The organism is Paraburkholderia sp. TE9906, from assembly GCF_056279605.1.
Window position 1 is genome coordinate 171638 of record NZ_JBWCCT010000003.1, and the last position, 112437, is coordinate 284074.

A 112437-nucleotide genomic window follows, 5' to 3' on the forward strand; every position below is an offset into this window, starting at 1 on the left:
GCGCCCGTCACGAGGCCTACGTAGCCACTACCGATGATCGTCAGGTTCATGTGTTGCACCTCGAGAAAAGGAGTTGATTCGGTGGAGTTGATTCAGGCGTGCGCTCATGTGGCGCGTCGCGTTGCATGACCGGGGCTCGATCGCGGGATTCAATAAGCGTTATTGCCCACGAAGCCCTTCCACAGCGTCAGCACGACGATCTTGATGTCGAGCCAGAAGGTCCAGTGCTGCATGTAGTACAGATCGAGCTTGACGCGGCCCATCATCTTTTCGATGCGGTCGGTTTCGCCGCGATAGCCGTTGATCTGCGCCCATCCGGTGATGCCGGGCTTGATCCGGTAGCGGTGCATGTAGCCCTTCACCAGATCCTTGTAGATGTCGTCGTGTTCGAGCGCATGCGGGCGCGGGCCGACCACCGACATCTCGCCGCGCAGCACGTTGATGAACTGCGGCAGTTCGTCGAGGCTGGTGCGCCGCAGGAACGCGCCGACCGCGGTGATCCGCGGGTCGCGGCGCGTGGCCTGGGTGATCTTGCCGGCCTCTTCCTTGTGCTGCTTCATCGAGCGGAATTTGTAGATCTCGAACTGATTGCCGTCGATGCCCTTGCGCTTCTGGCGGAAGAACACCGGGCCGGGCGAACTCAGCTTCACCATGGCCGCGATCACCAGCATCAGCGGCGACAGCGCGGTCAACGCGGCGAGTGCGAACAGGCGGTCGAACACGCGCTTGGGCAGCACGCGCAGATCGGTGATCGGCGAGGCGGCCAGGTTGATCGCCGGCACGCCGAGCAACTCGACCATCGGCTGATTGAACAGCGTGAGACTGCGCACGTCCGGAATGAAGCGGATGTTCACGAAGTCGTTGCGCAGGTCCATCACGAAGCGATGGATCGCCTTTTCCTTCGAGATCGGCAGCGCCAGCCACAACTCGCGGATCGCACGCTGGCGCACCAGCTGGATCATCCGCTGATAGTCGCGCTCGACCGGCACGCCTTCGATCACGTCGCCCGCGTCCGGGTCTTCGTAGTGATTGATGGTGCCGTCCTCGTCGAACATCACGACCGGGCTGAAGCCCGCTTCCGGGCGGCTGCGCATCTGCTCGATCAGGAAGCGCCCATACGGCGCCCCGCCGACGATCGCCACCGCGCGCTGATTGAAGCCTTCGCGGCGCAGCCCGCGCAGGATCGAATAGACGATCACCTTGGTGACGATCAGCAGCACGATGGTGGCAATTGCCCAGTACACGAGCCACAGCCGCGACAGGCTGTCCGAGCGGTGCAGGCTGAAGCTGATCAGCACGCCCGTGATCTCCACCATCACCCAGCCGCCCGCCACGCGCGACAACAGGTCGTAGAGCGGCTTGCCGCGCCACGATTGATAGATGCCGAGCGCCGGGAAAAACACCACCACCAGCAGGCAGCCGAACGCGAGCGACACGCTTTGCATATCGTCCAGCCACACGAACTTCCCGCTGTGCACGGCCGCCGCGATGGCGGCGCCGAGCGCGACCATGGCGATGTCGATGATTCTCGATAGAACGCTCAGCATGCGCTGCCCCTCAGTTCGTCAGTCAAGTGCCATCCGTTGGTTGGTTGAATCCGTCGCCACCCCGTCCGCCAATCGGGCACACCACGCCGTCGAGCGCGTCCCGCAATAAACCTGCGCGACGCGAAACTGATTGAACCGGTGCGATTGCCCTTCCCTTTTCCCGAACCTGAAATTGCCTGAATGGCCGGATCGGGAAATTGATGTCGGAATGAGTGAATACCCTTGTACAGGTATAGATAAAGCGATATTAAAATTCGCACTGCAAGACCGCAAAATATCTCAAATTGTATCGGTCAAAGTTTCGATATTTTTTCTGAGTTTTGTTCGGCAATTATTACCGAATTGAGGCTTCCTGCCGCTTTTGGAGCGCTCTTAAGGCCGATTTGTAAGGTAAATTCGTCCGCGCCTCGCAATTCCCTACGAAGCTTACGCCTGACTTCGTGACGTCATTCTGACGCAGAATGTGCGGTAAAAAAATGGCCGCCGATTTTTTTCGGGTAATTTTTCTTTTTTATAAATCGACCGGACATTTTTTCTACATGAAATGGATATTTTTATTGCGCGCATTTATATAGTTTTCATTTAACGCGCTTTTATTGATTCCAGACTTCATGATAAAACTCGTCGCATTCACCCAGCCTCGAGGAGTCCATCATGACAGCTCCGGTCACGGCGACACCCGCCGACACCCGGTCCACGCAAGCTATGCCCCTGAACGTCAAACTCAAGGTTCACCCCGTGATTCTCGCGGGCGGCTCCGGCACGCGGTTGTGGCCGATGTCGCGCGAGCAGCATCCGAAACAGCTGATCGGTTTGCTCGGCGAAGACTCGCTGCTGCAATCCACCACCCGTCGTCTCGACGGACTCGAATCCGGCTACCCGCTCACCGAGCAACTGGTCGTGGTGGCCAATGAGGAGCAGCGCTTCACCACCGCCGAGCAACTACGCACGAGCGGCAAGCCGACCCGGCTGATTCTCGAACCCGCAGGCCGCGATACGGCGCCCGCGCTGACGGTGGCCGCGTTGTCGATCGCCGCGCAGGACAGTGACGGCATCATGGTCGTGATGCCTGCCGACCACGCCGTCTCCGACAGCGCCGGCTTCCATGCGGCGGTGGCCGCCGGTGTGCAGCATGCGGCGGCCGGGCACATCGTGACGATGGGCATCGTGCCGACGCGCGCGGAAACCGGCTATGGCTACATTCGCATCGGTGCGGCGCTCGCCGCACAGACGAATGCTACGGATGACGAAGCATCCGGCAAGATCGCTGCGCATCAGCTCGACCGCTTCGTCGAGAAGCCGCATCTGGAACTCGCGCAGCGCTACGTCGAATCGCGCGAGTATTGGTGGAACAGCGGCATCTTCATCATGCGGGCGTCCACCTGGCTGAAGGCGATTCGCCATTTCCAGCCGGCCATTTACGAGGCGTGCTCAGCAGCGTTCGCGGGCGGCAAAGCGGACGGTGACTTTTTCCGTCTGCAGCGCGACGCGTTCAGCGCCTCGCCGTCGAATTCGATCGACTACGCGGTGATGGAACAGCTCGGCGCCGATCAGAGCATCGCCACCGGTGTGGTCGTGCCGCTGCAGGCGGGCTGGTCGGACGTGGGCTCATGGGACGCGATCTGGGACATCTCGGAGAAAGACGCCGAGCGCAACGTGAGCCGCGGCCGCGTGATGTTCGAAGGCGCGTCGTCGACTTTCGCGCATTCCGAAGGACGACTGATTGCCTGCGTCGGCACACAGGACCTCGTGGTGGTCGAAACGGCCGACGCGATTCTCGTCGCCGACAAGTCGCGCGTGCAGGACGTGAAGAAGATCGTCGGCCGGATTCGCGAAGAAGGCGGGCTGGAAGCGTCCAACCATCGCAAGGTGCATCGCCCGTGGGGCAACTACGATTCCGTCGATACCGGCGAGCGCTTCCAGGTTAAACGCATCGTCGTGAAACCCGGTGCGCGGCTTTCGCTGCAAATGCATCATCACCGCGCCGAACATTGGATCGTCGTGCGCGGCACGGCGCTCGTCACGCGCGGTGAAGAGCGCTTTATCGTCTCCGAAAACGAATCGGCCTATATTCCGCTGGGCGTCACGCACCGCCTCGAGAACCCGGGCAAGATGCCGCTCGAAATGATCGAGGTGCAGTCGGGTTCGTATCTCGGCGAAGACGACATCGTGCGTTTCGACGACACGTATGGACGCCAGTGATCAGGCAGCACGGTTGAATCACCACGAATGAAGCGGGAACCTGCGGCGGTTGCTCCTGACTGCCGCGGGGTGCTGCTGAACTAGCTATTCGCCGTGCTCATCCCGCGTGGGAGATGAGTTCTGTGTACGTCGACGAAAAGCGATCCGATGCGCGCTCTGAGGTGCTGCTATTGCCGTCGGATACGGGGGCTGCGACCGGCGCGTCACCGGGATAACGGCGCAACGGTCCACGGAATGCATTGAGCGGACCGTGCAGCGGCGCGCCATGATTCACCGCAACCGGCTCCGGCACGTGGCGCAAGGCGGGCAACGGACGTGCCGTTTGTCTCGGCGCATAGGCCGACGGCGCACGAGCCACGCCCGCGGTGGATTCGGCCGCCGCCTGCGTCGCGCGTTCCCGGTCGATCCACTGCTGCGCCCAGTCGAGCGCGTACTGCTCCGCCTCGTGCACATCCGCGAAGCGCGGGCCGACGAGGCCGGAGCGCTCGACGCGCTTGCCGTCCTTCATGATTTCCGCCCACGCGCGATACATCTCGTTCGGCACCGGCTCCGCCACGACGTAGATCAGATAGCCGTGCGGGCCGGCGATCTGCATGCCGCGTGGCGCGAGACTCAGCGACAACGGGCTGCGCTGATCGTCCGGTGCTTGCGCGTGACGTGCCGACGCGATCGCCGAATTCAGCTGGCCCATCGCCGTGCCGACCGCACCCGCCTCACCGAAATCGGCAGGCACAGCGGCGCGCATCTCGGCCGTTGCGGAGTTTGCCTGCGTGCGCGCCACCGGTGTCGCAGCCGCGAGGCCGGACAATTGCCGCGTCATGTCGGCGATCGGATCAGCCGAGCGCCAGTTGGCGAGCGTGCTCGACACGCCCGGCGCCTGCCACGACTCGGGACTCCTCCAGGACACGCCACGCAGACTCTCGTCGCGCATGCTGGGTGTTTCCGCGGCCGGCGCTGCGGGTTTGGCCGCGACGGGCGGCGCCGGCTGGGGGACGTACGCGAAAGTGCGCCCGGTCTGCGACAACAACCGGACCATTTCGAGCAGCGTGCCGTTCAGTTGCCATTCTTCAAACCGGCGACGGCACGTGGGACCCGACGGATAGCGCCCCGGCAGTTTCGACCAGGGCTCGCCGGTAGTCAGAATCCACAGGACGGCATTCGCCACGATACGTGGTTCGGCGCGGGGCCGGCCGCGTCGGTTCAGACGGACGGCCGGCTCATCGGAGACAAGCGCTGCCAGCAGCGCCCATTCGTCATTGCTTAGCTCATCGAAAAACATTTGGGTTTTCTCCACGCGGCCTGGCCTGGCCGCGGCGTTGGACCTGCCACGGATTCAACTTTCACGATCCGTGTGCGGCCCTCGGTTGCACAAATATGTTTGGTACGTTCAGTTGGCTGGTCAATACCGCCCTGACTTAGTGCGGTTTGTCCCTATTGCGAAGCACAGAACGTGGTCTCACTCGTGCATGGGAGAATTTGTGCACGAAGCATACCATCCCAGGGTTTGCGTGAGTACAGTTGAGACAAGTGTTACGGATAGAAACAATCTTGTCCTTTTCACTGCGTCTTTACTTGCATTGCCGTCACACAAGGGGTGACGAACCTGACAGTGGAGCGTCGTATTGCAGAGCACAACGACGCGCGTCACGCTCGAATAGGATTTACCAATCCTACACGTGATTTAAAGCGCATTTCAATGCGTTATGGGAGTGTGCGAATGACCGGCGCCAGCTGACGGTCGCGCTGACGGCGTGTATGCATGACGCAAATGATGGGGGACGCAAGGGGCGCGTGCGGTGCCTGCGCGTGCGCCCTCATTTCTCTTGATACGGCGCTCGATCTGGCTTGTGGGCGCTGCTTCTAGCGAGTCGGTTTCGCGGCGGCGTCACCCACCACCGTCGTCCACTCGCGCACGCGCCAGCGCGTCACGAGTCCGGCGAGCACGTACGGATCCTTTCTGGCAAAGGCTTCGGCGGCAGCGGGAGAATCGGCTTCGAAGAGCAGCACGGCGCCGTCCGTGGGGTCGGCGAGCGCGCCGGCGAGCACGAGTTCACCGCGCGCCGACGCCGCCCACGCGAGTTTCAGATGCTCGTCGCGATACGCGGGACGCCGTTCGAGGTAGTCGGAAACGAAGTCGTACATCAACAGATAGTGCATGGCGAGCCCTCCTGTGGCTGGCGAGAGAGGGTGACCGCAAGGCGCTGGCGTCAACTTTGCCCAGCTGATTCACCAAGGAATTTTATGCCGATTTACTATTCATTTGCATTCGCAGCAATGCTGATTACATTTCTACCTTTCAATCAATGATTCAAATAGTGGATAAGCCGATTCCATGGAATAAGCTTAATTAATTGATCTGGATTGCATAACATATTTCCACTCGGGCCTCATTCGCCTGTTTCAATAGGCGGCGGGATGTCCGGTCCCCCTTCGCGTCAGGGAAAACGAGCGTGGGCGCCTGTCAACCGGAATGCGCTTTTATCCGTTCAGGCAGACAGTATTTGCCATAATGGACGTGCCGGGGGGCCCTGGATGCCGTTGACGCCCACGCGCATGAACGACCAAAAACGTTTTCACCACCGATGGAGTGTCACATGAAAATCCAATCCGCTATCGCTACGCTGGTGCTCGGCGCGGTTCTCGTTTCGCCGGTGTTCGCCGGGAACAGCCAGCAAACCAAGATGGCTGACTGTAACAAGCAGGCCGGCGACAAGAAAGGCGATGACCGCAAGGCGTTCATGCAAACCTGCCTGTCCGCGAAGCCGGCCGCCGCGCCGATGACCCAACAGGAAAAGATGAAAGTGTGTAACACGCAGGCCACCGGCAAGAAAGGCGACGAGCGCAAGGCCTTCATGAAGACCTGCCTGTCGTCCGCGCCGGCTAACTGAGTACGACTGAACGCAGCGCATCGGCGCCATGCAACGAGCATGATGACGAGGCGCTGATTGCTCGAATACGGCCGCGCCGACCTCCGCTTCGACGTCTCGCGCGGCCTCCCGCTTCCCTCGCCTCTCACCCCGCCCTTCGCAGTCCACCCGCCTGAACCCGCCGTTTTCTTCTATGATGGCTGCGGAGACGGCTCACCCCCATATACAACATTAGACGGGCCGCCATCTTGTCGTTGGTGCTGCTGAGCATCGATTGGAGGCAAGGATGGTATCGAAGCATAAAAACCGCTGGTTGAGGCGGTGGCTGCTCGTCATCGTTTTCTGGGCCGTGCCCGTGGCGATCGTCGCAGTCAGCGAGATCCGCGAGGAAATGGCGTACAACGCCGTCGACCTCGACCGCGCGCTGACCACCTGGAATTTCACCGCTGCACAACGCGCCGCCGGCGCGCCCGCGCGCTGCCACGGCAAGCCCGACGAGGCGCAGGCGGCCGGCTGTCCCGCCGACGTGCTGGCCGCCAATGCGCCGCGCCAGCAGGACGCGCGCAACGAATACAGTGTGCGCCGCACGACGCTGATCGGGTATCTGTGGCATGCGTTCGTCGGCTACTGGGTCGTGCCGGCGGTCGTGCTGCTGCTGATCGGCATGCTGATCGGCATGGTGCGCCGCGCACTGCGGCGCCCGCCGCCGGTCAAGAGTCCGGCGAATCATGGATGAGATGCGTCGCAAGAGGCGCCCTCAGGCGAAGGCCGAAAAGATCACGGGAGAGGCCCCGCCGCGGCTCGCCTGTCCCACGCTTCCCGACTTTCGTGTCGCCAATCAAATGCGGCGTCCAGGCAACACTTCCATGTCGATTTTCAGCGCCTGAGCCCGGCTCAAAAATCGGTAAAAAGCGCTTTTCCGCCTGACACCGCACGTTTAGCCGATGCGCGACTGCGCACGACGCAGGTCTCGCGGCAAGCCCAAACAAAACGCCACACAAGCCCTTTCAGGGCCGGCACCGAGGCAGGTCAAAATTACAGCACGGCATCTTGCGATCAGCCGCAAAGCCCCGTCACACAAGGCTTCTCGCCTGCCAGCCAAGTGCGCGTTCGCACTCGCTTGTGATATAACTCAAAGGCAACCCGGCGACATTCGCCCTCATGTTGCGCCCCGGAACTACACGGAGAAAAACGATGCAAAGACGAAACTTCATGTTGAAGACTACCGCTGCGCTCGCTTTCGGAGGCATTGCACTCGCTGGCTGTACGACCACGTCTTCCAGCAGCAGCAACCCCACGCCATCCACCGATTCATCCAAGCGGCAGTCGATCGACGCCGCCGTCGACGGTACGCTCTCACGCCTCTTCACGACCGTGAAGGGTTCCCGCGAACTGGTGTCGAAGGCGCGCGGCGTGCTGGTGTTCCCGTCGGTTCTGCAAGCGGGCTTTATCGTCGGTGGTCAGTACGGCGAAGGCGCGTTGCGCGTGGGCGGCGCCTCGGTCGGCTACTACAGCACGATTTCCGGGTCGTTCGGCCTGCAGGCGGGCGCGCAATCGAAGGCCATCATTTTCCTGTTCATGACGCAGGACTCGCTCGACAAATTCCGCAATGCGGATGGCTGGTCGGTCGGCGGCGACGCCTCGGTCGCGCTGGTGAAGGTCGGCGCGAACGGTGCAATCGACACGACCACGGCAACCGCCCCGGTCCAGGTATTCGTGCTGACCAATGCCGGCCTGATGGGCGACCTGTCGCTGCAGGGCACCAAGGTGTCGCGCCTGAAGATCTGAGCGTGCTATCCGCTTGGGAGGTCTGCGGGGTAAGCGTCTGATCCGCCCGGTTGCGTGAGCGGCGGTGGCCGGGTCAGACGCGGGCCCGTGCGGTCTGCGGTTGCAGGGCGGCGAGCGTGAGCGTCGCGGCGGCGGGTTCGATCGGGCTTGCGGCCGCGGCTTATCCCGGCGTTCAGGCTGTCCTTCAGGGCTTGTGCCGCTAAAGTCCGGCGGCCGCCCAAGGCAACCGCTCAGCATGAAGCAGCAATGAAAAACGGCGGTGCGCATCGCACACCGCCGTTCTTTTTTCACCGCGCCGCGCATATCCGAATGCGCGGCTCGCCGCAGCGGACGAGCGAGTCCGCCGCGTCAACTTCCCGACGACGTATCGATCACCTTGAAGCGCGAGCGCTTCTGCGCGCGAATCACCGACTGATACGCATCCACGTACTGCTGCGCCATCCGGTGCGAGGTGAAGCGCTCCTCGAAGCGCTGCCGCACGCCGGCGCGCGGCATCTTGTGCAGACGGTTGACCGCCGCCACCGCGCCAATCTCGTCCTCGACGATAAAGCCCGTCACGCCGTCTTCGATCACTTCCGGCACCGAGCCGCGATTGAACGCGATCACCGGCGTGCCGCACGCCATCGCCTCGATCATCACGAGACCGAACGGCTCCGGCCAGTCGATCGGGAACAGCAGCGCATGTGCGCCCGACAGGAATTCGGCCTTCTGGTTATCCGCAATCTCGCCGATGAACTCCACGTAGGGCAAGTCCAGCAGCGGCCGGATCTCACGTTCGAAGTACTCGCGGTCGGCCGCGTCCACTTTCGCGGCGATGCGGATCGGCATTCCACAACGCCCGGCAATGCGGATCGCCGTGTCGACGCGCTTTTCCGGCGAGATGCGGCCGAGAAACGCGAGGTACTTCTGCTCGACCGGCTGCGGCGTGTAGAGCTGCTCCGGCAAGCCGTGATAGACGGTGGTGAGCCAGCGCGCCTGCGGCAGCGGATGACGCTGCGCGTTTGAAATCGAAATTACCGGCGCGGTGTTGAAGGTGTCGAAGACCGGCTGCTGCTCGGGCAAATCGAGGCGGCCGTGCATCGTCGTGACGAACGGCGTCTCCTGCCGTTTGAACACTGAGAACGAGTAATAGTCGAGGTGAAAGTGCAGCACGTCGAACTCGTCGGCCTGGCGGCGCACCAGTTCCATCAGCAGCATGTGCGGCGCGATGCGGTCGCGAATGCCGGGGTCCAGACGCAGCGCGCGCGGCCAGACCGCTTCGAGCTTCGCACTGGTGACGGAGTCGCCGCTTGCGAACAGCGTCACGTCATGGCCGAGTTCGACGAGCGCCTCGGTGATGTACGACACGACGCGCTCCGTGCCGCCGTACAGCTTCGGCGGCACCGATTCGGTCAGAGGGGCGATCTGCGCAATCTTCATATTGTATGTCTCCATGAACTGACGGCTTGCGCCTCGTGGCGGTGCGCGTCAGCGACGCCGAGTATGACAGCGCCGTTCACTCCGATCAATGCAACGGCGCGAGGGTGACGCGAGGGCGCGTGCACCACCGGCATCGGAGCATTATTCCCTGGCGCCCGGGGAAAAGCCCCCAACCTTGCATTTGCTCTGCGCTGTTACAGTCGGCTTACATCCGGCCCGACCCGCTCGTCGGCCCCAAAGACTAGCGCGCCGGCCATTTCCAGGCGGGCGGTTCGAGGTCGTCGGCATCGGCGAGGCGCGTCGCACCGAAGTGTTTCTCCAGCACGATCGACTGGCTCGCCTCCTCGCGTTCGAGCGCCGCGATCAACCGCGCCGCATGCGATACCACCAGCACCTGCGAATTCGCCGATGCGCGCGCGATCAGACGCGCGAGCGCCGGCAGCAGGTCCGGATGCAGGCTCGTTTCCGGTTCGTTCAGCACCAGCAGCGCGGGCGGACGCGGCGTGAGCAATGCGGCAACCAGCAGCAGATAGCGCAAGGTGCCGTCCGACAGTTCCGCGCCTTTCAGCGGCCGCAGCAGGCCGTGCTGGCGCATCGCCACTTCGAAGCGGCCATCGTGCGTCGTGACGTCCAGTTGCGAGCCCGGAAAGGCGTCGTCGATTGCCGCGTCGAGCGCGGCCGGGTCGCCGATCTCGCGGATGGTCTGCAAGGCCGCCGCGAGGTCCGTGCCGTCGTTGGACAGCACCGGCGTATGCGTGCCGATTTGCGGCAGCCGCGCGGGCGCTTCGGCGTCGGTGCGGAAATGATCGTAGAAGCGCCACGAGCGGATCTGCTCGCGCACCGTGACCATTTCAGGTGCGCTGCGCGGGTCGGAGAACTCCGTCATCATGCTGTCGAAACTGGCGACAGGTTGCGGAACGGTCTGCCAGTCGCCGTTGCCGTCACGCGTGCGCAGCGCGACGCCGTGGCGGTCGACCAGCAACGCCGAAGGCCGCAGCAGCGGTCCGCTCCAGATGCACTCGCGTTTGATGACCGGGTCGAGCTGGAATTTGCTCGACGCCTGCGGCGTCGGCAAGCCCAGGTCGATCGCGTAGCTGAATTCGTCACTGGCGAAGCCAAGCCGGAGACTGACCGGCTCCTTGCGGCGCGTCCCCTCGACTGGCGACTCGCCCGCCAGCATCGCGCGCGAAAAACGCTCGGGACCGGCCCACAGCGTCGACGGCAAACCGCCCTCGCGCGCGAGCGATGTAATCACGCCGCCGCGCGCGGTCTCCGCCAGCAAGCGCAGCGCGCGATACACGCTCGACTTGCCGCTGCCGTTCGCGCCGGTGATCACGTTCAGGCGGCCGAGCGGCACGATCAACTCGCGCAACGACCGGTACCCCGCGACGGCCAGGGCGCTCAGCATGCGTTCCTCCGTCGTGCGAACGCGAGCGGCGGCACGTCCGCCGCCATGACCTCATCCCCATGCGCCGTCACTTGTGCCCGCCGCCCTTACCCGGTTTCTGCACCGGCACCTTGCGCAGATCGCTCAGGAAGGTGTCGCGCCACACGCCGAGATCGTTCTTGCGCAGCGCCGCCATATTGATCTCATGCCGCCGCTGACGCGCGTCGAGCGGCATCTGCAAGGCGCGCTGCAATGCTTCGCACATGCCGATCGCATCGTGCGGATTGACCAGCAGCGCACCACTCAACTCCGCCGCCGCGCCCGCGAAAACAGACAGCACCAGCACGCCGGGGTCGTCGGGATTCTGGGCGGCGACGTATTCTTTTGCGACCAGGTTCATGCCGTCGTGCAGCGGCGTCACGAAACCGATCTGCGATTCGCGAAACAGCGACATCAGTTTCCAGCGGTCGTACTGCTGGTTCAGATAACGGATCGGCGTGTAGTCGAGGCCCGAATAGCGGCCGTTGATTCGCCCTGCTTCGTATTCGAGGTCCTGGCGAATCTTCTGATAGGTGGCGACGTCCGAGCGGGTGGGCGGTGCGATCTGCACCAGCGTGACGTTGCCGCGCCATTCGGGCGAGCGCTCCAGCAACTGCTCGAACGCGCGGAAGCGCTCGACCAGCCCCTTCGAATAATCGAGCCGGTCGACGCTCATGATCAGCTTGCGCCCTTCGAGGCTCTGCTTCAGATCGAGCACATGCTGGCGGCTTTCGTAGCGCTTCGCCTGCTCGGCGATTTCGTCGGGGAACACGCCGATCCGGTAGACGCCAGTGCGCAGCTTGCGCCCGAATGCTTCGACGAGTCCGTCCGCGCTCACCGTGCCGCGCGCATGGCGCGTCACGTAGTCGTGGAACGCCTGCTCGTCGGTGGCGGTCTGGAAACCGAGCAAGTCGTAGCACGACAGCGACTTCACCAGCTCTTCGTGCGGCGGGATGTTGAGCAGGATTTGCGGCGCGGGAAACGGAATGTGCAGGAAGAAGCCGATGCGGTTCGTCACGCCCTCGTTGCGCAGCGCCTCGGCGAACGGAATCAGATGGTAGTCGTGAACCCAGATGATGTCGTCGGGTTCGAGCAGTTTGATCAGCTTGTGCGCAAGCCATGCGTTGACGCGCCGGTAGCCCGCATACTCCTCGCGCTCGTAACGCGCGAGGTCGTTGCGGTAGTGGAACACCGGCCACAGCGTCGCATTCGAAAAGCCGCGATAGTACTGGTCGTAGTCCTTGCGCGTCAGACCGACGGTCGCGAAGGTCACGGCACCATCCTGTTCCAGCGTAGGCCCCGCGTTGGCGACGGTCTCGCTGACGACGTCGCCGCTCCAGCCGAACCACACGCCTCCCGCGTCCTTCAGCGCACCGAACACGCCGACCGCGAGGCCGCCCGCCGATCCCTTGGTTTCCGTCGGTGTGGCGACGCGATTCGACACGACGATCAGTCGGCCCATGTTGCATGTCCTCCTTGGTTAGCACGGCGCGGGCAGGTGTGCGTTGGCGATGCTGGCGGCGGTGTTGCGAGTTGCGCCGCCGTTGCCCGGAGCGCGATGACGCATACCGTTGCCGCGCCAGGTTCGTGAGTGAGTGGACAGTTCGACCGCTAGCGAGGCTGATCGGTTCAGGCACGCAATGTGAGCCGGGCGCGGTGCGTGCTCATGCGGTCGTGCGGTCGTGCGATCACGCACTCACGCACTCACGCACTCACGCACTCACGCACTCACGCACTCACGCACTCACGCACTCACGCACTCACGCACTCATGAAAGTATGCGTTACCCGCGTGCCCGCTACACTTTTTCCTTCGCTTTCTGCGCAGCCTCCGCCGCGCCCGGCCGTCCAAACCGGCTGGCCACCGGATCGGCCTCGGTATGCGCGGCGGTGCTGCCCGCCGGCGCCTGCGCGCTGCGCGGCACCCAGTCGATCTGCTCGTTCGTGCTGGCTTCCAGCTCCGCCGACACGTCGGCACGCGTACGCGGCAAATATTGCGGATAGTGTCGCTGGATGAAGTCGAGCAGCCCTTCGCGCACGCGGCAGCGCAAATCCCAGTTCAGGCCGGAATCGAGCGAACTGACGAGCGCGCGCAATTGCATCGAGCGCTCGGTGCCATCCGTGACCTGCAGCACCTGCACGCGGCGGTCCCACTCGGGTGCGCTCTCCACGATGCGCGCCAGTTCTTCACGCAGCGGCGCGAGCGGCATCCGGTAGTCGACGAACAGAAACACCGTGCCGATGATCTGTGAGCTGCTGCGCGTCCAGTTGGTGAACGGATTTTCGATGAACCATTGCAGCGGCACGATCAGCCGGCGCTGGTCCCACAGCCGCACCGACACATACGTACCGGTGATTTCCTCGATACGCCCCCACTCGCCCTGAATCACGACGACGTCGTCGAGGCGGATCGGCTGCGACAACGCAATCTGCAAACCGGCGATCAGATTGCCGAGCACCGGCCGCGCCGCGATACCGGCAACCAGACCGGCCACCCCCGCCGACGCCAACAGACTCGCGCCGACCTGGCGGACATTCGGAAAGGTCATCAGCGCGCCGCCCGTGCCGACGATCACGATCAGGATCATCACCGAGCGCGCGAGCACCCGCGCTTGTGTATGGATGCGGCGCGCCTGCAGGTTGTCGGCGCTATCGAGCGGATGAGCGCGGATGATCGCCTCGCCGATGGCTGCCGCCGAGCGCACCGAGAGCCACGTGAGCGCGGCGATCAGCGCGATCGCGGCGACGTCGCGGACCGGCTCGATGTGCCTGAGCGTATCGGGCGCCTCGGACCACACGCCTTCCAGCACCAGAATCACGAGGACGAACAGCGACGGCTTGTCGACATAGCGCAGCACGACGCTAGTGAGCGGATGCGGCCGCGCGATGCGCATCACGACGCGTGCGCCGACCCGGTGAATGCCGATGGCCACCACCGCCACGATCACCGACACGATCAACGCGCCGAACCATGTGTGCAGCGGCGCTTCGGCGACGAGGCTGAAGTCGTCGAGAGTAGACATGGGGGGTATGTTCCTCCTGGCTCGAATGGTAGACAGGACCGCTGCGCGCAGCGCGTGGCCACGCCGTTGGCGATATACCGTACCGCCTGCCGCGCGCTGCGCGCGGGGCCGCCGGACGAACAGGCGGCGTACTGGCTGTGCCGGGCGCGTTGCAGAGCCAGCGCCCCGCCGCGCATGCCCTCACGGCGGCGTTCAATCACAGGCGGCCTGTTGTGCCACGCCCGCGTGACGCATCCGCGGACTACCGACATCTTAGGTCTCAATCGCCGCGCAGTGCGCGAATCGCGCCCAGGCCCCCCGTTGCGCAGAGGGGCGTTCCGGTTTTCAACCGGCTTTGAAGCGGCCGGCCCGGCGCGAATTTTCAACCCCGCGACGGTGCGGCCCGCATACGACGACATTCGCCGGCCACCACGCCCGCCCGCCTGGGGCACCCAGGCTCGCGGGGCGGCCGCCGTTCAGATCAGTCGCTGCTCTTGCAGGGAAATGCCTTGCCGAGCCCCAGCGAGATCGCCGTGCTGGCGTTGTAGCCCGCGACGATCGGATTTTCCGCGATGTACTTGCGCACCGCATCGGTCAACTGCGCGGAGCGTGCGTCGGGCGGCAGGCAGAAGTACTGGCCGACCCGCGGGCCGGTGGTGCCGCCGATCGCGTCGATGGTGTTGAAGATGCCGTCGGCGGCGCCTTCGATGTAGGCGGCGCAGGCGCTACGCGATGCCACATCCGTCTTGGTGCACAGCTTGTTGAGGTCGCCCCCCGTAAACGCGGCTGCCGATAGCGGGACGGCAAACGCGCTGGCGAAAATCAAAGCCCGCAGCATGGTGTTCCTTTCGAGGGTCGTTTATCAGGCGGTCTTTCGCCGCATCCAGACGGCGCGCCGGCTGGCGCGCCAAGTCGTCATTCTGCACTGTTTTACGCAAGCGCAGCAGGCAGGCCGCCGCCATCTTCAGGCCAATGCGCGGCGAATCCGGCGAGCGGCCAGGCCGCCGCGCGGTTCACTTCTGCTGCGTCTGCTGCAGGCGCGCGGTCAGCCCTTCGACGACGTCCGGCTCCTTGTAAGTCTTCGCGAAATCGAGCGCCGTCATGCCGATCTGGTTCTTCACCGTCAGATCCGCGCCGTTGTCGAGCAGCAGCTTTACCGTCGACACATGGCCACCGCGCGCGGCCATCATCAGCGGCGTGGTGCCGTTCGGCGAACCCGCGTCGACGTAGGCCGAGTGGTCGAGCAGCACCTTGACGATGTCGTCGTGGCCGTTCGCGGCCGCGTAGTGCAGCGGCGCCCAGCCCTTCTTGTTGACCTCGGCGTCTTTCGCGATCAGCAGGTTGACGAAGTCCAGGTCGCCGACCAGCGCAGCCATCATCAGCGCGTTCTCGCCGGCTTTGTCTTCGATCTCGATGTTGGTTTTCGGGTTCGCGAGCAGCGCCGCGCCCACCTTGTCCGATTTCTCGCGCGCGGCGATCACCAGCAGCGGAATGCCCTGGTTGTCGATGCTGTTCGGGTCCATGCCCTTCGCGAGCAGCTTGTTCACGCCATCGACATCGTCGAACTTGACCGACTTGATCAGCGAGTCGATCGGCGCCGCCTGCGCCGGCGCCGTGACCAGCGCGCTCACCGCCGCGCACACGAAAGCGGCCGCGAGCGCGGCACGCGATGCGCCGCGGCGCGCCGAAGCCAGCGCGCCGTGCACGGCGGAAGTCGGTTGGAAGGCGGCGGACGACATCGGAATATTTTTCATATTTTACTTTAGGAGACTTTCCTATCCTGTTGATATTGCTAGACTTTATGAATCACTCGCCGGCCGGGACCGGGATCTTGAACAGCCGGAAGAAGTTTTGCGTGGTCGCGGCGGCCAGCGCCTCGTCCGGCATCTCACGCTGTTGCGCGATGAAGCGTCCGACATAACTTACGTACGCAGGTTCATTGGGCTTGCCGCGATACGGCACCGGCGCGAGGTACGGCGAGTCGGTTTCGATCAGCAGGCGCTCGAGCGGCACACGGCGCGCGACGTCCTGCACGTCGGTCGCGCTCTTGAACGTGACGATACCCGACAGCGAGATGTAAAAGTTCTGCGCCAGGGCCTGCTCGGCCACCGCCCACGGCTCGGTGAAACAATGCATCACGCCGCCCGGCTCGCTCGCGCGTTCCTCGGCCATGATCCGCAGCGTGTCTTCCGCCGACGAGCGCGTATGGATGATCAGCGGCTTCTTCGTCGCATGCGCGGCGCGGATGTGCGTGCGAAAGCGCTCGCGCTGCCATTCCATGTCGGCGATCGTGCGGCCTTCGAGCCGGTAGTAGTCGAGCCCGGTCTCGCCGATCGCGACCACTTTCGGATGTACGGCCAGCTCGATCAGCTCGGCGAGACTCGGCTCACGCATGTCTTCGTGATCCGGATGCACGCCGACCGACGCGTAGACGTTCTCGTACCGGCTCGCGATGTCCAGCACGGACGGCAGCGTCTCCAGATCGACCGACACGCACAGCGCATGCGTAACCGAATGGCTGCGCATGTTCTCGAGCACTTGCGGCAGGCGGTCGGCGAGTCCTTCGAAATTGATGTGACAGTGCGAATCGACAAACATGATGAGGTCCTGCGAAAAGTGGCTTGAGGCAGATCAGGCGGCGGCGTGAGCCGAATCGAGGCGCTTGCCGAGAATCACCAGATCGCGCTCCACGCCGTCCAGCACGGCCACGCGCGGCAGCGAGCCCCATGTGTCGAAGCCGAAGCCGCGGAACAGCCGCAGGCTTGCGTCGTTGTGGCCGAACACGAAGCCCAGCACGGTGTCGATGCCGAGCGCCGGCGCCGCCGCGAGCGAGGCCGTCAGCAGCTTTTTGCCGAGGCCCTGGCCGCGCGCGCTTTCGTCGAGATAGATGCTGACTTCGGCGGTGCGCAAGTAGGCCGGACGACCGTAGAAATCCGAAAAGCTCAGCCACGCGATCACGCGGCCGGGCTGTTGTGGGTCTTCCACCACCCACAGCGGGCGCTTGTGCGGGCCGTGCGCGTGAAACCACGCGAGCCGGCTCTCGACCGTGACCGGTTCGAGGTCGGCCGTCACTTGCCGCGACGGCACGGTCGAGTTGTAGATGGCGACGATCGCGGGCAGATCGTCGAGCGTGGCATCGCGGTAGGCAAGGCTCATGGTGCTTATATTTGAAATGAAAGACCGATTACGGGACGAACAACCGGGCCGGGGCGCGCAGCGCAAAGCCCTTTCCGGCCTGGGCAGCGAGCCGTTTGCGCTCGCCGCCGACGCGGCTTACGCGAACAGCGCGCGGTAGCCGATAAACAGTTCCTCGAACACCAGCCGCGCGTTCAGCGGATGGTTCTCGACGGCGCGCTGACGCGTCACGGTGCGCGTGAAGCGCGCAAACGCGCTGGCATCCGCCTGCGAAGCGCAGCGCGTCAACGCCGCCGAGGCCTGCGGAAAATAACGCGGCGCACCGGCAGTGCGCTGCGCCAGCAGATCGTACATCCAGCGCTGCAACCAGCCCAGTACCAGCGGCACCGGCAGCTTCTGCAGCGCCTCGCCGCAGGCGAAGGCGTCGCAATCGGGACCGGCGGCCAGTTGCTTGAGCGTCCAGTCGCGCAGCGTGCGGTTTTCGTCGCTGGCGAGCGCGAGCGCCGCGAGCGGCGCGCCGCCGGCTTCGGCGAGCAGCGCGGGCGCTTCGGCAACGCCTTGCGCGGCCAGCCACTTCGTCGCCACCTCGGGCGCGGGCACGCTCATCGGCCACTGGCGGCAGCGGCTGATGATGGTGGGCAGCAAACGGTCGATGCGCGCCGACACCATCAGGAACACGACGCCCGCCGGCGGCTCTTCCAGCGTCTTGAGCAGGGCGTTGGCTGCCGCGATGTTCAGCGCCTCGGCCGGATATAAAACGACCACACGCGCGCCGCCGCGATGCGAACCGACGCCGACAAAGTCGAGCAGGCCGCGAATCTGTTCGATCTTGATTTCCTTGCTGGGCGCGCGGGTCTTCTTGCCTTCGTCGGCGTCGGCTTTGTCGGCTTTTTCGTCGGCGCCGCCGCTCACGCCGGCTTCGGCCGCGAGTGCCTCGGGCACGACGATCCGGTAGTCAGGATGATTGCCCTGCGCAAACCAGTTGCAGGCCACGCACGCGCCGCACGGCTCGCCATTGGCCTGCTGCGCCTCGCACAGCAGGCCTTGCGCGAGATGCTGCGCGAAGCGCAGCTTGCCGATGCCCGCCTGCCCATGCAGCAGCAAGGCGTGCGGCCAGTGGCCGCGCAGTTGCAGCAGGCGGTTCCAGTCATCGGCTTGCCACGGATAAATCATCGTTTCTCTTTGAATTCAATCAGTTGAAAGCGTTACGTGAGATCTGACGCGAACTTTAGGTATTGCTATAAAAGGAAATTATATTTCCTTAAAATCAGAGACTTGAAATCAATTCTTCAAGCTGCTTCTGAATGCGCGCGATGCTCAGCGAGGAGTCGATGATAGCGAAACGGTAAGGCGCCTCTTCCGCGCGTCGCAAGTATTCGGCGCGCGTGCGTTCGAAAAACGCCGCCGACTCGCTCTCGAAGCGGTCCGGATCGCGCGCCGCGCTGCGCCGTTCGTTGGCGATCTCGGGCGGCAGATCGAACAGCACGGTCAGATCCGGCTGAAACCCGCCCTGCACCCAGCGCTCCAGCGTTTCCAGCTTGTCGCGCGGCAAGCCGCGGCCGCCGCCCTGATAGGCGAACGTCGCGTCGGTGAAACGGTCCGACAGCACCCAGTCGCCGCGTGCGAGCGCCGGCTCGATCACTTCGGCCAGATGCTGGCGGCGCAGCGCAAACATCAGCAGCGCCTCGGTTTCGAGGTCCATCTTCTGATGCAGCACGATCTCGCGAATCTGTTCGCCCAGCGGCGTGCCGCCCGGCTCGCGCGTCATGACGACCGAGCGGCCGGTGCTCGCGACCTTCTCTCCTAGCCGTTCGCGAAACCAGCCGAGGTGGGTCGTCTTGCCGGCACCGTCGATGCCCTCAAACGTGATGAATTTGCCCCGCGCCATCATTGCCCTCGAATGTATTTGTCCACGGCTTTGTTGTGATCGCCGAGGGTGTCTGAAAAGATGCTGCTGCCGTCGCCGCGCGACACGAAGTACAACGCGGTGCTTTGCGCCGGGTTCAGCGCCGCCTGCAGCGACGCGACCCCGGGCAGCGCAATGGGAGTGGGCGGCAAGCCCATCCGGGTGTAGGTATTGTAGGGAGTGTCGGTCTGCAGGTCTTTCTTTCTGATGTGGCCGGTGTAGCTCTCGCCCATGCCGTAGATCACGGTCGGATCGGTCTGCAGCGGCATGCCCGTGCGCAGGCGGTTCGCGAACACCGCAGCTACCATCGGCCGGTCCGAGGGTTTGCCGGTTTCCTTTTCGATGATCGACGCCATCGTCAACGCATCGTACGGCGTTTTGTACGGCAGGTTCGGCGCGCGCGCGAGCCAGGCTTCGTCGAGCCGCACGCGCATCAGCCGGTACGCGCGGCGGTAGATCTCGAGGTCGCTGGTGTTCTTGTCGAACAGATACGTGTCCGGGAAAAACAGCCCTTCACCCGTACCGAGCGAGGCCTCGGGCGCGCCGATCGCCGTCAGCAGGTCGGCGTCGCTCATGCCGAGCGTGTCGTGCTTGAGCGCCGGATTGGCGTCGAGTTCGGCGCGCATGCGCTTGAAAGTCCAGCCCTCGATGATCGTCGCCACGTATTCGTTGACGTCGCCTCGCGCGATTTTCTGCAGCACTTCGTACGGCGTCACGCCCGTCTTGAACTCATAGTTGCCCGACTTCAGATCGGTCTGCAAGCCAAGCAGCCGCGTCATCAGGATGAACAGCTCGGGCTCGACCGGCACACCGCCGCGATTGAGCTGCAGCGCGACGCTGCGCAGGCTGCTGTGCGGTTTGACGGTGACGTCGAGTTGCGCGGGAGTCAGCTCGAGCGGGCTGGTCGCCCAGTGATATCCGCCAGCAATTGCGGCTGCGGCCAGCACAACGACGATTGAGCCGGCGACGAAACATTTCTTCAGGAGGGACACGAGGCGGAACGTTTAGGAATTAAATCGCAAGCAGTTGATTTATAACGCAAATGTCTAGCGCCGGTCAGCATTCAGACTTTGCCAGTTTGTGGCCTTTTCGGCCCTTTTCGATCCGTATTGTATAGATGTGGGCGCATTTTGGTCACATCGTGCTGAGGACTCGAACCCTACAATCATTGCAAACGGGGCTCCGACGACTGATGCTGGCAAAAAGCTTGCAACCCAGCTTCGGATGGATCGCCGCCGACGACGCCGTTGCGCTTTCCGCTGGCTTTGGGGCGCCATGCAAGCGGCTGTTACCGACCCAAGCCAGCCAGATAGCATGCCAGCAACTCTGTCCGACTTAGGGCAAAAAGCGGACGGCCGTTTCCGTGAACGTCTAGGTGCATTTTACAGACCGGTAGCGCTGCGCGTTTCGCAGTGCGAGGGCGTCTAATGATCGTTTGACGAGTGCAGTCGCTTATAGCGATAAACCGTTTTATCCGTGCCGGCACCCATGGGAAGCCACAATAGCGCCATGTGATAGCTGATATGCGTCCATGTGGTAAGCAGAATGTCGCCATTACTATCCAGCCTCACTGAACGGCCAGAAAAGGAATAGTTCGGACCAAACTCGGATCGTGACGATTGCTCAGGAGCGATCCAACCAATAGTTCCTGCGTCGCACGACACCTTGACCTGACTGTTGAATCGGGTCTTCATGCTCCCTAGCTGGGACGTGCCGTAGTAAGCCGTGATCGTGTAGTTGCCGTCAGCATTCTTCTGGAAGACAGTTGCATCCGGCGCAATTCGACGACCGTTCGCATCTCTCCTATAGCCCGCGCGCATCGCTTCTGCTGCTTCTATGTTCTCCGCGTGGAATATCTCGTCGGCTAGAGGTAATACGCTGGGTCCGTAGCCTTCGACGATTTGACGCACCCTGCCTTCGTAAACGCCACTCACGTCGGGGCATTCGGGTGATAGAACGGCTTTCGAATTGTCGCCAGCGTAGTCACGTGATTCCGGTGCAGATGCACACCCGCACCCCATTGCACACAAGAGAACGGATGCAATCGTCAAAGACACCGAGCGAAACGGCATCCCTCCGGCGGGATTCGGAGTTTCTCGCATGGCCTCCGCTGGGACCTGGGCGCGATCGTCATTGCGTTGCCCTGAAAGTAGATAGCCCTTCGTTTGCTCGAACGTCATGCACTCCCCGCCGTATGATTCGATTATCCGCACATTTTAAACGGCAAGCCTCCACCATCGGCCGAACTAGAACTGGGAGCAGACGATCGCTCGGCAAAGGCGAGTGACTGTAATTGGTCGCACGCGGACGGTCCTTTGGTTAGTCGCGCGAACGTGCCATTGCCGAGCGCGCCCCCGTCCCTTGATGTTATTTGCGCCAACGATCCTTAAGCGTAAGTGGATCTCCCCAAAAGTTGACCCATTCTTCTACCTGCGCCGCTCGTTGAAGGACCATGTCTACCTCCCCAAATCGGAGAACTTCGGGCATCGGTCCCAAAAGCTGATCCCGTAGTCCTCCCCCCACCCACGCTCGCCCGAACCGCACCCACTGGAGGTGACTACTTCGGAGCCACGATGAAAGTCCAAGTATTCGCGCCACCTCCCGTGCTTGGGAAAGACTCTTAGCGAGTTTGCTTCTCGCAGCGCGTCGCGTTATGTGTTCCCTCTTGTCAAATTCCTCCCGAAATAAGGGTAGGTGCGTGTAAGCAGTGTTCCAGATAACTGCGTCGAGAGCGGCGATAAATCGGTCCACTGCTCCTACCAAGCGGCGGCACTCTTCTGTGGCGATAGAAAGTCCGTAGGCCATCTCATGGGCAAAGATGTGCCGGAGGCGAAAGGCGTTTTCTACGTCACCCAACAACTGATCGACATCGGCAATCAAAAGAGGCGCTCCCTTTGAGCCTCTGCGCAGCATGTAGTGACTACGGGCATCAGATAATGCGCTTTTCAGGTCGAGTCCGAGGATCGCACCGAGCCAAGACATTGCATCTGTAACGGAATTGTAAGAGGTAGTGTGCGCGACTAGCTCGCCAAAACTGATGGCTTGATCGTCCAACAGCGTGAGGGCGTCCTTCACCGAATACTTCTCGGGAATTCTTTCTGCCGCCCGTACGCGATACTGCGCTCCGGAATTGACGAGATCGGAAATTGAAGAGCGAAGGAACGTTTGAAGCGTTGCAATCGACGCAACAATGACGTGCCGACGAACTTCGTTGCTGTCGACGGTGACTGCGAGCCCTTTAAGTTCGTGCATTCGCTTTTTAACCATCCCCCACGTCGAATCACCGTATGGGCCGTAAGCTCTTTCACGAGTTGCGAGCACCTCTTGGACCAACTCATTAATTCTGCGATTTGCCATTTAGGCTCACTTTCAGGGACGGACGGGAGTGCCAGATTGTATCGGGCCATGGGATGTCGCTTCTTGGCCGAACCCGGTCCGAGGGAGCCAGCTGCCTGCCCCCTCACTACAGCCGCTCGGCACTACCTATGCCGCCAGTCGATGTTCGTAATACGGTCGGTCGCGGTCGTCGAGGATCGCATACTGCGCGTCGAGATGCGCCGGGTCCGGATTTAACCACGCATCTACATGCTCTATCTTGATTGGCACGATGCAACGGTCGTGGCCGGCCGCCGCAATCTCCTCCGGTGGCTCGTCGGTGATGGCGGCAAACGAGAGCAAATCAGGCTCGCCGGGCACCGACCAGCGCGACCACAAACACGCCACCAGCATCAGTTGGCCGTTACTCGGACGAAATTCCAAAACAATGTTTTCGTCCCGCTCGTGCGTTTCGGATAGCGTTCCCTCGAACTTCGCCTTGCTCACGTTTTCGTAAAACACATCAACGAGCAACATGCCGTGTGTGTATCCGAAGCACGGCTTCCAGAATCCTTCAAGGTTGTCGCGGCGAGCGTTGTATGTACCGGGGTATTTGAAGTCGTAGGATGCCGGCTTACCAGCAATGCGGCATTGATACCTCATCGGCTTGATTACGCGTTGCCCCTCCTCCATAATCATCACCGGCGCGTACATGCCAGGAAAAATGCGTGAGTCACGGTCCTTAAGTTCCGTGCGGCGCAGATCGTCCAACCGGCGGATCGTCGCTTCGATCTTGTCCGAGGCGATGCGTTTGCTCTCGGTGGCCGCCTTGGTGGTTTTCGTTTGAAGTGTCCGCTCAGCGTCCGCGAGCCGCGTACGCTGTTTGAATAGCTCCTGCTCGAGCGCCGTTGCCTGCTCGGCATTGAACCGGTCGATCGCGGCCTTGATCTCGCGCTGCCCGTCGTCCTGCGGATCGGCGAATGATGCGTCCATCCCCTTCGGAATCTTCACCTTAGCCCCGTTCGCGCGCTCCCAGTAAAGCTCAGCGAACTCTCGCAAACTCAGTCGAGCGCCGAACTCCTTCACGAACTTTCGCCAGTCCGCTTCAATCTGCGCCGAGTAACACATTCTTCCCTCCTCACCGTGTCATTGCGACAATTGCGGCCGAGTCATGTGTGCCCACACCGATGATTTCCAAAGAGGGCCGCGTGGCGCCTGAAAGGAGGCAAACCGACGAGGAGTGGCGCTGGGCCAGGCTTCAGCAATCGACTACTTCCTGTGTAGCTTCCCGTAATGCCGTTCAATCTCTTCTTTCACTGCTTCCTTAGCGACGTGCGCCTGAATTGTCTCGGCTGGGAAAAGAGTCATGACGACGATGACGATCTGCCAAAGGGTGAGGACCGTCAAAATTAAAAAGGACAATCCTCGGAACAGGTCAACGTGACCTCTCAATTCTGGAACGCTTTTTAGGATCGGCGCACATATTCCAATCAGCAACAGTAGCACCAAAATAATGGTCGAATGAATCGCTGGAGTAAGCAGCAGACCAAGATTTCCGTTGTTGCCGCCGCCAGTTTTTTTCCCGTCGCGAAAGGAAAGTTTGAGGCGTTCTGGATAGATGATCGCAAGCCAAGCCCCGACTACCGCAAAAATAATTGAGGCGGTATTCCGCAGAGCCTCATAGAGAGGCCACTGCTGCGAAAAAGCGATCGTGCGACCGTAATAATAGCCGGACGCGCACAGTCCGACAGCAACCACTGCCAGCACAATGCGAAATCCGACTACAAGAGTTTTAAACATCGTCGTCCAAAAGCGCCAGTATCCGAGCACGGTGCTCGTCCAATGTAGCTGCCAAGTGGTCCAAGTCTACGATTTCCTCATTCGTACGGGACACCGGTATGTCAAAGCTGTCGCTCGCCGCTGAGCGACCTAGCCAATACTCCTTCGCCTCTCCTTGGAACTTGAAACCCATGTCATCCCAAGGCCCTGCTGTTGGGGCTGCGGCGTCCTCTGCAGCGATCATATCTCGTAATTCAGCTTCGGTCGGCGTGTATTCCAACTCAACATACGCCGATCTGTTCGTCACTATCTCATGCCGCTCTGCTCGTCGCCCTCTGATGAAGCCGACCAATCCTTCCCACTTCTGTCTGTCGGCACCGTGCATCACCTCTACATGACCGCGACGCATAACTCGCTTAATGCGTGCAGCGTTCTGGATGATGTAGTCACGTTCTCCGTGCTTCACGAATGCAGCGGTACGAAACTTCGGGTAGAGCGTCTGCTCGATTCGCTCACCGTCAACTGCATAGCCAGCAACAACCTGACCTTCCTGCTCATGCGGTGCCATCACCACGTACCGACTTTCGACTGCCAAAAAACGCTCGATGTAATCACGCATCGGCGTCTGCCCAGAGACGTTGTGAACAAACCGAACACTTGCAATGACGTTTCGACCCGGGACTACCCAGAAATACGTCGCGTACCCCGGAATGCTGTTTTCAGCGATTTCGTTTATATGAACTTCAGGAGCCCCCACAGGCGAGTCTCGCGAAATCGAAGCGACCCCCCCTTCGTGCGCAGGAACCTCGTTCCACGTTGCCATGACCCACTCATGACCGCGCCGCTTTATCCCGGCGAGATAGACCGGCGACGGTTGGTCCGGCCCGTCAAGGTCGAAAATCTTGGTGAGCGATAACGCCATCCCATCCGACCACTCGGACAACTGCTCCATGGTGTCAACAATGCCCCCGAACGCCGGTGCCTTTGAACCCCAATTATAGAAGCCGCATTTCACGATTCTGTAGAAGGTAATTTTTACTGATTCGTTTTGTATCATTATGGTCCTCGGAAATTACCGCCGAAGTATGCCATTCCTTGCTGCCTCTTTATATAGCGCTCGGCGCGGGACCATACGAGTGATTATACTGTACATCCATACAGTGTATTCGCCATTGCGGCGGAACTCGTCTGACGAAATCTGCGGAGGAATTATGGAGACAACCGCCCTTAGGGGAGCTCAATTGGATTACTGGGTTGCGTGTGCCGAGCGCGAAAACGGTCACGCCGACTCGGCGCCGATACCCATGCCGCCACCGGCATATTCCTCAGACGAGGCGCTCGGCAGCTCCATCATCGATCGCGAAGGCATCGTTGTGGTGTTGGCGGTAGACGCAGAGTTCGGGAACCAGTTCGTCGCCGGCATCGGACCGGCGAGGAAGTACGGATTTCCGAACGCCGCAGAAGGGCTGTGGATGGGAGACGGTCGACTGGAAGCCGGATTGCGATGCTACGTGGCCCGAACTTTTAGCGCCTCAGAATGAAGTTGCCAGAATTCGCTTCGCCCTCGCTAATGGAATTGCGCGGGTGGTGGCGCACGCGCGACGAGCAGGCGGTCAAGCGGCTAATCCTAGAGATTCAGCGGTATCGGCTCGCCCTGCTGGATCTGCGCGACCTGATCGATGCCGGCGTCAAGGAGGCACGAGCCACGGACCCGAAACTGGTGGAGCGCGGCGAACCATTGATGACGCTGCGAATTCGGATTGCGCAGGAAGTCCTTCGCATCGGCGACATCGACGACATGCCGCCACACGACCGACTCCCAAAACACGTACGGGACTATGCGCGCTCCGCCGAAGCTCGGGCCTACGAACTCGAAGGAGTACGTCGACGCCGCGCGCAGGAAAAGTCGTGACCCTTCCACCCTTCGTCCCGCCAACGCTCGGCGAGTTGCGTGATTGGTACCGGCAGTATCGAACAAACGAGGACGTGTGGCGGCTCATACTCGAGGTGCAGCACGCCAGAATGACACTCACAGAACTCACCGCACTGCTCATAAAGGTGGAGCGAGCAGCACGGCGGGCAGACTTCGGGCGGTTGACGAGCGACGGTACGCCACTGCGTGACGCTTGCACGATCGCGTGGGCAGAAATGCTGCGCGCCGGCCTCGTAGATATCGCGGCCATTCCGCCACCGGTCGCGCCGCCCCCTCCCCACAACGCGAATGGGGCGGTGCCGTTCGCCTACGATCCCGACGAGGCGCGTGAGCTACAGATTGAGGAAATAGCGCGCATGATTGCACGCGCGCACCAGAGGCGCTGATCTGTGGATTTTTCGGTGCTGTATTACACACCCCACGGGCGCCACGCCGCGCGCCCGTGCCCTTGCATCACCGCAGCGATAAGTGCTGTTCAGCTCACGCGTGGTGCCGTCGCGTCACCAGTGGCTGCTTGAAGAACACCAGCCCAAGAAAGGCAACGCAAAATCCGACGGTGATAAACGGCTCGCCTGGCCAGACGCTCGTGTAGCCAAGCCAGATCAGACCGGCCATGTTCCACAGTGCGCCCAGCCAGACGATGCCGAGCGCACAGCGCCATGCAAATGACTGTGGCAGCGTGAACAGCCAGCCGACTGTCGCGAAAAGCACCAGATGCAATATCAGGTAGATGACGACGATCAGGTTCATGATTTCTTATCCTCAGTTCCAGCAGCTCGGTCAATGAGGCGATCGGCCACTCCGTCACCACGCCGCTCAATTGCACGAATAGCGATTTCCGCCACGACCGGGCCGAGCATGCCCATTAGGAAGGCAACGCCGCGCTGAACGGCGATGCTGCTACCGGCCAGCCAATGCTCGACCACCGCGGGCGCGACGAAAACTGCCATCAGCGCGCCGAGCACGATATGCGTAACCTTCAGACGAAGGCTCGCGGGCGGCATGAAGACCATGCGCAGGGTCGCACCGACCGCGCCGGACGCCAGCACCGACAGCGGCCCTGTGAAGTGCTCCATTGAGTTCAATGGCTCCCCCATATTAGGCGAGGCCGATGGCATAGGTGGTCGCCCCCGGCCCAAAGTTGGCGGTCAGCACCTGCTGCCGAGATTTCTGCCCCGCTGGCGCCAGGCCGATGTGAACCCACGTGCCCTCCTGTATCAACTGGTCGAATGGGATATTCGACGCGGCGATCTTCCGGGAGATTTCGAGCGGACTGCCGAAGCCAGGGCAGATGAAGTCGGCGGCCAGCCCTGTCATGTGTGCGCTGTTGGCCGCGCCGCCGACCGCCGCGTTGAGCGCGGGTGAGCGATAGCCGGAAGACACCAGGACAGGACGTGCGCCGAGCAGGGTGCGCACCTGCTCGAGCGTTTGCGCCGTGCGCGTCAGGTTTTCGACGACCGCCGGCGAGGGCGTGTTGTCGATCCGGCGCCGCGCGGCGGTCTCGCTCTGCGTCAGCTCCGCCAGCGAGAAGTGATCCGTGAGTCGTGTCATGCAGATACCCCAATAGAAACGGCCGCACGCGGCGGCCGTAAACGAAAAAACCGCCCGAAGGCGGTCAGAAAAAAAGCGGAATTGCTATTGCGCTTGGAGCTGGCGATATTCCTGATTCGCGCGCATCTGGACGGCGCGAATTCGGCGGTTCACATCGTTCACTCGTTGCTGGCGTTCAGCCGGGTCGTCGATTTCGCGCGCGGCCGCAGCTTCTTTGTAAAGCGCTTTGACTTCACCGTTAGCCGCCTTGTACATCGCTGCAACCCGCTCTGCGTTCGGGTGTGCTTCGTCGAACGCGTCGAGCGTGCCCTGCTCTTGCGCGTACTTGCGTTCGTTCACGAGGCGGTCCGCGTCCGTCGCGCGCTGGCGGAACTCGATCATGTCCTGACGCAACGGACCCGATCCAAACGTGCGCGCGAGAGGAATGTCGGTCAGGCTCTTATCCGTTTCCGCCTTTTCGCCCAGCGCCTCGAACGCCTTGATCGCGTCGAGCGCCCCGCCGCCGCCGTAGCTGCGCAGAAGGTGCGAAATAGTTTCCGGATACACGTCAACCCCGGTGGTGTCGTACAAGTGCTGTGCAGCGTCACGGAACAACGCCGACGTCTGCGGCCAGGCCTGCTGGAATTTCAGCTTGTTGCCGGTCCATTCATCGGGTTTGTGGATCGGACTACCCTGCCCGGTCTCATTCAGCGCGAGCTGCAACATCGGCTTCGCGATGCTCGGCATGAACTGCTGCATCACCCAGCCCGCCATGTCTTTCGATGGGTCGACGTCCGTGGGTTCGACGGGCGAGAAGTTCGACAGCAGGCCATCCTTCGCGACGTTGCCGGCGAACGTGCCGAGGTCGTCTACCCCGTCGGCATAGCGATGCGTCGCCGCCGCGAGCGTCAGCGCAATGCGGCCGAAGCCGAAGCCCACCGGCAGTTTGAAGCCCCGCCCATCCGGATCGTTCGGGTCGATCATCGTCAGGAACCGGCCCGACTGCGACAGCGGCACCTTGTTGAGCTTGTCGACGCCGTCGTCGTCCTGCCCACCCATCGACTTCAGCGCCCCATACAAGCTGTACATCAGCGCGTAGTGCGCCAGCATCACCGCCGCGCCGCGCGGCGTGCGCAGCGCCTGTGCCATCCGGCGGGCATCAAAGAGCGCGGGGCCCGCAAACGTGTAGATCGCGCCCAGCTGCTGGCCGAGCTTGCCCTTGGTCTCAAAGTTCATCGTGTTCTTCACGTACAGCGCTGCGTCTTTCTCCACGACACCGGACTCCACGAGCGCCTTGAATAGCGAAACCCGCGACGACATTTCCATGTGCTCGTTGACGCGATCAATGAAGTCTCCGACCTTTTCGGCGGCAGCCTTCGCCTTGTATTTCGTGGTGGCGCCGACCAGCTTGCCGAACTCGTTTTCGAGATTCTTCATCGTGTCGTCGTGGAACAGATCCTGATACAGCGTCGAGCCGCCCAATTTTTCGTATCGCTCCGCCCACTTGTGGAACTCGCCGCCGGCCTTCATGCGCCAGTCCGCGGTGAATGTCACGTTGTTGGCAAGCGCCCGCCGCACGGCGCCGATCTTATCGGCCGTCGGCGCATCCGTCATCACGAGCGACATCATCGACTGCACGTCGCGCAGCTTGTTCATTGCCGGGAACATCGGGTTGTACCGCGTGTAGATCGACGACAGTACCCGCGTGGCCTTCAGAGGCAGCGAGAACACACCGTCGATTTGTGCGCGGTTCGCGGACTGCAGCGCGTCAAGCACCTTGCGGTTGCCGATATGCACGATGGTCGTGTGGTTGCCGTCGCGCAGCACTAGCGCCTCCGGCGACATCGCAGCGCTCGGCTTCACGCGTTGATGCACAATCCCATCCTGCCCGACGTATTTCTCGAAGATCTCGAACTGGTTCGGGGCGTCGTTGACTTTCGCGCCGAGCAACGCCTTGGCGCCCGGGCTGTCCTTCAGAAAGCGCACGAAGTCGCGCTTGAGCTGCTGCCACCCCGCACGACGGATCGCGCTGTCGCCGGCTTCGAACACGTTCTGCAGCACGTTGTCGGCGAGGGTGCCCGAGCGGCCCATCGCCTGCTTTTCCTTCGGTGCTTTCAGACCGCCGCCGGGCGCCCCCGAGAAATCGCCCTCGGCCACATTAGGGTCGCCCTTGAGCGGCACATACCAATCGTATTTCGGCCGACCCGCCTCCATTTCCGGCGTTAGCAAACCAGCGTCGCGCAGCGTGCGATCGCTGTAGTCGAGCATGGGTTTCAGGTGGTCGCCGTAGAACTTCTCGTAAAACTCGACGAGCCCCGGCGCGTCCCTGCGAATGTCACGCTCAAGCGTGTCGATCTGCTCGTTCGTTCGGCCTGAGCCGTCGAGCTGCTTGCCCTCTGTCTTGCGCGCGATCTCCGCGTTGCGCTCGCGGCCGTGCTTGACCAGGTTGCCGACGGTCCCGATATCCATCAGGAACTGTTGATGACCTTCTTCACCGGGGCGAGACGCGTACCAATCCAGCTTCGCGAAGTCGCGCTTGTACGCGTCACGCAGCGCCTCCATGGCCGGCGTTATGCTCTGGCGCTCGAAGTCCTGCCGCGTTTTCTCGGTCGCCCCCTGAAACAGGCGCATCGTGTTGCGCAGCGCCCGGCCAGACTCCGTATTGCCCGCGCGGCGGATGACCTGTTCGAGCGGGTTCAGATGATCGAACAGTGACGTCGTGACGGCTTCGAGCCACTTCGGTTGCGGAGCTGATCCACCTTCGGAAAGGAACGTGCGCGCGGCGCTCTTCGCCGCCGTTGGATTGCGCGACATGCCGCGCATGTTTTCCCAGAACGTCGGCTTGCGCTCCACCTGGGGCACCGACGACTGGCGCACACCCGCGCGCGAGAAGTCTGCGGGATCGCTATCGGCTATACTATTTTCGTCACTGGAGGAATTACCTATGGCACGCTCTGCCCTCCCTAGCGTTTCCGAACTCTCCCCTGAAGCGCTGTTGTTCGATGTCGAAGGCATCCCGGTTTCGGTCGACGAACCCTCTGCTGGTCTGTATTCCGCTGCTTGGGATACCGATCCACCACGCCGATTCTCATCTGAATCGGCGCGCCGCAACGGCGACGAAGTCTCCGCGGCAAGGTTCATCGAACTGGTGCGCGAAGCACGCTCCCACGCAGCGTCGTAAATCTCGCGCATCTGACGGTCAAGCTCCCTGACGCGAGCCCTCTTTTCAGGCGTGACACCGCTTGTTTCAATTTCACGCGCCAAGCGCGACCGCTCGACATACAACGGATGCGCCTGCCTCTTCGCTGCGATCATTTCCGGAACGTTGACCTGAATCTCGGCGGTCGCATTGCCCACACGGACGTTGAATTTCGCGTCTCTGTAGCCGTCGTGCGGTGCGTCGCTTCCTGCGCTCAGTCGGTCGCGGGTTGACCCGACAACTTCGAACATCTCTGCAATCCGGCCGATCGCCTCGCGCGCCGCCTGGGTGTTCGGTGCGACGATCGTTCCGCGCAGCACGTCCTTGATCTGCGATGCATCGCCACCGTAGTCGCTCACGATCTTGTCGATCGCGCGCTCGCGTTCCTTCAATTCGGGCGTGAGTGCATGGCCTCCGAACTGTTCGGCAATGCCGCGCAGCGTATGATCGAATGCTGGCTTTTCCGCCGCTGCATCGCGGTACGCCCTCTCGAACGCTTGCCGGTTCGCGACGCTCAGGTCACGCAACGTATGCGTGCGGCCTGACGTTGAGAACTCGGTGGCCAGCTCGTCGCCGGTGACGCTGCGCCCACGCTCGCGCAGATAGCTCTGCGCGTCGCGAAGCATCGAGCTAATGTGTGCATCGGTTACGTCGCCGCGCAGCAGCCCGACCCGCTTCATAAACTGGCGCACGGCGTCGATGACACGGCGTGCGACACTGTTCTGCATGTTGCGCTCGGCCATCAGCGCAATCATTTCCTTCGCACGCCGCTGCGCAGACAGGCCGGGCTGCGTGCGATCGACTTCTTCCCCGACTTCCCGAAACACTTTGTTGCCCAGCTTCTCGGCGGCAATCACGCGGCCAGTCAGCTCGCGCATCGCGTCACGGCCCACCATGTTTTCGAGCCCGTAGTGACCGACCAGCTCATGCCGCGCCACCTCGCGCGCACGAGCTGCGCTGGCCAGGTTCTCTGCGATCAGCGCGACGCGGTTTGTACGCGGATCGAAAAATCCCTCGACGTCGTGCGCGCCCTCCTGTGCAGCTTGCCGGCGCACGTACTCCGGCGCGTCGGCCAGCGTGTCATACACATCGACGTCATGGCCGTACGTGTCGCGCGCGATCGCGCGGCGCACGGCTTCACCGGAAAGGTGGCGCCCAGAAACAGAAAGCCCCTCGCGAGGAGGGGCTTGGTCTGATTCGTTGCGAACGCGGGAAGGTGGCTCACCGGGACGGGATAATAAGGACTCTTGCCCGTTGGCTGCCGCGAGATCGGCGTCGCGATCACTGCCTGTCAGGCGGAAGTCTGCGCGCTGTGCATCCGCTGCAGCGCGTTCGTCGGCGGCCCGTTCGGTGCGCTCCCTCTCAGCCTTCGCGGCGCGTTGCCGCTCGATGCGCTGGCGCAGCGTCGCAGGCGTGGGATTGGTCAGCACCGGCTCGCCGGCGGCCGGGGTATTCGCCGCAGCCTCGCGCGCGCGCCGGCGCGCCGCTACCCGATCTTGAATGCGCTGTGGCGCCGCGCGTTGCGCTACCGCTTCGTCGGATCGTTCGCCGCCGGTGGGTCGCGCCGCTGCTTCGCCAGATCGGGCGGCCCCGACTTCTTCAGCAGATCGACCGTCTGTACGTCCTGCGGTGTCAGCGCCTTGCCGTACATCACTCGTCGAAGCAGGCTCACGCCCTGCGGCGAGCCCCAAATCTTGCGGCCTTCTGGTGTCACTGTTGACCTCTCTCAATACCTGTTCGCGCGTTGCGCGCTCGACAGCGCCGAACATATCCTCGGTCGGCTTCACCGACTCACTGTACGCGAAGTCGGCCACGCGTTTCAATGCCTCGCCGATCCTGTTCCCGAAGCGCACGTTGTCCGCGAAAAGCTGGATGAACTCCCGGGCCTGCGGATCGAGAGCAAGATCGTTCTGCCGCGCGAAATCATTCAGCCGGACACCTTGCCGCCGGGCGTTGACGGCAGCGCGCGCCGCCTCTGTCACGAGCGGGCGCACGTCGAGATCGCCGGCGCCTTCAAGGCGCGCCATCGCGCCCGCCGCTTCGGCCATGCCGCCGAGCACTGTGCGCGCCTCCGGGTCCGTGGCCTGCGCGTAGAGGCGAACCAGCTCCGGGTCTGCATACGCTTTCTGGAAGGTGGCGGCCATCATGCGATCGACTGCCTGACGCGTCGGGGTGCCGTCGGGATTCAGCAGGCCCACTTGTTCGGAGACCGGCATCGTCTGGACAAATTCCCGCACGGCTTGAGGCGACGGGTCGCCCGCATCGCTGAACTGCAGACTTTCGAAGTCGATACGATGGGCGTCGTTCGCGGCCTGCTCGACCGGCGATAGTGCGGCCGTGCCGGCCATATTTGACACGTCGCCGATATCGGCTGTCACGTGGTCGCGCGGCATGACGCGCACGAGCACCGGTTCACGCATGCGTGCGATCACGCTCGACGACACGCCTGTGAGCGCTGCATCGTGTCCAATGCCCTGCCTGTAGCTCGCCGCAGTTCCGCGCTCGTACGCGGCCTGAAGCGCAGCGGCGCGACCGTTGCCGGCAATCGCCCGCAACTGCGTTTGCGTGCCTTCGGCGTACCCCGCAACCGGCGTTCCATCAACCCTGTTCGACGGCAACAGCGAGTCCGCATCGACGACCGCATATTGAACGGGTATGCGTCGGCCATCTGCCGCAACGGCGAAGTCCTGGCGACCAAGCTGACTCGCGGGAATGTTCGCGTCCGGATTCGCTTCGACGACCGGCGCACCATTTGCGAAGTCGCGGGAAAACGATAGGCGCGCCGGATCAGGATCGGCGGCGATGGAGTTCATCTGTGCGATCGCCGCCGTCGATGACCGGTCGCGGTTTTGCAGGACAACCGGTTTGCCTTCCGGCGACTCGTCGCCCTGCCTTGCTGCCGAGTCTGCCGCGCCAGCAACATCGGGGACATCCTCCACGCGCGCGCTTGGGTTCAAACGCGCGTCCTGCGCGGCGCGAACGTCGCCCGTGAGACCAGTGTCGAGCGCTGACTGCCGCGCTGCTCGCGCGACGGCCGCCTGCTCATAGGTTTGCGGCTGCACATTTCCGGACGGGTCGACGACGAGATCGCTGCTGGTGTCGACCATGTCGGGCGCCGGCAGCGCGGGCGTCGAGTCGGGCGCATCGAGCTGGCGCGGCTGGGCCTGTTCCTGCAGGCGAGACAGCAAGCGCTGCGCCGCACGGCCGAGCGAGTTCTGCATTTGCGCGGTCTGCTCGAGCGTGCCGTTGCGCAAGTCTGACGTGAGGTGATTGGCGATGTAGTCGCGGTTCACGATCTTCGGCAGTCCGTCGAGGATTGCCTGCACGTCGGCGGGCGTCGCGTTGTACTGCGAGCCCTCCATCGTGAAACTCTGGGGTGCATCGGGCGCGCCAAGGCGATATGTTGGCGCGGGCAGTGCAAGCGGCTTGCCGTCCTGAGTTGGCTGTTCCGTAGCCGGCACATCCGCCGATGCAGCTGGCGCTTGATGCCCGCCGAATGCTGCCCCCGTTGCGGCGCCAAACAGGGCGCCAGTAGCCGCGGCTTGTCCAATGTCCTCGCCGAGCGACTGGCCCGGCAGCACGCCGCGCAGACCCGCGTTCGTTGCGAGCTGGGTGCCGGCGCCCTGCGCACCCTGCCACCCAGCCTCAACCGCCGCGGCGGCGCCGCGCCCGAGCGCCGTCGGCGCACCAGCGATCGCCCGCTCGACCGGACCAAACCGCGCGCCCACCGCGTTCAACGCGCCGGCGCCGGCGATCTCCGGAAGGTTCTTAACGAACGCGGTACCGACGGCCTGCTTGGCGTCCTGCTCGCTCATCGTCTGGCGCATGGCGGCGTACTGCGGGCTTTGTGCCTGGAGCTGGTCGTCCGGAATTGCCGAGATGCGATCCCAGATGTTTCCCCGCACCTGCCCAGCACCCATCGCGCCACCAAGTACGGTATTCGCAGCAAGCGCGCCGCGCGCGCCCAGCCCTGCGGCCCCTGCAACGCCACCGGTTGCGACGAGAGGCCCTAGCATGCCGGCGACTTCCGCAGCGGCCTGCAGCGGATTGCGCGCGTAGTACGCCAGACTTTGAGGGATGCCCGAGTCGCCAGCGGCTTTCTCCTGGGCCACTTCGCGATCGCGCCGCTTTTCCTCGTCCTGTATGACTGGCGAGTACTCCTCGTGCCCCTCCTTGATTCGCTGCCCCAGCCAGCCGGACACGGCCGACGTCGGGCTCACCAGATCGGACACGGACTTGGCACCGCCGAAGATCGCATTGCCCGCCGAGATCATCGTGTCGTTTGCTGCCTGAAGCATTGAACGCGTCGGCGCCTTCGGTTTGTCGCCGGCGTATTGCTGCTCGAAGAACGTGCGCAGTGTGCCGGGATCTTCGCCATGCGCCGCCGCGATATCACCGATTACCTTGTCGCGATAGTTGTTCCAGATCTGTTGCTTCGCCGTGTAGTCCGTCGCGTCGAAGTTGTTGGCCGCCTTGTACGCGTCCCACGTGGGTGCGGCCGGACCCATCTGCTGTGGGCCTTGCGGCTGCATGCTGGACGGGTCGAGGCCATATGCGGCGATCGGTGGCTGCGCCTCCGGCGTCGGCGGCTGATACGGCGTCAGCACGCCGAGCGCCTGCAATCGGCCCGCTGTATCTTCTTCAGCAATGTTGTACGGGTTCAAAGTGGTATCAGGCATTGTTCACTATGCTGCGGATATAGTTGTCGATCCACGCGGAATAGTCCGGGGTCTGTGCTGGTGCCGTCGGTGCCGAGTCCTGCGTCTGTTGCGCGGCCATTCCCTTCGAGATCGCGCCGGGCGCAGTGGTGATCTTCTCAACCTTCGGCCCGCCCGCAGCACCTGTCGCCGACGGCGCTATGCCATACAGCGAGTCTGTGTCGATCGGATAGTCGGTCTGTGCGCCGGCGCCAAGTCCGGCCGTCGGCGCGCCGGTCAGGCTGCCGTAGATACCTGCCATCTTGTCGACGTATCTAGGATCTTCCGCATAGCCGCCAGCCTTCAAGGCCGACGAGAAGCGCATAACGTCATCGCCAGCGCCGAGCGCGCCGGGGTAACGGCGGGCGAGCAAGGATGCGTAGTCATCGCCGAACGCGTCCGGCGTTGCATAGGCGCGGTACGCGTCGCGGCTGCCCGTCATGTTGTCGCGAGCACTGACGCCGCGCCCCGAGAAATCCTTGATATTTCCTAGATTGTTCGTCCCCGGAACAACCGATTTACCCCACCCCGTCTCAAGGCCCCATTGCGAGAGCAGAACGTCGCGAGATATGCCGGTCTTTGCTGAGACCCGATCGGCGACGGGGCCGTACTGCTGAACGAATTGGGCGCGCTGGTTGTCGCTCATAGCGGTGTGCTCCTTCAACCGCCGCGCAGCAGCTTGAGCAGTGCGAGATCATTGGCGGTGAAGCCGCCCGGCACCGCCGGCATGCCTTGGACTGCATCGGACAAAACCGGTAGTTGGCGTGGTGCGCCGCGTAACGCATTGAGATATACCGGCTGTGGTGCTTCGGCAGCAGCCTGCAACTGCCTCATTGTCAGCGGCGCAGCCGTCGGCGCGGCTACCGCAGTGCCCGACACAACTGGAGAGACCGGAGGAACATAACCTACCGGCGGCGGCAATGACGGCGCGCTCGAAGCCGTGTCATCGGGATAGCCGAACGGATTCGAAGCGGTACCCGTCATGCCAGCGCCTGCTGCACCAGGACCGCCGCCCCCCGTGATCGCATTCATGCCTGATGTACCCGTGCCAGTGGACGTCCCGGCCGGCTGGCCCTGCATCTGCGCGGATATAGAACGGATTATCTGCAGCGTCTTGGCAGCCTCAATTGGGTTGGTTTTTGCCTGTGGCGTGTAGAGCCGCTGGTAGGCATTTAATTGCGTTTGCAGAGCACGGAAGTTGCCAGGCGCTCCCGATGCATTGCCATAGTGCATTTGTGCGATCGCATCACGGGAGGCCAGTTGCGCGTTATTCCGCGCGTTCTGCGCCGCCATGCTGTCCAGGTTGCCGTAGTAGGTCGCCACCGGGTCGACGTTGCCACTGAAGGCCACAGCAGATGGGATCTGGCCGCTGCGAGAAAATGGTGTGGAGCGGTTCCCGCTAGCGTCCGTGTACACGACGTTTCCGTTCGCGTCGGTGCTCGCCGTGATTCCATAGCCGAGGTCGTGCAGCCCGCTCGTCATCATGCCGCTGCCCAGCGTACCGCCAAGCGCGCTGCCAAGATTGGTCTGGGTCTGCCCAGCGGCGCGCTGCTGCTCGAGTGCAGCGTTTGTCAGGTATGGATTCGCTGCGACCTGTTCGGGTGGCAGATTGGAAAACACGTATCGGGAAATGTCGGCCGGGTTCGTCATACCCAGCTGCGCTGCTGTCGCGCGAAGCTTCTGGATCGATTGATCGGCGGCCAGCTTGTCGAGGTTGATGCCCGACTGCTGTGCATTGATCGACGCGTTGTTCACGCCGTGCTGCACCATGTCGTTATAGCCGGTGTTCAGCGTGTCGTATGCGATCGAGTTCGCCGTCGCGTTCGCATCGGACGCCGACATTTTTTCAGGCATCTGATAGTCGGCAAGATACGAGTCACGCATCTTGTTTTCGGCATTCACGCCCGACATGAGCGCGTTGTCGCGGACGTTGTTGAAATCGCCCGCAAAGCCGGCGATGCCGTAGTAAGCCATTACCCGTTACCTCACGCGAAAGTCGAAGATGGGCCGAGCGAGTTGGCATCCCATTGGGTGCCGCCGCCCGATGCGCCAAAGCCATAACCGAGACCACCGGGCCCCATCATGCCGGCGCCGCCGAAACCGACCGTGGATGCAAACGAACTGGAGCCGCCAATGCTCGAACTGCTGCGGCCGCCCTGCTGCGAGCCGAATCCGGTCGGTGCACCGACCATCGATAGCCCTGCGCCCATCAGCCCTCCCAGACTGGACAGGATCGCGCCGTAGAACTGATTGCGGCCGGCGAGCTCGATATCGCTGCCGCGCGCGAATCCCGCTGCGGCCGCATTGAATTCGCCGACCGACGACGCCTGAATGTTCCGCCCGATATTGAAGAGCTGAAGTTTGCGATTGAAGTACTTGTCGCGACGCGATTCCTGTCGCTCCTCGAGGAAGCGGCGCACGCGCTCTTTCGCTTCGCCCGCCGCACGTGCCTCGTCGATAGAGAACTGGCGGTCGATCGCGATCACTGAGCCGATGCAGTAGCGATTGCGCCGGCGCTGCGCCTGCGCGCGAGCAATCCCGAACTGGCGCCGGATATCGACGATCGCGCGATTGGCTTCGTCCTCGATCGGCTCGACGTACTCCGGCCGCGCGCATTCCTCGTCGATGGTCGCGTCCTCGCACGGCGCGAAGTGCGTGCTGTAGCGCGCATATTCCTGCTCGGCAATCGTCTGCTGGCGGTTGGCGATGTCGTACTGCTTTTCAGCGGCATCCTTAGCCGCGTCGAGGGCGTTGTTCGCCAGTAGGGTCTGTGCTGCCGCGTATGCCGCTTGCGCGACGATCCACGCGGTGCGCCAATTACTCTGCTGTTCGTTCCAGGCTTCAGTGTTCTTTTGCTGCTGCGCACGCCATTCGTCATCGTTCGCTTTCGCCTGTGCCGCCCACTGGTTTGCGTTGGCCTGCTGGTTCATCCAGACCTGATTGACGCCGTACTGGACACCTTGGCCCAACGGGTCCTGCATCTGAGACCAGTTGGTGATCGATACAGCGTCGCCGCCGCCGCCCATCATTCACCCCGCTTGCGAACAATAATGGTGCCCCGCGCTTCCCATCCATAGCGCGTGGCCGCTCGCGCGAAGCGCTCGGCATTCTCGCTATTGAGCAGGTAGCCACGCACCTCTGACGCGCCCATTCCGAAACACCACTCAACGAAGGCTTCTGAGAGATCCCGTTCGGCGGTGGTGCCACGGTGTTCGGGAAGCACATACGTGAGGATGTCTTGCCCATAGGTGCGATCTTCGAACGCGAAATTTGAAAGCGTCCCACCGATGAAGCCAGCCGTGATTCCGTTCGCTTCCGCGACAGCGAAGAACAGATCTTTGCGCGCGCCCGTAACGGCCAACGTGATGGCCTGAAGCGCCTGTACCGGGTCGGGCTGTGCGTCCGGATTCACCTCGCGCACTGCGCCGGAAAGCATGTTGATCGTGTCGGTGATATGCCGATAGTTGCAGTCCTGCTGCGCGTAAACCTTTGTAGTCACTTCTGGCTCCCAAAACACAAGGCCCCGGTCGGGGACAACTCCCGCCGGGGCCTCAATTCAACGTGTTGATTTCGCTACTTCGCTATTAAATAGTGGTACTTGCCGCCCGATGCAAAGTTCTCATACGCAGCTTCGTGCGCACAAGTTGAGTTGCCAGACGCAACCAGCTTGCCCGCTTTAAACGCCGCGAATCGCGTCTTCGACTTTCCATCTCCACTGGGGTAAAAGAACTCGAGGCACTCAAGCGCATGTCGATCGTCACGGACTGATCGGGCTGGCTCGTCCGGAATGGCCTTCTTGAATTCCGCTTTGGACATACCGATAGACAGCAACTCGAATCCGTCAATTTGCTTTTGTCTAGCCGCTTCTTTGTCCCGATATTTGTAGGAATCAAACCGGCCGGTGTAACAAGAACCTTCCCCGTATTCAAGCACCTTTCGGTCTCGGAGCACGACGTAGTACCGATCGGGTCGGGTCCGCGTGTAGTTGGCACTGTATTGTAGCAACACATATTCCAGGCATTCAAAGGCGCTCTCAGCCGACGATGTAGATGGCATCCCCATGACCGCAAACACGTCATCTTTCGACATGCCGACAGATAGGGCATTCAATTTCGCCGCGCCCTCGTATGGTGTGCTCGCGCACCCGGCAAGAAGCATTGAAGCCAATACACAGACAAGTCCACCAGATCGCCACATGTTTCACTCTATTGAAAAGTGGTAAACAGTGGCATGTCCACACCATACGTCTATGGGACAAGTCTTAAATCAAACCGCTAGTTCGCGCACGCTGCTCGCGAACTTGATTTCGCGCACGCGCTCGACGCCGGACACCTCGACAGCAAAGTCGATGCTTCGCCGGTTTGGCGGAAGCCTGAATGGCTGCGAACGCTTCACGGGCCGAGCAAGCGCCAGGCGCGCGTCGGTGATGAACTTAAACTCCACGCCGAAGGGCGCGATTCGCTCACGTGCGTAGGCGTCAAGTGTCACGAGTGCGGCAGAGAAATTCATCTGCCCCGGCGTGGCCGTCGTCCTGCTGCGCCACCGGTACGGGATGAACTCTGCGCCCGCGTCCCACTCGTGAACTATGTTGCCGAACGCGATATACAGCTTCCCGTCGCGGCCGGTGTGGGCGGCGTTAGGCGTTAACGTGAGTGGCATCAGGTCGTTATTCTGCAGGCCGTCGTTTTCGATGCCGTCACGGATATCGAACAGAAAGCCTGTGCAGATCGTGACGCCCATATACTGGCCTTCGACAGTGGCGGCGATCATCGTGTGCGGCAGAAGCGCCTGCCAGTCATCCGACGCAAACCACGGACCTGTCACCATGCTCATGCGTCGGCCCGACAGATACATGAGACCGCCCAGCGTCGCGTACATCGCACCGTCGGGCGCCTGCACGGCGCTCTTGCGCGAGACGATCGGCGCGGCCTTCGGGAAGCGGAACACCTTGCGGCAACACTGGCCGTCCGGACATTCCTCGGTGATCGCGTAAGGGTGGCCGTCGGTCATCGCGTAGAGAATTCCTCCCTGCCATTTCATCGCGCGCACGTTGTCGTCCAGGACCAGCAGATAGTCGACCGGCCAGGCCTGCGGCTGATATGGCTCACAGAACCAGACCTGATTACCCACCGACCCCGCGAGCACTCCGTTCTCCAACTGCGTGATGTTTTCGAGGCCGGCGGGCGGCGGCGTGTATTGCTCCGACACCAGCGGCTCGCCCAGCTCGTCGGTATTCGCCGCGTCGACGTATTGCTGCCCGATCGCCGCGAGGTCTGTCACGAACAGGTAGACCGTCGCAGTCTGCTGCGCAGGTTGCGTGCCGTCGATGAATTGCGACGCGACGCGATACAGGCGGATAGCCGCGATATCCCAGCCCGCCGGCGGCGCCGGAATGTCGATCGCTGCCGCCGCCCCTTCGTGCATGTCGAGCAGCTCGTTGCTCGGCAGCGATGGCGCGCCTTCTTCGCCGAAGCTGTTCACGTACGTGTAGACGTAGATCCTGCTGCTGCTGATGCGATCGGGCAGCGTGGCGTCGAGCGCCGTCGCGACCGGTGCGGTATCGGGCAACGGCAAGCCGACGCGGCGCCACACAAAAGGATCGGCACCGTCCGGCATTTCCGCGACGATCGGATACGACTCAACGCCCGTCACGTAGACGCGCTCGCACGTCGGCAACCATTCGGCCACCTCGACACACGGATCGGCCCACGTGAGCCACCGGCACCCGAAGCGGTGCATGGTTCGCACACACGGAGCGTCTGACGTGTAGACCGGCGCCGGTCGACGGAAAGGCTCCAGCAGGCCGTGCCACAGCTTCACGTTCTCGGCCTCGGCCGCCATGTTCTCGCGCAGCAGTGCGGACACGTAGCGCGGCACCACGCCGCCGAAATGGTTGATCTTGACGGCCGGCATTCAGATGACAACCGTTCCAGCGCCAAGGAACAGACCGGCCTGCTTGATGAAAAGCAAGGTCGGCACTGGCGACGCTCCTGGCGGGTAGTTTTGCGTTGCCCGCCCGTTCGCGGGGACGGTCGTCTGTCCGACGACCTGCATGCCGGCGGCGGTCTCCACGGTGAACTGCTGGCCGACGGGCCCCACGACATAGATGAGGTTTCCGTCCTGCGCGAGGCTCCAGTTCGCCTGTGTCGCGTCAGCGCCGCCAGGCCCCTGAGCGCCGTCCGCACCCGGCAATCCTTGCGGACCCTGCACGCCCTGCGGGCCGATTAGCAACCTACCGGCGCCCCAACCGGCCGCCGTCTTCGGTCCGTAGATCATCCAGTTGATCGTGTCGATATAGAAGTCGTCGACGTTGCCGACGTTCGCCGCGGGCGCACCCGCGCCGCCCAACACGGCCGATCCGGCAGGACCAACGGGACCGGCTGGCCCCGCCGGTCCATCCATGCCCTGTGGGCCGCGCGGACCTTGCGGGCCCTGTGGCCCGGCCGGACCTTGAACGCCCGGTTGCCCCTGCGGTCCCTGTGGGCCTTGCGGCCCGGGGGCGCCGGCACCGCCCGCGCCGGAACCGCCACCGTCACAGCAACCGCCGCCAGAGAATACGATGTTCGTGCCCGATGCGATCGCCGTCACGTAGCCGTCGCGAATTGTCAGCGAGGCGTTCACATACTCGCCGTCGGGGATCTGCGTCGTCAGCGGGCGAAACGTGATCTCACCGCGCGAGTCCGCCGTGTATTCGGCATTTCCCGCGCGCCACGACGCGCCCGCATGCGCCGGCACGTCCACCGTGACGCTGCAGTCGGCCTGCGTGATCTGCACGCGATCGGAGCCGGCCAGCACTTCGCACACGGCCGGCTGCGCGCCGCCGAAACCCTGGGTGATGAAGTCCGCCAGATTCATCGGCGTCCATGCGAACGAGACGCACGAACCGGCCGTATGAGTCGCTGCGTCCGTACCCTCGGCGTTCCGCTCGATCATCACTGCGCCACCGATAAGCCCGGTCACTTTCACGATCTCGAAGCGATGCGAGCCGCCGATCACCAGCCGCGTGTAATCGCCGGCACCGGGCAGCGCCGCGGCGATCCGCGCAATATCGTTGTCATGGAGTGGCAAAACGAGCGCGTCAGCAGTCAGCCGGCCGCGCAGCGTGGCCGAGAAGCCAAGCATTGATCGAAACATTTAGCAGCCTCGGGGAACGTCGTAGGGTGGGACGTAGATTTCGATAACGGGTGCGCAGTCGCACGCGCCATTACCGCAGTTGAGGAAACCGCAACCGGTCGGCGAACCGTCGAACACGTCGCAGTCCGCAGCGCGATCGATGTTTTCCGAGCCGGTCACGCGGCAGTCGTCGCGCAGTTCGACGACGAGCTCGCCGCAGATCGAGCCGGACACAGAGAAGCGGGCCTTGTAGAAGCCCGGCGCCGCACAGAAAAGACGCCGGTCCCACTCGAACACCATGCGGCCGTCGTCGTCACGCTCGGCAGCCGCGTAGCGGATCGGCGCGATATCGGTGCCGATGCGGTGCAGCTCAAGCCACATACATCGCGGATCGGCCGCACATGCGCTCGACGTGGCAAAGCTGAAGGCGGTTCTAGCCACAGTCCGATCAAGCCGGACAATAGAGGGACGTCGCATGTCGACCTCAGACGAAGCGCGGGGCGAGAGCCACCGTCGTGGCCGTCGTGTCGCTCTTGAGTGCCTGCACGCGGGCACGGGCAATGCGCTCATCGAAGCTGGCACCGCGCGACGTCGCGAGCCGGGGCTCGGTAAACTCGTAACCGGGCAACTGGTAGATGCGCGCAAGCGCGCCATCTTCGATCGCGTTCTGCCAGTCGTCGTAAAGGACTGAATCGACCTCGCACGCCGATTGCGTTGGCGTGGCCACAAACCCGATGGCCACCGCGTCGGGCACGTCTTTCTGAGGCCGCACGGACAGATGCACGAGGCCGTCGCGAATGGTGTAGCGCACGCCCCAATGACTGAATTCGAGGTGATCGCGCTTTGCCCGATACGTGCTGGTTCCGATCCGCACCTCTGTTACACGCGCGATCTGCTCGGTGTCGTCGGGCCAGATCGGATAATCGACGACGTCCCGCTGCTGGTCGAGCGTCACTCGCCGGCGCAGCGTGTTGCTGCGCCGACAGAAGTCGATGCACGCCTGGCGGATATACGCGGTCGCCATCGTCTCGGGCAAACCTCGCGCGGCCGCCATCACGAACGGCAAGAACGCGTCCAGCGGCGTGCGCTCGATGAAGTTATCCATTCGTCGCCCCTACGTCTTTGCTGTACTTGTCATCGACCTTTTGCGACAGGCCGATCAAGCTGTAGAAGCTGTTCTGGTGGGATGTCGCGTTCGCGCTGCTGCTCTGGCTGTCCTGCTCTTTCGAATAGGCCCGGTACAGCATCCATTCGATCGCGGCGTTGTGGAACCTCTCGGGCATCGGCAGGGGGTCTTTTGCGCCGGCGTGCTCAGGCACCGCGGTGTAGTTCACCATCACCGTGACTTTCTGCCCAGGCGGTACCGGTGGCTCGACAAAGAACGCCGTCTGTTCGATCGGGTCGACCGAGAACGAGCGCACCACATACGGACCGCTGCGGGGAGCGCATGCGAGCGGTACGAACCAGTTAGCGGCGACGCGCGCGGCTTCATAGCCGCTTTGCGTTGGCTGACCGGTGACGCGCCCAAAGCTGTCGAGCGTGCCGGCGACGCGGTAGAAGTGCGTCGCTTCGTCCGGTAGCTGCTGGCGCGCGCCCGGTTCGAGTTCGACTTTTCGCGACGTCGAGGCAAGATCGGGGCGCAGCATCACGAACTGGATTGCCGCGTCGTTCGCGTACTCGATCAGTTCGCCCTCGGTCCACTGCTGCATTTCGAAACCTTCCTCGGCGTCGCTCAGAAGCTGCGCGACCTCGCGAACCAGATCGTCAACGGTGCCGGACATTACGAGACCTTACGCGCGCGCTTCGTCGAAGTCGCCGGCGGGTCGCTCTCGAGCCCGTGCGACTGCTCCGCACCGTCGGCGCCTGTTGCGTCAGTGGCGCCCGGTTCGCCGCCCGCAGTGCCCTCGCCCTGCTCGCCCGAAGCGCTGCCTTCCGTCGCGCCGCCCGCGCTCGTGAGCGCGTCAAGATGCGATTGCAGCGTGAGCACCTGCGCCTCGAGTGCCGCGCTGCGTTCGCGCTCGTCAGATAATTCCTGCTCCAGCTCGGCGATGCGAGCCTCCAATTCCGCGCTGTTGTCGGTCTGCTCGGCAGGCAACGTAAATGCGACGCCCGAATGGATCGGCGCCGTGCCAGCGCCCATGTCGTCGCGCAGACCGGATTGCAACTTCGTGCCGTCGGTGATGATCACGCCCACCTGTTCCTTCGGATTGCCTTGCGGCGTGAACGTTTTCGTCTCGCTGTCGTACTCGCCGGGAATGAGACCCGGCTGAAAGGCGAGCGCCGGATGCGCCGGATAGACCACGCCGTGCGCGTCCTGATATGCAAACTGTTTCATGGGAAGCCCTGAAAGAAGAAGGCCGCGCCGATATTCCGGCGCGGCCTTGGTTGCGATCGCTGCTACGTCCGGATCAGTTGCCGATCTGTGGCGTGATGATGATCGGCGAGACCCAGAAACGCAGATCGGTCGGAAGGCTCGCCGGGAACGAGGTAAGTTCGATATCCAGCAGCTCGACGTCCTTGACCCAGACAGGCGTGTCCAGGAATGCCGCATTCGAATCGACCGTTGCCGCGCTGACCGTTTCCAGCGCCAGCCCGCCGAAGTGCGTCTTGATCGCGAACGTCACACCGGCCTCGGGGTTTTCGACGCCCCAGGCATAGCCGACCAGCAGCGACCCCGAACCGATCGCGCACGCGCCGATGATGTCGCCCTGAGAAAGCGTGGCACCGTCATTGGCGAGGCGACGCAGATATTGCTGCAGGCCGGCCTGTCGCCGCGCGTCCTTCTGACTGAAGTCGAACAGCCGCGTGTTCGAGAACATCGCCGGCGCGCGGTGCGCCGCCTGCGCGAGATAGTCACCGGGGCGCAACATGACCGACGGATACATCTCGTTGTTGGGGTTGCGGCTCGGGAGACCGCCGTGTTGGAGTGGGTGATACATGGATGTGGCTCCTTAAAAGATGCGAGGATCGACCGGCGCACGCAAGCATGCTGCGGGCGAGGCGATCACGAGAACGTGCAGTACAGCGCGGCGAGCGCGTCCTTCAGGAACGGCTTGTGACCGTAGACCCACAGGCCGCGGTAGTACTTCCCGAACGACTTTTCCATCGTGATGATTTCGTGGTCCTCGAGCTGCTGCGCGAAACCCGTCGCTTTCTTGTGGCCTGCCACGATCCAGTAAGCCGTCTTGCCTACGGCGAGGTCCTGCACTGTGGGAACCTGATCGGTGAAGTAGATGTTGAAGCCCATGATGACCAGCGGGAACCGACCGTTGAGGATCGGGCTTTGGGACATACCGGTCAGGTAGGCGGCTTTCAGGTCGCTGGACATCAGCGCATTACGCGACAAGTTGGGAAGGATCACGAACATCTGGCCGTCTTCCCAGCGGCATGCCTCCCGCAACACCACGTCGAGGCGCGTCAGCACTTCGATGATGTTTGCCGCGGTGATCGGAAGCGGATTGCCGATTTCGCCCAGGTCCTGGCTTTGCGATTCCTTGCCGGCATTCATGCCCTTGTTCGTCGGCGCGGTTTCGAACGCCATGCGCATCAGGACTTCCGGGTCCAGCAAGCGCTTCATGTTGTAGTCGGCGCGCTTCAGGAACGACTCGACCCACTTATCGATGAAAGCGATCTGCTTTTCGTCGATGCGATCGAGCTTGACGTTGTAGTACTTCGCGCGGTCGACCACCATCGTGATCGATTCGCTTTCCAGCTCTTGCGGGTTGAGTGTGCCGTTCTTCTGGTATTCCTCGATCGAGACTTCCGGCTCGATGAAGTACGTGATCTGGTCGCCCGATTTGGTCAGGTCGCCGGCATAGTCCGTATCGGTGATGTCGCCGGCCACGAACGAGCAATACCCGCGCGCGATCAGTCGATCGCCGAAGTGCGGCGTAATGAGCGCGTCGCTGTACTGCGAATAACCTGCGGAAGATTTCATTTCCTACCTCATGTCTGTGAAACAAGGCCCGCTCTTTGAGCCTCGTTGAACTCTGTTTCGAACTGCATGAAGTCCTCTTTCGAGATCCGGCCGGTGCGCATGGCGTCAACCTTGGCCCGGTAGTCGGATGCGCGAAACTTCGGCGCCTTTATGCCGGAGGCATTCGCTGCAGTTCGGTCGGGTGTCGCGAATTGAGCAAGCCCGTTGGCTTGCTGCGTGGCTTGCGCGCTGGATGGCTGCGTGTCCTGCTGCGTCGTGGTCGGCGTGTCGCCGGCGGGCGCTGGACGCGACTTTTTGAAGTCGTCGAAAATGCCGACGATCGTGTCCATGTCGCGCGCCTGGTGCGCCGTCTTCAGCGCTTCAGCCACGTTCAATCGCGTGTAAGGGACGGGCTTCTTCAGGAACTCCTGCCACTCGGGCGCTTTCGTGATCGCCTCCATGTCGCCAACGCGGCTGGCCACGTCTCGGACAAACAGCCCTTCCTCGCTCTGCCCGATGCGCTCGGTCACGGTGCCGGCCTGGCTCCTGAGCGTCTCGATTTCCTTCAGCAGCGGCGCGGTGGCGCGAGCGATCAGCTTTTCGGCAACCGGCATGAAGTCGCCGTACGTCGCCTGTTCCTCATCGCTCAGAGTCGGAATCTCGGGCTCGGCTGCGGCCGCTGTCGTACGCGCTGTGGCGTCGCTCGGCGCCGTGGTGGTGGCCGTTGTTCCTGCCCGTCGCAGCTCCGCAAGTTCCTGGCGTGTCTCCATCAGGAGATCGGTGAGGTGTGCGGTACCGCGCGCCGCTTCCTTGGCTTCGGCAAGCTGATCTTTCAGGCGCTGGATATCAGCCTTGTAGCGGCCTTCCATGCGTCGGTAGTTGGCATCGGTGCCAGCGTCCGCCGTGGTGTCGCCTGTCGTCGCGGTGGTGGTGGCAGTGGCGTCGCCGGCATCCGTCAAGGTGGCAGTCGCGGCCGTGGTGGTGGTGCCCGTCTGAGTTGCCGACGTGGCCGCATCGCCCGTCTGGACGGTCTGCGAGGCGTCACCGTTCAACGTTTGCGCAGTCGCTGCGTCGTTCGTCGGAGCGCCGGAAGTGGCCGTCTGGCCAGCCGTGGTATCCGCTGCGAGCGCGACAGGTGCGCCGTCGAGTGCGTTGAATTTGCCCTTCAGGTGTCGGGGGAGTGCCATCGTTCAATCTCCGTGAGCCGCCATCGGCGGAAGTCACAAACAAAAAGCCCGCGAGGGCCAAGTCAAATCGCGGGCGAAAAAAAACCGACGGGCATTGCTGCCAGTCGGTGCATTGGTGCGGGAAGAACCCGCGTCTGTTACTGCTTCGGTTTGACCATCGAAACAAGTTCGCCGAGGCATCGGGCCTCGCCCTGCAATCGACGAACGCTCATTTCATCGTCGGCACGCACGCATAGGTCTTGCGCGCGCATCTGATTCTCAGAGAGCCAGGCCATAAAGATTTGCCAGGCTTCCCCGCGCTTCTGGAGCAGCTCGATTGCGTTGAGCTGCTGGGCGTTAGGCGCCCTCATCGACGACCGGTGCCGCCACAGTTACACGACTTTGCGGGCATCGCGACACGGTCGCCGCTGCCGCTGCGCGCCGGCTGCACATGCGTATTGCGCTGGCCGATTGTGTTGGGAACCGATTTCTGTACGATCTTCGGCTTCGGTGCGGATGCCGTGTTTTTCATGATGACCTCAAAAAGTAGTTGTCCAATCGTTACTTCGGCATGAAGCGGAACCGGATTCCCGAATCGTCGAAACCAGAATTGACCGATCCACTCGCCGGATCAATCGACACGATGGAACCGGACAATGACGCTGACTGACTTGCCTGTCCGTTGATGAACTGAGCCACGAGCCCATACTGAATCAGCGGGTTGGGGTCGATCGCTATGTCCCGGAACAGCGAGCGCTGTGCCACCTGCTGCACCGTATTGGCATTGGCGAACAGACTTTGATATACGCCCATGCTGGAAATCGAAAGGACGCTGAAAAGATCAGGGCTCAGCGTGAACTTCATCAGATTCACCGATGACCCAGCAGCATTACCGGAGGTCGGTCCGCTCAACCACTGCCAGTTCTGTGACATCTCAATGTCGTACGTGCCCTGCGCGAGTCTCAGAAGCGTGAACTGCTGATCGCCCACTGTCACCGACGCGCCTAGCGAGAGCCGGCCGGAGCTGGCCTTGATCGTAGGCCCCCCCATTCCCCATGCAACGTTCTTTGTGATGGCCATACCGTTGGCCGTCAGATACCCCACGGAATCCACAGCGTTAGACGCGCCCACAACATAGAGACCACCGTCGCTACCGAGCTTCAGCAGGTTGCTCGCGTCTGCGGAAAGCTGAACCGTTGCGCCGGAGAGTGCTTCACCCTGGCCCAGATCAATCGGCCGATGCTGCGAGCGTCCGTCGTTAATTAAAGGCAGTACCTTCGTGACCATTTATATCTCCTTTCCGTTGCCGATATCAGTACTTGTAGAACGGCACTTTGCGGCCGTCGCCGATGTCGGCCCACCCCGTAGGTTCGCCGAGGATCATGGTGCGGCCGCCGATCATGTCGGTAGGAAGGCTATCGGCAGAGCTCGTTACCATTGGGGCGGTCTCCCCCAAGATCACATTGACACCGCCGCTCGTGTCGATCTTCAGCATGTTGAAGTCGCCCGGCGTGAGTTGCAGAGCAACGCCATTCGTGACGCTCAGACCGCCAGTCGGACTAAGTTGCAGTTGCAGGGGCGCCGCGACAGAGCCGTTGCCGGAAAAGGCCGCACCGGCATTGATCGGGATGAGTTCGGCAAGGTTGACGACAAACGTTTCGCCTCCTTCGATTTCGAACGTCATCTCGAAGGTGTCGGGATTGAACTCGACCAGTTCCAGAAACTTGTCCATCGGGATACTGCCGATGGCCTGAGTGATCCGGACGTCCATTTCCCCGCACGTTGGAATCGCATTGCCCGGCACATGCCGCGACCCGTCACAACGATTGAATACAGCCGCCACCTGGTCGGGCGACATCTGCACGTCCTTGATCGCGTCTTGAATGCAGCACGCGAGGGCCGCGCACAGCGCGCTCGCAAGAATCTGCTGCGCCTGCGGGTTGTTCGCGATCGCCGAAGTCACACGCAGCACATCGACTTGCGGATTCGGATACGACCCGGTCAGATCGCCGCCGGCCGAGCCGGACGGCGCCAGAGACAGCGACTGCAACAGCGTCGTCAACAGCGCCTTCGCACTCGCATCGCTCATGATCCGGTTGATAGCAGCCAGGCCGTTCACAGTCGGATTCGGGTAGCTTGCTTCCAGATCGCCGCCGGCCGGGCCGCTGGGGGGTAGTGAGGTTGGGCTTTCTCCGCAGCAACCACTCATGTTCATTGCTCCAAGTAAAAATTCGTGGGTCATCGACGCCGCGAAGTAAGTCACGTATGCGCCACCCAGCGCCCCGTCAAGGATGAAGCGATATCGGCCAGGGATTGCGATCGCAATCTGATTGCACTTCCGGGTCATGACGACCTGGCGGCCGCTCATCATGTACGCGGTGAAGTACTTCCCTTCGCCCGGTCCGTCGACAAGCTCGACGCGCACGCTTTCGCCGACACCGAGCGCATGTGCGCGCACGATGATCGGCTCGTCGTCCACCTGAATAGTTGCCGACACCGGATCGAGCGAGTCCGGCCCGAACAGGACCGTCGCGCCCATGAATGCCGTGCGGCGCGATCGGGTAGAACCTCCAGCGTTAAGAGCCATCGCTTACCCCTTGGTGCACTGCATGTAGGCAGTCAGCCACTCGTGCGACATCGCGACGCGATGCGTGCGCACGACGACCATACCGAGCGCGGGCGGCTCCCCGTCCGTGCGCTGCAACACGAACCGGTAGCGACCGGGAATGCCGATCGGCAGCACGTTGCGCCGCGCAGTCAGCGCCGATTGACCGTCGAACGGACAGAACGGCGCGAACATACGCCCCGCCCCTTCGCCGTCGACCATCTCGACCAGCACCTCGTCGCCGTCGGTCAGGTTGTACGCGCGCACGACGATCGGATCGTTTTCGACCTGCACGACATGCGACAGATTGCTCGTGCTTTCGGGCCCGAAGATCAGCCCGGCGCGCTCCGCGTCTCCGCCGGCGCGAGCATTGCTGCGTCCTACGTTCGTAGTAAGTGCCATGTCAGATCACCTGTCCCGGTCGCAGTTCGCCAGCGATCGCCGTATTCAGGCGCCGCTGCAACGACCACGAATCCTCGCTTTTCATCGGCACCAGCAAAATCGGGTTGTGCCAGTAAAGCGAGCGGCGCCCGTGCTGACCGACGCCGCGCTCGTCGTAGGTAAAGACGCGCGGTCCGAACGCCACGACAGCGCGACCATCAGCCGTGATGCTCGTGACGCGGCCATCGCCGAAAAAGAGGTCATAGACCGGGTCGCCCGGGTCCACGTCGTATCCGTCGAGTCTCATGTAGCCCTCATGTAAAAAGAGCCCTGTTAGGGGCTCGGGATTTGGCTGTTTTGCATCACATGCTGTACCGCAGCCTGACGCCCGTCGAGCGCCGGTGGTGGCGTGCCGGGTTGCATCGACGGCTGGGGTGCGCCACCGGGTGCCGCGCCGCCGCCGAATGCCGTGGCGATCTCCTGATCGACCTGGTTGTCAGGGAACCACTGCGTCACGTCGTAGCCTTGCTCGCTGAGCCACTGCTTGAGCATGTCCTGCGCGGCCTGCTTAGGCACCAGTCCCCCTTCAACATACGGCGTGACTGCCTGCAGCGTCTCGATACTGCGCGCCTGCGACTGCTCGCGCTGCAGGATGCCCTCGGCACCCTTCGCGACAACCTTCGAGTCCGCCTTGATGCTCGGGTCCGGATCGAACAGCATGTTGAACGTCCAGTACTGGCTGATGATCGGCTCGATGCCGTCACGGTCCATGTTCATGATGACGTTCTTGATACCCTTCAGAGCGCCGCCGTAGAGCAACGACAGGCCGCCCATCGTCTGGCCGGCGCCGCCCGCCTGGGCATTGCCATACGTGTACGCCGGGATGCCGCTGAAGTCGTCGGCCATCTGTGAAAACCGATCGAAGATGTTCATCAACTCGGCCGCGATCGACGGGGCCACGACGTAGCGAACGGCCGGGCCGCTTCCCGCATTGCCGGGCTTCGTGTAGTACACCTTCCACGGCGAGATTTCCTCGGGCTTGTCCTCCGATTCGTCGAGCCGGTCGATGTCGATCTCGACCATCGGGCCGCCGGCGTGAGCCATGTTCTTCAGCAGCGATCGCACCGCGGCGTTCGCGGAGCGTTGAATGTCGCGAATGAACTGCGCGACGCCTTCGCCCCAGAACTGCCCAGGCAGCTTGTTGAAGCTCGTCACGTGATACGGACGACGTCCGAGCGGATCGGGATTCAGCAGCGCGCGAATGGCGTAGTCGCCCACGAGCCACACGTTGCACTCGTACTGCGCCTCGGAGTCGTCGACCTTTATGCCCCATTCCTGCAACAAGCTGCCTTGCACGCGTCCCCAGAAGTCCAGCACGTCGATGGTTTCGCTCGTATGCCAGAGCGTGCCCTGCTTCTTCTCGTCATGTGCTCGAGCGCCGTCGCTCGATAGCCAGTCGCGGAAGCCAGTTTCATATTCCGCGATCACCATCCGGATCGCGTCCTCGTTGAAGTTGGGCAGGCCGATGCACTCGAATAGCTTGGCCTTCGTCATCCGCATGCGCTCAACGAGATTGTTCGCGTCCTGCGGATTCGTCGCTTCAGGTGACGGATACAGATCAAGCGGCGACACGCGCTCGCACACAAGCATCGGTTCGTTATTCGTCACCAGCGTGTTGCCATTCCATTGCAACGTGCGGCGATACCTGACGATCGGCCCCTTGATGACGCCGCCCGGGTACGTCACGACATCCGACTGCCATTGTTCGAACACGGCACGCCAGCCGGCCTCGGTCATCTGGTCGTTGATCTTGTCTGTCATCCGCGAACAGGCCTCGGCGGCGAGCCGCTGCATCTCGCGCAGCGCTGTTGCCTTCAGTTCCTTCGCTCGCTGCTCGTCGAGCACCGGGTTCGGATAGCCGCGCGCGATCACTTCCCGCATGACAAGGTTCGAAACCTGATTGAGCATGTAGTCGGGTAGATCGGGGATAGGAGTAGCCTGGATCGTCCACGGCATATCCGCGGCGTTCACCAGCACGTCCTTGATCCACGCTTCGGCCGCGCGACACTTCAGGCCGGTGATGTTGATGAAAACATCAATGCCGCCCAGCTTGTTCAGATCCTCGGCGTCATACTCGCCGTTACGCTGCCGCGTGCATCGCAGCATCGTCCTCTCGATGCCACTGCTCTCGCGGTGTGCGTGGTTCGTGCGCCAGCAGTCGCGGACATGCGCCGCCAGTTCGCTGATTGGCCGCTCGGCCTGCTGCTCCTTCGCCTTCTGAAAGCGGGCGCCCGGCGGCGGCTGCTCGATGGGCGACGCCTTCATCCCGATAAGCGATTCGCTCATACGATCATCACCTGTTGTTTCTTCCGTGTGCGGTTCGGCCCCACGCTAGGCCACTTGGTCGGCATGTCCTTGATACCGGACAGACCGTCGAAAAAGTCGTCGTGCCGCCCTGCGGGGAACGGCAGATATTCGTCGTTCACGAATTGCGCGATCAGGTCGCGCGGCTGGCCGTCAATACCGCTCTTCCACATGGTTTCCGGAAACCACCAGCGCTCGGCCTCGAAGTCCGGCGCCAGGCGCTCGATGCGGGAGTTCTTCTCGCCCTTTTCCTCAAGCGAGATCACCTTGAACCGATAGTTCTCGCGGCCCTGTGCCTCGAGCAGATATTCGATGTCCTGCTCGTGACCGGTCTTTTTGTAGCCGGTCTCGGCGGGCTTCCATTTGCGATGCAGCTCGATCACGCCGTCGGCGCGCTGCTTCAGCGTCAATTTGTCGTAAATGGTGTCGAGCAGGTAATAGTTCGAATCCATATGCAGACCGATGATGTGCATCGCCGTGTAGTCGCTGTTCTTCTTCTGTGTGCGGGCCGGGTCGATCAGCAGATAGCGATTCATCATCCACGCCGCCTGCATCACGTCCTTGGCGTTGTAGTACCGCAGCCAGTCCTTCAGGAATGTGCCGCCCCCCTTCTTCGGCGGCTTCTGCTGATAGAGCGCGGACCACTCACGCGAACCGAGCGTGATCCGCTTAAGGTCGAGCGCTTCAGCGCTGAAGCGCTCGGGCACCAGCGGTTCGCCCACCTTGCGGCCGAGGGGATCGTCGTCATCTTCTACGATCGCCGGCAAGCTGATGATTTGCCAGTTCTCGTGCTGATGCTCACGCTCCAGCCAGCCCGCCAGATCATCGTCGTGCCAGCGCGTGTGCATCACAATCAGGATCGAATCCTCGGCCAGACGCGTGTACACCACTGAGCGATACCAGTTCTTGACGTGCTCGCGAAACGTGTCCGAATCGGCTTCAGCCCGCGACTTGAACGGGTCGTCGATGATGAAAACCTTCGCTGGGAAGCCGGTACCGCCGCCGCGGATCGTCACGCCGAGATACTTTCCGCCCTCGGTCGTGCTGAAATTGGCCTTCGCCGTCGTGCTGGGGTCCAGTACGCTGTCCGGAAAGATCGCGCGGTGCATCAGCGATTGAACGGATCCGCGCATGGCGCTGCCGTTCAGCTCGACCAAATCGTCGCCGTAGCTCGCGCCAATGATCGGCCAGTCCGGATGCTTGCCCATGATCCAGGCGGGCGCCTTGCGCGACACGATTTCGCTCTTGCCGTGCTGCGGCGGTGCGAAGATCATGATGCGGCCGCGCCCGGCGGCGACAGCATCCTCGATCACCTTCGCGATATACCGGTGAAAGCGGTTCGCGCGGTACCGCGGATCGGTCAGCAGCGAATAAACGATCAAGCTGTCGCGCGCCGACGCGAGCATCGCGGCCGCGTTACTTGCCGGCTGGGTCGTCGAACTCATAGCCCGCCGTCCGTAGCATCTCGATCGCGACGCGCTCTGCCATCTCCGGTGTGATCGAATCCGTTATGTCGGCCACGCCGATCGCGCCCTTGTGGTTGTGGTCGTGCACTTCCTTGAACATGCCGAGGTGCTGACCGACCTTCACCGCCGCGTCGAAGCTGGAGTGCGTCTTGACCTCCAGCCCCTCCTTCGTGACCTTCACGCCGGCATAGAGCGCGCGTGCCGCGCTGGACAGATGCCGCGTGTCGGGCACGAACACGTCGCCAATACCCTCGCCGAAACACTCCGGACAATCCGCGTTCGGCGTCTTCAGCTTGTGGTAGCCGACGCCGCCCATTTCGTCGAAAGCAGCGGGCGGCGCATCATCGTCCGCGTCCTGCTGTTCGAGCAGCCACTGTGCGTAATCGCGCTCGCGCTCGTTGGCCGTGCGCTGATACCGAAAGCCTCTGCCGTAGCAGTAGCGGCAGCACAGGCGCCGGTATTGGATGACCTCGTTCGCGTCAGCGTTCGCGATGCCCCACAGCTTGCGCAGTACATCGTCCTGCTGGATCTCTAGGCGCTCGGCGCGCGCCTTCTTCCGCTCGGCAATCAGCGCCTGAATCTCCGGCTTCGCCAGCAGCCGGCAGGCGTTAGGACGGGCGCCCTTTTCCTTGTAGCCCGCGCGCACGTACGCGGCACCACCATTCAAATCGACCAGATATTCATCGACGAATCGAATCCACTGGTCATTCATTGCAACACCTCAAAGCGCGAATTTGCCGATCGCCGTCCCGATGGCAAAGCCCAGCACGAGGCCGAAAACGATCCGCGCGCCGATGCAGCACCGGCAGTCCGTTCCTTCGGTCAGGAACGCGAGCGCGCGCCCAATGCGGCTATCGTCGCGGCCACATGGATTGATCATCATCAGCGCTTCGGTGGTGGCGGTGGAAGCCGCTTCTTGCAGGGACAGCCCATAACTTTCCTTCTCCTGAATTTGATGCTGCGCGGGCCGAGCGCGCGACGCGGAACGCCTTGCATGCTCGCTCGCAAAAAAAAGCCCGCGCTGGCGAAACCAGGCGCGGGCAAGGACGTGGAAATGAGAGCGCCAGAAACGACAAAGCCCGCACTTGGCGGGCTTCAGGCGCAACTGTGGCGCTGCAATAACGGCTATTTTCGTAGCAGGAATACGAAAGGTCAAGCTATTTGCATTTCGCCGACAATCCCTGCGTCGCGCAGCAGCCCATCGGCACGCACAAGTGCCTTGTCCATTTCGCCAGGCTGGCGCGGCGATCCGACCAGCGCGGTTTCGATTGCGGCCGCATGTTTCGCGACGGTCTGCGCGTGGACTCCGAACTGACTGCCCAGCGCCCGGTACTCCGATTTCTGCCGCGTCAGCGCGTTGCGCACCAGCTCGCGATGCAATCGCACGTTGCGCACGCATCCCGGCAGCAGCGCCGCACAGTGGTTCTCGGCAAGCCAATTGATTACCGACTGCCAAGCTCTGTTAGGCCGGTGGCCAGAGCAGCACTCGGCGCCGCACGAGCACGGAAAGTCCGGCAGAGAATACCGGACGAACAGCACGGCCTGCTGGACGAGCGGCAGCTTCTCGACCTCGGCGAGCACGAAGCCAGCCTGCCCGGCGCCGTCGATGCCACTGAGCCCGCGACCAGACCCCGGCGGTCCGTACATGCGTGCCATCAGCGACTTGCCGTACTGCTGCGAGCTGAACGAATACGCGTAGCGCAGCGCGTGCACCACATCCTCAAAAACCGCTTCCATGTTGCTCACTCCCGTAAATCCTCACCGATGCCGCGCCAGCAGCTCGCGCGCTGCTGCGATTGCCGAACCGTCCCGCACCATCTTTCCTGTCACGCGCACCACGCACCAGCCTGCGAGTGTCGCGGCCAGATATTTGCGCGCGTCCGCTTCGAACCCGGCGCCGCGCGTATGGCGGCCGCCGGAATGAATGCCGCCCTCAACCTCGATCGCGACGCGCTGCTCGGGCCAGCAGAAATCGAAGCGCCAGCGGCGCGCCGGGTCGAACCGATACTCGCGCGCCGGCGCCGGGAGCTTGTCTGCGCGCACGTGCAGCGCGAAAAGCTCTTCGATCGCGCTCGGCGCAGTTGATCGCTTCTTGCAATTGATTGTCCCGACAGGCTCATGGTCACGCGCGTCACCAAAGTCTTTACGCATGTCGGCCATGCTAGGATTTGTCCCAAAAAATACTGAGGTTGGAAAAATGAGAAATTGGCGAACTGTTCTCTACGTTCTTTCGGGAGTCGTCGCAGTGGTGCTGATCTCGGCCTTTGGCGCGACGTCCGCGGGCACAAAAACCTATGACGCCAGTCTGATGGCCAGTTGGATGCAGGCGATCGGGTCGATTGGCGCAATTCTCGGGGCCTACTGGATCGGAGAAAAGCAAATGCGTGTCGCGGAAGCCAAAGCCGAGCGCGACAAGGCCGATCGAAAGCGCGCATATTTTGCGATTGCCGAAGTGGCGTTGGTGGAAGCGCGGGCTATTGAGACATTTGTGAACACGCCCCGCATCAACGCTCTCTTGATGATTTTCGAAACGAGTCAGCGAAGAGCTGGGATCGCTGCCGAAGCGCTGTCCGGTATTCCGCTGCACGAGCTTGGATCTGCACAAGCTATTGCAGCCATATCTGCAATGCGTGCACAAATGCACGATCTCCAGCGCGTCTTTGAGAACTCTGTAAAAGACATCGCGGTGACCCCAGCGGAAACTCTCTATCCCAACACCGTCGGTGAAAGCATCGAGCGACGTGCCGCGATCGAAACCATCGAAACCATCGTCGGGTCGATCATGAGCGCATTTGCGAGATTGCGGCGAGAGTTGCAGATCGACGTGTAGTTGAGCGACGGCGATCTTCGTCATCACAATCGCACGGTGCCACGATTCGGTGGATAAGCCGCAGCTATTCCTTTGCATAATCACCACTCCAATCGTTAAAATTCGTTATCAATTGCTATCCGCTGCTGGCTCGTTATCGCCCCACCACGGTTCAGGTTCGCGCTTCGGCACCGGTACCGGCGCAGAGGGTTTGCTTGGCGTGAGAGGCAGCGGCGACTGCACCGGTACGCCGGGCTGCGCTCCCTCGGGAAACCCACGCCCAAGCGCCTCATACGCCACGCGGTAGACGTTCGTCGGCTTCGGCGGGCGTCCGGCTTCGAACTCCGCGACGAGCTTGCGCGCCCAATCCTTCGATCCCGGGTTTGTCATGGCTTCACACGACGTCGCGAATGATGGCTGCCGTCATCACGCCGATGGCTCGCGCAAGATCACAGGGTTTCCCGCATGTCTGCCTGACGAGTGCGCCTTGCATCGGCTCGATGATCGTGAACACGTTGCGCACTTCGCCGAAGTCTCCCGCGTCGATCTGATCGGCCTGTTCGCGCAGATGCGCTGCGATTTCCGCGTTGCTGCCGGCGTTGCCGTTCAGCGGAAGCGCTTTGATCTTCGGTTCATTCATGGTTTGTCCTCGGAACGGGTTCGGATCAGATCGATCGGGTCGATGTACTCGACGCGCTGCATCTCAGCGGCACAGAAAGCGGTTTCTGCGCCCAGCACGGTGTAGGTCTCGCCGGGATTCGACTGCGCGAGCCCTTCGGCTTCCGTGGCTGCGGCGGCATACGTCCGCTTCTTCGCCCCGACAAAGGCCGGACCGATCACCTGCCAGAACTTTTCGTCGTTGACCTTCATGCCGTCGTCCCTCCCCGTTGTTCGGTCCGCTTCTGCTCGATCCGCGCGATGCACGACACCCGGTCGAGGCCTGCCGGAAGTTCAAAGCCCAGGCGCTTCGCCTCTGCGCAAAGCTCGGGGTCGGTCATCCCCTGCAGCGGGACGGGTTTCGGCTTCGGTGGCGTGAGCACCTTGGCGACGAACGAGTCGAGGAAGCCCGCGTTGACCGCCTCGCGGTCGTTATCGTTGTCGCGCTGCTTCACTGCATGGTCGTAGGCGTGACGCAGTTGTTGCGCGTTCACGTGGCGCATCGCCCACACGGCGATTTGCGGCTGTGAGGCGTCGAATTTCGGCTTCTTACCCCGCTCACGCTCCCATCGGGCCAAGGTTTCGGCAATCTCGTTCGCACTCAGCGGCGTCGACGACCCCGAGTTATCCACAGCGCCACCACGTATCAAGTCTCCACCGTCGTCGTTAGTACCCTTGGTGTTAACTTCTCCCTGTCCCTCTCCCTGTCCCTTGGATGCTGTTTCCCGAGGGACTTGTTGGGGACTACTACCCGTTGTCCCAGGAGACTGCTGTTCTATGTCCCTAGGGACAGGATCAACATAGTCGGGGGACAGGAACGCTTCGAGGGTGGGAAAAGGTATATGTGTCCCGTGTCGCTGGTTGTGCTTCTTGATGCGCGCGCACTCGGTCTTATAGCGTTGAGCGTGCTTTGCAGCCCATGCATCGCGCGCCTTCTCCGCGACGACAGGGTGATAGAGCCGTCCATCAGCGCACTTGATCCAGCCGCGAAGTGCGCCCTCCTTCACCTTCTTCCATTCATTGACGACGCGACCGAAGCCCGCGAGCTGAGCGAGCACACGGTCGTCGTCGGGTATGGATGCGGCCGGCACTTGGTGCCACGACGCGCACCAGAGCAATACGGCCGACCAGCAGGCGTCAGGCGTTTCGAGAGCAGCCAGATCACTGTCGCGCAGCCGCCCGACGTCGAGCGGCATAAACTGGAAACTTCGAAGATCACAATCCGCCGGTGTCAGCGGTTGGGCCACATCACTCATATACACTCTGCTCACTTCCATTGCCGCGCCGCGGCGTCCGCGCTGAGTCATCACCAGAAGGTCGGATACACTCAACGGCCAAAACCAAAAATGAAGGTTGCATGTCTGCTACGAAAAAATTCAATCGGGATCTCCAACTCGAAATACTTCGAATCCACGACAGCGCTTATCCAAGTGCACCAGATCCGGATCGAGAACTGAAGAACCTGCAAGAGCAGGTTGGAGAAGAAGTTTTTCTAATCAACCGCCGCTACCTTTCTGGCCACGGACTATTGGAAGGCGTGCAAGCATCGTTTCAGGATTCGCCGACCCATACACGCACCTTCGCTGGCGCGACAAAGATAACTTCCAGGGGTCTCGACCTGCTCGCTGGAGACGGCGGACTTTCCGCGATACTCCACGCGGGCACAGTCCGTCTCGATGACGATACGATTCGACGACTGTTGGAGCGGCACGTCGACACTTCAGAAATGTCTCCCCAAGAAAGGTCGCGCTGGCGCGAAGCGCTGCGGAGCTTGCCGTCCGAGGCCTTGAAAGCATTGACCGCGAAGCTTGTGGAAAACGCTCTCGATTCCGCAGGTCCGGCAGCCCTTCATGTGATTCGAGGGTTCCTCGGCATCTAGGGATTTTCATTCGACCTCCAGCACAAAGCCGGGCTGCCGCATACGTTCGCGCTGCAACGCACCGTAGGCGGGATTGAGCTCGCAGCCGATGAACCGACGGCCGAGCCGCTGCGCAACGGCGCCGGTCGTGCCGCTGCCGAAAAACGGATCGAACACGACATCGGCCGGCCGGCTGCCGGCGAGCACGCATGGCTCGACAAGCGCCTCGGGGAAGGTCGCGAAATGCGCGCCCGAGTATGCCTCTGTCGCGATCGTCCAAACGCTGCGGCGATTCGCCGTCGCCAGGTCGTATTCGCTGTCGTTGCGATCGGGACGATGCGTTCCCATCGTCTGGCCGGGATGCGCGACACCGCGTTTCGAATCAACGCGCTTGAAGTTGTCGCGTGATTTTCGAGCCCCGCGGTTATGTGCGATCGCACTGTGATCTTTCTCGCCGATGGCCCATCCGGCCGGAGCCTGATAGCGATCGCGTGCCTTGAAGTCCATCGTTTCGAACGATTTGAGTTTGGTTTCTGCACTGACGGGCGTTCGAATTGCAGCCTGGTCGTAGAAGTAGCGCTCGTTCTTCGTCAGCAAGAACAGATACTCGTGCGCCTTCGTGCAGCGATCCTTGATCGACTCCGGCATTGGATTCGGCTTGTGCCAGATGATGTCTTGCCGCAGATACCAGCCCGCGTCCTGCAACGCGAACGCGAGACGCCACGGCTGGCCCATCATGTCTTTGGGCTTGATGCCGGCATCGTGAGTCGTCCCTGTGCCGCTGCGCTTGCGTTGACTCGCTGCCACTTGCCGCGCGCTCAATTGTGATACTGCAACGCCGCTGTACGCTCGCCCCTGTGGACCCCAAGAGCCGGCGTAAGAGTCGCCCATATTCACCCACGCCGTACCGTCATCGGCCAGCAGTTCGCGGCAAAGTTCGAACACATCGACGAGCGTGTCGATGAATTCGCGCAGCGTCGGCTCACTGCCGATCTCGCTACCCTTCATCGGATGCCCGTCGGGCAGATAGGAACGCAATCCCCAATACGGCGGGCTCGTGACGATCGTCTGCACCTTCACGCCGTCGGCGATCATTGCGCGCATGGTGTCGCGGCAGTCGCCGAAGTGACATTTATCGACCCAGGCGTTCATGATTGCCCGCCCCTTTCCGGTCCTGAATCGGACCTATTCATCGTCGCGACACGGCGCCGCTCGTTGAGTAACCTGTCGATCTCGTCGCCGTACGCCCACCGGCAAAGGATTTCGCGGTGCAGTTCGGTGACGCCCATTCCGGCGGCGCGTGCGCGTTCCGCCAGCACGTCGCCGACTGATTCTGGAATGACGGTCTTTGCCAGGTAGGTCAGCTTGCCCAGCGGATGCGACGTGCCCGAGCGGGCGAACAGCGCGGCGTCGTCATCGGCACGCGGATCGTCGCCCGCCAGATATGCGTGGTCGTTTGGCATATCACGCGACCTCCGGTGCGGCGGTCGGGACTGGCCGCGAACCGGGGGCGCGCTGAGTTGCGACTTCGGCATGTAACGCCACGATCGCAGTCAGAGTGGCCCCTTTGCAGTCAGGCTGTCCCTTGAGGATGCGATTTACCGTGGGCTGCGAGACACGCAGGCGCTTCGCCAATGCCTTCTGCGTCATCTTCGTCGCAGCGCGTATCTGCGTGAGGAGTTCGGTGGCTGTGTTCATGCCACGAAATATATACGCGCTTGTATTGATGGTCAACCATTCACGTATTGATCTTTGATTACCGCCTATACGCCGATGTATATTTTTGAAATGACTATAGGTGACCGTCTGGACCAGGCAATGAAACTGCGAGGCATACGCTCGCAAGGGGAACTGTCACGTCTGTCGGGCGTGCCACAGCCGACCATAAATCGAACGCTGAAAAACGTATCGGAACCTGAGCTCTCAACTCTGAAGAAGCTGGCCGACGCCCTGAGAGTGGACGTACTTTCACTGATGGACGGCGGTGCGGCGGAATCCGCACCCAAAGCCGACGCTAGTCCCAAAGCGGAAAAGGACGCTATGGTCGGCAAGTACGTGAGACGCCTGACCGCGCTATTTGCGGGTCGATCGGAAGATGAAATAACGCGGGTCGTGCGCGCGATCGAAATATTGATGCCCGCTCGAGAATCCGAGGCGGGACATCCGCCGCAACCTTCGCGCAAAATCTCGCTCGGCGAAGATGTGGCGGCTGAGGAAATCTCGTTCTCCCGTCGCTCTCATCGGAAGTCTGGAACGCATAAATAGACTGACACGCTACTTTTCAATCGAAGCGCCCCAATCGGGGCGCTTTTTTTATCTCAATTTCGATTTAGTGCTTTGATATGAAGACGTTGAAACACTGGCCGAACGCCGTGCGTGAGCTCGCGCCAAGGCAAAACTCTCGCACCAATAGCTCGCAAACCAACAAATTAATTTGAGATAGCTACAACGCATCAACCGCAATCCGCGCTTAAGCCTAGCTTAAGTAACGAAAGTCAGATTCACATTGAAGATTCAGAGACCAAAACGAATCTATGGTTGAAAGCGGGCAACAAAAAAAGCTCACGCCCCCCCGGAAATGAAAGGAGACGATGTGGGTGCGAGTTCAAACTCTCGGCAAGTCCAGGCAGACCGCCCTTAGACGGCAAACAGTCGCCCCGGTGCTGGCGTGAGCGTCATTCCCTTTGAGCCGAATCAGCGGCAGAACACTGACTACGATATTCGACACGACGAAGGAAGTGGTCAACCCGCTTGCACCCCTGTCGCCGTAAACGTGATTCCGTTTGAGCCGTATTCCGAGCGTCGACGGCAAGTCGGGCGGATCGCTCCGCGCGCACCCTCGCAGCCTAGTCTTACCACTGGTCCATCTGCGGATCCGTCGCTTCCGCCCTGCGCCTCCCCTGTACAGCAGCATCAATCAGACGTCACGTGCCCAGGTAGCCTCTTCCTGTGGGATGACGGTCTCGGCAATCGTACAGTCGAACTTGTGGGGCGCTGGGATGCCGACGAGTCTGACCTCGACTACGTACTGCTGCAGCTTCTCCTTAAATTGCGGAAGGGAGCTTTACTCCGGTGATTATTCATTCTCGTATTGACACGATCAATACGCGTTCGTATTATTCCTCCATCGAACCCAACGATGGAGGAAACGATGCTCCACCTTCCGCCCCCTGCGCCACTGGCGCATGTCACCGCCTTCGGTGACTACTTCGACGACGTCGAACTCGAAGACTCGACACGCGAGACAGACGACATGCTGGCGCGCGCCGAGCTGGTCGCCCGGATCGCTCAGGAAAAGTTCGACGCCAAGATCGCGAACCCGCAACCGATCGACGTAATCGCCGCGATACAGTCTTTCGACATGGCCGATGGTGAGGTCGTATGTGCCGCGTTCCTCGAAAGCGGTTCCGCGCTGCGCACGTTGATCGCCGGCCGGTTCTTCGAACTGCTGGCGCGCGAGTGCTTCGAGCAGGCCGAAAAGGCCGTGCAGATGATCGAGCGCGACGACGTGCACGAGGATCTGGCGGCGACGCATCGCACCTTCGTTATCGCGGGGGTGCAGTAATGTCAGTTCTCGCAACGGACTTGCTCACACTCCGCGCGCTGCCGGCGCCGCATGGCGCGCTCACAGAACACCTGATGCGCGCGATCGCATGCGACCTCATTGCGCGAGGTGCTGCATGAGCGCCCGCCTTCTCGGCCGTGCCCCCGGCGACAACGCGCTGCTCGGCGCCTGTCCGCGCGCGCGGCGCCGCGTCCGCGCCGTCGGGACCATGTTCGCGTTTGGCATCGCCGTCGGCGCGTTCCTCTGGCTCGTCGTCGCGCTGCGTGTAGGCGGTGGCGCATGAGCCTCGCCCTTTTCCTCACTGCCTGGCTGCTGCTGATAACCGCGTTTGGCGTCTGGTTCCACCGCGCCGTCACGCGCACTCAGCGCCCGGCGCGCAAGCGCTCGCGCTTCGATATCGGCCGGCTGGCCGACCGGCATCCGTGGCTGGTCTGGCTCACCGGCGCAATCATCGCCGCCGCGTGGCTGGCGCATAACGCCAACGCGCACGACTCCGAATCCTCTCCCACTTACCTTGAAGGTGCCGCATGAAATCGCCCCACGCCATCGCAACCCACGCCGTGAAGTCGTCGCAGATCCACAGCATCGGCTATGACCCTGCCAGCCAGACGCTCGCCGTCCGCTTCAAGGACCGCACGACGGGCGGCCCGACGTCGCTCTATCACTACTCCGGCGTGACGCCCGCGAATTTCGCCGCGCTTAAGGGCGCCGAGTCGATCGGCTCTCACTTCTACAAGCACATCAAGCCGCACAAGGAGCGCTTCCCGTACGTGTGCATCGAGAAGAAGCCGGCGGCCGACAAGGAGCGGGCATGAACAACGCACTGACCACGCGCGAAGATTTCAGCGGCACGCAGACGAACGCGCTGCAACTTGAGAGCGCCGCGACAGCGCTTGCCGCAAAGGCCAAAGCCTCTGTCGAGGCCCGTTACATCGTGGCGATGCGCCAGCCGCGCAACTGGGATCAGGTGCGTATCGACGTCCTGCGCGAATGCGAACGCCCGTCATTCGCGAACAACAAGTCCGCGCTGTATCGAAAGCCTATTGGTAAGGGCGTCGAAGGGCTTGGCATCCGGTTCGCAGAAGTCGCACTGCGGTGCATGAAGAACATTCTGGTCGAGACAGCGACAACTTACGAGGACGAGTTAAAGGAAGTCATCAACGTCTCGTTGACCGACCTCGAATCGAACCTGACGTACGACCTCGACATTCGCGTGAGCAAGACTGTCGAACGCTCGAAGCCTAGCGACGATGGTTCGTATATCGCGATGCGCTACAACTCGTACAACAAGCCGGTCTATACGGTTCCGGCCCAGGACGACGATCTGTTGAATAAGCGCGCTGCGCTTATCTCGAAGGCAACCCGTACGCTGGCGCTGCGCGTAGTACCTGGCGACATTCAGGACGAGGCTGAAGCGCTCATTCGCAAGGTTCGCGAAAACAAAGCCGCCGAAGATCCGGACGCGGAGCGTAAGCGTATCGCCGACGCATTCGCGGAAATCGGAGTCCAACCGTCGGCCCTCGCCGAATACCTTGGTCACGACCTCGGCACCTGCTCCCCGGCCCAACTGGTTGATTTGCGCGGCATCTATGGCGCAATCCGCGACGGCGAGGCGACGTGGAAATCCGTTGTCGACAACAAGGCCGAGCAATCCGGCGACGATAACCGCTCGAACGGCGCGGGTACCGGCAACCGCCCGGCGGCCGCTACATGCAGTGACGATGAGTTCAAGCAGAAGTCTCCGGGCTGGCGCAAACAGATTATCGACAAGAAAAAGCCGGCCGCCGACCTGATCGCGATGATCGAGACGCGCACGAAGCTCACCGACGAACAAAAAATGCAGATCGACGCATGGAGCCACGAAAATGACTGAACGCGTAATGCACAACCTCGTCCAGGGAAGTGACGAATGGATGGCGTTCCGCCTGACGCGCTTTGGCGCGAGCGAAGCGGCCGCAATGCTGGGGCTCTCGTCGAAAGTAAAGCGCACCGAGTTGCTGCACGCGAAGCACACCGGCAATCCGAAAGAGTTCAGCGACTGGGTGCAGGCACACATCCTCGACTATGGGCACGAAGTCGAAGCACTCGCACGTCCGCTCGTCGAGGACGACATCGGCGATGACCTCTATCCGATGACTTACTCGCTCGGCGTTCTGTCCGCGTCGTGCGACGGCCTGACGATGGACGAAGTAACTGCGTTCGAGCATAAGCAGTGGAACGATGCCCTTGCTGCATCGATCACTGACGGCGTACTGCCTGAGGAACACATGCCGCAAGCGCAGCAGGTTCTGATGGTCACCGGCGCCGAGCGGCTGATATTCGCCTGTTCGAACGGCACTCGCGAGCGCTTCGTCTGGATAGAAGTGCTCCCCGATGCAGCGTGGTTTGATCGGCTGCGCGCCGGCTGGGATCAGTTCGCGAAAGACCTTGCTGAGTACGTGCCTCAACCGATCGAGGTGAAACCGATCGGGCGCACGCCCGAGACACTGCCCGCGCTGCGCATCGAACTGACTGGCGAAGTCGTCACGAGCAATCTGGCTGACTTCAAGAGGTGCGCTCTCGCCGTGTTTAGCGGCATCAATCGCGAGCTGAAAACGGATCAGGATTTCGCCGACGCCGCAAAGACCGTCACGTGGTGTGAGGAAGTCGAAACGCGCCTCGCTGCCGCGAAGCAACACGCACTGAGCCAGACGCAAACGATCGACGCGTTATTCAGCACGATCGATGAGATCAGCGCCGAAGCCCGCAATGTTCGATTAGAGCTCGACAGGCTTGTCGCAAAGCGAAAGACCGAGATCAAGGATAACGCGCTGGTCGACCGTCGGCAGAAATTCACAGAGCACGTTGCGGCGCTCGATGCCGAGCTGAAGATTGTGCGCCTTGAGGTAGCCATGCCCGACTTCGCCGCTGCAGCGAAGAATAAGCGCACGGTCGCCACCTTGTACGACGCACTCGACACTGCGCTGGCCGCCGGCAAGATCGCAGCGGATACCGCTGCGCGCGACCTGCGCGTCAAGCTCGACTGGTATCGCCCGCACGACGAGGCGCACGGTTTCCTATTCCGGGATCTGCAGCAGATCATCCAGAAGCCGGCCGACGACTTCAAGCTGATCGTGACAACTCGCATCGAGCAGCACAAGCTGGCCGAGGACCACCGCGCGCGCGAGGCAGCAGAGGCAGCAGTCCGGGCAGCAGCGCAAACCGAAGCCGCGCCACTCGCTCAGGCAGCTACCAATACCGCTAGGGTCGTTCAGGGTGTACTACCGATCGTCTCCAAGCGGCCGCCCAACAGCGCACCGACGCTGCGCCTAGGCCAGATCAATGAGAGGCTGGCGCCCATTTCCCTGACTGCCGATGGTCTGGCAACCCTAGGCATTCCGCACGCCGCGACGGACAAGGCTGCGAAGCTCTACTACGAGGATGATTTTCCTCGTATCTGCAACGCGATCGTGCAGCACATCCTCACTGCGATGGAGGTGAATGCATGAAACACGTCAGCACAGCCACCATGATCGAGCGCCTCGCCGGCCTGCTCGGCACAAATGACCTGACCGAATGGGAACAGGGATTCGTGCACCAGCTCGACTCAATCCGAAGCGCTGGCCATGTAACGAGCCTGACCGACAAGCAGGTCGACCGGCTCGACAAGTTGCACGCGAAGCACTTCGGCTAATGTCCTTGCCCGAAATCGAAGTCTAGCGAGTAACGCCTTTTTACCTCCCAATCGCACCGCGTACCTATAGGAGTGCAAATTGAAAGATCAAATATACAAGGTTCAAATTTCGCCTCTAATGCAGCAAATCATCAATATTTGCAAGGTCAACAACATTGCGTTCATTGCTTCGTTTTCGGTTCCAAGCGCTACGGTACCCGGCCTTGAATGCGTAAGCGCAATTCTCGAAGAAGAATGCAATCCGCCGCCGCATCTGGTGTGTGCTCTCGGGCTGATCAGGGGCGACGTATTCGTCACCGCAAATAGCGCCGTCGAGACCGACACGACAACGGTCCACTGACACCACTTCCGTTCGCGGCGGCCGGCTGCCGCAGAGACATTCAAAGCCTCGAAAGCCGGCATCAATCCCTCGGAATTTGCGGGCGGCTCGCATGGCGCCCGGCTTTTTGCAAGAGTGAACCGAATGCATCCCTACAAAAAATCGCACATACCGCGCAACCGGCTCGAACGTCGCGCCGCGGATCGCATACACAAAAAGGCGCTGGCACGTGCCTGCAAGACGCCCGAGCAGGCGGCGGCCGACGTGTCGCGCCTTCACGCAGAGGGCCACGCGCTCATGTGGTACTCGTGCGCGTGCGGGCACCGCGAGCGCATATGGAACAGCCGCGACGGCGTGACGCCGTTCTGCATCCCCTGCCCGTCCTGTGGCGCGAGCACCTTGCGTCATGCCGATTTCTTCCGCGACGAGGTGAAGCCGCTGCATACGCCGCACGAAGGACAGCGCGTGTTTGTGGACATGGCGCGCGATCAGGCGGAACAGATCGTCGAGCGCGCATTCGTTCGGCTCGGCCTGAATCGCGACCATCCGAAATTTGCCTCGTCCGTCGACGAGCTGCTGGGGCACACGACCGGCGCGTCGCCGCTCGTAGCGATCGCCGGCGATGTCGCCTACTACGCGCCCAGAGAGGTGAAGCCATGACGGTCGACAAGTACATGACCGTCGTAGTCGATGGCAGGACTGTTCGTAAGCGCGATCCGGTGACGCTGCGCGCCGACATTCTCAAACTTCTCGCCAGCGACGGCGCGCTGGGTCGGCGCCGCATCATCAACACTCTTTGCGTCGGGCAAAACCACGTCGCAGCCGCTCTTAAAACACTGCTCGCCGCCGGTGAGGTCGAGAAATACCGGGCTATGAGCGTTCGTAACCGGATGGACGAGCTGTGGTGTCTCGCTGGCGAATCGCCAGTTAAAGAGCGCGCAAATTTCCGCAGCGCCGACACGCTCGCGGCGTTTCAACGCGCGGCCGCTGTTTCGCTGGGTATCGGGGGTGCGCTGTGAGCAACAACACCAAGATCGAATGGACCGATGCGACCTGGAATATCGTCACTGGCTGCGACGTCACCAGTCCCGGCTGCAAGAACTGCTATGCGATGAAGCTCGCCGGCACACGCCTGCGCAACCATCCCAGCCGCGCAGGTTTGACGCGTTCGACTTCAGCCGGCCCGGTGTGGAATGGCGAAGTCCGTTTCAATGAGGAATGGCTCGACCAACCTTTCCGCTGGACGCGCCCGCGCATGGTCTTTGTCTGCGCGCATGGCGATCTTTTCCATCCGGCCGTACCCGACGAATGGATCGATCGCGTGTTCGCTGTGATGGCACGCACGCGGCAACACACGTTTCAGGTACTGACAAAGCGTGCCGACCGGATGCTGGAGTACTTCTCGCGTAAGCACTGCCACATGCAGGTCATCGCCGCTTCGCACGACATCGGCTGGGCAGCGATGGAATGGTGCCCGTGGCCACTGCCGAACGTCTGGATCGGCGTGAGCGTCGAGGATCAACGTCGCGCTGACGAGCGCATACCGCAACTGTTGCAGGTAACTGCAGCCGTGCGCTGGATCAGCGCGGAGCCGCTGCTCGGACCAGTGACTTTGCGCAATCTGCCTATCGGTTCGAACCACGAAGCCCTGCCGTTCCCACCAGAGCACGACCGATTTGATTCTCTGCAGGGATGGCCGCGAATTGATTGGGTCATCGTTGGTGGCGAGAGCGGCCACGACGCGCGCCCGATGCATCCCGATTGGGCCCGCTCGCTGCGCGACCAGTGCGCGGCGGCCAACGCGCCGTTCCTGTTCAAGCAATGGGGCGAGTGGCTTCCCGCCTCTACAGATCAAGAAAGCTACGCACTCGCAGATGATGGATCGGAACGCGAGCTTACCGGCAGCCTTCGCATTGTGACGATCGAGCAACAGCAATTGTTGCGCGTGGGCAAGAAATCTGCCGGCCGCCTGCTCGACGGCCGCACGCATGACGAATTCCCGAGGACGACGTGATGGAATCAAAGATCCGCCACTGTCACCACAGTGATCGCATCGACGGCGACCTTTTTGGCAGCCGCCGCAAGAATTCGGTCTTTGCCTCGGTCGAACGCCACCAAACGATCAGCGACCTGGCCTTTATCGTCGTCGGGGAAGCAATCTTCGAGCGCAACGCGGCTGACCCTGCAGCGATATTTGGTGCCATCCACGGTCAGCCAAAAATCAACATCATCGTCGATGATCGCCGGCTGCGTACCGGGCGTTATGTCGTAGGCCATGCGTGCCTCCGTCGTGATTTCCAAGGAATCCTAGCATGATCGCCGCCTATCCCCTTCAGTGGCCCGAGGGCTGGCTGCGTACGCCGTCGTACCGCCGTGCGCATGGCCGCTTCAGCTCACGCCGCAATTCGCGTATCGCGCAAGACCTGACCGTCACCGAAGGTGTCGAGCGCGTGTTGCTCGAACTGAGCCGCTTCGGTATCGATCGCGACGACATCGTGATCTCGACAAACATTAAGACGCGGCTCGATGGTTTGCCTCGCTCTGATCAGCGCGCACCCGAAGAGCCGGGCGTCGCAGTCTACTGGCAGACGCGCAAGGGCGATCGCCGCGTAATGGCGATTGACCAGTACCTAAAGGTCGCGGACAACCTCGCCGCGGTGGCCGCAACACTCGACGCAATGCGCGCGATCGAGCGGCATGGCGGCGCACAGATTCTCGACCGCGCGTTCACCGGCTTTACTGCCCTGGCGTCGCCGGGCTCACCGCGGGGATGGCGAGAAGTAATAGGCGTGCGCCCGGACGTCCGCGATATCGCCGCAGTCCGGGTCGAATATCGGCGCCGCGCGCAAGAACATCACCCGGATCGGCCTGGCGGTTCGCACGATCGAATGACGGAGCTGAACGTCGCTCTCGCTGCGGCGGAATCTGAATTAGGAGGGTCGACGTAATGCCCTGCATACCTTTCCGCCTGCCCGGCGGCGCATCCGGATTCGTATGCGTGCGCACGCCTCGGCGCCGATGCTCGATCGCCGGCTGCGGCGCGTCGAGTGGCTACCAGTGCGACTACCCGGTCCGCCCTGGGAAAATCTGCGACCGGCATCTGTGCGAGAGCCATGCGCACGAAGTCTCGCCTGATGTTCATTACTGTCAGGAGCACCTGGCACAGTGGAAGCGCATCGGTGCACCCGTGCAAGGCAATCTCGATTTCGACCAAGGGAGAGAAGCGTAATGGAGCGCGCCTTGACCCTGAAGGAAGTGGCCGCACTGCTGGGCGTCTCCTACTCCACCGTCTACGCCCACAAGAAAGAAATGGGCTTCTTCCAGATCGGCAACCAGTGGCGGATCTGGCCCGACAAGCTGAAATTCGCCACAGAGTACAATCCGGACCGACCGGCGCGGACGGAACCAAGGAGTAAAAAATGTCAATCCGAAAGCGCAAAGGCTCGGACGTCTGGCACGTTGACATCCGGTCGCCAGGCGGAGGGCGAATTAGACAGACTACTGGCACGAAAAACCGAAAGGAGGCTCAGGAGTATCACGACAAGTTGAAGCACGAGCTGTGGCGGGTCGCCAAGCTGGGCGAACGGCCGACGTACACTTGGGACGAAGCCGGTGTGCGGATGCTGAAGGAAAGTGAGCACTTGGCAGATTATGGAAATCGGGTGATACACATCCTCCACTTCCATAAGTCTTTCGCTGGCCGTGCGCTCTCGTCGATTACCCGCGACGAGATCGTCGACGCTCTCCCGAAGTGGGACCAGCGATGCAAAACCAAACAGAAGCCCGTCTCGCGGGCGACAAAGAATAAATACCTTGCGACCATCCGGATCATGTTGAAGCTCGCGGCAGATAAATGGGACTGGATCGACCGTGCGCCGAAACTGGAAGACTTGAAGTTGGCGAACCGGCGCATCCGGTGGATCACGAGAAGCGACGCGCAGCGACTAATCCGCGCAATCCGGGCCGACTGGATGCGGGACGTGGCGATCCTCGGATTTACCACTGGCCTGCGACGTGCCAATCTGCTCGGGCTGGAGTGGTCGCAGGTCGATCTCGTGAATTGTCGGGCGTGGATTCATCCGGACCAGGCCAAGGCGCGTAAGCCGATCGGCGTGCCCCTGAACGACGAGGCCGTCGAGACGATCCGTAGATGGATCGGCAAGCACGAGACTTTTGTTTTTGTCAGACGTGACAAGCCGATTCCGACCAGCAGCTGGTGCAGCGCACAATGGGACCGACAATGCGCCCGGGCTGGAATCGAGAACTTCCGGTTTCACGACGTGCGCCACACTTGGGCAAGCTGGCATGTGCAGGCTGGCACGCCGCTAAATCGACTGATGGAGCTGGGGGGCTGGGCGAAGTACGAACACGTCCTCCGGTATGCCCACCTTGCCCCCGACCATCTTGCCGAACACGCAAATATGGTCACAATTTGGGCACAACCGGAGGTGGCACACGTGCAAAGCCTTGCGGCATAAGGCTCTGCGAAAGCCTTATTTCAGGAGGGACATGCGAAACGGGACATGGGTGGACTGCATATAATAGCTGTTTGCTTTAGCCAAAGTCAGAATTGACTGCTCCCGGGATCCATGAACACACCGCTCGCTACCGCTTCAGGCGCTCCTTCAGGCACTCCGTCCAGCACCGCGCCGGGTTCCGCCGCTGCGCTTGCCGTGCTGCCGCGCCCGTCGGCCGATGAATTCGACGCCGTGCTCCATCACGGCGCCTACATGCCGCTCACGCAGTTCGGCGTGATCGACGCCACCGGCGACGACGCGGCGAGCTTCCTGCATGGCCAGCTGACCAACGACACCCAGCATCTCGACGCCGCCAACGCGCGGCTCGCGGGCTACTGCTCGGCGAAGGGCCGTCTGCTGGCGTCGTTCCTGACGTGGCGCAGCGGCGACACGATCCGCCTGCTGCTGTCGAAGGACGTGCAGGCCGCCGTGCAGAAACGGCTGTCCATGTTCATCCTGCGCGCCAAAGCGAAACTGGCCGACGCGAGCGGCGAACTGGCGGTGGTGGGTCTCGCCGGCGACGTCCGCAAGGCATTGTCCGGCGTGTTCGACGCGCTGCCCGACGGCGTGCACGTGCAAGTGGACGGCACGGCGGGTTCGCTGATTCGCGTGCCCGATGCGCTCGAACGGCTGCGCTATCTGTGGATCGGCCCGAAGGCGCAGGTCGAGGCGCTGCTGCCCTCGCTCGACGACAAGCTCAAGCGCGTGTCGCCGGCCGTGTGGGACTGGCTCGACATCCGCGCGGGCGAGCCGCGCATCACGCAGCCGGTGGTCGAGCAGTTCGTGCCGCAAATGGTCAACTTCGACGTGCTCGGCGCGGTGAATTTCCGCAAGGGCTGCTATCCCGGCCAGGAAGTGGTCGCGCGCAGCCAGTATCGCGGCACGATCAAGCGGCGCACGTCGCTCGCCAACGTTGATGGCGAACTGGCAGACGTCAGGCCCGGCGCGGAACTGTTCCACTCGGACGATCCGGGCCAGCCGTGCGGGATGATCGTGAACGCGGCGTCGGCGCATGGCGGCGGGGTCGATCTGCTGGTCGAGATCAAACTCGCGGCGCTGGAAAGCGGCTCGGTGCATCTGGGCGCGGCCGACGGTCCGGCGCTGCGCTTCCTCGCGCTGCCCTACGGGTTGCCGACCGAAGTCTGACGCATCGCATGACTCGAAGCGGCGCACTCAGGCGCCGCTTTTTGCTGGCCGCTTTCGCTCACCGCCTTTGCCGGCCTCTTCAACGCCCACGCCCTTCAGCGGGAGACGCCCCCCGATGTGCCTGATCGTTTTCGACTGGCGGCCCGATGCGCTCGACGGCCCGCTTTTCACGCTCGCCGCGAATCGCGACGAATTCTTTCGCCGCACGGCCGATCCGATCAGCTGGTGGCAGGACGCGCCGGGCGTCCTGGCCGGCCGCGATCTGGTGGGCGGCGGCACGTGGCTCGGCCTGTCGCGCGACGGCCGCTTTGCCGCGCTGACCAATTACCGCGCGCCGCACGAAATGCGCGCCGACGCGCCGACTCGCGGCACGCTCGTGAGCGACTGGCTAAACGGTTCGGCGCGCGCGTCGAACGGCAGCCCGCACGAGACCCCGCTCGCGTATCTGCAGCACGTCGCGCAAACCGGCGACATCTATAACGGCTTCAATCTGCTGGTGGGCGACTGGGCGCGCCGCGAGCTCGCCTGGTATTGCAACCGGGCCGAGCGCGCGCCCGCTCTGCTCTCACCCGGCACGCACGGCATCTCGAATGCGGTGCTCGATACCGCGTGGCCTAAGCTCGTCAAAAAACGCGCCGAGCTTGGGACGCTGCTCACGCGCGACGCCATGCCGCCGCTCGAACGTCTGATCGATATCATGCGAGACCCGCGTGTTGCTCGCGACGACGAATTGCCCTCCACCGGCATTCCGCTCGAACGCGAACGGGTGTTGTCAGCGGCGTTCATCGAGTCGCCGGACTACGGCACGCGCGGCACGACCGCTTTGCGGGTGACCGCGCATGGCGAGGTGGTGAGCGTGGCGATCGCCGAGCATAGCGACGACAACGGCTCGCATCGGATCGTGCGGCCCGGCGATTTCGAGCGCAGCTTCGCGTTCAACATCGAACGCGAGATTGCGTGAAATAGTCCGGCACGGTCCGTACTGCTGCGCGCCTCGTCTTCTTTCACATCACGCCGGGTCGCGCGCAAGACCGGCTGAGCCGCTTCGTCACAGCGTCACGACGATCGCACCGACGGGCGTGGAGACCGCCGCGGCTACTCCACCCCGAACGCCGCCCGCAACGCCGCCGCGGCGTCCGCATGCGCCTTGACGACATCGCGCACAAAGCCCCCCATCTTGAAGAACTCGTGGATCATGCCCGGATAGCGCGTGAGCACGACTTCGTTGCCGAACGCGCGCAGTTTGCGCGCATACGCATCGCCTTCGTCGCTCAGCGGATCGTATTCAGCAGTCGCGATCCATGCCGGCGCGACGCCGCGAAAATCGGGCGCGCCGCGCTCGCCGTCGAGCGGCGCGAAACGCCAGTCGTCGCGATCGTTTTTGTCGCGCACGTACTGCTCGAAGAACCATTGAATCGTGTCGCCCGACAGCAGGAAACCATCGGCGAAGCGCGCGTGCGAATCGGTTTGCTGATAGCCGGTCGTGCCGGGATAGATCAGCAATTGCAGCGCGAGCCGGATGCCGGCGTCGCGGGCGAGTACCGCGCAGACGGTCGCCAGCGTGCCGCCCGCGCTATCGCCACCGACCGCGAGCCGCTCCCCGTCCACGCCGAATTGCGCGGCGTGCTCGTGCAGCCAGCTCAACGCGTCAAACGCGTCCTCGACCGCGGTGGGGAATTTGTGCTCGGGCGCGAGCCGGTAATCGACCGACAACACCGTGCATTGGCCGTCGCGCGCGAACATCCGGCACAACGCATCGTGCGTATCGACGCTGCCTACCGTGAAGCCGCCGCCGTGGTAATAGACCAGCGCCGGCGCGGGCTGAGCCCAGCTCGGCTCGAGCGCCTGGTACAAACGGGCGCGAATTGCCGCGCCGTCGCGCGTGGGAATGGAGATGTCGTCGATCGTGAACATCGGCGCGCTCGCGATCTCCAGGATCGGCGCGCTTTTCTCGTACGCGGCGCGCGCCTGTTGCGCGGTCATCTGGTGATACAGCGGGCGCTTCGCCCGCACGATCATGTTGAGTATCTGCTCGATCGTTGGATTCAGCGGCATGGTGCGCGTGGTGGACCAAAAGGCGCCTGTGCGCCGAAGATTGGAAAAAAACCGGCACGCAACGCGCCGGCGACCGGACAATGTTCAGACCATGAACGCGCGTGCAATACGACGAGCAGCCACGCCTGATGCCTAGCCCGCGTTCTTCACCTCGGGCTTGAGCGACATCGGATCGGTGGGATTGCGCAATTGCTCGATGTCCTCGTGACGCAGTTTCACCGTCGCCATGATGCCCGGATGCGTGATGATATAGAAACGCCGCGCGGCGATCGCTTCGAACGTGATGTCGGCGACATCGGCGGCGCTCAGCTTGCCCGACTGCACCGCGCGCTGCAGTTGCTTGCCGGCGGCGATCTGGGAGCGCGTCGGGCGGCCGGCGTTGCGCAGTGGCTCGGGACGCGCGCGCTCCGCATCGGCGATGCCGGTCGGCACGAAGGCCGGGCACAGCAGCGAGCAGCCGACGAGACCACCCGCCGTCTGCGCGCCCTCTTCGTGCGTCGCCGGCGCCTGGGCGAGTTGCAGGTCGTGATGAAGCGTCTCGGTCAGCGCCACCACTGCATGCTTCGACGCGTTGTAGATGCCCATCGCAGGCGGCGACAGCAGGCCCGCCACCGACGCTGTATTGACGATATGCGCGGGCTCGTTCTGCGCCAGCATGATAGGCGTGAAGACCCGCACGCCGTGCGCGACGCCCATCACGTTGACACCGAACACCCACGACCAGTCGTTCGCCGTGCTCTCCCACAGGAAACCGCCCGAGCCCACGCCCGCGTTGTTGAAAAGCAGGTGCACCTTGCCGAACGCGGCGAGCGCCGCTTGCGCGAGGGCTTCGACCTGGGCCGGGTCGGACACGTCGGTCGGCACGCCGATCGCGTCGGCACCATTGCCGCGCAACGCGTCGACGGTTTGCGCGAGCGCGTCGGGATTCACGTCGGCGAGCACGAGCTTCATGCCGAGCGCCGCGCCCTTCTGCGCGAACGCGCGGCCGAAGCCGCTGCCCGCCCCGGTGATCACCGCCGCCTTGCCTGCGAATTCCAACATCGTCTGACTCCTGGCTTAAGCGGCGGGTTGATCCGCTCGCCCCTGGGTGCGTGAGTGACTGCTGTCGTGTTGCCGCGCTCAGATCAGCTTGACGAGCTGCTTGCCGAAGTTCCGGCCTTTGAGCAGGCCGATGAACGCTTCGGGCGCCGCGTCGAGCCCCTGCGCGATGGTCTCGCGATAGTGCAGCTTCTTCTGCGCGACCAGCGTGCCGATCTGCTTGAGCGCTTCCGGCCACACCTCCATATGCTCGCTGACGATGAAGCCCTGCACGAGCAGCCGCTGCGTGAGCATCAACGACGGATGCTTGAGCGGCATCGGCTGGCCGTCGTAGCCCGCGATGAACCCGCACAGCGCGATGCGCCCGAACGCGTTCATGCGCGCGAGCGTCGCATCGAGCACTTCGCCGCCGACGTTCTCGAAACAGCCGTCCACGCCATCGGGCGTCACGGCCTTGAGGTCCTGATACAGATTGCCGCCCTTGTAGTCGACACAGGCATCGAAGCCGAGCGTGTCGGTCACGTAGCGGCACTTGTCCGCGCCGCCCGCGATGCCGACCGCGCGCGCGCCGGCCGCCTTCGCCAGTTGCCCGACCACGCTGCCCACCGCGCCGCTCGCCGCGCTGACCACCACCGTCTCGCCCGCTTTCGGCGCGATGATGCGGTTCAGCCCGTACCACGCGGTGACGCCGGGCATGCCGACCGGGCCGAGATAGGCCGACAGCGGCACGTGCGTGTCGTCGACTTTCTGCACACCGGCGCCGTTCGACGTGCCGTACTCCTGCCAGCCGAACATCGCGACCACCTTGTCGCCGACCGCGAACTTCGGATTCTTCGACTCCACCACTTCGCCGACCGTGCCGCCGATCATCACTTCGTTCAGCGGTTGCGGCGCCGCGTACGACTTGCTGTCGTTCATGCGGCCGCGCATGTAAGGGTCGAGCGACAGGTAGTGATTGCGCACGCGCAATTCGCCATCGGCCAGCGGTGCGAGCGGCGTTTCGACGAGCCTGAAATTGTCGGGCGTAACCGCGCCTTGCGGGCGCGAAGCCAGCACGAGTTGACGGTTGATCTGGGACATGACGGTTGTCTCCTTGAGTTACCGATTGGATCGGTGAATTGTTGGAACGGCATGCATGGTTTGCACCACGCGTGCCCAAGCCGCGACAGGCGCATGCGACCCGCTCGGCAGGCGCGCCGCGCAGCGGTGGTTCAGCCGTCGCTCGGGCCGGGTTTCGCCGACGGGTCGCTGCGCAAACGCTGTTGCGTCACGCCACGGCCGACCGCGAGGCGTCGCATGTATTTGAAGGTGCCGAGCGCCTTGGCGACGAAGTGGCCTTCGCTGTCGCGGATCTCGCCTTCGCAATAGGCCATCGTGGTCGAGCGGTGCAGCACGCGACCGGTCGCGCGCAACTCGCCCCGCCCCGGCTGCATGAAGTTGACCTTCATCTCGACGGTGACCACGCCGACGCCATCGCCGGCGAGACTGCGCGCGGCCATCGCGAGCGCGACGTCGGCGAGCGTCATCGTGACGCCGCCGTGCGCGACGTCCCACGTGTTCATGTGATCGGGCTGCAACGGCAGCACGACTTCGCTGACGCCATCGGCAGCGGACAACAACTGCGCGCCGAGACGATCGACGAACGGGCTTTCGGGCAACGTCGCGTTGCCGGCTTTCGGTGATGAGGATGAATCGGTCATTGCGTATTCAGGTTTCGTAGTCGGCGGAGTGCGGAGCGGGTTAGCTGCATCGTTGATTCTTGACATCGCAACATGATGGATCGCGGCCACACCCCGTTCGCCTCAGCTCGGTTCAATTCGATTCGAAGCGTCGGGCCGCGGCCTGACGTTCGTCGCACTGTCTGTCTTGCGTTTTGACGCATGACGTATGCGTTCGCGCGCATGCGCAACATGCGTGAGGCGCAGCGGGAAATGATACCCGCTATCGCTTCGACGCATGCGCCGCCATCCGTCCCGCCAATCTGCCTAACCTGCGCACCGCTTCGTCGGCCCGATCGAGATCCGTGCTCGGACAGCTGAGCCGGATGAAGTGATCGAAACGCCCCGCGTTCGAGAACACCGTCCCCGGCATCACGCGAATGCCGTCATCCAGTGCGGCCGCGAAGAAAGCCGCCGATGACACCTCGCGCGGCAACTCGATCCAGAAGAACAGGCCGCCGCGCGGCGGCGTGAAGCGCGTGCCGTCGGGAAACGACGCAGCCACCGCCGCGGCCATCCGTTCGCGCTGAAGCCGCAAGCCGTCGCGCAAGCGCCGCAGATGCCGCTCATACGCGCTCGTCTCCAGAAACCCGGCGAGCACGACCTGGGAAAGTTGCTCGTTGTGCCGCGACTGCGCGAACTTCAGCATGCCGATGCGCGGATGCCAACGCCCGCCATTGATCCAGCCGACCCGCATGCCCGGCGCGAGCGTCTTGTTGAACGACGTATAGTGGATCACGGTGCCGTCGGTGTCCCAGGCTTTCAGTGAGCGCGGCGGCGCAGCGGCATCGACGAGTTCGCGATACGGGTCGTCCTCGATCAGCGGAATGCCGGCACGCGCGCACAGTTCGACGAGGCTCGCCTTGTGCGCGTCGGGCATCACACTGCCGAGCGGATTCTGCAGGTTCGGCACGACCACCACCGCCTTGATGTCGGGATGTGTTTGCAGCGCGAACGCGAGCGCTTCGATCGCGAGGCCCGTGCTCGGGCTGGTCGGAATTTCGAGCGCGCGCAGGCCGAGGCTTTCGAGCGCCTGCAGCAACCCGAAAAAACACGGCGATTCGACCGCGACGGTATCGCCCGGCTGCGTCACCGCGCGCAACGCGAGGTTCACGGCTTCGATGCCGCCGTGCGTCATGATGATGTCGTCCGCGCCGATCTGGATACCTGCTTCGAGCGCACGCCGCGCGATGATCGCGCGCAACGCCGGGTCGCCCTGATCGGGACCGGCGGCGGTCAGCAGCGTAGGCCGCGCGCGCAACGCGCGCAGCGCGGCTTTCTGCAATGCGTCGGTCGGATAGAGGTCGGGCGACGCGGTCGCTCCGCCGAGATTGAGCGCCTGCGGATAGCGCTGGTAGGTCGACACGAGCGTGGAAATCGCCGAGTGAATGCCGACGAACTGCGCGGCGCCCGGCACGACCGCAGGATCGGGTTCGGCGGCGGCGGGCAACGCGGCCGCGGGTGGTAGGCGCACGAAATAGCCGGCGCGCGGCCGGGCATCGATCAGCGCGGCGCGCTCCAGCACACGATAACTCTCGGTGGCGGTCGCGAGGCTCACACCGTGCCTCTGCATGAACGCGCGCATCGACGGCATGCGATCGCCGGGGCGCAACACGCCATTGCCGATCGCGCGGCGGTATTGATCGGCCAGTTGCCGGTAAAGCGGCTGGCTGTTCGCGCACGGCTCACTCGACGGCTCCGGCCGGTTGAGGATGGATTCGGTCATGAGCCGATGGTGCGGACAGTTCGCGCGCCGCGACAGATACACCTTGGCCCGATTCGGACCAATACAGCATGCTGAAATGTTGCGCTGTATCGGTTCAGATTGTCGACGGCTGCGGCTGTTTTCACGTGGACGGACTCAATAAGCTGTGTGACATGAAAACGGTTTAAGGGACTCTGTCATGCATGCTCGTGAATCTCGCGCCGGTTTGCGCCGCCCCCCGGCCTTGTCTTTCGTGGCCGGTCAGGTGGCCGTGCAGGACCTGCGTGCCGGTAGTTCGATCGTGGCCGTCGAGGGCGATCTGCAACTCGATTTCCGCGATCGTTCGCTCGCCTGGCTGGGCGAGGCCGTCCCGCTCACGTCGATCACCTTGCTCGAAGGCGAGCGGTTTGTGACGCCGCAACGTGGCATGGTGTCGATCAGCGCCATGCGCGCACCCGGTGCGAGCCGCACAGACCCCGCCGCGTTCATCGTGTTGCCCCCGCATACCGCGACAGGCGTTCGTGACTGGCTTCGCCTGGCCGCTCGCCATCTGATCGAACTCGTCAGAACACGCTGGCGGCGCACTGCCTGACACGCCTCTGCGCACGCGACGCTGCCCGGTACAATGGATCACCAACCGCTTCATTCGAGGTGCCGGTCATGCCTTTCCTGTGCGCGCCGCTGTCCGGCCGTCTGTCCAGCCTTCGCGGCTTGTCCGCCCTCGTCGCCCTACTCATGATCGTCACGCTGACGCTCACCGGCTGCGCCGGGCTGTTCGGCGCCGATCCGTTGCGCGTCAGCGTGGCCGGCATCGAGCCGCTCGAGGGCCAAGGGCTGGAGATGCGCTTCAACGTCAAACTGCGCGTGCAGAATCCCAACGACTCGACGGTCAGCTTCAGCGGCGTGTCGCTCGATCTCGAAGTGAACGGCAAGTCGTTCGCGAGCGGCGTCAGCGACCAGGGCGGCACGGTGCCGCGCTTCGGCGAAACCATCGTCACCGTGCCGCTGACGGTGCCTGCGTTCGCCGCAGTTCGCCAGGCCTTCGCATTCGCCGGAGCCGCCGACTCGGGACAGATTCCGTACATCCTGCGCGGCAAGCTCGCGGGTGGCTTGACCGGTACGACACGATTCATCAGTCAGGGTACGTTGAGTCTGGCATCGCTCGGCGCGGCTTCGCGCTGATGCCGGCAATCGGTCCTGGCAAGCGGCTTCGACGAAGCGCGGATAGTAAGCGCGGCTAATACAGTCGGGGGGGGGCACAGGTTGGTCACGTCCGCGCCGTTATCGCCAACAGTTATCGGCAACAACGGCGCCCCCACCCCATCACACCACTTCGAACAGCCCCGCCGCGCCCTGCCCACCGCCGATACACATCGTCACGACGACCAGCTTCGCACCGCGCCGCTTGCCCTCGATCAACGCATGGCCGGTCAGCCGCGCGCCGGACACGCCGTACGGATGGCCAACCGCAATCGCGCCGCCGTTCACGTTCAGACGGTCCTGCGCAATGCCGAGCTTGTCCGCGCAATACAGCACCTGCACCGCGAACGCTTCGTTCAATTCCCACAGGTCGATGTCCTCGACCTTCAGACCCGCCTGCTTGAGCAGCTTCGGCACCGCGAACACCGGGCCGATGCCCATTTCGTCCGGCTCGCAACCGGCCACCGCGAAGCCACGGAAAATGCCGAGCGGCTGCAGGCCTTCGCGCTCCGCGACCTTCGCGTTCATCACGACGCAAGCGGACGCGCCGTCGGAGAACTGGCTTGCATTGCCGGCGGTAATCACGCCACCCGGCATCGCGGTGCGAATCTTCGACACACCTTCGAGCGTCGTGTCGGTGCGAATGCCTTCGTCACTGCTAACGGTCACTTCCTTCGTGAAGAGACGGCCGCTTGCCTTGTCGGCGACGCCGGCGAGCACCGTCAACGGCACGATCTCGTCCTTGAACCTGCCCGCTTCGAGCGCGGCTGCCGCACGTTGTTGCGAGCGCACGCCGTATTCGTCCTGACGTTCCTTCGAGATCGAATAGCGTTTCGCGACGTTCTCGGCGGTCTGCAGCATCGACCAGTAGATTTCCGGCTTGTTTTTGCTCAACCAGCCTTCGGCCATCATGTGGCGGTTCATCTCGTTCTGCACGCACGAGATCGACTCGACCCCGCCCGCGACGAACACGTCGCCTTCGCCGGCGATCACGCGTTGCGCGGCGAGCGCGATAGTTTGCAATCCCGACGAACAGAAACGGTTCACCGTCATGCCCGGCACGCTGACCGGCAAGCCGGCGCGCAGCGCGATCTGACGCGCGATGTTGCCGCCCGTCGCGCCTTCCGGATTCGCGCAGCCCATGATGACGTCTTCCACGCGCGCCGGGTCGAGCTTCGCGCGTTCGACGGCGGCCTGCGTCACGTGGCCGCCGAGCGTCGCGCCGTGCGTCATGTTGAAACCGCCGCGCCATGATTTGGCGAGGCCCGTGCGGGCGGTCGATACGATTACGGCGTCAGTCATGCTTGTCTCCTGTGTCGACCGGAGTCGGTGTTTTAGCGTGTCGATCCGGAGTGGGTGCTTTAGCGCCTACTCCGGTCCCATGCTTGAGCACTTACTCTGGTCTCGTGCGATTTTTGCGGTCGACCAGAGTTGGCGCTTCAGCACTTACTCCGATCTTGATGCAAGTTGGTCGTGCTTCCAGATGTCGATAGTGGCGCGCGGGCGCTTTCCCGTGCGCATCGCGCTACACGTGCAGCACCGCGCCACCTTAGTCGTTTGATTCGAGCAGCCTCGAAGGCTCGCTCAGCCTGCTCAGCCGTTGAACCCGCGCCCGTCGGCCGCCAGCTTCGCGATGCTCGGCGCGAGTTGCCACGCGTCACCATTCGGCCGCGCGGCATAACGGCGAATCGCGCGCTCCACGTTGTAGAGCCCGACCGTATCCGCGTACAGCATCGGGCCGCCGCGATGAAGCGGGAAACCGTAGCCGGTCAGATAGACCATGTCGATATCCGACGCCTTCGACGCGATGCCTTCTTCGAGAATCTTCGCGCCTTCGTTGACGAGCGCGAACACGAGGCGCTCGACGATTTCCTCGTCGCCGATCTTGCGGCGCTCGGCGTTGGTTTCCTTCGAGAACGCGCCGATCATTTCGTCGACCACCTTCGACGGATACGCAGTACGATCGCCCGCCTTGTAGTCGTACCAGCCGCCGCCGGTCTTCTGACCGAAGCGCCCCATCTCGCACAGACGGTCGGCGATCTTCGAGTAATGCATCTCCGGATGCTCCTGATAGCGGCGCTTGCGAATTGCCCAGCCGATGTCGTTGCCGGCCAGATCGCTCATGCGAAACGGGCCCATCGCGAAGCCGAACTTCTCGATGGCCTTATCCACTTGCGCGGGCAGCGCGCCTTCTTCGAGCATGAAGAGCGCCTGACGGATGTACTGCTCGATCATCCGGTTGCCGATGAAGCCGTCGCACACGCCCGACACCACCGCCGTCTTTTTGATCTTCTTCGCGAGCTTCATCACGGTGGCGAGCACGTCTTTCGCGGTGTCCTTGCCGCGCACCACTTCGAGCAGCTTCATCACGTTGGCCGGGCTGAAGAAGTGCATGCCGACCACGTCCTGCGGACGCTTCGTGAACGCGGCGATCTTGTCGACGTCGAGCGTCGACGTATTCGACGCGAGGATCGCGCCGCGTTTGGCGACTTCGTCGAGACGCGTGAACACCTGCTCTTTCACGCCGAGCTCTTCGAACACGGCCTCGACGATCAGATCCGCGTGCTTCAGGTCGTCATAGGACAGCGTGGGCGTGATCAGCGCCATGCGCTGTTCGAGCGCTTCGGGCTTGAGCTTGCCATTCTTCAGGGAGGTTTCGTAGTTCTTGCGGATCGTCGCGACGCCGCGCTCGAGCGCTTCCTGTTTCGTTTCCAGCAGCGTGACCGGAATGCCTGCGTTGATGAAGTTCATCGCGATACCGCCGCCCATCGTGCCCGCGCCGATCACGCCAACCTTGCCGATGTCGCGCACCGGCGTATCGGCGGGCACGTCGGGAATCTTGCTGGCCGCGCGTTCGCCGAAGAACGCATGACGCAGCGCGTGGCTTTCCGGCGTCTGCACCAGCGCGACGAAGCATTCGCGCTCGAATGCGAGGCCCTTGTCGAAACCGTTCTGCAGGCCCGCTTCCACCGCGTCGATGCATTTGTGCGGCGCCGGGAAGTTCTTCGCGATCGCCGCGACGCTATTGCGTGCGAACTGGATGAAGCCAGCCGCGTTCGGATGCTCGATCTTGCGATCACGCACTTTCGGATGCGGGCCCGTCTTCGCGCCGACCTTGCGGGCAAATGTGAGCGCCGCTGCCGGCAGATCGTCCTGGCTCGCGACGACTTCGTCGAACAGCCCCGAGTCGGCCAGCTTCTCCGACAACACCGGCGCGCCGGACACGATCATGTTCAACGACGCTTCGAGGCCGATCGCGCGCGGCAGACGCTGCGTGCCGCCCGCGCCCGGCAGGATGCCGAGCTTCACTTCCGGCAGCGCGATCTGCGCGCCGGGCGCGGCGATGCGGTAATGCGCGCCGAGCGCCAGTTCCAGCCCGCCACCCATCGCGACGCTGTGAATGGCCGCGACCACCGGCTTCGCGCTGCCTTCGACGATCCGGATGACGGTGGCGAGCGTCGGCTCCTGGGTGGCCTTCGGGGTGTTGAATTCGGTGATGTCGGCGCCGCCCGAGAAGGCCTTGCCCGCACCCGTCAGCACGATGGCCTTGACAGCCGGATCGTTCTGCGCGCGCTCGATGCCGTCGGCGATGCCCGCTCGCGTCGAGAGGCCGAGGCCATTCACCGGAGGATTGTTCAGCGTGATGACGGCCACGCCGTCATGAGTTGTGTAGTCCACTGCCATCTGCCTGCCTCCATGCGATCCATGCAATGAGGCGGCGCCTTGCGCGCCGCCTGTCCGGTTTTGCGAGCCGCCGAATGTTCAATTCATGTCCGGCTCATTGTCCCTCTTTCAACCGATTGTTTCCGGGTCTGCAGGCAGGATACACAGAAAAGCACGATCGTTCAATTTATCAGGGTGCGGGGTTTCCCCTGGTAAGCGGGCAGTTCGCTTCGTCGGCGAGCGCGGACGGCAGCACGTGGTCGCGGAAAATGTCGCGCAGCTTCAGCTTTTGCAGCTTGCCGGTGGCGGTGTGCGGCAGTTCGTCGACGAACGCCACGTCGTCGGGAATCCACCATTTGGCGACCTTGCCTTCGTAGAACGCGAGCAGTTCCTCGCGCGTGAGCTCGAAACCCGCGCGCTTGACCACTACCAGCAACGGACGCTCGGTCCAGCGCGGATGCGCACACGCGATGCACGCCGCTTCCGCCACCGCCGGATGCGCAATCGCGACGTTCTCAAGGTCGATCGAACTGATCCATTCGCCGCCGGATTTGATGACATCCTTCGAGCGGTCGGTGATGTGCAGGAAGCTGTCGCGGTCGATGGTGGCGACGTCGCCGGTCGGAAACCAACCGTCCACGAGCGGCGAGTCGTCCTTGCGGAAGTAACGGTCGATCACCCACGGCCCGCGCACGTGCAGATCGCCGAACGCGACGCCGTCCCACGGCAATTCGCGCCCGTCTTCGCCGACGATCTTCATGTCGACGCCATACATCACATGGCCTTGCTTTTCGAGCAACGCACGCTGCTCGGCGAGCGGCCGCTGGCTCTGCTCCCACGTCAGTTTCGAGAGGGTGCCGAGCGGCGACATCTCGGTCATGCCCCACGCATGGATCACCTGCACGCCGTAGTCGTCCTCGAACGTGCGCAGCATCGCGGGCGGACACGCGGAGCCGCCGATCACCGTGCGTTGCAGCGACGAGAACTTCACGCCCGCCTCGCGCATGTAGTTCAGCAAGCCGAGCCACACGGTCGGCACGCCCGCCGAATAGGTGACGCGCTCGCTCTCCATGAGTTCATAAAGCGACTTGCCGTCGAGGTCCTTGCCGGGCAATACCAGCTTCGCGCCGGTCAGCGGCGCGGCGTGCGGAATGCCCCAGGCGTTCACATGGAACATCGGCACGACCGGCAGCACCGCGTCGCGCGCGGACAGGCCCATCGCATCGGGCAACGATGCGCCGAACGCATGCAGCACCGTCGAGCGGTGCGAATACAGCGCGCCTTTCGGATTGCCGGTGGTGCCGGACGTATAGCAAAGGTACGAGGCCTGACGCTCGTCGATAGCCGGCCATTCGAAGTCGCCGTCCTGCGCGCTCACCAGCGTTTCGTAGCTGAGCGTGGGCGTTTGCATGGCCGGCAGATGTGCCGTGTCGGCGAGCGCGATCCAGTCGCGCACTTTCGGGCATTGCGGCGCGAGCACGTCGACGAGCGGCGCGAACGTGGTGTCGAACAGCACGTAGGCGTCGTCGGCGTGATTGATGATGTAGGCGATCTGATCCGGGAACAGGCGCGGGTTGATCGTGTGGCACACGGCGCCGAAGCCGGTCGTGCCGTAATACGCTTCCAGATGCCGGTAGCCGTTCCACGCGAGGGTCGCGACGCGCTCGCCGGGCTCGACGCCCAACGCGATCAGCGCCTGCGCGAGCTGCTTCGCACGCTTCTCGCAATCGCGATAGGTGTAGCGGTGCAGATCGCCTTCGATGCGCCGCGAGACGATCTCGGTGCTGCCGAAATGCCGCGCGGCATGCGCGAGCAGCGAGGACACAGTGAGCGGCACATCCATCATCTGGCCCAGCAGCGGCGTCGTCATAAAGTGTGGTCTCCTCGGCTTGTCTGTTTCGATCGGATGGGGTCCGGGAGCCGTTGGGGCGCAATGGCGCGCTTCTCCATGCGCCGCCGGCAAATCCGCACGACCGGCGAAAGATGGATGCAGCATCGTTCAACAGCCGGCCAGCAGCTCCGCGGGCGCGGACTTACAATATCGGTTAATCCAGAGGCGCTCAATATGTCGTTTTCCCCAAGCATTGCAGGGTTATCCGAAGCTTTAACGGCTTTTTCCAACGCTCTTCTCAGCTCCCCCGAAAGCGCGTTCGCGCGGCTCGGCAGCACGTTCCTGACGCGTCTGCCCGCCGCGCCGCTCAACGCGCCGTACATGGTCGGCTTCTCCGGCGAGACCGCCGCGCTGCTCGGTCTCGCGCCCGACCTTCAGAACGATCCGGGCTTCGTCGAGCTGTTCTCCGGCAACGTCACGCGCGAGTGGCCGGCCGATACGCTGCCTTATGCCTCGGTGTATTCGGGGCATCAGTTCGGCGTGTGGGCGGGCCAGCTCGGCGACGGCCGCGCGCTGGGTCTCGGCGAAATCGAACACGACGGCCAGCGCTTCGAATTGCAGTTGAAGGGCGCGGGACGCACGCCCTATTCACGCATGGGCGACGGCCGCGCCGTGTTGCGTTCGTCGATCCGCGAGTATCTGTGTTCGGAAGCGATGCATCACCTCGGCATTCCGACCACGCGCGCGCTGTGCGTGATCGGCTCCGATCAGCCGGTGCGGCGCGAGAGCGTCGAAACCGCCGCGGTGGTCACGCGCGTCGCACCGAGCTTCGTGCGCTTCGGCCACTTCGAGCATTTCTATTCGAACGATCGCACCGACGCGCTGCGCGCGCTCGCCGATCACGTGATCGAGCGTTTCTATCCGCATTGCCGCGACGCCGACGATCCCTATCTCGCGCTGCTCAACGAAGCGGTGCTCTCCTCCGCCGACCTGATGGTCGAGTGGCAGGCGGTCGGCTTCTGTCACGGCGTGATGAACACGGACAACATGTCGATCCTCGGCCTGACGATCGACTACGGCCCGTTCGGTTTCATGGACGGCTTCGACGCCGGCTACATCTGCAATCATTCCGATACGCAAGGCCGTTACGCGTACAAAATGCAGCCGCAAATCGCCTACTGGAACCTGTTCTGCCTCGCGCAAGGTTTGCTGCCTCTGCTCGGCGAACAGCACGACGAAAGCGTGCGCGGCGACAAGGCGATCGAAGACGCGCAGCGAGTGCTCGGCGGTTTCAAGGAGCGCTTCGCACCGGCGCTGGAGCGGCGTATGCGCGCGAAGCTGGGCCTCGACATCGAGCGCGACGGCGACGACACGCTGGTCAATCGTCTGTTCGAAGTCATGCACGCGAACCGCGCCGATTTCACGCTGACCTTCCGCCATCTCGCGCGCGTGTCGAAACACGACGCGAGCGGCGACGCGCCGGTACGCGACCTGTTTCTCGATCGCGCCGCGTTCGACGCGTGGGCGAACGACTATCGCGCGCGGCTGTCCCATGAAACACGCGACGACGCCGCGCGCGCCATTGCAATGAACCGTGTGAACCCCAAATTCGTACTTCGCAATCACCTGGCGGAAACGGCGATCCGCCGCGCGAAAGAGAAAGATTTTTCCGAAGTGGAGCGTCTGGCGGCGGTGCTGCGCCGCCCGTTCGACGAACAGCCCGAGCACGAAGCGTATGCGGGCTTGCCGCCGGACTGGGCGAGCTCGCTGGAAGTGAGCTGCTCCTCGTGACGCACCAGACCGGACCGAAACCGTTCGCCTTCACCGTGCATCCCCAAAACAAGCCCGAGACAGGAACCCGACCATGAACCAGCCCGACGACCTCCACACCGACGTGCCCGCCGTGCAGAAAGACGACGCCGAGTGGCGCCAGCAGCTCTCCGACATCGAATATCAGGTGACGCGCCACGCGGCCACCGAGCGCCCCTTTACGGGCCGCTATCACGATCACTGGGATCGCGGCATCTACGATTGCGTGTGCTGCGGTACGCCGCTGTTCGAATCGGACACCAAGTTCGACGCCGGCTGCGGCTGGCCGAGCTACTTCAAGCCGATCAACGGCGAGGTGATCGCCGAGAAGACCGACCGCTCGCACGGCATGCTGCGCATTGAGGTGCAATGCAAGAACTGCGGCGCGCATCTGGGCCACGTGTTCGAAGACGGCCCCGCGCCGACGGGTCTGCGCTACTGCATCAATTCGGCTGCGTTACAATTCGAGCCCAAGTAAAGCGCAGCGGCGCGGAGTCTGGTGCGTTGCCGGCCGGCGTGGCCGGCAGGATTCGAGCCGCCTGCGCGAGGCCGTTGATCGGCTCCGGCCCGCGCACCGCCACCTTGGCGCTGCGGGTCTGCCGCTTACGGCCTGGCAAGAAGCCGCCTGTCAGCCAGCTTGCCATGACGCCCATGGCAAATTGGCGCGGCGGCTTTCCGGCCGCTTACACACCACCGGGCGCTTCGCCGCGCTCTCACCTTAGACTCACTCTCCGTATTGCCGACCAGATAATGAAATTCCTGTTCGATCTGTTCCCGATCATCCTGTTCTTCGTCGCCTTCAAGATCTGGGGCATTTTCACGGCGACGGCAGTGGCGATCGTCGCCACGCTGGTGCAGATCGCGTGGGTGGCCTTCCGCCACCGCAAGGTCGATCCGATGTTGTGGGTGAGCCTCGGCGTCGTCACCGTATTCGGCGGCGCCACGCTCGTGCTGCACAACGACACCTTCATCAAGTGGAAGCCGACCGTGCTGTACTGGGCGTTTTCCGTCGCGCTGATCGTCTCGCAACTGGGCTTCAACAAGAACCTGATCGAGGCGATGATGGGCAAGCAGATCACGCTGCCCCACGCGATCTGGGGCAAGCTGAACATCATCTGGGCGGTGTTCTTCGTGCTGCTCGGACTCGTCAATCTGTTCGTCGCGTATCACTACACGACCGACCAATGGGTCAATTTCAAGCTGTTCGGCGCAACCGGCTGCCTGCTGGTGTTCATCGTCGGGCAGAGTTTGTGGCTGTCGAAGTACATGAAGGAAGAATGACATGACGAGCGATGTGTTCATGCACGCCACCACCGCCGAGCGCGCCGCGCTGATCGAAGCGCGCCTCACGGCCGCGCTCGCGCCGGTCGAATCGATCCGCATCACCGACGACAGCGCGCAGCACGCGGGCCACGCCGGCGCATCCGCCGGCGGTCATTTCAGTGTCACGATCGTGGCGGCCGCATTTGCCGGCAAGGCCCGCGTGGCGCGGCATCGCATGGTGTATGATGCGCTGGCCGATGCCATGCAGCGCGGCATTCATGCCCTTGCCATCACGGCGTATACGCCCGAAGAATTTGCTTTGTTGCCCCGCTAGGAACTTCCGATGACCTTGAAGAAAACCCGCCTTTGGGTATTGCTGGCTGCATTTGCAGCCGCACCTGCATTTGCACAGAACATCGCTGTCGTCAACGGCACGCCGATTCCGAAAGCGCGCGCCGATGCGCTGATCGATCAACTGGTTCATCAAGGCCAGCAAAACACGCCGCAACTGCAAATGGCCGTGCGTGAAGAGCTGGTGAACCGCGAAATCCTGATGCAGGAAGCGCTGCGCCGCGGCCTGCCGAATCGTCCGGACGTCAAGGCGCAAATCGCCGTCGCGCAACAGACCGTCGTGCTGCGCGCGCTGATCGAAGACTTCGTGAAGAACAACCAGCCGACCGACGCCGAAGTCACCGCGCGCTACAACGCGCTGATCAAGGATGCGGGCGGCAAGGAATATCACCTGCACCACATCCTCGTCGACAACGAGCAGCAGGCGAAGGACCTGATCGCGAAGATCAAGGGCGGCGCAAGCTTCGAAGAACTCGCAAAGCAATACTCGAAGGACCCGGGATCGGGCAAGAACGGCGGCGACCTCGACTGGTCGGATCCGAAGGCCTACGTGCCTGAATTCGCGGCAGCGGCCACGCATCTGCAGAAAGGCCAGATGACCGACACGCCGGTGCGCACGCAATTCGGCTGGCACATCATCCGTGTCGACGACGTGCGTGCTATCACGCCGCCGCCGCTGGAGCAGGTGCGTGCGCAGATCGTCCAGCAGATCCAGCAGGAAAAGCTGCAAGCGTTCGAAGAAGGTTTGCGCAAGAACGCGAAGATTCAGTAACGGGTTGTCGAGTCACCGCTTCTTCGTTTGAAGTTTGAATGCAAAAAAGCCGCCTGTTGGGCGGCTTTTTTTGTTTGCTGCGGGGGTAAGGCACAACAAGGCCGCCGCCCGAAGCGGCGGCCCTGCCCCAATCAACCCAGCCAGCGACGCGCGTTCTGGAACACGCGCAGCCACGGGCTCGCGTCCGTGCCGTTCTCGCCCCAGCCTTCCGGATGCCAGCTCATCTGCACGGCACGATGCACGCGCTCGGTGTGCGGCATCAGCACGGTGAAGCGGCCATCCGCGGTCGTGACCGACGTGATGCCGTCCGGCGAACCGTTCGGATTGAACGGATATTGCTCGGTCGCCTGACCACGGTGATCGACATAACGCATCGCCACCGCCACCTTCGATGCATCGCCCTGCTGCGAGAAATCCGCGTAGCCTTCGCCGTGCGCAACCGCCACCGGAATGCGCGAGCCTTCCATGCCGGCGAAAAAGATCGACGGCGAAGCCTGGACTTCGACCAGCGAGAAGCGCGCTTCGAATTTCTCCGACTTGTTGCGCGTGAACTTCGGCCACGCTTCGGCGCCGGGGATCATCGACGCAAGGCTGCTCATCATCTGACAGCCGTTGCAGATGCCGAGCGCGAACGTGTCTTCGCGGCCGAAGAACGCGGCGAACATGTCGGCCAGTTGCGCGTTGAAGCGGATCGCTTTCGCCCAGCCTTCGCCGGCGCCGAGCGTATCGCCGTACGAGAAGCCGCCGCACGCCACCGCGCCGGCGAAGTCCGCCAGGTTCGCGCGGCCCGCGAGCAGATCGCTCATGTGTACGTCGTGCGCGTCGAAGCCGGCGCGGTCGAACGCATAGGCCGTTTCGAGGTGCGAGTTGACGCCCTGCTCGCGCAGGATCGCAACACGCGGACGCGCGCTCTTGCCCACGAAAGGCGCAGCGACATCTTCAGCCGGATCGAAGCTCAGCACCGGCGTGATGCCCGGATCGGCCGCGTCCAGCAGCGCGTCGTATTCGGCATCGGCGCAAGCCGGGTTGTCGCGCAGACGAGCGATGCGCCAGCTCACTTCGCTCCACGTGCGATGCAGTTCGGTGCGCGATGCTTCGTAGATCTTCTTCGCGTCGCGGTAGATTTCGATCGCGTCGCGCTCGTTGAGCTTGCCGATCACATGCGAGCACGCCGACAGGCCGTGCTCGCGCAACGCGCCGAGCACCGCGTCGCGGTCCGCCGCACGCACCTGGATCACGCCGCCGAGTTCTTCGTTGAAGAGCGCGCGAATCGTGCGGTCTTCACGACGGCCGCTGGTCTGTTTCGCCCAGTCTTTCGCGTCGCCGTAATCGGATTCGTGATGCGGATCGAGCACGAGCATGTCCACATTCAGCGACACGCCGACGTGACCCGCAAACGCCATTTCGCAGACCGTCGCCCACAGGCCGCCGTCCGAACGGTCGTGGTAAGCGAGCAGTTTGCCGTCGCCGTTCAGTGCCTGAATCACGTTGAAGAAGCGCTTCAGGTCTTCCGGGTCGTCGACGTCCGGCACCGTGTCGCCGACCTGCTGCGTCACTTGCGCGAGGATACTGCCGCCGAGGCGATGCTTGCCGCGGCCGAGGTCGATCGCGATCAGCACGGAGTCGCCTGCATCGCTGATGCGGCGCAGTTGCGGCGTGAGGTGCTTGCGCACGTCTGCGACCGGCGCGAACGCCGAGATGATCAGCGAGACCGGCGCGACCACTTCCTTCGCGACACCGCGGTCTTCCCACTTCGTGCGCATCGACAGCGAATCCTTGCCGACCGGAATGCTGATGCCGAGCGCGGGGCACAGTTCCATGCCGATCGCCTTGACCGTGTCGTAGAGCGCGGCGTCTTCGCCCGGCGCGCCGCACGCGGCCATCCAGTTCGCCGACAGCTTCAGCTTGTCGAGCGACGCGATCGGCGCCGCCACGATGTTGGTGATCGCCTCGCCGACCGCCATACGGCCCGACGCGGGCGCATTGATGACGGCGAGCGGCGTGCGCTCGGCCATCGTCATCGCTTCGCCGCTAAAGCCCGCATAGTCCATCGTCGTGATCGCGACGTCGGCCACCGGCACCTGCCACGGGCCGACCATCTGATCGCGCGCGGTCGTGCCGCCCACCGAGCGGTCGCCGATCGTGATCAGGAACGACTTGCTCGCGACCGTCGGATGACGCAGCACGCTGGCCGCCACATCCGGCAACGCGATGCCGGTGACATCGACCGGTTCGAGCTTCTGCTCGACGCGTTTGACGTCGCGGTGCATGCGCGGCGCCTTGCCGAGCAATACTTCCATCGGCATGTCGACCGGCTGGTGCGCGGCGGCGTCGTTCAGTTCGGCGTCGATCAGCTTCAGCTGACGTTCGGCGGTGGCCGTGCCGATCACCGCGAACGGGCAGCGCTCGCGCTGGCACATTGCTTCGAAGGCCGGCAGATCGGCCGGCGCGATCGCCAGCACGTAGCGTTCTTGCGCTTCGTTCGACCAGATTTCGCGCGGCGACAAACCGCTTTCTTCCAGCTGGATCTTGCGCAGTTCGAACAGCGCACCCTTGCCCGCGCCGTCCACCACTTCCGGGAACGCGTTCGACAAACCGCCCGCGCCGACGTCGTGAATGCTCAGGATCGGATTCTTGTCGCCAAGCTGCCAGCACGCGTTGATCACTTCCTGCGCACGGCGTTCGATTTCCGGGTTGCCGCGCTGCACCGAGTCGAAGTCGAGTTCGGCGGTGTTGGTGCCGGTCGCCATCGAGCTGGCGGCGCCGCCGCCCATGCCGATGCGCATGCCCGGGCCGCCGATCTGGATCAGCAGCGACCCTTCCGGCAGATCGTGCTTGTGCGTGTGCTGGTCCGAGATATTGCCGATGCCGCCGGCGATCATGATGGGCTTGTGATAGCCGCGCACCAGACCCGCGACGTTCTGCTCATAAGCGCGGAAATAACCGCCGAGGTTCGGCCGGCCGAACTCGTTGTTGAACGCGGCGCCGCCGAGCGGGCCGTCGATCATGATCTGCAGCGGCGACGCGATGCGGTCGGGGCGGCCATACGCTTCGTGCTGGTCGTCCGGATTGCGGTGCGCGAGCGGCTGCGCGGCGTCGCGTGCGTTTTCCCATGCCTCGACGCCGTCCGGCAAGGCCAGGTTCGACACCGTGAAGCCCGCCAGACCCGCCTTCGGACGCGCGCCGCGGCCGGTCGCGCCTTCATCGCGGATTTCACCGCCCGCGCCGGTCGCGGCGCCCGGGAACGGCGAGATCGCGGTCGGGTGATTGTGCGTCTCCACCTTCATCAGCGTGTGCGTGAGTTCGACGCTGCGACGATAGTGCTCCGGCAATCCGTTCGCGCCGAGGTCGGCCGGCGTGCGCGGGAACCAGCGCTCGGCCATGCCGCCCGCCATGATCGCCGAGTTGTCCGAATACGCGACGATCGTGCCTTGCGGGTTCAGCTTCTCGGTGTTGCGGATCATGTTGAACAGCGAGATGTCCTGCTTCTCGCCGTCGATGGTCCAGTCCGCGTTGAAAATCTTGTGGCGGCAGTGTTCGCTGTTGGCCTGCGCGAACATCATCAGTTCGACGTCGGTCGGGTTACGGCCGAGCTTCGTGAACGCGTCGACGAGATAATCGATTTCGTCGTCGGCGAGCGCGAGGCCCAGTTCCGTGTTCGCCGCTTCCAGCGCGCCACGGCCGTGGCCGAGCACGTCGACGGTTTGCAGCGGCTTGGCCGGCAGTTCGTCGAACAGATGCAGCGCGTGCTCGCGCGAGCTCGACACGCTCTCGGTCATGCGGTCGTGCAGCGCCGCGGCGACGGCCGCGCGCGCTTCGTCGGAGAGCGCTTTCTTGCCGCCCAGCAGGCCGCTTTTCAGCGTGACCGTGTACTCGACACCGCGCTCGATGCGGCGCACCTGCGTGAGGCCGCACAGGTGGGCGATGTCGGTGGCCTTGCTGGCCCACGGCGACACCGTGCCGAAACGCGGCACCACGAGGAAGGTTTCGACGGCGCCGCGCTCCTTGCTTTCTTCGAGCGGATCGCCGTAGTGCATCAGCGCGTCGACTTTCGCGCTGTCTTCAGCGGACAGAGGGGTCTGGGCATTGACGAAATGCAGATACTGCCCGCGCACGCCGGTGATATTCGGGTCGATGCGCGTGAGCGTTTCGAGCAGGCGGGTTTGACGGAAATCGGAAAGGGCCGAAGCGCCGGGGAAACACGAGAAGTGGGCCATGGACTTGACGTTGCGTCGCTCAATGATGCCGAGAAGCCGCGCATGCAGGCGACGTGAGGCGGAAAGGAAGTCCGGGATTATACCCCGGGAACGGGCTTCCAGCGGGCTTCGCGGTGCGCTTTCGGTCCGCGCGCGCGATGCGCTGCGCGTGGCCGCAGCGGTGCTTTGACTGCTATCATTCGCCCTTTCACCAGATCGGCGCGAGCCGCCCGAGCCATGCCGGGCCGCGCCGCATGCCACGCTCAACGGGAATGCGCCGCTTCGGCGCCCCCTTCGGCAATTCGAATCAAAACATGGATGTCATCGTCATTGGCGGCGGGATAGCGGGCGTCGCCACCGCTTATTACCTGCGCGCGGCCGGCCACCGCGTGTGTGTCGTCGAGCGCCACGCCACCGTCGCGCAGGGCGCGACCTACGGGCACGGCGGCACCGTTCTGCCGACCCCGCTCGACGTCTGGTTCGGCCCGACCTTTCTCGCGAGCCGTCAGAACGCGAAAAACGGCGTCGTCAACAAGATCGGCTTCAACGGCGCGGCGCGTCAGTTCGTCAAGCAGCTCGGCGCATTGCAGGAGCCGGAGGCGTTCGCCCGCCAGTTCGGGCGGCTGCGGCCGCTGATCGAGGCGTCGCGCGACGCGCTCGCGGACGTCGAAGCGCGCTTCGGGCTCGAATTCGAACAGGCGAGCGGACTGCTTCATCTGGTGCGCAGCGAGCACGAATGGGAGCAGACCCAGCCCGCGCTCGACCTGCTGCGCCAGTACGAGGTGCCGCACCACGTGCTGACGCCGGACGAATGCGCCGCCTACGAGCACTCCGTGCGCACGGAGCCGGAATTCGCAGGCGGCGTGCTGTTCGATCAGGAGCGCACGGCCAACAGCCCGCTGTTCACCAAGCTCCTCAAGCAGACCCTCGACGCGCAAGGCGGCGTGCAGTTCATGCACGGCTGCGAAGTTTCGGCAATCCGTCTCGAGGGCCAGCGCGCCGCGGTGGAACTGGCGCCGCGCGCGGGTACGGCCCCGCGTTCGCGCGAAGTCGACGTGATTCATGCCGACGCGGTCGTGGTAGCCGCCGGTTACGGCAGCCTCGCGCTGCTCGAGCGCCTCGGCCTGCGGCTGCCGTTGCATCCGCTGCGGCTGCACACGCTGGTGGCGCCGATCGCGCACGAGGAATGCGCGCCGCACGTGGCGATCGTCGACGCGGTCAAGCGGATCGGCATCAGCCGCATGAATCACCGGCTGCGCATCGCCGGGGGCGCGGTGCTGCAAGCCGCCGGCCAGATCGACAAGCCGCTCGGCGAAGCCGTGACCAAGGAAGCGCTGGCGCTGCTCGGCCAGGCGACCCACGACTGGATTCCCGGCGCCGCGCGCATTTCGGCGGCCCTGCCGTGGGAAGGCGTCAAACTGCTGTCGCCGGATGGCTTGCCGGTGATCGGCAACGCGCTGCACCCGCGTCTGTTCGTCAATGTCGGCCACGGCCCGTCGGGCTGGGGACTCGCATGCGGAGCGGGCAAACTGGTCGCCGACCTGCTGTCGGGCCAGACGCCGGAGCTTTCCGCCGACACGCTGGCCGCGCTGCGCGCCGACCGCTTCCAGTAAATCCCCTGCTTTCGATCTGCGATGTCAGGCCCGCTCGCGAGCGGGCCCGTTATTGCAGGTCGGGCCGCGCGCGGCGCGCGTATCGGCACTAACATAGCGATTCCCTGGTTTTCCCGCCCGGCGGCGCAAGCCACGCCGGGTTTCGCCATGACAGACGCCGAAAACACGCCGCCGACGCTCATCACCCCACACCAGCGCGCGCTGCCCCTGCTGACGCTGACCGATCTGCGGGTCGCGGAAGCGCAGGCCGCCGCGGGGCTGCCGGCGCACACGCTGATGGCGCGCGCCGGCCAGTCGGCCGCGAGCTTCCTGCGCGAGCAGATCACCCGCGACACGTCGATCGAAAAATCGAAGCAGCGCGTCTGGCTGATCGCCGGCCCAGGCAACAACGGCGGCGACGCGCTGGTCCTCGCGACCGCGCTGCACGAGGCCGGCATCGCGGTGGAGGTATGCATGCCGGTCGAAGTGAAACCGGACGACGCCCGCTGGGCGCTCGCCACGGCTCGCGCCGCCGGCGTGCCGATCTCGACGGCGCCGCCCGCTTCGCTCGACGGCTATCGCTGGCTCGTGGACGGCATGTTCGGCATTGGCCTCACGCGGCCACTCGACGGCGTGTTCGCGAGCGTCGCCCGGCAATTGTCGCAACGCGCGAAGGCCCGCCCGAGGAAAGGCGGCGTGCTCGCGCTGGACATCCCCAGCGGCCTCGACAGCGACACCGGCACGGTCGTCGCCGATGGCAAGGACGGCGCCGCCGTCCACGCCACCCACACGATTACCTTCATTGCCGCGAAGCCGGGCCTGTTCACCGCGCAAGGCCGCGACCTTGCCGGGGCCGTGACGCTCGCGCCGATCGGCGTCGACAGCCTCGAGCGCACGGCCGTGCAACTGAGCGCGCCCGAGCTGTTCGGCGCGTTCCTGCCGCCGCGCGATTTCGCCACCAACAAGGGCACTTTCGGCAGCCTCGCGGTGGTCGGCGGCGACACCGGCATGTGCGGCGCCCCGATCCTCGCGGCGCGCGCGGCGCTCTACAGCGGCGCGGGCAAGGTGCACGTCGCGCTGCTCGGCGCAGGCGCCCCGCCCTACGATCCGCCGCATCCCGAACTCATGCTGCATGCGCTCGACGATCTGCCGCTCGACAAGATGGATGCGCTCGCCGTCGGCTGCGGCATGGGGCATCGCGAGCGCGCGACGCAGGTGATGCACGACGTGCTGCAGCTCGACGTGCCGAAGCTGTTCGATGCGGACGCACTGAACCTGATCGCCAAAGATCCCGCGCTCGCCGCCGAAGTGACCGCGCGCGGCGTGCAAGGCGACCCATGCATCCTCACGCCGCATCCGCTGGAAGCGGCGCGTCTGCTCGGCAGCGACGCGCCAGGTGTGCAACGCGACCGGCTCGGCGCCGCACGTGCGCTGGCCGCGCGCTTCGCGAGCGTCGTGGTGCTGAAAGGCATCGGCACGATCATTGCCGCACCGGACGGCCGCCTCGCGATCAACCCGACGGGCAACGCCGCGCTCGCGACGGGCGGCACCGGCGACGTGCTCGGCGGCATCATCGGCGCGCTGCTCGCGCAGCATCTGCCGCGCTACGAAGCGGCGCTGGCGGGCGTCTACCTGCACGGCCTCGCCGCCGACACGCTCAGCGCGCAAGGCCACGGGCCGGCCGGCTTGACGGCGGGTGAACTCGCGCCGATGGTGCGCACGTTGCTCAACCGTCTGTTCTATCCGCCTGCCGATATGTGAACTCGCGAAACGCGGCGTCCCAACTTGTGCGCGGCAATGCCAAACCGATGCAGCCTGTCACGCAACGCCGCTATACTGATTAACTGCGCCGCGCGTCGGGTCGATCGCGGGTGGCGGCGAAACTTCAACGGCTGGGCCCGCGTTGTTTGACGGCTCGTCGAGGCTTCGCCGGCACCCGTGGACGAACCCGGGCGGGTGGCATCGCTCTAACAGCATCGTTGCATCATCCTCGGCAGCGCTTCATGCGCGCGCCTTTCTTCGTGCCCCTTGGTTAGACGGACGCTATGACCCAGAACTCGCTCCCCTCCTGGTCCTCGCTGCAAACGCATTACGAGAAGATTCGCGATGCACACATGCGCGACTGGTTCGCCCCCGAGAACGACCCTGCCCCTACCCGAGCCGAACGCTTCACGTTCGCAGGCGGCGGTCTCGCGGCCGATTTCTCGAAGCACCGCATCACCACCGACACCCTGCAACTGCTCGTGCAACTCGCCCGCGAAGCCGGCGTCGAAAAGCGCCGCGACGCGATGTTCGCGGGCGACGTGGTCAATCCGACCGAAGGCCGCGCCGCGCTGCACACCGCGTTGCGCGCCACCGATCCAAAAGCGCCGTTCTTCGCCGAAGTCCAGGCCGAGCGCGCCAAAATGGCCGCGTTCGCCGACCAGGTGCGCAGCGGCGCATGGACCGGCTACACCGGCAAGCGGATTCGCTATGTCGTGAACATCGGCATCGGCGGCTCGGACCTCGGGCCGAAGATGGTCGTGCACGCGCTGCATCATCTCGCTTCGCCGGAGATCACCACGCACTTCGTGTCGAACGTCGACGGCGCGGATCTGTACAACGTGATGCAGCAGATCGATCCCGAAGAGACGCTCGCCATCATCGTCTCGAAGACCTTCACGACGCTCGAAACCATGACCAACGCGCGCTCGCTGCGCGACTGGTTCGTCGAGAAAGGCTGCCCGGAAAGCGCGCTCGCGAAACACTTCGTCGGCGTGTCGGCGAACCCCGCGGAAGTGGTCAAGTTCGGCATCGCGAAAGAGAACGTGTTCGAGATGTGGGACTGGGTCGGCGGACGTTATTCGCTGTGGTCGGCGGTGGGTCTGTCGATCATGATCGCGGTCGGCCCGCAGCAGTTCGGCGAACTGCTCGCCGGTGCCAACGAGATGGACCAGCATTTCCGCGACGCGCCGCTCGAAAAGAACCTCCCGGTGCTGCTCGGCATGATCGGCATCTGGTATCGCAACTTCTTCGGCTCGCAAAGCTATCTGGTCGCGCCGTATTCGGAAGCGCTGCATTTCCTGCCGTCGTATTTGCAGCAACTGGAGATGGAGAGCAACGGCAAGTCCGCGCGGCTCGATGGCGCAATGGTCGACTACCCGACTTCCGCCGTGACGTGGGGCGAACCGGGTACGAATGGCCAGCATGCGTTCTTCCAGATGCTGCATCAAGGGCCGACCATCGTCCCGATCGACTTCATCGCGGTGCTGACGCCGGAGCATCCGCTCGCGAGCCATCACCCGAAGCTGCTTGCCAACTGCTTTGCGCAGAGCGAGGCGCTGATGCTCGGCCGCACGCTGGAAGAAGCGAGGAAAGTGGCCGGCCCGGACAAGCCGGAACTCGCGCCGCACCTGGTGTTTCCAGGCAACCGGCCGACCGCTACGTTGCTCGTCGACGCGCTCACCGCGCGTTCGCTCGGCGCGTTGATCGCGCTGTACGAGCACAAGGTGCTGGTGCAGGCGTCGGTGTGGAACATCAATCCGTTCGATCAATGGGGCGTCGAACTGGGCAAGATTCTCGGCAAGGTGGTCGAGGCCGATCTGACCGCGGCGAGCGTGGATGAGAAGAAGCATGACTCGTCGACGTCGGCGTTGATCGCGCGGGCGCGGGCTGCCTTGAAGCGGTGAGCGGTGAGTTGGAGCGGCGCGTGCTCGGGGGAGTCATTCGGTGATTGCTTCGATGCGCGCGTCGGTAAGTAGCTCGTTGAGCGCGATTGGGTGCTTCTACAGGTTGGCCGCATATTGGCCGCATGTTGCTCTATCGCGCTCGGCTGCCCGCCAAAAGCCGCAATGAAAAAAAGCGGGCCATTGCGGCCCGCTTCTGCTTTTATATCGAAGCGCGCGCCTGGATCATCCACACTCGCGAGCGTACTCGTTCACGCAAGCCGCCCTGCTTCGATCGTCACAGTCGTATCGCAACGTCGCGCCAGCTCGACGTCGTGCGTGACGAGAATCAGTGTGGCGCCATTCGCGCGGTTCATCTCGAACATCAGATCGATCACCGCATGGCCGGTCGCGGCGTCAAGACTGCCTGTCGGCTCGTCGGCGAACAGGATGGCGGGATGCGTGACGAACGCCCGCGCCAACGCGACGCGCTGCTGCTCGCCACCCGACAGAAGCTTCGGATAATGACCGGTGCGCTGCCCGAGTCCCACCTGCTCCAGCAGACCACGCGCCCGCGCCGCGGCCTCGCGTGTGCCGATGCCGCCCTGCAGTTCGAGCGGCAACGTGACGTTCTCGAGCGCCGTCAAATGCGGCATCAGTTGAAACGACTGGAACACGAAGCCGACCGAGCCGCTGCGCAACGCGGCCCGTTCGTCTTCGGTCAATTCGGTGAGCTCGCGGCCCAGCAACCGAACCGAGCCCGAACTCGCGCTGTCCAATCCCGCGAGCAAGCCGAGCAGCGTAGACTTGCCCGATCCGGATGCACCGACGATCGCTACACTGCTGCCGGCAGCGATAGCAAGATCGATGTCGTCGAGAATCGTCAGTTCGCCCGTTGCATCCTTAACTTTCTTGCACAAACCCCGCACTTCAATGACTGGATCAGTTTTGTTTAGCATGGTGAAGCGTAGGTTGAAAGTGCTCGCCATCGCCCCGCGCGCCACGGCGCTGACTACGGCATTCGGCTCGGCCGTCGTGGCCGCCACCCTGTTTTCGATGCCCCTGCCGGTTCACGCCGCCAACGCGCCGGACCCGGCCAGACCGGTGATCGTCGTGCTCGGCGACAGCATCTCCGCCGAGTACGGCTTGCCCCGCGACACCGGCTGGGTTGCATTGATGCGCCAGCGCCTCACCGACGAGCGAATCGATTATAGCGTCGCCAATGCGAGCATTAGCGGCGACACCACGAGCGGCGGGCGGGCCCGCTTGCCGGCGCTGATGCAGCGTTTGAAGCCGAGCATCGTGATCGTCGAACTCGGCGCCAACGACGCGTTGCGCGGCGTGCCGCTCTCCACCACCGAAGACAACCTGCGCACGATCATCGAACAGGCTCAGCAGGGCCATGCGAAAGTGGTGCTGGTGGGCATGTATGTCCCGCCCAATTACGGCCCGGACTACACGCAAAAGTTCCATGGACTATATGGTGAGCTGTCGAAGCAATTGCGCGTGCCGCTGGTGCCTTTCCTGCTCGCAGGCATTGCCGACAAGCCCGAGATGTTCCAGGCGGATCAGATTCATCCGACGCAGCAGGCACAGCCAGTGCTACTGAACAACGTGTGGCCGACTGTTAAGCCACTTCTTCGCACAAGTTCGCCGCGCTGACAAGCTGGCTAACAACTTGTTTCTAGAACTTTGGGAACACGGATCGGTAAAGGTCGCTCAGACACTTTCGTATCCCGTGTAATCCAGCTCGAATCTGAGCGCCTCTGAGGAGATAACGTGAAATACTTACCGTTAATCGCTTTGACCGTGGCAATCTCTGCCTGCGCCGCTCAACCGCCTGCTGGCGTTCAATCCGTCGGTCAAAGCCAGCAACCGCCGAAGGCCGTGGCCAGTTGCATCGCGCAGAAGTGGGCCGACGCCTCGCAGCAGCAGGTCGTTTCGCAAAACACGCTGGCGAACGATCAGGCGATGGACGTCTATGTTCCCGGTCAACAGCCGCCTAACGGCGCAGCCGCCGTGGTACGTCCGTCGTACAGCGGCCCGGGTACGTGGGTCGGCTTCCGCGGCAACGCTGCGGGCAGTCAGGCCACGGGTGCGATCAGCGGTTGCCTCTAACGCGCCGCTACTTACGGTGTGATGGGCATCGTGCCCGTCAAATGAAAAAGCCCCGCAATTGCGGGGCTTTTTCTATTTGCGCGCCGTGTTCCGCGCGCAAGCTGTATGGCTTTTCAGGCTTACTCGTCGCTCTGCTGGGCGTTGCTGCTGTCGAGCGAGCCGTAGAACTTCACCTTCGAGCGGGCCCGCAGTGCCTCGACATAGGCCTCGGCTTCAGACTGCGCATCGACCTGCGCAATCTGCTGCTGCGCGGCGGCCAAACGCTGCGGATCGATCGGTGCACCCGCCGCTACAGCATTCACGCGATAGATCGCATAGCCGTCGTCACCGAGGTCCACACCGACGTAAGCTGGCAATTTTTGCGCATCCGCCTTGTAGATTGCGCTCAATGCGGCCGGCGGCACGCCTTGCGCATCGTTGCGCGAGACCTTCAGCGTCGACGAGAAACCAGCGGTGGATTTCGACTTCTCGAACTCAGCCAGCTTCGCCGCGCCGTCCTTATGCGCGGCTTCGTTCGACTGCACCGCGATCACCTTCTGACGCACGGCATCCTTGACGGCGTCGAACGCCGGCACGGCCGCCGGCTTGTAGTCGGTGACGCGCGCAGCGATCAGCGTATTGCCGCCGACGTCGATTGCCTGCGTGTTGTTACGCTGGACCGCCGCGTCGTTCGCGAACACTGCGGTGAGGAACTTCGCATTGTTCAGCGGGCTGTCGGGCGGCAGCTTCGGATCCGGTTGCGGCGTCACCGTCGCGGTCTGCAGTTGCAGCTTGTACTTGTCGGCGGCCGGCTGCAGGCTCTTTGCCTTTTCATACACGAGCGACGTGAAGCCTTCCGAAGCATCGCTGAAGGCCTTGCTTGCCAACTGCGTCTTCAGATCCTTCGCGATCTGATCTTTCACTTCGTCGAACGGCTTCGTGACCGCCGGCTTCACGTCCGTCACCTTGACGATGTGAAAGCCGAAGTCGGTCTGCACGATGCCGCTGACTTCGTCCTTCTTCAGCGCGAACACGGCGTCGTCGAACGCCTGGCCACCGGCGATCATGCCGCGGCTGAAGTAACCCAGATCACCACCTTTCGACGCCGAACCCGGGTCCTGCGAATTCGCCTGCGCGATCTGCGCGAACTGGTCCGGATGCGCCTTGATCTGCGCGAGCAACGCTTCGGCCTTCTGCTTCGCCTTCGCCTTGTCGGCCGTGCTCGCGTCTTTCGGCGCCGAGATCAGAATGTGGCTCGCACGCACTTCGCCTTCGGTGCGGAAGTGCGCGACGTTGTCATCGTAGTACTTCTTCAGATCGGCGTCGCTCGGCTGGAGGGACGCGCCCAGGCTTGCCGGCGACATCACCAGGTACTGGATCGTCGCGGTGGCCGGCGTCGCGAAGTCGTTGCGATGCGCGTCGTAGTAGGCCTGCAGTTGCGCGTCGGTGGGCTGCACCTTTGCCGCATAGTCACGCGGATGGAACGCGATGCCCTGCACTTCACGCTGCTGTTCGGCAAGCTCGGTCAGATGCTGCGCGAGCGTCTTCGACGTGAACGCGCTGCCTTGAATGCTCGCCGGCAACTGCTGCATCGCGAGGCCGTAGCGCACACGTTCGTCGTATTGATCGGGCGTCATGCCCTGCATCGCGAGCAACTGCTTGTAACGGTCGACATCGATCGAACCGTCAGGATTCTTGAGCGACGAAATCACCGGATCGTTGAGCAGCACGCGGCGCACTGCGTCGTCGGATGCGGTCAAATGCAGGCGCTGCGTCTCATCGGCCAGCACGCGCTGCTCGATCAGACCGTCGAGCATCTGGCGACGGCGCTCCGGCGTATCGAACGACTTCATGTCGAACTGCGCGCCGAGCATCTGACGGGCGCGGTCGAGTTGCTGACGCGTCGCGTCGTCGTACTCTGCGCGGGTGATCTTGTGACCGTTGACGCTCGCGACGTTTGCACTTTCGTCAAAAAAGCCGCGGAAGCCCTGAATACCCACAAAACCCAACCCCGGCACAATGACGAGGATGAGCATGAACATCATCAGGCGTTTGTGATTGCGGAAAAAATCGAGCATGCGAAAGGAGTGCCAAAAACAGAACGCCCGATCTTACAACAGCGGGCAATAAAAAAGGCGAACCGGAGTTCGCCTTTCGTGGATACTGGCGGAGTGGACGGGACTCGAACCCGCGACCCCCGGCGTGACAGGCCGGTATTCTAACCGACTGAACTACCACTCCTTATACTGCGCTTTGCTGCATTGAAACACTTGAGCCGAATCTGAAACTGGTGGGTGCTGAGAGGCTCGAACTCCCGACCTACGCCTTGTAAGGGCGCCGCTCTACCAACTGAGCTAAGCACCCGTTTCGTGATTCAGTGTGCTTCGTTGCTGCCGCCTGCTTCTCAAGCAGCAAGCCCATTAGTTTAGCGCATCCTTCAGAGCTTTGCCAGGCCTAAATTTAGGGACCTTTGCCGCCTTGATTTTAATCGCGGCGCCGGTGCGCGGATTGCGGCCCGTACGCGCGGTGCGCTTGCCGACCGCAAACGTGCCGAAGCCGACCAGAGTCACCGAACCGCCTGTCTTCAGTGTAGCTTTGACGCCACCGATCACTGCATCGAGTGCACGGCCTGCCGCAGCCTTCGAAATGTCGGCCTGCTGTGAAATGTGATCGATCAATTCCGTCTTGTTCATTCCAACCCCCGAGAATGTTTATGACAATCGTGACGGTGCTCTGTCGCACCTGGCATCACGCGGCCGGCGGGCAACGCCGGGCCGCCTCATTAGAATTGGCCGAAACCCTTGTGTCAAGCGGGGTTGAGCCTGATTCGACGCGTTTTAAGGGGATTTTTATAAGCAAATCTTGTCGGCCGTCACCGCGCAGGCAATCTGTCACCCGGAGCACTTCGTGCGATGCTCACAAGGTGGGAAAACGTGACCCACGAACGCATTGCAAAATCGCGCGGGCAATAAAAAACCCGCGGCCGTAACCGCGGGTTTCTGTTCAGCAAGCAGCTTCGCTTCTGAATGCTTTAGTGCTTCACAACCTCTGATGCCGCGTCTTTGCCCGGCTCGGCCGCGACAGGCGCAGCAGGCTTCGGCTCTTCTTCCGGCAATGCTTGCGGCACACGTTCGAGCGCCAGTTCGAGCACCTTGTCGATCCAACGGACCGGCACGATTTCGATCGCGTTCTTCACGTTGTCCGGAATCTCCGTCAAGTCCTTGACGTTTTCTTCCGGAATCAGCACCAGCTTGATGCCGCCGCGATGCGCCGCCAGCAGCTTTTCCTTCAGACCGCCGATCGGCAGGACTTCGCCACGCAACGTGATTTCGCCCGTCATCGCGACGTCGGCACGTACCGGAATACCGGTCAATACCGACACCAGCGCGGTCGTCATCGCGATACCGGCCGAAGGACCGTCTTTCGGCGTCGCCCCTTCCGGCACGTGGATGTGAATGTCCTGCTTCTCGAACGCTTCGTCCTTGACACCCAGACGACGCGAACGCGAACGCACGACCGAGCGCGCCGCTTCGACGGATTCCTTCATCACGTCGCCGAGCGAACCCGTGCGAATCACATTGCCCTTGCCCGGCATCACCGCGGCTTCGATGGTCAGCAGATCGCCGCCCACTTCCGTCCACGCAAGGCCCGTGACCTGGCCAACCTGATTTTCCTTCGCAGCCAGACCGAAGTCGTACTTGCGCACGCCAAGGAAAGTGTCGAGATTGCTGCCGTCGACCTTCACCGCACCTTCCGCCTTCTTCAGCAGAAGCATCTTCACGACCTTGCGGCAGATCTTCGAAATTTCACGCTCGAGCGAACGCACACCCGCTTCACGCGTGTAGTAACGAATGATGTCGCGGATCGCGGTTTCCGTCACATCGACCTCGCCATCCTTGAGGCCGTTGTTCTTCTTCTGCTTCGGCAACAGATAACGCTGCGCGATGCTGACTTTCTCGTCTTCCGTGTAGCCCGACAAGCGGATCACTTCCATCCGGTCGAGCAGCGGCGGCGGAATGTTCAGCGAGTTCGACGTCGCCACGAACATCACATCCGACAGATCGAAGTCGACTTCGACGTAGTGATCGGCGAACGTGTGGTTCTGTTCCGGATCGAGCACTTCGAGCAACGCCGACGACGGATCGCCGCGAAAATCCTGACCCATCTTGTCGACTTCGTCGAGCAGGAAGAGCGGATTGCGCACGCCGACTTTGGTCAGACTTTGCAGAATCTTGCCGGGCATCGAACCGATGTACGTACGACGGTGACCGCGAATCTCGGCTTCGTCGCGCACGCCGCCGAGCGCCATGCGCACGAACTTGCGGTTCGTGGCGCGAGCGATCGACTGACCCAGCGACGTCTTACCGACACCCGGAGGCCCAACGAGGCACAGGATCGGCGCTTTGACCTTGTCGACACGTTGCTGGACCGCGAGATACTCGAGAATGCGTTCCTTCACCTTCTCGAGACCGAAGTGGTCTTCGTCGAGCACGCGCTCCGCATTCGAGAGGTCATTGTTGACCTTGCTCTTCTTGCGCCACGGCAAGCCGATCAGCGTGTCGATATAGTTGCGCACGACCGTCGCTTCCGCCGACATCGGTGACATCAGCTTGAGCTTCTTCAGCTCGGCGTCGGCCTTCTTCTTCGCTTCCTTCGGCATGCGGGCAGCCGTGATGCGCTTCTCGAGCTCTTCGAGGTCTGCACCTTCTTCGCCTTCGCCGAGTTCCTTCTGGATCGCCTTGACCTGTTCGTTCAGGTAGTACTCGCGCTGGCTCTTCTCCATCTGGCGCTTCACACGCCCACGGATGCGCTTTTCGACCTGCAGGATGTCGATCTCGGCTTCGAGTTGCGCGAGCAGATGCTCGAGTCGCTCGATCACCGGGAACATTTCGAGGATGTGCTGCTTCTGGTCGAGCTTGAGCGGCAGATGCGCCGCGATCGTGTCGGCCAGACGCCCGGCTTCGTCGATACCCGACAGCGATGTCAGGATCTCCGGCGGGATCTTCTTGTTCAGCTTCACATACTGGTCGAACTGCGACACGATCGCGCGGCGCAACGCTTCGGTTTCAGCGCTGTCGGCGTGGTCGGGTTCGAGCGGCATGACTTCGCACGAGAACTGCGTTTCCTGCTCTTCGATGGAAAGCGTTTTCGCGCGCTGCAAGCCTTCGACGAGCACCTTCACGGTGCCATCGGGCAGCTTGAGCATCTGCAGGATGTTAGCAACACACCCTACTTCGTACATGTCCTTTTCGGTCGGCTCATCTTTCGCAGCCGTTTTCTGGGCGACGAGCATGATGTGCTTGCCGCCTTCCATCGCTGCTTCGAGAGCCTTGATCGACTTCGGGCGGCCTACGAAGAGCGGAATCACCATGTGCGGGAAGACGACTACGTCACGCAGCGGGAGCAGCGGGAGCGTAATGCGTTCCGGCGGGAGGAGTTGGGTTCCTGACATTTCATTTCCCCATGAGTGGAATCAGTTCGTTCGATAGGTGAGGCCAGCAGAAAATATTGCAAGCCTCCGCGTGTGGGAAAAGTTCAGTGACTCCGAAGGTTCAGTGACTCCATAGTGAAAACAACCATCCTGACCACACGATAAACGAAAAAGCCGTTCACGTCGCCATGAACGGCTTTTTTACAGAACCCGAAAGCCGATCAGTTCGAACCCGCGACCTTGGGCGCGTCTTCGTAGATCAGTAGCGGTTTGCCGTCGCCGTCAATCACGTTATCGTCGATGATGACCTTGCTAACGCCTTTCATTTGCGGCAGGTCGTACATCACGTCAAGCAACGCCTGTTCCAGGATGGAGCGCAAACCACGCGCCCCTGTCTTGCGACGGATGGCTTTCCGCGCCACAGCCTGCAACGCACCCGGACGGATTTCCAACTCGACGCGCTCCATGTTGAACAGCTTGTGGTACTGCTTCACCAATGCGTTCTTCGGTTCGACGAGGATTTTCATCAGCGCCGCTTCATCGAGCTTGCCGAGCGTGGCGACCACAGGCAGACGGCCAATCAGCTCAGGAATCAGGCCGAACTTGATCAGATCTTCCGGCTCCACTTCGCGCAGCACTTCGCCGGCGTCACGGTCCTGCTTGCTCTTCACGCTCGCGCCGAAACCAATACCGGTCTTCTCGGTACGATCGACAATGACCTTCTCGAGCCCGTCGAATGCGCCACCGCAAATGAACAGAATGTTGGTGGTGTCGACCTGGATGAAGTCCTGATTCGGATGCTTGCGACCACCCTGCGGCGGCACCGACGCCATCGTGCCCTCGACTAGCTTCAGCAAAGCCTGCTGCACACCTTCGCCCGACACATCGCGGGTGATCGACGGGTTGTCGGACTTGCGGCTGATCTTGTCGATCTCGTCGATATAGACGATGCCGCGCTGAGCCTTGTCGACTTCGTAATTGCAGTTCTGCAGCAGCTTCTGGATGATGTTCTCGACGTCCTCGCCGACATAGCCGGCTTCCGTCAGCGTGGTTGCATCGGCAATCACGAACGGGACGTTCAGAAGGCGCGCGAGCGTCTGCGCGAGCAGCGTCTTGCCGGAACCGGTCGGACCGATCAGCAGGATGTTGCTCTTGGACAGCTCGATCTCATCCTTCTTGTCGAGATGCTTGAGGCGCTTGTAGTGGTTGTACACCGCGACCGCGAGAATCTTCTTCGCGCGTTCCTGACCGATCACGTACTGGTCGAGAATCTCACGGATTTCCTGCGGACTCGGCAGATCGGACTTCGACAAGCCCGCTTCGATGCCCGCGCCGGCAGCCTCGTCGCGAATGATTTCGTTGCACAGGTCGATACATTCATCGCAGATGAATACCGACGGGCCGGCAATCAGTTTCTTGACTTCATGCTGGCTCTTGCCGCAAAACGAGCAATACAACAGCTTTTCGCTGTTAGAACTTTTCTTGTCCGCCATAGATGTGTGAGCCTCCGGACACTCAATTACATGATACGCCGTTTGCCCCCTGCCTCGCAGTGGGCCGCACCGCAGGGAACTTGAGCCAAGGTGACGGCGCTTGCCGCAGGCGCTCGGACGGGTCTTGATTATTTCACAATCGATCCGATGGCGGTTTTGCCCCAATTACGGGCAAAACCGCACCAGATCAAGGACGCTTGTGTGCGACCTGGTCAACCAGACCGTAAGCTTGCGCGTCGTCACCGGACATGAAGTTGTCACGATCGGTGTCGCGCGCAATACGTTCGACGGGCTGGCCCGTATGGTGCGCGAGCAGATGGTTCAACCGCTCCTTCAAATACAGAATTTCGCGCGCCTGGATCTCGATGTCCGACGCCTGACCGCGCGCACCGCCCAACGGCTGGTGAATCATCACGCGCGAATTCGGCAGCGCAAACCGCTTGCCCTTCGCGCCCGCCGCCAGCAGGAACGCACCCATGCTCGCCGCGAGACCCATGCACAGCGTGGAGACGTCCGGCTTGATGAACTGCATCGTATCGTAGATCGCCATGCCGGCCGACACCGAACCGCCCGGGCTGTTGATGTAGAAGCTGATGTCTTTGTCCGGATTCTCGCTCTCCAGAAACAGCATCTGTGCCACGACGAGATTCGCCGTCTGGTCGTTCACTTCACCGACCAGGAACACGATGCGTTCCTTGAGCAGACGCGAATAGATGTCATACGAGCGCTCGCCCCGGCCGCTCGTTTCCACGACGATCGGCACCAGTCCGAGCGCCTGCGCTTCGAGATCCCGGGACGACTGGGAGGTCAACGTGTCCAGCATTTGAGCGCGAAAGGTCATGCAATGGATCCTTGTCTGGAAATATTCTAAATATCAGATGCTGGACAGGTGGTGTGCGACGAGCCCGTATTCAAGTGCGCGATCAGCGCAAACGCGTTGCGCGACACAACGCAATGCACAGTCACAGCACAAAAAAACGGCGTGCGGGCCGTCACTCCGACAGCCGGCACGCCGTTGCAGCGACGCTTACGCTTGCGCCGTTGCGCTTGCCAGTTCTTCGAAGCTCACTTCCTTGTCCGTCACCTTGGCCTTGCTGAGCACGAATTCGACGACGTTGGCTTCAACGACGTACGCTTCCATTTCAGCAAGACGTTGCTGGTTGGAATAATACCAGCGGACGACTTCCTTCGGGTCTTCGTAGCTTTTCGCGAATTCGTCGACTTCGGCGCGAATCTGCTCCGGCTTGGCTTGCAGCTCGTTGGCCTTGACCAGCTCGGCCAGCACGAGGCCCAGCTTGACGCGGCGCTCGGCTTGTTCCTTGAACATGGCGGCCGGGATCGGCGCGTCTTTGGCGTTCGGCACGCCGCGTTGCTCCAGATCCTGGTGCGCCATTGCGACGAGGCGTTCCTGGTCCTGTTCGATCAGCGCGTTCGGCACGTCGAGTTCCGAAATCTTCAGCAGTGCGTCCATCACCTGGTTCTTGACGATGGCTTGCGTGCGGCGCTTCGCTTCGCGTTCGAGGTTGTCCTTGATCTCTGCGCGCATCTTGGTCTGATCGCCGTCTTCGATACCGAGCGACTTCGCGAAGTCAGCGTCGATTTCCGGCAGGTGCGGCCATTCGATCTTCTTCATCGTGATCGTGAATTGCGCCGTTTTGCCCGCCACGTCCTTGCCGTGGTAGTCCTCAGGGAACGCCAGATCGAATTCCTTCGTCTCGCCGACCTTCAGGCCTTGCGCCGCCTTTTCGAATTCCGGCAGCATGCGGCCTTCGCCCAGCACGAACGCGAAGTCTTCCGCGCTGCCGCCCTGGAACACTTCACCGTCGATCTTGCCGACGAAGTCGACCGTCACGCGGTCGCCGTCTTTCGCCGCCGTATCCGCGCCGCCGTCGCCATGCTCGCCGGCTTCGCCGCGAGCGTGGAAGTGCACGCGCTGCTTGCGCAGGATTTCCAGCGTGCGGTCGATTTCCGCTTCGCTGATGGTGGTCGTGGTGCGCTCGATCTCAGCCGTGGCGACGTCGCCCAGCTGCACTTCCGGGTACACCTCGAAGGTCGCATCGAACGCGTAGTCGCCTTCGACCGCGTCGGCCTTCGGCGCGAAGCTCGGCTGACCGGCAACGCGCAGGTTCTCGGTGCGGCTGATGTCGAAGAACTCCTTGCCGACCTTGTCGCTCAGCACTTCGGCTTCCACCTGGCCCGAATACTGTTGCGTCACCATCTTGAGCGGCACCTTGCCCGGGCGGAAACCCGGCATGCGCACGTTCTTCGCGAGTTGACGGATACGCGAGTCCACTTCCTTCTGCACGGCGTCCTTCGGCAGGGAAATCGTTACGCGGCGTTCGAGCTTGCCGAGGTTCTCAACAACGTTAGCCATGGCTTCAATCGTCCTAAAATTATTCGAGCGAATCAGTTATCTTCTCCGTGCCGCTTTTCGATGTCGCGTTTGCGTCGTTTAGCATCGATTGCGCGCCTGCGCCGCGGGCTTGCAGGCCGCCGGCAGCACGGTTGGGTCCAAAGAGCCGAATATTTTAGCAAACTATTTGCGCACCTAGCCGGGATTCGATGAATGCGCGCGTTTTTATCGGCATTCCGGGGGCTTTCCGGGCTGTTTCGGCACGGTTTCGGTGCGGGTGGCGTGCCGCTTCCGTCATCCTGGCGCACGCTCGCAGGCATATTTCTCCGCACCTGCGTCGTCGGCTGAGCGAAGGTAACGCGGCACGAGCGGGTGGTCGCGTCGATTGCGAATCTCCCGATTCGCCTTGGGTAAACGATTCCGATTCGGTGGCGTTGCGGCGTACTGGCTGGCAGCGGCAACCGGCAACCATTGCACACTCAACGCGCGCCACGACGGACGATCCCGGCTATGCCTTTCGACATATTCAGTCGGCCCGCCCATGCTGATAAGCTAACGAACGCGCTCGGGGCTGCGTCCGCATCGCTTCATTTCCCCGCCCTCGCAACAATTCCAACCATTTAGAGACACCATGCCGAACTCGCCGTCCTCGCCTGTCGTCGTCATTGCCCCCGACTCCTTCAAAGGCTCGCTTAGCGCGGAGCAGGTCGCGCAGGCGATCGCATCCGGCATCCTGCGCGCCCGCCCCGATGCCAGCGTGCGCATCTGCCCGATGGCCGACGGCGGCGAAGGCACCCTCGACGCCATGCTCACGAGCGGCGGCGAACGCCGCAAGCTGAGCGTGTGCGGCGCGGCCGGCCCGCTGCGCGAAGCGCTGACGGGCCTGCTCGCGGACGGCAGCGCGATCATCGAGACGGCGGAAATCGT

The 112437-nt window shown here is 62.9% G+C and carries 111 protein-coding genes and 2 tRNA genes (2 of these 113 only partly in view); 39 read left to right on the forward strand and 74 right to left on the reverse strand.

The window, feature by feature from the left end:
* Positions 1–50, reverse strand: partial view of a UDP-glucose dehydrogenase family protein gene (locus tag ACZ9H4_RS08490; protein ID WP_408142313.1) — the 5' portion only. Its footprint begins 1411 nt before the window's first position; only the first 50 of its 1461 coding nucleotides appear in the window; the start codon lies at positions 48–50; the stop codon falls past the left edge of the window.
* Between the two features lie 99 nt (positions 51–149).
* Positions 150–1547: an undecaprenyl-phosphate glucose phosphotransferase gene (locus tag ACZ9H4_RS08495; protein ID WP_408142315.1), complete on the reverse strand. Its 1398-nt coding sequence runs from the start codon at positions 1545–1547 to the stop codon at positions 150–152.
* Between the two features lie 654 nt (positions 1548–2201).
* On the opposite strand from ACZ9H4_RS08495, the gene ACZ9H4_RS08500 reads away from it, so the two are divergent.
* Positions 2202–3749, forward strand: a complete 1548-nt coding sequence (locus ACZ9H4_RS08500; RefSeq protein ID WP_408142317.1) for a mannose-1-phosphate guanylyltransferase/mannose-6-phosphate isomerase — start codon at positions 2202–2204, stop codon at positions 3747–3749.
* 97 nt (positions 3750–3846) lie between these two features.
* Here the strand turns inward: ACZ9H4_RS08500 and ACZ9H4_RS08505 are convergent, their stop codons facing one another.
* Complete coding sequence (locus tag ACZ9H4_RS08505; protein WP_476118747.1) at positions 3847–5028, reverse strand: transposase; 1182 nt, start codon at positions 5026–5028, stop codon at positions 3847–3849.
* A gap of 581 nt (positions 5029–5609) precedes the next feature.
* Entirely contained in the window at positions 5610–5906 is a 297-nt protein-coding gene (locus ACZ9H4_RS08510) for a YciI-like protein (RefSeq protein ID WP_408142321.1), read from the reverse strand.
* 437 nt (positions 5907–6343) lie between these two features.
* Here ACZ9H4_RS08510 and ACZ9H4_RS08515 point away from each other — a divergent pair, with 437 nt between their 5' ends.
* The 3 genes from ACZ9H4_RS08515 to ACZ9H4_RS08525 all read left to right on the forward strand — a co-directional run bounded on the left by ACZ9H4_RS08515 (position 6344) and on the right by ACZ9H4_RS08525 (position 8404).
* Entirely contained in the window at positions 6344–6637 is a 294-nt protein-coding gene (locus ACZ9H4_RS08515) for a PsiF family protein (protein ID WP_408142323.1), read from the forward strand.
* A gap of 265 nt (positions 6638–6902) precedes the next feature.
* Positions 6903–7352: a hypothetical protein gene (locus tag ACZ9H4_RS08520; RefSeq protein WP_408142325.1), complete on the forward strand. Its 450-nt coding sequence runs from the start codon at positions 6903–6905 to the stop codon at positions 7350–7352.
* Between the two features lie 458 nt (positions 7353–7810).
* Positions 7811–8404: a BPSL1445 family SYLF domain-containing lipoprotein gene (locus ACZ9H4_RS08525; RefSeq protein ID WP_408142327.1), complete on the forward strand. Its 594-nt coding sequence runs from the start codon at positions 7811–7813 to the stop codon at positions 8402–8404.
* 348 nt (positions 8405–8752) lie between these two features.
* Here the strand turns inward: ACZ9H4_RS08525 and ACZ9H4_RS08530 are convergent, their stop codons facing one another.
* From ACZ9H4_RS08530 to ACZ9H4_RS08605, 16 genes are all read right to left on the reverse strand, one after another.
* Entirely contained in the window at positions 8753–9823 is a 1071-nt protein-coding gene (locus ACZ9H4_RS08530) for a glycosyltransferase family 4 protein (RefSeq protein WP_408142329.1), read from the reverse strand.
* 241 nt (positions 9824–10064) lie between these two features.
* The gene (locus ACZ9H4_RS08535; RefSeq protein ID WP_408324363.1) at positions 10065–11231 is read right to left on the reverse strand and encodes an AAA family ATPase; all 1167 of its coding nucleotides are present in this window, start codon (positions 11229–11231) and stop codon (positions 10065–10067) included.
* 67 nt (positions 11232–11298) lie between these two features.
* Complete coding sequence (otsA, locus tag ACZ9H4_RS08540; protein ID WP_408142333.1) at positions 11299–12711, reverse strand: alpha,alpha-trehalose-phosphate synthase (UDP-forming); 1413 nt, start codon at positions 12709–12711, stop codon at positions 11299–11301.
* Between the two features lie 336 nt (positions 12712–13047).
* Positions 13048–14271 (reverse strand): mechanosensitive ion channel family protein, encoded by a 1224-nt coding sequence (locus ACZ9H4_RS08545; protein WP_408142335.1) that lies wholly within the window; start codon positions 14269–14271, stop codon positions 13048–13050.
* A 460-nt stretch (positions 14272–14731) separates the two neighbouring features.
* Positions 14732–15088, reverse strand: coding sequence for a Rap1a/Tai family immunity protein (locus ACZ9H4_RS08550; RefSeq protein WP_168664014.1), 357 nt, complete (start codon positions 15086–15088; stop codon positions 14732–14734).
* A gap of 175 nt (positions 15089–15263) precedes the next feature.
* Positions 15264–16004, reverse strand: a complete 741-nt coding sequence (locus tag ACZ9H4_RS08555) for an ankyrin repeat domain-containing protein (protein WP_408324359.1) — start codon at positions 16002–16004, stop codon at positions 15264–15266.
* A 52-nt stretch (positions 16005–16056) separates the two neighbouring features.
* Positions 16057–16848, reverse strand: coding sequence for a TatD family hydrolase (locus ACZ9H4_RS08560; RefSeq protein WP_408152607.1), 792 nt, complete (start codon positions 16846–16848; stop codon positions 16057–16059).
* Between the two features lie 33 nt (positions 16849–16881).
* Positions 16882–17406, reverse strand: coding sequence for a GNAT family N-acetyltransferase (locus ACZ9H4_RS08565; RefSeq protein ID WP_408142342.1), 525 nt, complete (start codon positions 17404–17406; stop codon positions 16882–16884).
* Between the two features lie 117 nt (positions 17407–17523).
* Positions 17524–18558 carry a DNA polymerase III subunit delta' gene (locus ACZ9H4_RS08570; protein WP_476118751.1) on the reverse strand — a complete coding sequence of 345 codons (1035 nt, stop codon included), beginning with the start codon at positions 18556–18558 and terminating at the stop codon, positions 17524–17526.
* A gap of 94 nt (positions 18559–18652) precedes the next feature.
* Positions 18653–19273, reverse strand: a complete 621-nt coding sequence (gene tmk / locus ACZ9H4_RS08575; protein ID WP_408142346.1) for a dTMP kinase — start codon at positions 19271–19273, stop codon at positions 18653–18655.
* The gene (gene mltG / locus ACZ9H4_RS08580) at positions 19273–20283 is read right to left on the reverse strand and encodes an endolytic transglycosylase MltG (RefSeq protein ID WP_408142347.1); all 1011 of its coding nucleotides are present in this window, start codon (positions 20281–20283) and stop codon (positions 19273–19275) included. The genes tmk and mltG overlap by 1 nt, the downstream gene beginning before the upstream one ends.
* 432 nt (positions 20284–20715) lie before the next feature.
* On the reverse strand, positions 20716–21471 hold the full coding sequence (locus tag ACZ9H4_RS08585; RefSeq protein ID WP_476118752.1) for a hypothetical protein: 756 nt from the start codon (positions 21469–21471) through the stop codon (positions 20716–20718).
* A gap of 187 nt (positions 21472–21658) precedes the next feature.
* Positions 21659–22648: a hypothetical protein gene (locus ACZ9H4_RS08590; RefSeq protein WP_476118753.1), complete on the reverse strand. Its 990-nt coding sequence runs from the start codon at positions 22646–22648 to the stop codon at positions 21659–21661.
* A gap of 126 nt (positions 22649–22774) precedes the next feature.
* Positions 22775–23734 carry an SOS response-associated peptidase family protein gene (locus ACZ9H4_RS08595; RefSeq protein ID WP_476118754.1) on the reverse strand — a complete coding sequence of 320 codons (960 nt, stop codon included), beginning with the start codon at positions 23732–23734 and terminating at the stop codon, positions 22775–22777.
* Between the two features lie 141 nt (positions 23735–23875).
* A complete protein-coding gene (locus tag ACZ9H4_RS08600) occupies positions 23876–24406 on the reverse strand; it encodes a hypothetical protein (RefSeq protein ID WP_476118755.1) in 531 nt (176 codons plus the stop codon).
* Positions 24399–25442 (reverse strand): hypothetical protein, encoded by a 1044-nt coding sequence (locus tag ACZ9H4_RS08605; protein ID WP_476118757.1) that lies wholly within the window; start codon positions 25440–25442, stop codon positions 24399–24401. The genes ACZ9H4_RS08600 and ACZ9H4_RS08605 overlap by 8 nt, the downstream gene beginning before the upstream one ends.
* Positions 25443–25626: 184 nt before the next feature.
* On the opposite strand from ACZ9H4_RS08605, the gene ACZ9H4_RS08610 reads away from it, so the two are divergent.
* From ACZ9H4_RS08610 to ACZ9H4_RS08620, 3 genes are read left to right on the forward strand one after another with little or no spacing between them, the layout of a single operon-like run.
* Complete coding sequence (locus ACZ9H4_RS08610; protein ID WP_476118759.1) at positions 25627–25926, forward strand: hypothetical protein; 300 nt, start codon at positions 25627–25629, stop codon at positions 25924–25926.
* Positions 25923–26297, forward strand: a complete 375-nt coding sequence (locus ACZ9H4_RS08615; RefSeq protein ID WP_476118760.1) for a hypothetical protein — start codon at positions 25923–25925, stop codon at positions 26295–26297. Before ACZ9H4_RS08610 ends, ACZ9H4_RS08615 begins: the two co-directional genes overlap by 4 nt.
* Positions 26294–26704 (forward strand): hypothetical protein, encoded by a 411-nt coding sequence (locus ACZ9H4_RS08620; protein ID WP_476118762.1) that lies wholly within the window; start codon positions 26294–26296, stop codon positions 26702–26704. The genes ACZ9H4_RS08615 and ACZ9H4_RS08620 overlap by 4 nt, the downstream gene beginning before the upstream one ends.
* A 94-nt stretch (positions 26705–26798) precedes the next feature.
* On the opposite strand, the gene ACZ9H4_RS08625 is transcribed toward ACZ9H4_RS08620, so the two are convergent.
* From ACZ9H4_RS08625 to ACZ9H4_RS08760, 28 genes are all read right to left on the reverse strand, one after another.
* Positions 26799–27068: a hypothetical protein gene (locus ACZ9H4_RS08625; RefSeq protein WP_476118763.1), complete on the reverse strand. Its 270-nt coding sequence runs from the start codon at positions 27066–27068 to the stop codon at positions 26799–26801.
* A complete protein-coding gene (locus ACZ9H4_RS08630; protein ID WP_476118764.1) occupies positions 27065–27394 on the reverse strand; it encodes a hypothetical protein in 330 nt (109 codons plus the stop codon). The genes ACZ9H4_RS08625 and ACZ9H4_RS08630 overlap by 4 nt, the downstream gene beginning before the upstream one ends.
* A gap of 22 nt (positions 27395–27416) precedes the next feature.
* The gene (locus ACZ9H4_RS08635) at positions 27417–27869 is read right to left on the reverse strand and encodes a D-Ala-D-Ala carboxypeptidase family metallohydrolase (protein WP_476118766.1); all 453 of its coding nucleotides are present in this window, start codon (positions 27867–27869) and stop codon (positions 27417–27419) included.
* 84 nt (positions 27870–27953) lie between these two features.
* Positions 27954–35726, reverse strand: coding sequence for an LPD38 domain-containing protein (locus ACZ9H4_RS08640; RefSeq protein WP_476118768.1), 7773 nt, complete (start codon positions 35724–35726; stop codon positions 27954–27956).
* Positions 35719–36390, reverse strand: a complete 672-nt coding sequence (locus tag ACZ9H4_RS08645; RefSeq protein WP_476118769.1) for a glucosaminidase domain-containing protein — start codon at positions 36388–36390, stop codon at positions 35719–35721. The genes ACZ9H4_RS08640 and ACZ9H4_RS08645 overlap by 8 nt, the downstream gene beginning before the upstream one ends.
* Before the next feature lie 14 nt (positions 36391–36404).
* Positions 36405–37718, reverse strand: a complete 1314-nt coding sequence (locus ACZ9H4_RS08650; protein ID WP_476118770.1) for a hypothetical protein — start codon at positions 37716–37718, stop codon at positions 36405–36407.
* Between the two features lie 11 nt (positions 37719–37729).
* Positions 37730–38713, reverse strand: a complete 984-nt coding sequence (locus tag ACZ9H4_RS08655; RefSeq protein WP_476118771.1) for a hypothetical protein — start codon at positions 38711–38713, stop codon at positions 37730–37732.
* A 56-nt stretch (positions 38714–38769) separates the two neighbouring features.
* Positions 38770–39243 carry a hypothetical protein gene (locus ACZ9H4_RS08660; RefSeq protein ID WP_476118772.1) on the reverse strand — a complete coding sequence of 158 codons (474 nt, stop codon included), beginning with the start codon at positions 39241–39243 and terminating at the stop codon, positions 38770–38772.
* A gap of 74 nt (positions 39244–39317) precedes the next feature.
* A complete protein-coding gene (locus ACZ9H4_RS08665) occupies positions 39318–39941 on the reverse strand; it encodes a hypothetical protein (protein WP_476118773.1) in 624 nt (207 codons plus the stop codon).
* Between the two features lie 69 nt (positions 39942–40010).
* A complete protein-coding gene (locus ACZ9H4_RS08670) occupies positions 40011–41657 on the reverse strand; it encodes a hypothetical protein (protein ID WP_476118774.1) in 1647 nt (548 codons plus the stop codon).
* Entirely contained in the window at positions 41658–42878 is a 1221-nt protein-coding gene (locus tag ACZ9H4_RS08675; protein ID WP_476118775.1) for a hypothetical protein, read from the reverse strand.
* Positions 42879–43238 carry a hypothetical protein gene (locus ACZ9H4_RS08680; protein WP_476118776.1) on the reverse strand — a complete coding sequence of 120 codons (360 nt, stop codon included), beginning with the start codon at positions 43236–43238 and terminating at the stop codon, positions 42879–42881.
* A 103-nt stretch (positions 43239–43341) separates the two neighbouring features.
* Complete coding sequence (locus ACZ9H4_RS08685) at positions 43342–43962, reverse strand: hypothetical protein (RefSeq protein WP_476118777.1); 621 nt, start codon at positions 43960–43962, stop codon at positions 43342–43344.
* The gene (locus ACZ9H4_RS08690; protein ID WP_476118778.1) at positions 43955–44638 is read right to left on the reverse strand and encodes a phage adaptor protein; all 684 of its coding nucleotides are present in this window, start codon (positions 44636–44638) and stop codon (positions 43955–43957) included. The genes ACZ9H4_RS08685 and ACZ9H4_RS08690 overlap by 8 nt, the downstream gene beginning before the upstream one ends.
* Entirely contained in the window at positions 44638–45192 is a 555-nt protein-coding gene (locus ACZ9H4_RS08695; protein WP_476118779.1) for an FtsB family cell division protein, read from the reverse strand. The genes ACZ9H4_RS08690 and ACZ9H4_RS08695 overlap by 1 nt, the downstream gene beginning before the upstream one ends.
* Positions 45193–45265: 73 nt before the next feature.
* The gene (locus tag ACZ9H4_RS08700) at positions 45266–45796 is read right to left on the reverse strand and encodes a hypothetical protein (protein WP_476118780.1); all 531 of its coding nucleotides are present in this window, start codon (positions 45794–45796) and stop codon (positions 45266–45268) included.
* 65 nt (positions 45797–45861) lie between these two features.
* On the reverse strand, positions 45862–46794 hold the full coding sequence (locus tag ACZ9H4_RS08705) for a hypothetical protein (RefSeq protein ID WP_476118781.1): 933 nt from the start codon (positions 46792–46794) through the stop codon (positions 45862–45864).
* An 8-nt stretch (positions 46795–46802) separates the two neighbouring features.
* A complete protein-coding gene (locus ACZ9H4_RS08710) occupies positions 46803–47960 on the reverse strand; it encodes a hypothetical protein (protein WP_476118783.1) in 1158 nt (385 codons plus the stop codon).
* Between the two features lie 540 nt (positions 47961–48500).
* On the reverse strand, positions 48501–49226 hold the full coding sequence (locus ACZ9H4_RS08715) for a hypothetical protein (protein WP_476118784.1): 726 nt from the start codon (positions 49224–49226) through the stop codon (positions 48501–48503).
* A 25-nt stretch (positions 49227–49251) separates the two neighbouring features.
* A complete protein-coding gene (locus ACZ9H4_RS08720) occupies positions 49252–50526 on the reverse strand; it encodes a hypothetical protein (protein WP_476118785.1) in 1275 nt (424 codons plus the stop codon).
* A 3-nt stretch (positions 50527–50529) separates the two neighbouring features.
* Complete coding sequence (locus ACZ9H4_RS08725) at positions 50530–50946, reverse strand: hypothetical protein (protein WP_476118786.1); 417 nt, start codon at positions 50944–50946, stop codon at positions 50530–50532.
* A gap of 1 nt (position 50947) precedes the next feature.
* Positions 50948–51232 carry a hypothetical protein gene (locus ACZ9H4_RS08730; protein ID WP_476118787.1) on the reverse strand — a complete coding sequence of 95 codons (285 nt, stop codon included), beginning with the start codon at positions 51230–51232 and terminating at the stop codon, positions 50948–50950.
* Between the two features lie 26 nt (positions 51233–51258).
* The gene (locus ACZ9H4_RS08735) at positions 51259–53271 is read right to left on the reverse strand and encodes a portal protein (protein ID WP_476118788.1); all 2013 of its coding nucleotides are present in this window, start codon (positions 53269–53271) and stop codon (positions 51259–51261) included.
* A complete protein-coding gene (locus tag ACZ9H4_RS08740; protein WP_476118789.1) occupies positions 53268–54734 on the reverse strand; it encodes a terminase large subunit domain-containing protein in 1467 nt (488 codons plus the stop codon). Before ACZ9H4_RS08740 ends, ACZ9H4_RS08735 begins: the two co-directional genes overlap by 4 nt.
* Positions 54706–55467, reverse strand: a complete 762-nt coding sequence (locus tag ACZ9H4_RS08745; RefSeq protein ID WP_476118790.1) for a terminase small subunit — start codon at positions 55465–55467, stop codon at positions 54706–54708. The genes ACZ9H4_RS08740 and ACZ9H4_RS08745 overlap by 29 nt, the downstream gene beginning before the upstream one ends.
* Positions 55468–55476: 9 nt before the next feature.
* Positions 55477–55911 carry a hypothetical protein gene (locus ACZ9H4_RS08750; RefSeq protein ID WP_476118791.1) on the reverse strand — a complete coding sequence of 145 codons (435 nt, stop codon included), beginning with the start codon at positions 55909–55911 and terminating at the stop codon, positions 55477–55479.
* Positions 55908–56501: a hypothetical protein gene (locus ACZ9H4_RS08755; protein WP_476118792.1), complete on the reverse strand. Its 594-nt coding sequence runs from the start codon at positions 56499–56501 to the stop codon at positions 55908–55910. Before ACZ9H4_RS08755 ends, ACZ9H4_RS08750 begins: the two co-directional genes overlap by 4 nt.
* Before the next feature lie 12 nt (positions 56502–56513).
* Positions 56514–56906: a hypothetical protein gene (locus tag ACZ9H4_RS08760; RefSeq protein ID WP_476118793.1), complete on the reverse strand. Its 393-nt coding sequence runs from the start codon at positions 56904–56906 to the stop codon at positions 56514–56516.
* A 94-nt stretch (positions 56907–57000) separates the two neighbouring features.
* Here ACZ9H4_RS08760 and ACZ9H4_RS08765 point away from each other — a divergent pair, with 94 nt between their 5' ends.
* Positions 57001–57585, forward strand: coding sequence for a hypothetical protein (locus ACZ9H4_RS08765; RefSeq protein WP_476118794.1), 585 nt, complete (start codon positions 57001–57003; stop codon positions 57583–57585).
* Between the two features lie 108 nt (positions 57586–57693).
* On the opposite strand, the gene ACZ9H4_RS08770 is transcribed toward ACZ9H4_RS08765, so the two are convergent.
* Genes ACZ9H4_RS08770 through ACZ9H4_RS08785 form a run of 4 tightly spaced genes read right to left on the reverse strand, consistent with a single transcriptional unit; the run spans position 57694 to position 59477 of the window.
* Positions 57694–57954 carry a hypothetical protein gene (locus tag ACZ9H4_RS08770; protein WP_476118795.1) on the reverse strand — a complete coding sequence of 87 codons (261 nt, stop codon included), beginning with the start codon at positions 57952–57954 and terminating at the stop codon, positions 57694–57696.
* A 4-nt stretch (positions 57955–57958) separates the two neighbouring features.
* Positions 57959–58204, reverse strand: coding sequence for a hypothetical protein (locus tag ACZ9H4_RS08775; RefSeq protein WP_476118796.1), 246 nt, complete (start codon positions 58202–58204; stop codon positions 57959–57961).
* On the reverse strand, positions 58201–58434 hold the full coding sequence (locus tag ACZ9H4_RS08780) for a hypothetical protein (RefSeq protein ID WP_476118797.1): 234 nt from the start codon (positions 58432–58434) through the stop codon (positions 58201–58203). Before ACZ9H4_RS08780 ends, ACZ9H4_RS08775 begins: the two co-directional genes overlap by 4 nt.
* Positions 58431–59477: a DUF1376 domain-containing protein gene (locus tag ACZ9H4_RS08785; RefSeq protein ID WP_476118798.1), complete on the reverse strand. Its 1047-nt coding sequence runs from the start codon at positions 59475–59477 to the stop codon at positions 58431–58433. Before ACZ9H4_RS08785 ends, ACZ9H4_RS08780 begins: the two co-directional genes overlap by 4 nt.
* Positions 59478–59578: 101 nt before the next feature.
* Here ACZ9H4_RS08785 and ACZ9H4_RS08790 point away from each other — a divergent pair, with 101 nt between their 5' ends.
* Positions 59579–60100, forward strand: a complete 522-nt coding sequence (locus tag ACZ9H4_RS08790; protein WP_476118799.1) for a hypothetical protein — start codon at positions 59579–59581, stop codon at positions 60098–60100.
* Positions 60101–60106: 6 nt separating this feature from the next.
* Here the strand turns inward: ACZ9H4_RS08790 and ACZ9H4_RS08795 are convergent, their stop codons facing one another.
* From ACZ9H4_RS08795 to ACZ9H4_RS08805, 3 genes are read right to left on the reverse strand one after another with little or no spacing between them, the layout of a single operon-like run.
* A complete protein-coding gene (locus tag ACZ9H4_RS08795; protein WP_476118800.1) occupies positions 60107–61231 on the reverse strand; it encodes a DNA-methyltransferase in 1125 nt (374 codons plus the stop codon).
* Positions 61228–61542, reverse strand: coding sequence for a hypothetical protein (locus ACZ9H4_RS08800; protein WP_476118801.1), 315 nt, complete (start codon positions 61540–61542; stop codon positions 61228–61230). Before ACZ9H4_RS08800 ends, ACZ9H4_RS08795 begins: the two co-directional genes overlap by 4 nt.
* Before the next feature lies 1 nt (position 61543).
* Positions 61544–61777, reverse strand: coding sequence for a helix-turn-helix domain-containing protein (locus ACZ9H4_RS08805; protein WP_476118802.1), 234 nt, complete (start codon positions 61775–61777; stop codon positions 61544–61546).
* A gap of 54 nt (positions 61778–61831) precedes the next feature.
* On the opposite strand from ACZ9H4_RS08805, the gene ACZ9H4_RS08810 reads away from it, so the two are divergent.
* From ACZ9H4_RS08810 to ACZ9H4_RS08865, 12 genes are all read left to right on the forward strand, one after another.
* Positions 61832–62344, forward strand: a complete 513-nt coding sequence (locus ACZ9H4_RS08810; protein ID WP_476118803.1) for a helix-turn-helix domain-containing protein — start codon at positions 61832–61834, stop codon at positions 62342–62344.
* Between the two features lie 886 nt (positions 62345–63230).
* Entirely contained in the window at positions 63231–63644 is a 414-nt protein-coding gene (locus ACZ9H4_RS08815; protein WP_476118804.1) for a hypothetical protein, read from the forward strand.
* A gap of 115 nt (positions 63645–63759) precedes the next feature.
* Positions 63760–63927 carry a hypothetical protein gene (locus ACZ9H4_RS08820; RefSeq protein WP_476118806.1) on the forward strand — a complete coding sequence of 56 codons (168 nt, stop codon included), beginning with the start codon at positions 63760–63762 and terminating at the stop codon, positions 63925–63927.
* Entirely contained in the window at positions 63924–64175 is a 252-nt protein-coding gene (locus ACZ9H4_RS08825) for a hypothetical protein (protein WP_476118808.1), read from the forward strand. Before ACZ9H4_RS08820 ends, ACZ9H4_RS08825 begins: the two co-directional genes overlap by 4 nt.
* On the forward strand, positions 64172–64459 hold the full coding sequence (locus ACZ9H4_RS08830) for a KTSC domain-containing protein (RefSeq protein WP_476118809.1): 288 nt from the start codon (positions 64172–64174) through the stop codon (positions 64457–64459). The genes ACZ9H4_RS08825 and ACZ9H4_RS08830 overlap by 4 nt, the downstream gene beginning before the upstream one ends.
* Positions 64456–65517 (forward strand): hypothetical protein, encoded by a 1062-nt coding sequence (locus ACZ9H4_RS08835; RefSeq protein ID WP_476118810.1) that lies wholly within the window; start codon positions 64456–64458, stop codon positions 65515–65517. The genes ACZ9H4_RS08830 and ACZ9H4_RS08835 overlap by 4 nt, the downstream gene beginning before the upstream one ends.
* A gap of 40 nt (positions 65518–65557) precedes the next feature.
* Positions 65558–67132, forward strand: a complete 1575-nt coding sequence (locus ACZ9H4_RS08840; protein ID WP_476118812.1) for a YqaJ viral recombinase family protein — start codon at positions 65558–65560, stop codon at positions 67130–67132.
* On the forward strand, positions 67129–67317 hold the full coding sequence (locus ACZ9H4_RS08845; RefSeq protein ID WP_476118813.1) for a hypothetical protein: 189 nt from the start codon (positions 67129–67131) through the stop codon (positions 67315–67317). The genes ACZ9H4_RS08840 and ACZ9H4_RS08845 overlap by 4 nt, the downstream gene beginning before the upstream one ends.
* 79 nt (positions 67318–67396) lie before the next feature.
* Positions 67397–67657 carry a hypothetical protein gene (locus tag ACZ9H4_RS08850; protein ID WP_476118814.1) on the forward strand — a complete coding sequence of 87 codons (261 nt, stop codon included), beginning with the start codon at positions 67397–67399 and terminating at the stop codon, positions 67655–67657.
* Between the two features lie 123 nt (positions 67658–67780).
* Positions 67781–68296, forward strand: a complete 516-nt coding sequence (locus tag ACZ9H4_RS08855) for a hypothetical protein (RefSeq protein ID WP_476118815.1) — start codon at positions 67781–67783, stop codon at positions 68294–68296.
* A complete protein-coding gene (locus ACZ9H4_RS08860) occupies positions 68293–68655 on the forward strand; it encodes a hypothetical protein (protein ID WP_476118816.1) in 363 nt (120 codons plus the stop codon). The genes ACZ9H4_RS08855 and ACZ9H4_RS08860 overlap by 4 nt, the downstream gene beginning before the upstream one ends.
* Positions 68652–69650 carry a phage Gp37/Gp68 family protein gene (locus ACZ9H4_RS08865; RefSeq protein WP_476118817.1) on the forward strand — a complete coding sequence of 333 codons (999 nt, stop codon included), beginning with the start codon at positions 68652–68654 and terminating at the stop codon, positions 69648–69650. Before ACZ9H4_RS08860 ends, ACZ9H4_RS08865 begins: the two co-directional genes overlap by 4 nt.
* Positions 69651–69655: 5 nt before the next feature.
* Here the strand turns inward: ACZ9H4_RS08865 and ACZ9H4_RS08870 are convergent, their stop codons facing one another.
* Positions 69656–69913 (reverse strand): DUF1488 family protein, encoded by a 258-nt coding sequence (locus tag ACZ9H4_RS08870; protein ID WP_476118818.1) that lies wholly within the window; start codon positions 69911–69913, stop codon positions 69656–69658.
* 35 nt (positions 69914–69948) lie between these two features.
* Here ACZ9H4_RS08870 and ACZ9H4_RS08875 point away from each other — a divergent pair, with 35 nt between their 5' ends.
* From ACZ9H4_RS08875 to ACZ9H4_RS08895, 5 genes are all read left to right on the forward strand, one after another.
* On the forward strand, positions 69949–70584 hold the full coding sequence (locus tag ACZ9H4_RS08875; protein WP_476118819.1) for a hypothetical protein: 636 nt from the start codon (positions 69949–69951) through the stop codon (positions 70582–70584).
* Between the two features lie 292 nt (positions 70585–70876).
* A complete protein-coding gene (locus tag ACZ9H4_RS08880; protein WP_476118820.1) occupies positions 70877–71185 on the forward strand; it encodes a helix-turn-helix domain-containing protein in 309 nt (102 codons plus the stop codon).
* Positions 71182–72114 carry a tyrosine-type recombinase/integrase gene (locus ACZ9H4_RS08885; RefSeq protein ID WP_476118821.1) on the forward strand — a complete coding sequence of 311 codons (933 nt, stop codon included), beginning with the start codon at positions 71182–71184 and terminating at the stop codon, positions 72112–72114. The genes ACZ9H4_RS08880 and ACZ9H4_RS08885 overlap by 4 nt, the downstream gene beginning before the upstream one ends.
* 111 nt (positions 72115–72225) lie before the next feature.
* On the forward strand, positions 72226–73299 hold the full coding sequence (gene ygfZ, locus ACZ9H4_RS08890) for a CAF17-like 4Fe-4S cluster assembly/insertion protein YgfZ (RefSeq protein WP_476118822.1): 1074 nt from the start codon (positions 72226–72228) through the stop codon (positions 73297–73299).
* 115 nt (positions 73300–73414) lie between these two features.
* Positions 73415–74260, forward strand: coding sequence for an NRDE family protein (locus ACZ9H4_RS08895; protein WP_408142350.1), 846 nt, complete (start codon positions 73415–73417; stop codon positions 74258–74260).
* Positions 74261–74394: 134 nt separating this feature from the next.
* Here the strand turns inward: ACZ9H4_RS08895 and ACZ9H4_RS08900 are convergent, their stop codons facing one another.
* The 5 genes from ACZ9H4_RS08900 to ACZ9H4_RS08920 all read right to left on the reverse strand — a co-directional run bounded on the left by ACZ9H4_RS08900 (position 74395) and on the right by ACZ9H4_RS08920 (position 79836).
* On the reverse strand, positions 74395–75354 hold the full coding sequence (locus ACZ9H4_RS08900) for an alpha/beta hydrolase (RefSeq protein WP_476118823.1): 960 nt from the start codon (positions 75352–75354) through the stop codon (positions 74395–74397).
* Between the two features lie 132 nt (positions 75355–75486).
* Positions 75487–76395: an SDR family oxidoreductase gene (locus ACZ9H4_RS08905; protein WP_476118824.1), complete on the reverse strand. Its 909-nt coding sequence runs from the start codon at positions 76393–76395 to the stop codon at positions 75487–75489.
* Between the two features lie 78 nt (positions 76396–76473).
* Entirely contained in the window at positions 76474–77472 is a 999-nt protein-coding gene (locus ACZ9H4_RS08910; protein WP_476118825.1) for an NADP-dependent oxidoreductase, read from the reverse strand.
* Between the two features lie 131 nt (positions 77473–77603).
* A complete protein-coding gene (locus tag ACZ9H4_RS08915; protein WP_121318223.1) occupies positions 77604–78092 on the reverse strand; it encodes a PaaI family thioesterase in 489 nt (162 codons plus the stop codon).
* A gap of 241 nt (positions 78093–78333) precedes the next feature.
* A complete protein-coding gene (locus tag ACZ9H4_RS08920) occupies positions 78334–79836 on the reverse strand; it encodes an aminotransferase-like domain-containing protein (protein ID WP_476118827.1) in 1503 nt (500 codons plus the stop codon).
* A gap of 178 nt (positions 79837–80014) precedes the next feature.
* Here ACZ9H4_RS08920 and ACZ9H4_RS08925 point away from each other — a divergent pair, with 178 nt between their 5' ends.
* Positions 80015–80407: a hypothetical protein gene (locus tag ACZ9H4_RS08925; protein WP_476118828.1), complete on the forward strand. Its 393-nt coding sequence runs from the start codon at positions 80015–80017 to the stop codon at positions 80405–80407.
* Between the two features lie 68 nt (positions 80408–80475).
* Positions 80476–80997 (forward strand): LEA/WHy family protein, encoded by a 522-nt coding sequence (locus tag ACZ9H4_RS08930; protein ID WP_408142362.1) that lies wholly within the window; start codon positions 80476–80478, stop codon positions 80995–80997.
* A 141-nt stretch (positions 80998–81138) separates the two neighbouring features.
* Here ACZ9H4_RS08930 and ACZ9H4_RS08935 read toward each other — a convergent pair whose 3' ends face one another.
* From ACZ9H4_RS08935 to ACZ9H4_RS08945, 3 genes are all read right to left on the reverse strand, one after another.
* Positions 81139–82317, reverse strand: coding sequence for an acetyl-CoA C-acyltransferase (locus ACZ9H4_RS08935; RefSeq protein ID WP_408152599.1), 1179 nt, complete (start codon positions 82315–82317; stop codon positions 81139–81141).
* A gap of 291 nt (positions 82318–82608) precedes the next feature.
* Positions 82609–84699, reverse strand: coding sequence for a 3-hydroxyacyl-CoA dehydrogenase NAD-binding domain-containing protein (locus tag ACZ9H4_RS08940; RefSeq protein WP_476118829.1), 2091 nt, complete (start codon positions 84697–84699; stop codon positions 82609–82611).
* Positions 84700–84868: 169 nt separating this feature from the next.
* Complete coding sequence (locus ACZ9H4_RS08945; RefSeq protein ID WP_476118830.1) at positions 84869–86548, reverse strand: 3-(methylthio)propionyl-CoA ligase; 1680 nt, start codon at positions 86546–86548, stop codon at positions 84869–84871.
* 195 nt (positions 86549–86743) lie between these two features.
* On the opposite strand from ACZ9H4_RS08945, the gene ACZ9H4_RS08950 reads away from it, so the two are divergent.
* The 5 genes from ACZ9H4_RS08950 to ACZ9H4_RS08970 all read left to right on the forward strand — a co-directional run bounded on the left by ACZ9H4_RS08950 (position 86744) and on the right by ACZ9H4_RS08970 (position 90704).
* Entirely contained in the window at positions 86744–88300 is a 1557-nt protein-coding gene (locus ACZ9H4_RS08950) for a protein adenylyltransferase SelO (RefSeq protein WP_408142370.1), read from the forward strand.
* 73 nt (positions 88301–88373) lie between these two features.
* Positions 88374–88796 carry a peptide-methionine (R)-S-oxide reductase MsrB gene (gene msrB, locus ACZ9H4_RS08955; RefSeq protein ID WP_408324340.1) on the forward strand — a complete coding sequence of 141 codons (423 nt, stop codon included), beginning with the start codon at positions 88374–88376 and terminating at the stop codon, positions 88794–88796.
* 272 nt (positions 88797–89068) lie between these two features.
* Positions 89069–89599: a septation protein A gene (locus ACZ9H4_RS08960; protein WP_121318237.1), complete on the forward strand. Its 531-nt coding sequence runs from the start codon at positions 89069–89071 to the stop codon at positions 89597–89599.
* A 1-nt stretch (position 89600) separates the two neighbouring features.
* A complete protein-coding gene (locus ACZ9H4_RS08965) occupies positions 89601–89915 on the forward strand; it encodes a BolA family protein (RefSeq protein WP_121318239.1) in 315 nt (104 codons plus the stop codon).
* A 9-nt stretch (positions 89916–89924) separates the two neighbouring features.
* Entirely contained in the window at positions 89925–90704 is a 780-nt protein-coding gene (locus ACZ9H4_RS08970) for a peptidylprolyl isomerase (protein ID WP_408142374.1), read from the forward strand.
* A gap of 131 nt (positions 90705–90835) precedes the next feature.
* On the opposite strand, the gene purL is transcribed toward ACZ9H4_RS08970, so the two are convergent.
* On the reverse strand, positions 90836–94921 hold the full coding sequence (purL, locus tag ACZ9H4_RS08975; protein ID WP_476118831.1) for a phosphoribosylformylglycinamidine synthase: 4086 nt from the start codon (positions 94919–94921) through the stop codon (positions 90836–90838).
* A 293-nt stretch (positions 94922–95214) separates the two neighbouring features.
* Here purL and ACZ9H4_RS08980 point away from each other — a divergent pair, with 293 nt between their 5' ends.
* From ACZ9H4_RS08980 to pgi, 3 genes are all read left to right on the forward strand, one after another.
* Entirely contained in the window at positions 95215–96513 is a 1299-nt protein-coding gene (locus ACZ9H4_RS08980) for an FAD-dependent oxidoreductase (protein WP_476118832.1), read from the forward strand.
* Positions 96514–96660: 147 nt separating this feature from the next.
* Complete coding sequence (locus ACZ9H4_RS08985) at positions 96661–98253, forward strand: NAD(P)H-hydrate dehydratase (RefSeq protein ID WP_476118834.1); 1593 nt, start codon at positions 96661–96663, stop codon at positions 98251–98253.
* A 284-nt stretch (positions 98254–98537) separates the two neighbouring features.
* The gene (gene pgi, locus ACZ9H4_RS08990; RefSeq protein ID WP_476118835.1) at positions 98538–100160 is read left to right on the forward strand and encodes a glucose-6-phosphate isomerase; all 1623 of its coding nucleotides are present in this window, start codon (positions 98538–98540) and stop codon (positions 100158–100160) included.
* A gap of 248 nt (positions 100161–100408) precedes the next feature.
* Here the strand turns inward: pgi and ACZ9H4_RS08995 are convergent, their stop codons facing one another.
* Positions 100409–101095, reverse strand: coding sequence for an ABC transporter ATP-binding protein (locus ACZ9H4_RS08995; RefSeq protein WP_476118836.1), 687 nt, complete (start codon positions 101093–101095; stop codon positions 100409–100411).
* Between ACZ9H4_RS08995 and ACZ9H4_RS09000 the strand changes: the two genes are divergently transcribed.
* Both ACZ9H4_RS09000 and ACZ9H4_RS09005 read left to right on the forward strand, forming a co-directional pair.
* Positions 101094–101798 carry an arylesterase gene (locus tag ACZ9H4_RS09000; RefSeq protein WP_476118837.1) on the forward strand — a complete coding sequence of 235 codons (705 nt, stop codon included), beginning with the start codon at positions 101094–101096 and terminating at the stop codon, positions 101796–101798. The genes ACZ9H4_RS08995 and ACZ9H4_RS09000 overlap by 2 nt on opposite strands.
* Positions 101799–101915: 117 nt before the next feature.
* Positions 101916–102254, forward strand: coding sequence for a hypothetical protein (locus ACZ9H4_RS09005; RefSeq protein ID WP_408152593.1), 339 nt, complete (start codon positions 101916–101918; stop codon positions 102252–102254).
* Positions 102255–102373: 119 nt separating this feature from the next.
* Here the strand turns inward: ACZ9H4_RS09005 and ACZ9H4_RS09010 are convergent, their stop codons facing one another.
* The 8 genes from ACZ9H4_RS09010 to tig all read right to left on the reverse strand — a co-directional run bounded on the left by ACZ9H4_RS09010 (position 102374) and on the right by tig (position 111531).
* Positions 102374–104311 (reverse strand): SurA N-terminal domain-containing protein, encoded by a 1938-nt coding sequence (locus ACZ9H4_RS09010; protein WP_408142389.1) that lies wholly within the window; start codon positions 104309–104311, stop codon positions 102374–102376.
* 86 nt (positions 104312–104397) lie between these two features.
* Positions 104398–104474 (reverse strand) — tRNA-Asp (locus ACZ9H4_RS09015).
* Positions 104475–104521: 47 nt separating this feature from the next.
* Positions 104522–104597 (reverse strand) — tRNA-Val (locus tag ACZ9H4_RS09020).
* 56 nt (positions 104598–104653) lie between these two features.
* Complete coding sequence (locus tag ACZ9H4_RS09025; protein ID WP_408142391.1) at positions 104654–104926, reverse strand: HU family DNA-binding protein; 273 nt, start codon at positions 104924–104926, stop codon at positions 104654–104656.
* Between the two features lie 338 nt (positions 104927–105264).
* Complete coding sequence (gene lon / locus ACZ9H4_RS09030; RefSeq protein ID WP_408142393.1) at positions 105265–107685, reverse strand: endopeptidase La; 2421 nt, start codon at positions 107683–107685, stop codon at positions 105265–105267.
* Between the two features lie 200 nt (positions 107686–107885).
* Positions 107886–109157, reverse strand: a complete 1272-nt coding sequence (gene clpX / locus ACZ9H4_RS09035) for an ATP-dependent Clp protease ATP-binding subunit ClpX (RefSeq protein WP_121318261.1) — start codon at positions 109155–109157, stop codon at positions 107886–107888.
* A 187-nt stretch (positions 109158–109344) separates the two neighbouring features.
* Entirely contained in the window at positions 109345–109998 is a 654-nt protein-coding gene (gene clpP, locus ACZ9H4_RS09040) for an ATP-dependent Clp endopeptidase proteolytic subunit ClpP (protein ID WP_007182010.1), read from the reverse strand.
* A gap of 186 nt (positions 109999–110184) precedes the next feature.
* Positions 110185–111531, reverse strand: a complete 1347-nt coding sequence (tig, locus tag ACZ9H4_RS09045; RefSeq protein WP_476118838.1) for a trigger factor — start codon at positions 111529–111531, stop codon at positions 110185–110187.
* A gap of 610 nt (positions 111532–112141) precedes the next feature.
* On the opposite strand from tig, the gene ACZ9H4_RS09050 reads away from it, so the two are divergent.
* Positions 112142–112437 carry the beginning of a glycerate kinase gene (locus ACZ9H4_RS09050; RefSeq protein WP_476118839.1) on the forward strand. The gene runs 850 nt beyond the window's last position, so only the first 296 of its 1146 coding nucleotides appear in the window; it begins with the start codon at positions 112142–112144; the stop codon falls past the right edge of the window.

Bases quoted from the DNA above. Each gene is read 5' to 3' on its own strand.
- ACZ9H4_RS08495 (WP_408142315.1), bottom strand. From the start codon at position 1,547: ATGCTGAGCGTTCTATCGAGAATCATCGACATCGCCATGGTCGCGCTC.
- ACZ9H4_RS08500 (WP_408142317.1), top strand. From the start codon at position 2,202: ATGACAGCTCCGGTCACGGCGACACCCGCCGACACCCGGTCCACGCAA.
- ACZ9H4_RS08505 (WP_476118747.1), bottom strand. From the start codon at position 5,028: ATGTTTTTCGATGAGCTAAGCAATGACGAATGGGCGCTGCTGGCAGCG.
- ACZ9H4_RS08510 (WP_408142321.1), bottom strand. From the start codon at position 5,906: ATGCACTATCTGTTGATGTACGACTTCGTTTCCGACTACCTCGAACGG.
- ACZ9H4_RS08515 (WP_408142323.1), top strand. From the start codon at position 6,344: ATGAAAATCCAATCCGCTATCGCTACGCTGGTGCTCGGCGCGGTTCTC.
- ACZ9H4_RS08520 (WP_408142325.1), top strand. From the start codon at position 6,903: ATGGTATCGAAGCATAAAAACCGCTGGTTGAGGCGGTGGCTGCTCGTC.
- ACZ9H4_RS08525 (WP_408142327.1), top strand. From the start codon at position 7,811: ATGCAAAGACGAAACTTCATGTTGAAGACTACCGCTGCGCTCGCTTTC.
- ACZ9H4_RS08530 (WP_408142329.1), bottom strand. From the start codon at position 9,823: ATGAAGATTGCGCAGATCGCCCCTCTGACCGAATCGGTGCCGCCGAAG.
- ACZ9H4_RS08535 (WP_408324363.1), bottom strand. From the start codon at position 11,231: ATGCTGAGCGCCCTGGCCGTCGCGGGGTACCGGTCGTTGCGCGAGTTG.
- otsA (WP_408142333.1), bottom strand. From the start codon at position 12,711: ATGGGCCGACTGATCGTCGTGTCGAATCGCGTCGCCACACCGACGGAA.
- ACZ9H4_RS08545 (WP_408142335.1), bottom strand. From the start codon at position 14,271: ATGTCTACTCTCGACGACTTCAGCCTCGTCGCCGAAGCGCCGCTGCAC.
- ACZ9H4_RS08550 (WP_168664014.1), bottom strand. From the start codon at position 15,088: ATGCTGCGGGCTTTGATTTTCGCCAGCGCGTTTGCCGTCCCGCTATCG.
- ACZ9H4_RS08555 (WP_408324359.1), bottom strand. From the start codon at position 16,004: ATGAAAAATATTCCGATGTCGTCCGCCGCCTTCCAACCGACTTCCGCC.
- ACZ9H4_RS08560 (WP_408152607.1), bottom strand. From the start codon at position 16,848: ATGTTTGTCGATTCGCACTGTCACATCAATTTCGAAGGACTCGCCGAC.
- ACZ9H4_RS08565 (WP_408142342.1), bottom strand. From the start codon at position 17,406: ATGAGCCTTGCCTACCGCGATGCCACGCTCGACGATCTGCCCGCGATC.
- ACZ9H4_RS08570 (WP_476118751.1), bottom strand. From the start codon at position 18,558: ATGATTTATCCGTGGCAAGCCGATGACTGGAACCGCCTGCTGCAACTG.
- tmk (WP_408142346.1), bottom strand. From the start codon at position 19,273: ATGGCGCGGGGCAAATTCATCACGTTTGAGGGCATCGACGGTGCCGGC.
- ACZ9H4_RS08585 (WP_476118752.1), bottom strand. From the start codon at position 21,471: ATGACGTTCGAGCAAACGAAGGGCTATCTACTTTCAGGGCAACGCAAT.
- ACZ9H4_RS08590 (WP_476118753.1), bottom strand. From the start codon at position 22,648: ATGGCAAATCGCAGAATTAATGAGTTGGTCCAAGAGGTGCTCGCAACT.
- ACZ9H4_RS08595 (WP_476118754.1), bottom strand. From the start codon at position 23,734: ATGTGTTACTCGGCGCAGATTGAAGCGGACTGGCGAAAGTTCGTGAAG.
- ACZ9H4_RS08600 (WP_476118755.1), bottom strand. From the start codon at position 24,406: ATGTTTAAAACTCTTGTAGTCGGATTTCGCATTGTGCTGGCAGTGGTT.
- ACZ9H4_RS08605 (WP_476118757.1), bottom strand. From the start codon at position 25,442: ATGATACAAAACGAATCAGTAAAAATTACCTTCTACAGAATCGTGAAA.
- ACZ9H4_RS08615 (WP_476118760.1), top strand. From the start codon at position 25,923: ATGAAGTTGCCAGAATTCGCTTCGCCCTCGCTAATGGAATTGCGCGGG.
- ACZ9H4_RS08625 (WP_476118763.1), bottom strand. From the start codon at position 27,068: ATGAACCTGATCGTCGTCATCTACCTGATATTGCATCTGGTGCTTTTC.
- ACZ9H4_RS08630 (WP_476118764.1), bottom strand. From the start codon at position 27,394: ATGGAGCACTTCACAGGGCCGCTGTCGGTGCTGGCGTCCGGCGCGGTC.
- ACZ9H4_RS08635 (WP_476118766.1), bottom strand. From the start codon at position 27,869: ATGACACGACTCACGGATCACTTCTCGCTGGCGGAGCTGACGCAGAGC.
- ACZ9H4_RS08640 (WP_476118768.1), bottom strand. From the start codon at position 35,726: ATGCCTGATACCACTTTGAACCCGTACAACATTGCTGAAGAAGATACA.
- ACZ9H4_RS08645 (WP_476118769.1), bottom strand. From the start codon at position 36,390: ATGAGCGACAACCAGCGCGCCCAATTCGTTCAGCAGTACGGCCCCGTC.
- ACZ9H4_RS08650 (WP_476118770.1), bottom strand. From the start codon at position 37,718: ATGGCTTACTACGGCATCGCCGGCTTTGCGGGCGATTTCAACAACGTC.
- ACZ9H4_RS08665 (WP_476118773.1), bottom strand. From the start codon at position 39,941: ATGTGGCGATCTGGTGGACTTGTCTGTGTATTGGCTTCAATGCTTCTT.
- ACZ9H4_RS08670 (WP_476118774.1), bottom strand. From the start codon at position 41,657: ATGCCGGCCGTCAAGATCAACCATTTCGGCGGCGTGGTGCCGCGCTAC.
- ACZ9H4_RS08675 (WP_476118775.1), bottom strand. From the start codon at position 42,878: ATGTTTCGATCAATGCTTGGCTTCTCGGCCACGCTGCGCGGCCGGCTG.
- ACZ9H4_RS08680 (WP_476118776.1), bottom strand. From the start codon at position 43,238: ATGTGGCTTGAGCTGCACCGCATCGGCACCGATATCGCGCCGATCCGC.
- ACZ9H4_RS08685 (WP_476118777.1), bottom strand. From the start codon at position 43,962: ATGGATAACTTCATCGAGCGCACGCCGCTGGACGCGTTCTTGCCGTTC.
- ACZ9H4_RS08690 (WP_476118778.1), bottom strand. From the start codon at position 44,638: ATGTCCGGCACCGTTGACGATCTGGTTCGCGAGGTCGCGCAGCTTCTG.
- ACZ9H4_RS08695 (WP_476118779.1), bottom strand. From the start codon at position 45,192: ATGAAACAGTTTGCATATCAGGACGCGCACGGCGTGGTCTATCCGGCG.
- ACZ9H4_RS08700 (WP_476118780.1), bottom strand. From the start codon at position 45,796: ATGTATCACCCACTCCAACACGGCGGTCTCCCGAGCCGCAACCCCAAC.
- ACZ9H4_RS08705 (WP_476118781.1), bottom strand. From the start codon at position 46,794: ATGAAATCTTCCGCAGGTTATTCGCAGTACAGCGACGCGCTCATTACG.
- ACZ9H4_RS08710 (WP_476118783.1), bottom strand. From the start codon at position 47,960: ATGGCACTCCCCCGACACCTGAAGGGCAAATTCAACGCACTCGACGGC.
- ACZ9H4_RS08715 (WP_476118784.1), bottom strand. From the start codon at position 49,226: ATGGTCACGAAGGTACTGCCTTTAATTAACGACGGACGCTCGCAGCAT.
- ACZ9H4_RS08720 (WP_476118785.1), bottom strand. From the start codon at position 50,526: ATGGCTCTTAACGCTGGAGGTTCTACCCGATCGCGCCGCACGGCATTC.
- ACZ9H4_RS08725 (WP_476118786.1), bottom strand. From the start codon at position 50,946: ATGGCACTTACTACGAACGTAGGACGCAGCAATGCTCGCGCCGGCGGA.
- ACZ9H4_RS08730 (WP_476118787.1), bottom strand. From the start codon at position 51,232: ATGAGACTCGACGGATACGACGTGGACCCGGGCGACCCGGTCTATGAC.
- ACZ9H4_RS08735 (WP_476118788.1), bottom strand. From the start codon at position 53,271: ATGAGCGAATCGCTTATCGGGATGAAGGCGTCGCCCATCGAGCAGCCG.
- ACZ9H4_RS08740 (WP_476118789.1), bottom strand. From the start codon at position 54,734: ATGAGTTCGACGACCCAGCCGGCAAGTAACGCGGCCGCGATGCTCGCG.
- ACZ9H4_RS08745 (WP_476118790.1), bottom strand. From the start codon at position 55,467: ATGAATGACCAGTGGATTCGATTCGTCGATGAATATCTGGTCGATTTG.
- ACZ9H4_RS08760 (WP_476118793.1), bottom strand. From the start codon at position 56,906: ATGCGTAAAGACTTTGGTGACGCGCGTGACCATGAGCCTGTCGGGACA.
- ACZ9H4_RS08770 (WP_476118795.1), bottom strand. From the start codon at position 57,954: ATGACAAACCCGGGATCGAAGGATTGGGCGCGCAAGCTCGTCGCGGAG.
- ACZ9H4_RS08775 (WP_476118796.1), bottom strand. From the start codon at position 58,204: ATGAATGAACCGAAGATCAAAGCGCTTCCGCTGAACGGCAACGCCGGC.
- ACZ9H4_RS08780 (WP_476118797.1), bottom strand. From the start codon at position 58,434: ATGAAGGTCAACGACGAAAAGTTCTGGCAGGTGATCGGTCCGGCCTTT.
- ACZ9H4_RS08785 (WP_476118798.1), bottom strand. From the start codon at position 59,477: ATGAGTGATGTGGCCCAACCGCTGACACCGGCGGATTGTGATCTTCGA.
- ACZ9H4_RS08790 (WP_476118799.1), top strand. From the start codon at position 59,579: ATGTCTGCTACGAAAAAATTCAATCGGGATCTCCAACTCGAAATACTT.
- ACZ9H4_RS08795 (WP_476118800.1), bottom strand. From the start codon at position 61,231: ATGAACGCCTGGGTCGATAAATGTCACTTCGGCGACTGCCGCGACACC.
- ACZ9H4_RS08800 (WP_476118801.1), bottom strand. From the start codon at position 61,542: ATGCCAAACGACCACGCATATCTGGCGGGCGACGATCCGCGTGCCGAT.
- ACZ9H4_RS08805 (WP_476118802.1), bottom strand. From the start codon at position 61,777: ATGAACACAGCCACCGAACTCCTCACGCAGATACGCGCTGCGACGAAG.
- ACZ9H4_RS08815 (WP_476118804.1), top strand. From the start codon at position 63,231: ATGCTCCACCTTCCGCCCCCTGCGCCACTGGCGCATGTCACCGCCTTC.
- ACZ9H4_RS08820 (WP_476118806.1), top strand. From the start codon at position 63,760: ATGAGCGCCCGCCTTCTCGGCCGTGCCCCCGGCGACAACGCGCTGCTC.
- ACZ9H4_RS08825 (WP_476118808.1), top strand. From the start codon at position 63,924: ATGAGCCTCGCCCTTTTCCTCACTGCCTGGCTGCTGCTGATAACCGCG.
- ACZ9H4_RS08830 (WP_476118809.1), top strand. From the start codon at position 64,172: ATGAAATCGCCCCACGCCATCGCAACCCACGCCGTGAAGTCGTCGCAG.
- ACZ9H4_RS08835 (WP_476118810.1), top strand. From the start codon at position 64,456: ATGAACAACGCACTGACCACGCGCGAAGATTTCAGCGGCACGCAGACG.
- ACZ9H4_RS08840 (WP_476118812.1), top strand. From the start codon at position 65,558: ATGGCGTTCCGCCTGACGCGCTTTGGCGCGAGCGAAGCGGCCGCAATG.
- ACZ9H4_RS08845 (WP_476118813.1), top strand. From the start codon at position 67,129: ATGAAACACGTCAGCACAGCCACCATGATCGAGCGCCTCGCCGGCCTG.
- ACZ9H4_RS08855 (WP_476118815.1), top strand. From the start codon at position 67,781: ATGCATCCCTACAAAAAATCGCACATACCGCGCAACCGGCTCGAACGT.
- ACZ9H4_RS08860 (WP_476118816.1), top strand. From the start codon at position 68,293: ATGACGGTCGACAAGTACATGACCGTCGTAGTCGATGGCAGGACTGTT.
- ACZ9H4_RS08870 (WP_476118818.1), bottom strand. From the start codon at position 69,913: ATGGCCTACGACATAACGCCCGGTACGCAGCCGGCGATCATCGACGAT.
- ACZ9H4_RS08875 (WP_476118819.1), top strand. From the start codon at position 69,949: ATGATCGCCGCCTATCCCCTTCAGTGGCCCGAGGGCTGGCTGCGTACG.
- ygfZ (WP_476118822.1), top strand. From the start codon at position 72,226: ATGAACACACCGCTCGCTACCGCTTCAGGCGCTCCTTCAGGCACTCCG.
- ACZ9H4_RS08895 (WP_408142350.1), top strand. From the start codon at position 73,415: ATGTGCCTGATCGTTTTCGACTGGCGGCCCGATGCGCTCGACGGCCCG.
- ACZ9H4_RS08900 (WP_476118823.1), bottom strand. From the start codon at position 75,354: ATGCCGCTGAATCCAACGATCGAGCAGATACTCAACATGATCGTGCGG.
- ACZ9H4_RS08905 (WP_476118824.1), bottom strand. From the start codon at position 76,395: ATGTTGGAATTCGCAGGCAAGGCGGCGGTGATCACCGGGGCGGGCAGC.
- ACZ9H4_RS08910 (WP_476118825.1), bottom strand. From the start codon at position 77,472: ATGTCCCAGATCAACCGTCAACTCGTGCTGGCTTCGCGCCCGCAAGGC.
- ACZ9H4_RS08915 (WP_121318223.1), bottom strand. From the start codon at position 78,092: ATGACCGATTCATCCTCATCACCGAAAGCCGGCAACGCGACGTTGCCC.
- ACZ9H4_RS08920 (WP_476118827.1), bottom strand. From the start codon at position 79,836: ATGACCGAATCCATCCTCAACCGGCCGGAGCCGTCGAGTGAGCCGTGC.
- ACZ9H4_RS08925 (WP_476118828.1), top strand. From the start codon at position 80,015: ATGCATGCTCGTGAATCTCGCGCCGGTTTGCGCCGCCCCCCGGCCTTG.
- ACZ9H4_RS08930 (WP_408142362.1), top strand. From the start codon at position 80,476: ATGCCTTTCCTGTGCGCGCCGCTGTCCGGCCGTCTGTCCAGCCTTCGC.
- ACZ9H4_RS08935 (WP_408152599.1), bottom strand. From the start codon at position 82,317: ATGACTGACGCCGTAATCGTATCGACCGCCCGCACGGGCCTCGCCAAA.
- ACZ9H4_RS08940 (WP_476118829.1), bottom strand. From the start codon at position 84,699: ATGGCAGTGGACTACACAACTCATGACGGCGTGGCCGTCATCACGCTG.
- ACZ9H4_RS08945 (WP_476118830.1), bottom strand. From the start codon at position 86,548: ATGACGACGCCGCTGCTGGGCCAGATGATGGATGTGCCGCTCACTGTG.
- ACZ9H4_RS08950 (WP_408142370.1), top strand. From the start codon at position 86,744: ATGTCGTTTTCCCCAAGCATTGCAGGGTTATCCGAAGCTTTAACGGCT.
- msrB (WP_408324340.1), top strand. From the start codon at position 88,374: ATGAACCAGCCCGACGACCTCCACACCGACGTGCCCGCCGTGCAGAAA.
- ACZ9H4_RS08960 (WP_121318237.1), top strand. From the start codon at position 89,069: ATGAAATTCCTGTTCGATCTGTTCCCGATCATCCTGTTCTTCGTCGCC.
- ACZ9H4_RS08965 (WP_121318239.1), top strand. From the start codon at position 89,601: ATGACGAGCGATGTGTTCATGCACGCCACCACCGCCGAGCGCGCCGCG.
- ACZ9H4_RS08970 (WP_408142374.1), top strand. From the start codon at position 89,925: ATGACCTTGAAGAAAACCCGCCTTTGGGTATTGCTGGCTGCATTTGCA.
- purL (WP_476118831.1), bottom strand. From the start codon at position 94,921: ATGGCCCACTTCTCGTGTTTCCCCGGCGCTTCGGCCCTTTCCGATTTC.
- ACZ9H4_RS08980 (WP_476118832.1), top strand. From the start codon at position 95,215: ATGGATGTCATCGTCATTGGCGGCGGGATAGCGGGCGTCGCCACCGCT.
- ACZ9H4_RS08985 (WP_476118834.1), top strand. From the start codon at position 96,661: ATGACAGACGCCGAAAACACGCCGCCGACGCTCATCACCCCACACCAG.
- pgi (WP_476118835.1), top strand. From the start codon at position 98,538: ATGACCCAGAACTCGCTCCCCTCCTGGTCCTCGCTGCAAACGCATTAC.
- ACZ9H4_RS09000 (WP_476118837.1), top strand. From the start codon at position 101,094: ATGGTGAAGCGTAGGTTGAAAGTGCTCGCCATCGCCCCGCGCGCCACG.
- ACZ9H4_RS08995 (WP_476118836.1), bottom strand. From the start codon at position 101,095: ATGCTAAACAAAACTGATCCAGTCATTGAAGTGCGGGGTTTGTGCAAG.
- ACZ9H4_RS09010 (WP_408142389.1), bottom strand. From the start codon at position 104,311: ATGCTCGATTTTTTCCGCAATCACAAACGCCTGATGATGTTCATGCTC.
- ACZ9H4_RS09025 (WP_408142391.1), bottom strand. From the start codon at position 104,926: ATGAACAAGACGGAATTGATCGATCACATTTCACAGCAGGCCGACATT.
- lon (WP_408142393.1), bottom strand. From the start codon at position 107,685: ATGTCAGGAACCCAACTCCTCCCGCCGGAACGCATTACGCTCCCGCTG.
- clpX (WP_121318261.1), bottom strand. From the start codon at position 109,157: ATGGCGGACAAGAAAAGTTCTAACAGCGAAAAGCTGTTGTATTGCTCG.
- clpP (WP_007182010.1), bottom strand. From the start codon at position 109,998: ATGACCTTTCGCGCTCAAATGCTGGACACGTTGACCTCCCAGTCGTCC.
- tig (WP_476118838.1), bottom strand. From the start codon at position 111,531: ATGGCTAACGTTGTTGAGAACCTCGGCAAGCTCGAACGCCGCGTAACG.